Source organism: Pseudoxanthomonas sp. Soil82 (assembly GCF_040446535.1).
In the GTDB taxonomy this organism is placed as follows: domain Bacteria; phylum Pseudomonadota; class Gammaproteobacteria; order Xanthomonadales; family Xanthomonadaceae; genus Pseudoxanthomonas; species Pseudoxanthomonas kaohsiungensis.
This window is the reverse complement of record NZ_JBEAAK010000001.1, coordinates 622,506-735,361: the sequence shown is the minus strand read 5'-3', so window position 1 is coordinate 735,361 and position 112,856 is coordinate 622,506. Positions and strand designations below refer to the sequence as shown.

Annotated in this window: 99 protein-coding genes and 1 tRNA gene (1 of these 100 only partly in view); 51 read left to right on the top strand and 49 right to left on the bottom strand. The window is 71.7% G+C overall.

The annotated features are described in order from the left end of the window. The 5 genes from ung to rhlB all read right to left on the bottom strand — a co-directional run. Window positions 1-5 carry the beginning of a uracil-DNA glycosylase gene (ung, locus tag ABKA19_RS03200; protein ID WP_353687619.1) on the bottom strand. It extends 718 nt beyond the left edge of the window, so 5 of the gene's 723 nt are visible here — the first part of the coding sequence; its start codon is at window positions 3-5; its stop codon lies off the left edge, out of view. A gap of 2 nt (window positions 6-7) precedes the next feature. After that, a complete protein-coding gene (locus ABKA19_RS03195; RefSeq protein WP_353687618.1) occupies window positions 8-847 on the bottom strand; it encodes a response regulator in 840 nt (279 codons plus the stop codon). Further along, a complete protein-coding gene (ftsX, locus tag ABKA19_RS03190; RefSeq protein WP_353687617.1) occupies window positions 847-1,809 on the bottom strand; it encodes a permease-like cell division protein FtsX in 963 nt (320 codons plus the stop codon). The genes ABKA19_RS03195 and ftsX overlap by 1 nt, the downstream gene beginning before the upstream one ends. Beyond that, on the bottom strand, window positions 1,806-2,492 hold the full coding sequence (gene ftsE, locus ABKA19_RS03185; RefSeq protein ID WP_162378179.1) for a cell division ATP-binding protein FtsE: 687 nt from the start codon (window positions 2,490-2,492) through the stop codon (window positions 1,806-1,808). Before ftsE ends, ftsX begins: the two co-directional genes overlap by 4 nt. Before the next feature lie 196 nt (window positions 2,493-2,688). Beyond that, window positions 2,689-4,392, bottom strand: a complete 1,704-nt coding sequence (rhlB, locus tag ABKA19_RS03180) for an ATP-dependent RNA helicase RhlB (RefSeq protein WP_353687616.1) — start codon at window positions 4,390-4,392, stop codon at window positions 2,689-2,691. Between the two features lie 208 nt (window positions 4,393-4,600). Here rhlB and trxA point away from each other — a divergent pair, with 208 nt between their 5' ends. From trxA to ABKA19_RS03165, 3 genes are all read left to right on the top strand, one after another. After that, complete coding sequence (gene trxA, locus ABKA19_RS03175; protein WP_162378181.1) at window positions 4,601-4,927, top strand: thioredoxin TrxA; 327 nt, start codon at window positions 4,601-4,603, stop codon at window positions 4,925-4,927. A gap of 212 nt (window positions 4,928-5,139) precedes the next feature. Then, window positions 5,140-6,831 carry a transcription termination factor Rho gene (gene rho, locus ABKA19_RS03170; RefSeq protein WP_353687615.1) on the top strand — a complete coding sequence of 564 codons (1,692 nt, stop codon included), beginning with the start codon at window positions 5,140-5,142 and terminating at the stop codon, window positions 6,829-6,831. A 189-nt stretch (window positions 6,832-7,020) separates the two neighbouring features. Then, complete coding sequence (locus ABKA19_RS03165; RefSeq protein ID WP_162378183.1) at window positions 7,021-7,155, top strand: entericidin A/B family lipoprotein; 135 nt, start codon at window positions 7,021-7,023, stop codon at window positions 7,153-7,155. A gap of 139 nt (window positions 7,156-7,294) precedes the next feature. Here the strand turns inward: ABKA19_RS03165 and ABKA19_RS03160 are convergent, their stop codons facing one another. Further along, window positions 7,295-9,289, bottom strand: coding sequence for a winged helix-turn-helix domain-containing protein (locus ABKA19_RS03160; protein WP_353687614.1), 1,995 nt, complete (start codon window positions 9,287-9,289; stop codon window positions 7,295-7,297). 203 nt (window positions 9,290-9,492) lie between these two features. On the opposite strand from ABKA19_RS03160, the gene ABKA19_RS03155 reads away from it, so the two are divergent. From ABKA19_RS03155 to ABKA19_RS03145, 3 genes are all read left to right on the top strand, one after another. After that, window positions 9,493-11,289: a tetratricopeptide repeat protein gene (locus tag ABKA19_RS03155; RefSeq protein ID WP_353687613.1), complete on the top strand. Its 1,797-nt coding sequence runs from the start codon at window positions 9,493-9,495 to the stop codon at window positions 11,287-11,289. A 121-nt stretch (window positions 11,290-11,410) separates the two neighbouring features. Beyond that, on the top strand, window positions 11,411-12,193 hold the full coding sequence (locus ABKA19_RS03150) for a DUF2306 domain-containing protein (protein WP_353687612.1): 783 nt from the start codon (window positions 11,411-11,413) through the stop codon (window positions 12,191-12,193). A 158-nt stretch (window positions 12,194-12,351) separates the two neighbouring features. Next, window positions 12,352-14,196 carry a monovalent cation:proton antiporter-2 (CPA2) family protein gene (locus ABKA19_RS03145; protein WP_353687611.1) on the top strand — a complete coding sequence of 615 codons (1,845 nt, stop codon included), beginning with the start codon at window positions 12,352-12,354 and terminating at the stop codon, window positions 14,194-14,196. A 6-nt stretch (window positions 14,197-14,202) separates the two neighbouring features. Here ABKA19_RS03145 and ABKA19_RS03140 read toward each other — a convergent pair whose 3' ends face one another. Together ABKA19_RS03140 and ABKA19_RS03135 are read right to left on the bottom strand one after the other, a co-directional pair. After that, window positions 14,203-17,496, bottom strand: a complete 3,294-nt coding sequence (locus tag ABKA19_RS03140; protein ID WP_353687610.1) for an ankyrin repeat domain-containing protein — start codon at window positions 17,494-17,496, stop codon at window positions 14,203-14,205. Then, window positions 17,489-17,761 carry a YcgL domain-containing protein gene (locus ABKA19_RS03135; protein ID WP_353687609.1) on the bottom strand — a complete coding sequence of 91 codons (273 nt, stop codon included), beginning with the start codon at window positions 17,759-17,761 and terminating at the stop codon, window positions 17,489-17,491. Before ABKA19_RS03135 ends, ABKA19_RS03140 begins: the two co-directional genes overlap by 8 nt. A 187-nt stretch (window positions 17,762-17,948) precedes the next feature. Here ABKA19_RS03135 and ABKA19_RS03130 point away from each other — a divergent pair, with 187 nt between their 5' ends. The 4 genes from ABKA19_RS03130 (at window position 17,949) to ABKA19_RS03115 (ending at window position 22,024) form a co-directional block, all read left to right on the top strand. Then, entirely contained in the window at window positions 17,949-19,154 is a 1,206-nt protein-coding gene (locus ABKA19_RS03130; RefSeq protein WP_502945694.1) for a beta-ketoacyl-[acyl-carrier-protein] synthase family protein, read from the top strand. Then, the gene (locus tag ABKA19_RS03125) at window positions 19,151-19,915 is read left to right on the top strand and encodes a beta-ketoacyl synthase chain length factor (RefSeq protein ID WP_353687608.1); all 765 of its coding nucleotides are present in this window, start codon (window positions 19,151-19,153) and stop codon (window positions 19,913-19,915) included. The genes ABKA19_RS03130 and ABKA19_RS03125 overlap by 4 nt, the downstream gene beginning before the upstream one ends. Beyond that, window positions 19,908-20,681 carry a glycosyltransferase family 2 protein gene (locus ABKA19_RS03120; RefSeq protein WP_353687607.1) on the top strand — a complete coding sequence of 258 codons (774 nt, stop codon included), beginning with the start codon at window positions 19,908-19,910 and terminating at the stop codon, window positions 20,679-20,681. The genes ABKA19_RS03125 and ABKA19_RS03120 overlap by 8 nt, the downstream gene beginning before the upstream one ends. Before the next feature lie 92 nt (window positions 20,682-20,773). Further along, on the top strand, window positions 20,774-22,024 hold the full coding sequence (locus tag ABKA19_RS03115; RefSeq protein ID WP_353687606.1) for a cation:proton antiporter: 1,251 nt from the start codon (window positions 20,774-20,776) through the stop codon (window positions 22,022-22,024). Between the two features lie 5 nt (window positions 22,025-22,029). On the opposite strand, the gene fabG is transcribed toward ABKA19_RS03115, so the two are convergent. Genes fabG through ABKA19_RS03075 form a run of 8 tightly spaced genes read right to left on the bottom strand, consistent with a single transcriptional unit; the run spans window position 22,030 to window position 28,517 of the window. Beyond that, complete coding sequence (gene fabG / locus ABKA19_RS03110; RefSeq protein WP_353687605.1) at window positions 22,030-22,770, bottom strand: 3-oxoacyl-ACP reductase FabG; 741 nt, start codon at window positions 22,768-22,770, stop codon at window positions 22,030-22,032. Window positions 22,771-22,804: 34 nt separating this feature from the next. Continuing rightward, a complete protein-coding gene (locus ABKA19_RS03105) occupies window positions 22,805-23,245 on the bottom strand; it encodes a hotdog family protein (RefSeq protein WP_353687604.1) in 441 nt (146 codons plus the stop codon). Further along, a complete protein-coding gene (locus ABKA19_RS03100; protein ID WP_353687603.1) occupies window positions 23,242-25,593 on the bottom strand; it encodes an MMPL family transporter in 2,352 nt (783 codons plus the stop codon). Before ABKA19_RS03100 ends, ABKA19_RS03105 begins: the two co-directional genes overlap by 4 nt. Then, window positions 25,590-26,243 (bottom strand): LolA-related protein, encoded by a 654-nt coding sequence (locus ABKA19_RS03095; protein ID WP_353687602.1) that lies wholly within the window; start codon window positions 26,241-26,243, stop codon window positions 25,590-25,592. The genes ABKA19_RS03100 and ABKA19_RS03095 overlap by 4 nt, the downstream gene beginning before the upstream one ends. After that, complete coding sequence (locus ABKA19_RS03090) at window positions 26,240-27,172, bottom strand: lysophospholipid acyltransferase family protein (RefSeq protein WP_353687601.1); 933 nt, start codon at window positions 27,170-27,172, stop codon at window positions 26,240-26,242. The genes ABKA19_RS03095 and ABKA19_RS03090 overlap by 4 nt, the downstream gene beginning before the upstream one ends. Further along, window positions 27,165-27,458 carry an ApeI family dehydratase gene (locus ABKA19_RS03085; protein WP_353687600.1) on the bottom strand — a complete coding sequence of 98 codons (294 nt, stop codon included), beginning with the start codon at window positions 27,456-27,458 and terminating at the stop codon, window positions 27,165-27,167. The genes ABKA19_RS03090 and ABKA19_RS03085 overlap by 8 nt, the downstream gene beginning before the upstream one ends. Window positions 27,459-27,514: 56 nt before the next feature. Continuing rightward, on the bottom strand, window positions 27,515-28,276 hold the full coding sequence (locus tag ABKA19_RS03080) for a COG4648 family protein (RefSeq protein WP_353687599.1): 762 nt from the start codon (window positions 28,274-28,276) through the stop codon (window positions 27,515-27,517). Continuing rightward, window positions 28,251-28,517, bottom strand: coding sequence for a phosphopantetheine-binding protein (locus ABKA19_RS03075; RefSeq protein WP_353687598.1), 267 nt, complete (start codon window positions 28,515-28,517; stop codon window positions 28,251-28,253). The genes ABKA19_RS03080 and ABKA19_RS03075 overlap by 26 nt, the downstream gene beginning before the upstream one ends. Before the next feature lie 142 nt (window positions 28,518-28,659). On the opposite strand from ABKA19_RS03075, the gene ABKA19_RS03070 reads away from it, so the two are divergent. From ABKA19_RS03070 to ABKA19_RS03060, 3 genes are all read left to right on the top strand, one after another. Continuing rightward, window positions 28,660-30,063 carry an NAD(P)/FAD-dependent oxidoreductase gene (locus tag ABKA19_RS03070; RefSeq protein WP_353687597.1) on the top strand — a complete coding sequence of 468 codons (1,404 nt, stop codon included), beginning with the start codon at window positions 28,660-28,662 and terminating at the stop codon, window positions 30,061-30,063. Further along, the gene (locus ABKA19_RS03065; protein ID WP_502945693.1) at window positions 30,060-31,091 is read left to right on the top strand and encodes a chorismate transformation FkbO/Hyg5 family protein; all 1,032 of its coding nucleotides are present in this window, start codon (window positions 30,060-30,062) and stop codon (window positions 31,089-31,091) included. The genes ABKA19_RS03070 and ABKA19_RS03065 overlap by 4 nt, the downstream gene beginning before the upstream one ends. Before the next feature lie 157 nt (window positions 31,092-31,248). Continuing rightward, on the top strand, window positions 31,249-32,553 hold the full coding sequence (locus ABKA19_RS03060) for a serine hydrolase domain-containing protein (RefSeq protein WP_353687596.1): 1,305 nt from the start codon (window positions 31,249-31,251) through the stop codon (window positions 32,551-32,553). A 152-nt stretch (window positions 32,554-32,705) separates the two neighbouring features. Here the strand turns inward: ABKA19_RS03060 and ABKA19_RS03055 are convergent, their stop codons facing one another. Together ABKA19_RS03055 and ABKA19_RS03050 are read right to left on the bottom strand one after the other, a co-directional pair. Beyond that, a complete protein-coding gene (locus ABKA19_RS03055; RefSeq protein ID WP_353688033.1) occupies window positions 32,706-33,746 on the bottom strand; it encodes a patatin-like phospholipase family protein in 1,041 nt (346 codons plus the stop codon). Window positions 33,747-33,841: 95 nt separating this feature from the next. Then, on the bottom strand, window positions 33,842-35,227 hold the full coding sequence (locus tag ABKA19_RS03050) for an AMP-binding protein (protein ID WP_353687595.1): 1,386 nt from the start codon (window positions 35,225-35,227) through the stop codon (window positions 33,842-33,844). 200 nt (window positions 35,228-35,427) lie between these two features. Here ABKA19_RS03050 and ABKA19_RS03045 point away from each other — a divergent pair, with 200 nt between their 5' ends. The 4 genes from ABKA19_RS03045 to hemF all read left to right on the top strand — a co-directional run bounded on the left by ABKA19_RS03045 (window position 35,428) and on the right by hemF (window position 40,067). Then, window positions 35,428-37,848 (top strand): S9 family peptidase, encoded by a 2,421-nt coding sequence (locus tag ABKA19_RS03045; RefSeq protein ID WP_353687594.1) that lies wholly within the window; start codon window positions 35,428-35,430, stop codon window positions 37,846-37,848. After that, window positions 37,845-38,270 carry an NUDIX hydrolase gene (locus tag ABKA19_RS03040; RefSeq protein ID WP_353687593.1) on the top strand — a complete coding sequence of 142 codons (426 nt, stop codon included), beginning with the start codon at window positions 37,845-37,847 and terminating at the stop codon, window positions 38,268-38,270. Before ABKA19_RS03045 ends, ABKA19_RS03040 begins: the two co-directional genes overlap by 4 nt. 246 nt (window positions 38,271-38,516) lie before the next feature. After that, window positions 38,517-39,083 (top strand): hypothetical protein, encoded by a 567-nt coding sequence (locus ABKA19_RS03035; RefSeq protein WP_353687592.1) that lies wholly within the window; start codon window positions 38,517-38,519, stop codon window positions 39,081-39,083. 66 nt (window positions 39,084-39,149) lie between these two features. After that, window positions 39,150-40,067, top strand: coding sequence for an oxygen-dependent coproporphyrinogen oxidase (gene hemF, locus ABKA19_RS03030; protein ID WP_353687591.1), 918 nt, complete (start codon window positions 39,150-39,152; stop codon window positions 40,065-40,067). 386 nt (window positions 40,068-40,453) lie between these two features. Here the strand turns inward: hemF and polA are convergent, their stop codons facing one another. Beyond that, window positions 40,454-43,252 (bottom strand): DNA polymerase I, encoded by a 2,799-nt coding sequence (polA, locus tag ABKA19_RS03025; protein ID WP_353687590.1) that lies wholly within the window; start codon window positions 43,250-43,252, stop codon window positions 40,454-40,456. Window positions 43,253-43,367: 115 nt separating this feature from the next. Between polA and ABKA19_RS03020 the strand changes: the two genes are divergently transcribed. The 3 genes from ABKA19_RS03020 to ABKA19_RS03010 all read left to right on the top strand — a co-directional run bounded on the left by ABKA19_RS03020 (window position 43,368) and on the right by ABKA19_RS03010 (window position 46,084). Further along, entirely contained in the window at window positions 43,368-43,673 is a 306-nt protein-coding gene (locus tag ABKA19_RS03020; RefSeq protein WP_353687589.1) for a DUF2782 domain-containing protein, read from the top strand. Further along, on the top strand, window positions 43,670-44,113 hold the full coding sequence (locus tag ABKA19_RS03015) for a GNAT family N-acetyltransferase (RefSeq protein ID WP_353687588.1): 444 nt from the start codon (window positions 43,670-43,672) through the stop codon (window positions 44,111-44,113). Before ABKA19_RS03020 ends, ABKA19_RS03015 begins: the two co-directional genes overlap by 4 nt. 117 nt (window positions 44,114-44,230) lie before the next feature. Then, a complete protein-coding gene (locus ABKA19_RS03010) occupies window positions 44,231-46,084 on the top strand; it encodes an ABC transporter ATP-binding protein (RefSeq protein ID WP_353687587.1) in 1,854 nt (617 codons plus the stop codon). Window positions 46,085-46,230: 146 nt separating this feature from the next. Here the strand turns inward: ABKA19_RS03010 and ABKA19_RS03005 are convergent, their stop codons facing one another. Both ABKA19_RS03005 and ABKA19_RS03000 read right to left on the bottom strand, forming a co-directional pair. Further along, window positions 46,231-47,520 (bottom strand): NTP/NDP exchange transporter, encoded by a 1,290-nt coding sequence (locus tag ABKA19_RS03005; RefSeq protein WP_353687586.1) that lies wholly within the window; start codon window positions 47,518-47,520, stop codon window positions 46,231-46,233. A 10-nt stretch (window positions 47,521-47,530) separates the two neighbouring features. Further along, a complete protein-coding gene (locus ABKA19_RS03000) occupies window positions 47,531-48,472 on the bottom strand; it encodes an aldo/keto reductase (RefSeq protein WP_353687585.1) in 942 nt (313 codons plus the stop codon). Between the two features lie 359 nt (window positions 48,473-48,831). Between ABKA19_RS03000 and ABKA19_RS02995 the strand changes: the two genes are divergently transcribed. Continuing rightward, window positions 48,832-49,404 (top strand): manganese efflux pump MntP, encoded by a 573-nt coding sequence (locus ABKA19_RS02995; protein ID WP_353687584.1) that lies wholly within the window; start codon window positions 48,832-48,834, stop codon window positions 49,402-49,404. A 192-nt stretch (window positions 49,405-49,596) separates the two neighbouring features. Here ABKA19_RS02995 and ABKA19_RS02990 read toward each other — a convergent pair whose 3' ends face one another. From ABKA19_RS02990 to ABKA19_RS02980, 3 genes are all read right to left on the bottom strand, one after another. Then, on the bottom strand, window positions 49,597-50,043 hold the full coding sequence (locus tag ABKA19_RS02990; RefSeq protein ID WP_353687583.1) for a universal stress protein: 447 nt from the start codon (window positions 50,041-50,043) through the stop codon (window positions 49,597-49,599). A gap of 253 nt (window positions 50,044-50,296) precedes the next feature. Beyond that, on the bottom strand, window positions 50,297-52,474 hold the full coding sequence (gene uvrD / locus ABKA19_RS02985) for a DNA helicase II (RefSeq protein WP_353687582.1): 2,178 nt from the start codon (window positions 52,472-52,474) through the stop codon (window positions 50,297-50,299). Between the two features lie 94 nt (window positions 52,475-52,568). After that, window positions 52,569-53,198 (bottom strand): TIGR00645 family protein, encoded by a 630-nt coding sequence (locus ABKA19_RS02980; protein WP_162378452.1) that lies wholly within the window; start codon window positions 53,196-53,198, stop codon window positions 52,569-52,571. A 154-nt stretch (window positions 53,199-53,352) separates the two neighbouring features. Here ABKA19_RS02980 and ABKA19_RS02975 point away from each other — a divergent pair, with 154 nt between their 5' ends. Continuing rightward, window positions 53,353-54,039, top strand: coding sequence for a glutathione binding-like protein (locus ABKA19_RS02975; protein ID WP_353687581.1), 687 nt, complete (start codon window positions 53,353-53,355; stop codon window positions 54,037-54,039). Window positions 54,040-54,229: 190 nt separating this feature from the next. On the opposite strand, the gene ABKA19_RS02970 is transcribed toward ABKA19_RS02975, so the two are convergent. The 4 genes from ABKA19_RS02970 to ABKA19_RS02955 all read right to left on the bottom strand — a co-directional run bounded on the left by ABKA19_RS02970 (window position 54,230) and on the right by ABKA19_RS02955 (window position 60,684). Next, entirely contained in the window at window positions 54,230-55,756 is a 1,527-nt protein-coding gene (locus ABKA19_RS02970; protein ID WP_353687580.1) for a tryptophan halogenase family protein, read from the bottom strand. Window positions 55,757-55,766: 10 nt separating this feature from the next. Next, a complete protein-coding gene (locus ABKA19_RS02965) occupies window positions 55,767-56,783 on the bottom strand; it encodes a cupin-like domain-containing protein (RefSeq protein ID WP_502945713.1) in 1,017 nt (338 codons plus the stop codon). After that, a complete protein-coding gene (locus tag ABKA19_RS02960; protein ID WP_353687579.1) occupies window positions 56,770-57,477 on the bottom strand; it encodes a SapC family protein in 708 nt (235 codons plus the stop codon). The genes ABKA19_RS02965 and ABKA19_RS02960 overlap by 14 nt, the downstream gene beginning before the upstream one ends. A 189-nt stretch (window positions 57,478-57,666) precedes the next feature. Beyond that, window positions 57,667-60,684 (bottom strand): TonB-dependent receptor, encoded by a 3,018-nt coding sequence (locus tag ABKA19_RS02955; RefSeq protein ID WP_353687578.1) that lies wholly within the window; start codon window positions 60,682-60,684, stop codon window positions 57,667-57,669. 645 nt (window positions 60,685-61,329) lie between these two features. Between ABKA19_RS02955 and ABKA19_RS02950 the strand changes: the two genes are divergently transcribed. Continuing rightward, the gene (locus ABKA19_RS02950) at window positions 61,330-63,540 is read left to right on the top strand and encodes a S9 family peptidase (RefSeq protein WP_502945712.1); all 2,211 of its coding nucleotides are present in this window, start codon (window positions 61,330-61,332) and stop codon (window positions 63,538-63,540) included. A 255-nt stretch (window positions 63,541-63,795) separates the two neighbouring features. Here the strand turns inward: ABKA19_RS02950 and ABKA19_RS02945 are convergent, their stop codons facing one another. Next, window positions 63,796-64,275, bottom strand: a complete 480-nt coding sequence (locus tag ABKA19_RS02945) for a hypothetical protein (protein ID WP_353687576.1) — start codon at window positions 64,273-64,275, stop codon at window positions 63,796-63,798. Between the two features lie 157 nt (window positions 64,276-64,432). Between ABKA19_RS02945 and hemB the strand changes: the two genes are divergently transcribed. After that, complete coding sequence (gene hemB / locus ABKA19_RS02940; RefSeq protein ID WP_353687575.1) at window positions 64,433-65,422, top strand: porphobilinogen synthase; 990 nt, start codon at window positions 64,433-64,435, stop codon at window positions 65,420-65,422. Between the two features lie 6 nt (window positions 65,423-65,428). Here the strand turns inward: hemB and ABKA19_RS02935 are convergent, their stop codons facing one another. Then, the gene (locus ABKA19_RS02935; protein WP_353687574.1) at window positions 65,429-66,322 is read right to left on the bottom strand and encodes a TolB family protein; all 894 of its coding nucleotides are present in this window, start codon (window positions 66,320-66,322) and stop codon (window positions 65,429-65,431) included. A gap of 48 nt (window positions 66,323-66,370) precedes the next feature. On the opposite strand from ABKA19_RS02935, the gene aroE reads away from it, so the two are divergent. The 3 genes from aroE (at window position 66,371) to ABKA19_RS02920 (ending at window position 69,086) form a co-directional block, all read left to right on the top strand. Further along, a complete protein-coding gene (gene aroE, locus ABKA19_RS02930; RefSeq protein WP_162378461.1) occupies window positions 66,371-67,219 on the top strand; it encodes a shikimate dehydrogenase in 849 nt (282 codons plus the stop codon). 141 nt (window positions 67,220-67,360) lie between these two features. After that, complete coding sequence (locus tag ABKA19_RS02925) at window positions 67,361-67,807, top strand: anti-virulence regulator CigR family protein (RefSeq protein ID WP_353687573.1); 447 nt, start codon at window positions 67,361-67,363, stop codon at window positions 67,805-67,807. Window positions 67,808-67,886: 79 nt separating this feature from the next. Continuing rightward, window positions 67,887-69,086, top strand: a complete 1,200-nt coding sequence (locus tag ABKA19_RS02920) for a P1 family peptidase (protein WP_353687572.1) — start codon at window positions 67,887-67,889, stop codon at window positions 69,084-69,086. A gap of 54 nt (window positions 69,087-69,140) precedes the next feature. On the opposite strand, the gene ABKA19_RS02915 is transcribed toward ABKA19_RS02920, so the two are convergent. Further along, window positions 69,141-69,590 (bottom strand): hypothetical protein, encoded by a 450-nt coding sequence (locus ABKA19_RS02915; RefSeq protein WP_353687571.1) that lies wholly within the window; start codon window positions 69,588-69,590, stop codon window positions 69,141-69,143. A gap of 222 nt (window positions 69,591-69,812) precedes the next feature. On the opposite strand from ABKA19_RS02915, the gene ABKA19_RS02910 reads away from it, so the two are divergent. Continuing rightward, complete coding sequence (locus ABKA19_RS02910) at window positions 69,813-70,403, top strand: DUF488 domain-containing protein (RefSeq protein ID WP_353688031.1); 591 nt, start codon at window positions 69,813-69,815, stop codon at window positions 70,401-70,403. Between the two features lie 71 nt (window positions 70,404-70,474). Beyond that, window positions 70,475-71,275 carry an exodeoxyribonuclease III gene (gene xth / locus ABKA19_RS02905; RefSeq protein ID WP_353687570.1) on the top strand — a complete coding sequence of 267 codons (801 nt, stop codon included), beginning with the start codon at window positions 70,475-70,477 and terminating at the stop codon, window positions 71,273-71,275. Window positions 71,276-71,324: 49 nt separating this feature from the next. On the opposite strand, the gene ABKA19_RS02900 is transcribed toward xth (ABKA19_RS02905), so the two are convergent. From ABKA19_RS02900 to ABKA19_RS02870, 7 genes are read right to left on the bottom strand one after another with little or no spacing between them, the layout of a single operon-like run. Continuing rightward, the gene (locus tag ABKA19_RS02900; RefSeq protein WP_162378467.1) at window positions 71,325-71,564 is read right to left on the bottom strand and encodes a hypothetical protein; all 240 of its coding nucleotides are present in this window, start codon (window positions 71,562-71,564) and stop codon (window positions 71,325-71,327) included. Between the two features lie 36 nt (window positions 71,565-71,600). After that, window positions 71,601-72,899: a DUF58 domain-containing protein gene (locus ABKA19_RS02895; protein ID WP_353687569.1), complete on the bottom strand. Its 1,299-nt coding sequence runs from the start codon at window positions 72,897-72,899 to the stop codon at window positions 71,601-71,603. Window positions 72,900-72,936: 37 nt separating this feature from the next. After that, window positions 72,937-73,932 carry an AAA family ATPase gene (locus ABKA19_RS02890; RefSeq protein WP_353687568.1) on the bottom strand — a complete coding sequence of 332 codons (996 nt, stop codon included), beginning with the start codon at window positions 73,930-73,932 and terminating at the stop codon, window positions 72,937-72,939. Then, entirely contained in the window at window positions 73,929-75,086 is a 1,158-nt protein-coding gene (locus tag ABKA19_RS02885) for a DUF4350 domain-containing protein (protein WP_353687567.1), read from the bottom strand. Before ABKA19_RS02885 ends, ABKA19_RS02890 begins: the two co-directional genes overlap by 4 nt. Beyond that, a complete protein-coding gene (locus ABKA19_RS02880) occupies window positions 75,083-76,636 on the bottom strand; it encodes a DUF4129 domain-containing protein (RefSeq protein WP_353687566.1) in 1,554 nt (517 codons plus the stop codon). Before ABKA19_RS02880 ends, ABKA19_RS02885 begins: the two co-directional genes overlap by 4 nt. Beyond that, complete coding sequence (locus ABKA19_RS02875) at window positions 76,626-77,636, bottom strand: stage II sporulation protein M (RefSeq protein ID WP_353687565.1); 1,011 nt, start codon at window positions 77,634-77,636, stop codon at window positions 76,626-76,628. Before ABKA19_RS02875 ends, ABKA19_RS02880 begins: the two co-directional genes overlap by 11 nt. A gap of 25 nt (window positions 77,637-77,661) precedes the next feature. Then, the gene (locus ABKA19_RS02870) at window positions 77,662-78,342 is read right to left on the bottom strand and encodes an RDD family protein (RefSeq protein ID WP_162376173.1); all 681 of its coding nucleotides are present in this window, start codon (window positions 78,340-78,342) and stop codon (window positions 77,662-77,664) included. 140 nt (window positions 78,343-78,482) lie between these two features. On the opposite strand from ABKA19_RS02870, the gene ABKA19_RS02865 reads away from it, so the two are divergent. After that, window positions 78,483-78,749, top strand: coding sequence for a YkgJ family cysteine cluster protein (locus ABKA19_RS02865; RefSeq protein WP_353687564.1), 267 nt, complete (start codon window positions 78,483-78,485; stop codon window positions 78,747-78,749). A gap of 115 nt (window positions 78,750-78,864) precedes the next feature. Here ABKA19_RS02865 and ABKA19_RS02860 read toward each other — a convergent pair whose 3' ends face one another. Continuing rightward, on the bottom strand, window positions 78,865-79,413 hold the full coding sequence (locus ABKA19_RS02860; RefSeq protein ID WP_353687563.1) for a gamma carbonic anhydrase family protein: 549 nt from the start codon (window positions 79,411-79,413) through the stop codon (window positions 78,865-78,867). 48 nt (window positions 79,414-79,461) lie between these two features. Between ABKA19_RS02860 and ABKA19_RS02855 the strand changes: the two genes are divergently transcribed. Then, the gene (locus ABKA19_RS02855; protein ID WP_353687562.1) at window positions 79,462-81,006 is read left to right on the top strand and encodes a coniferyl aldehyde dehydrogenase; all 1,545 of its coding nucleotides are present in this window, start codon (window positions 79,462-79,464) and stop codon (window positions 81,004-81,006) included. 61 nt (window positions 81,007-81,067) lie between these two features. Then, window positions 81,068-81,838, top strand: a complete 771-nt coding sequence (xth, locus tag ABKA19_RS02850; RefSeq protein ID WP_353687561.1) for an exodeoxyribonuclease III — start codon at window positions 81,068-81,070, stop codon at window positions 81,836-81,838. Window positions 81,839-81,964: 126 nt separating this feature from the next. Here xth (ABKA19_RS02850) and ABKA19_RS02845 read toward each other — a convergent pair whose 3' ends face one another. After that, window positions 81,965-82,216: a GlsB/YeaQ/YmgE family stress response membrane protein gene (locus ABKA19_RS02845; RefSeq protein ID WP_353687560.1), complete on the bottom strand. Its 252-nt coding sequence runs from the start codon at window positions 82,214-82,216 to the stop codon at window positions 81,965-81,967. Between the two features lie 126 nt (window positions 82,217-82,342). Here ABKA19_RS02845 and ABKA19_RS02840 point away from each other — a divergent pair, with 126 nt between their 5' ends. From ABKA19_RS02840 to ABKA19_RS02810, 7 genes are all read left to right on the top strand, one after another. Continuing rightward, complete coding sequence (locus ABKA19_RS02840; RefSeq protein WP_353687559.1) at window positions 82,343-82,948, top strand: 4'-phosphopantetheinyl transferase family protein; 606 nt, start codon at window positions 82,343-82,345, stop codon at window positions 82,946-82,948. Window positions 82,949-83,183: 235 nt separating this feature from the next. After that, the gene (gene rsmG, locus ABKA19_RS02835) at window positions 83,184-83,822 is read left to right on the top strand and encodes a 16S rRNA (guanine(527)-N(7))-methyltransferase RsmG (protein ID WP_353687558.1); all 639 of its coding nucleotides are present in this window, start codon (window positions 83,184-83,186) and stop codon (window positions 83,820-83,822) included. 58 nt (window positions 83,823-83,880) lie between these two features. Next, on the top strand, window positions 83,881-84,687 hold the full coding sequence (locus ABKA19_RS02830) for a ParA family protein (protein ID WP_353687557.1): 807 nt from the start codon (window positions 83,881-83,883) through the stop codon (window positions 84,685-84,687). Continuing rightward, window positions 84,687-85,607, top strand: a complete 921-nt coding sequence (locus tag ABKA19_RS02825; protein WP_353687556.1) for a ParB/RepB/Spo0J family partition protein — start codon at window positions 84,687-84,689, stop codon at window positions 85,605-85,607. Before ABKA19_RS02830 ends, ABKA19_RS02825 begins: the two co-directional genes overlap by 1 nt. A gap of 228 nt (window positions 85,608-85,835) precedes the next feature. Beyond that, complete coding sequence (locus ABKA19_RS02820) at window positions 85,836-86,804, top strand: NAD-dependent epimerase/dehydratase family protein (protein ID WP_353687555.1); 969 nt, start codon at window positions 85,836-85,838, stop codon at window positions 86,802-86,804. 31 nt (window positions 86,805-86,835) lie between these two features. Further along, window positions 86,836-87,558: a glycosyltransferase family 2 protein gene (locus ABKA19_RS02815; protein ID WP_353687554.1), complete on the top strand. Its 723-nt coding sequence runs from the start codon at window positions 86,836-86,838 to the stop codon at window positions 87,556-87,558. Window position 87,559: 1 nt separating this feature from the next. Then, window positions 87,560-87,907 carry a lipid-A-disaccharide synthase N-terminal domain-containing protein gene (locus tag ABKA19_RS02810; protein ID WP_353687553.1) on the top strand — a complete coding sequence of 116 codons (348 nt, stop codon included), beginning with the start codon at window positions 87,560-87,562 and terminating at the stop codon, window positions 87,905-87,907. On the opposite strand, the gene ABKA19_RS02805 is transcribed toward ABKA19_RS02810, so the two are convergent. After that, window positions 87,908-88,048 carry a hypothetical protein gene (locus ABKA19_RS02805; protein ID WP_162376131.1) on the bottom strand — a complete coding sequence of 47 codons (141 nt, stop codon included), beginning with the start codon at window positions 88,046-88,048 and terminating at the stop codon, window positions 87,908-87,910. Between the two features lie 231 nt (window positions 88,049-88,279). Between ABKA19_RS02805 and ABKA19_RS02800 the strand changes: the two genes are divergently transcribed. The 5 genes from ABKA19_RS02800 to ABKA19_RS02780 all read left to right on the top strand — a co-directional run bounded on the left by ABKA19_RS02800 (window position 88,280) and on the right by ABKA19_RS02780 (window position 93,734). Next, window positions 88,280-90,094: a DUF885 domain-containing protein gene (locus ABKA19_RS02800; RefSeq protein WP_353687552.1), complete on the top strand. Its 1,815-nt coding sequence runs from the start codon at window positions 88,280-88,282 to the stop codon at window positions 90,092-90,094. 253 nt (window positions 90,095-90,347) lie between these two features. Next, complete coding sequence (gene rpmB / locus ABKA19_RS02795; RefSeq protein WP_162376129.1) at window positions 90,348-90,584, top strand: 50S ribosomal protein L28; 237 nt, start codon at window positions 90,348-90,350, stop codon at window positions 90,582-90,584. Window positions 90,585-90,597: 13 nt separating this feature from the next. Further along, window positions 90,598-90,762: a 50S ribosomal protein L33 gene (rpmG, locus tag ABKA19_RS02790; RefSeq protein WP_013536507.1), complete on the top strand. Its 165-nt coding sequence runs from the start codon at window positions 90,598-90,600 to the stop codon at window positions 90,760-90,762. A gap of 130 nt (window positions 90,763-90,892) precedes the next feature. Next, window positions 90,893-92,308, top strand: a complete 1,416-nt coding sequence (cls, locus tag ABKA19_RS02785) for a cardiolipin synthase (protein WP_353687551.1) — start codon at window positions 90,893-90,895, stop codon at window positions 92,306-92,308. Window positions 92,309-92,345: 37 nt separating this feature from the next. Then, the gene (locus ABKA19_RS02780; RefSeq protein WP_353687550.1) at window positions 92,346-93,734 is read left to right on the top strand and encodes an FAD/NAD(P)-binding protein; all 1,389 of its coding nucleotides are present in this window, start codon (window positions 92,346-92,348) and stop codon (window positions 93,732-93,734) included. Window positions 93,735-93,867: 133 nt separating this feature from the next. Here the strand turns inward: ABKA19_RS02780 and ABKA19_RS02775 are convergent, their stop codons facing one another. Genes ABKA19_RS02775 through ABKA19_RS02765 form a run of 3 tightly spaced genes read right to left on the bottom strand, consistent with a single transcriptional unit; the run spans window position 93,868 to window position 98,137 of the window. Then, the gene (locus ABKA19_RS02775) at window positions 93,868-94,374 is read right to left on the bottom strand and encodes a gluconokinase (protein WP_353687549.1); all 507 of its coding nucleotides are present in this window, start codon (window positions 94,372-94,374) and stop codon (window positions 93,868-93,870) included. After that, a complete protein-coding gene (locus ABKA19_RS02770) occupies window positions 94,371-96,743 on the bottom strand; it encodes a GH36-type glycosyl hydrolase domain-containing protein (protein ID WP_353687548.1) in 2,373 nt (790 codons plus the stop codon). The genes ABKA19_RS02775 and ABKA19_RS02770 overlap by 4 nt, the downstream gene beginning before the upstream one ends. Beyond that, window positions 96,740-98,137 carry an MFS transporter gene (locus ABKA19_RS02765; RefSeq protein ID WP_353687547.1) on the bottom strand — a complete coding sequence of 466 codons (1,398 nt, stop codon included), beginning with the start codon at window positions 98,135-98,137 and terminating at the stop codon, window positions 96,740-96,742. Before ABKA19_RS02765 ends, ABKA19_RS02770 begins: the two co-directional genes overlap by 4 nt. A gap of 176 nt (window positions 98,138-98,313) precedes the next feature. Between ABKA19_RS02765 and ABKA19_RS02760 the strand changes: the two genes are divergently transcribed. The 4 genes from ABKA19_RS02760 to ABKA19_RS02745 all read left to right on the top strand — a co-directional run bounded on the left by ABKA19_RS02760 (window position 98,314) and on the right by ABKA19_RS02745 (window position 105,350). Further along, window positions 98,314-101,775, top strand: a complete 3,462-nt coding sequence (locus ABKA19_RS02760; protein ID WP_353687546.1) for a hybrid sensor histidine kinase/response regulator — start codon at window positions 98,314-98,316, stop codon at window positions 101,773-101,775. A gap of 97 nt (window positions 101,776-101,872) precedes the next feature. Further along, complete coding sequence (locus ABKA19_RS02755; RefSeq protein ID WP_353687545.1) at window positions 101,873-102,283, top strand: hypothetical protein; 411 nt, start codon at window positions 101,873-101,875, stop codon at window positions 102,281-102,283. A gap of 86 nt (window positions 102,284-102,369) precedes the next feature. Further along, entirely contained in the window at window positions 102,370-104,256 is a 1,887-nt protein-coding gene (locus ABKA19_RS02750) for a copper resistance system multicopper oxidase (RefSeq protein WP_353687544.1), read from the top strand. Window positions 104,257-104,537: 281 nt separating this feature from the next. After that, window positions 104,538-105,350 (top strand): copper resistance protein B, encoded by an 813-nt coding sequence (locus tag ABKA19_RS02745; RefSeq protein WP_353687543.1) that lies wholly within the window; start codon window positions 104,538-104,540, stop codon window positions 105,348-105,350. Between the two features lie 105 nt (window positions 105,351-105,455). On the opposite strand, the gene ABKA19_RS02740 is transcribed toward ABKA19_RS02745, so the two are convergent. The 4 genes from ABKA19_RS02740 to dtd form a co-directional block, all read right to left on the bottom strand. Next, window positions 105,456-105,794: an outer membrane lipoprotein gene (locus ABKA19_RS02740; RefSeq protein ID WP_353687542.1), complete on the bottom strand. Its 339-nt coding sequence runs from the start codon at window positions 105,792-105,794 to the stop codon at window positions 105,456-105,458. Window positions 105,795-105,980: 186 nt separating this feature from the next. Further along, window positions 105,981-106,056 (bottom strand) — tRNA-Ile (locus ABKA19_RS02735). Window positions 106,057-106,170: 114 nt separating this feature from the next. Further along, entirely contained in the window at window positions 106,171-108,030 is a 1,860-nt protein-coding gene (gene rpoD, locus ABKA19_RS02730) for an RNA polymerase sigma factor RpoD (RefSeq protein ID WP_162376080.1), read from the bottom strand. A gap of 121 nt (window positions 108,031-108,151) precedes the next feature. Next, on the bottom strand, window positions 108,152-108,592 hold the full coding sequence (dtd, locus tag ABKA19_RS02725) for a D-aminoacyl-tRNA deacylase (RefSeq protein WP_162376079.1): 441 nt from the start codon (window positions 108,590-108,592) through the stop codon (window positions 108,152-108,154). Between the two features lie 124 nt (window positions 108,593-108,716). Between dtd and ABKA19_RS02720 the strand changes: the two genes are divergently transcribed. From ABKA19_RS02720 to ABKA19_RS02710, 3 genes are all read left to right on the top strand, one after another. Beyond that, a complete protein-coding gene (locus tag ABKA19_RS02720; protein ID WP_353687541.1) occupies window positions 108,717-109,643 on the top strand; it encodes a lauroyl acyltransferase in 927 nt (308 codons plus the stop codon). 103 nt (window positions 109,644-109,746) lie between these two features. Next, the gene (locus ABKA19_RS02715; RefSeq protein WP_353687540.1) at window positions 109,747-110,271 is read left to right on the top strand and encodes a PH domain-containing protein; all 525 of its coding nucleotides are present in this window, start codon (window positions 109,747-109,749) and stop codon (window positions 110,269-110,271) included. Then, the gene (locus tag ABKA19_RS02710; RefSeq protein WP_353687539.1) at window positions 110,268-111,797 is read left to right on the top strand and encodes a PH domain-containing protein; all 1,530 of its coding nucleotides are present in this window, start codon (window positions 110,268-110,270) and stop codon (window positions 111,795-111,797) included. Before ABKA19_RS02715 ends, ABKA19_RS02710 begins: the two co-directional genes overlap by 4 nt. A gap of 13 nt (window positions 111,798-111,810) precedes the next feature. On the opposite strand, the gene ABKA19_RS02705 is transcribed toward ABKA19_RS02710, so the two are convergent. Continuing rightward, window positions 111,811-112,842, bottom strand: coding sequence for a CDP-glycerol glycerophosphotransferase family protein (locus tag ABKA19_RS02705; protein WP_353687538.1), 1,032 nt, complete (start codon window positions 112,840-112,842; stop codon window positions 111,811-111,813). Window positions 112,843-112,856 lie beyond the last annotated feature (14 nt).

Here is a 112,856-nt window from a genome sequence, read left to right as displayed (position 1 = left end):
CCCACGGTCAGTTGGCGCGGCCGCCGTCCAGGCGCGCCACGCGCAGCTGGAACAGCACCTTGGTCACCAGCAGGCGTTCCTCGATGGGCTTCTGCACCAGGTCGTTGGCGCCGGCCTTGAGCAGTTCGGACTGGTTGTGGCGGTTGCCGTCGCCGGTCATCACCAGCACCGGCAGGCGGCGCTTGCCGTAGGCGAAGTCGATCCGGATGCGCTCGACCACGTCGCGCCCGCTCAGCTCGCCCTTCAGGGTCACGTCGGTGAGCACCAGGTCGATCCGGTCGGGGATGCGGCCCAGCGACTCGGCCGTCAGCAGTGCGAAGGCCTCCTCGGCGGTCAGCACATGGATGACCTTCAGTTGCTGGCGCTCGAGCATGCGCTTGGTGGCCTCGGCCACCACCCGGCTGTCCTCCACGTACAGCACGGTCGCGCCGACGATGGGTTGCGGCTGCACGTAGCCACGGATGAACTCCGCCAGCGCGTCGTGGCCCTGCGACTTGTCGAAGTAGTCCGTGACGAACTCGGTGAAGCGGCGTTCGACCAGGTGCTGCTGGGCGTCGCCGGACACCACGATCACCGGCACGTAGGCCTGGCCGGCGGCCTCACGCACGCTGCGCGCCAACTCCAGGCCATCGCCGTCGGGCAGCGACAGCGCGGTGGTGACCAGGTCGACCGCGCCGGCGTCGAGCGCGGTCCGCGCTTCGGCGATGCTGGCGCAGCCGACGACCTGCACGCCCGGCAGCTCGCGCGCGAGCACGTCGGCGATCAGCTTGCGCACCAGCTTGGAACCATCGGCGACCATCACCCGCGGCGCGTCGCTGATCAGATGCTTGAGCTCTTGTGCGGCCATCAGGTCTCCGTGGGCCGGGTCTGGCGCAGGAAATGTCCGGTGACCACCCGGGCCCCCAGCCAGCCGAGCAGGACAGTCCCCAGCAATACCATCCCGGAGTGCAGCGCATCCAGACCCTTGAGTGCGAACTGGCTCCCATAGCTGGCACTGAGTGCCGCCAGCGGCTCGCGCAGGGCCCAGCCCGCCGCCGCGATCAGGCCCAGCGCGAGCAGACCCGCGCCCAACCCGTACCAGACGCCCAGGTAGAGGAACGGGCGCCGGATGAAGCCGTCGCTGGCGCCCAGCAACTGCAGCACGCCGATCTCCTCGCGCCGCGACTGGATGTCCAGCCGCACCGTGTTGCCGACCACCAGCACCGCGCCCAGCCCCAGCAGCAGCGACAGCACCTGGACCACGCGCTCGCCGAAACGCAGCCAGCTGTCCAGGCGCTTGCGCCAGACCGCGTCGTGGTGGACCTGGTCGGCCTGCGGCAGCGCCTCCAGCGCGGCGACCAGGCCGGCGTCGTCGTCCCCGCGCGGCACCACGATCAGCAGGCTCGGCAGCGGGTTGTCGCCCAGCGCATCCAGCGCCTCGCCCAGGCCGCTGCTCTCGCGGAAGCCGGCCAGCGCCTGTTCCGGCGTGCGCAGCTCCACCGAGGCGACGTCGCCGCGCCCGCGCAGGGTGCCGGCGGTCCGTTCCGCAGCGGCCGCGTCCACGTCGGCCTTCAGGAACAGGTTGATCTCGCGCGACTGCTGCACGCTGCCGGCGAAGTGCCGCAGGTTGTCCATCACGATCGACAGCCCCAGCGGCAGCGCCAGGGCGAGCCCCATCACCGCGATGGTGAGCAGCGTGGCCCACGGCTTGCGCAGCGCGCGGCCCAGGCTGAAGGCCAGGCCGTGCAGGTGCTGGTCGAACCAGACCCGCAGGCGCGATGGCGCCGCGGGGGCCGCGGCGGGCCGGGCGGCGGTGGTATCGGCGCTCATTCGGCGAGGTCCTGCGGCGAGATGTCGTCGACCAGCCGCCCATGGTCGAGCACCAGCACCCGCCGGCGCATGCGTCGCAGCAGCGGCAGGTCATGGCTGACCACCAGCACGCTGGTGCCGCGGTCGGGCAGGCCGGCGAACAGCTCCATGATCTCCGCCGACAGGGTCGGGTCGAGGTTGCCGGTCGGCTCGTCGGCCACCAGCAGGCGCGGCTCGGCGATGATCGCCCGCGCGATCCCCACCCGCTGCTGTTCGCCCGCCGACAGTTGGGTCGGCAATGCCTTCTCGCGGTGGCCCAGGCCCATGCGCTCGAGCACCGAGCGCACCCGCTTGCCGATGTCCGCGCGGCGGGTGCCGCGCAGGATCAGGGGCAGCGCCACGTTCTCGCCGACGCTGCGGTCGGTGAGCAGCCGGTGGTCCTGGTAGACCACGCCGACATCGCGGCGGTGCAGCGCGACCTTGCCGCCACGCACGCGCTGCAGGTTGCGCTCGCCGAACACGACCGCACCCTTGCTCGGCCGTTCGGACAGGTGGATCAGCCGCAGCAGCGTGCTCTTGCCCGCGCCGGAGTGGCCGGTGACGAACAGCATCTCGCCTTCGTCCACGCCGAAACTCACGTCCACCAGCGCCTGGTGGCCGCCGGGATAGTGCTTGCTGACGTTCTCGAATCGCAGGACGCTCATGCCGCGATTATGTCGGAGCGCCCTGCCGCGCGCGACAGGGGCGGCGAGCGGCGCCGGTGAGGCCGCCGCTTGCTTCATTGCGTGGGCCATTCGTGGGCGCCACGACGGTACCGCGGGGGCGTCGCCGGTGCCGACGGCGACGCGTCGCGGGCAGGCCCGGCCCGTGCGGGCTGGGCTGCCTGCAAGTAGCCGCGGATCAGCCGCCCGGGACCAGCGAACGCAGCTTGCGGCCGATGCGGCTGAGCAGCGAATCCTTCTTGCCGGACTCGACCGGTGCCTGGCGCAGCGCCGGGACCTGCGACGGTGCGGTGGTCTGCGGATCGGCGGCCGGAGCCGCGCCGTCCACCGGCTTGCCATGGCGGCGGCGGCGGCGCTTGCGCGGCCCGCGTTCGCCTTCGGCGCGCGCTTCGCCCTGGCCGTTGCCGGCCTGCGCCCGCGGCGGATGCGCTGGGCCCGGTGCGGCCTGCTCCCCGCCGGCCGCGGTGGCAGCCACCGCGGCGACCGCGACCGCCCCGCCGGCGGCCGCCTTCGGCTTGCTGCGCGGACGGCGCTCGCCCTCGCGGCGCTCGCCGCCGGGCCTGCCGCCACGCGAACGACCGCCACCACGCCGCTCCTCGTCGGCGGCGCGCTGCTCGCGCGCCTCGCGGAAGATCTGGCCGATGCTCTCCTCGTCCTCGCCTTCGCCCTCGCCGGCCTCCGGCTTCGGGCGTTCCGGGCGCGGCAGCGGGGTCAGCAGCTCGGCGGTGACCGGCTCGGACGGGATCTTCTGCTCGATGTAGGCCTCGATGTCAGGCAGGCCCATGGCGTAGCGCTCGCAGGCGAAGCTGATCGCGTCGCCCTCGGCGCCCAGGCGCGCGGTGCGGCCGATGCGGTGCACGTAGTCTTCCGCGTCGAACGGCAGGTCGTAGTTGTAGACGTGCGAGACGCCGTCGATGTGCAGGCCGCGCGCGGCCACGTCGGTGGCTACCAGGATTTCGAGCTGGCCCTTCTGGAAGCGGTTGAGCAGGCTCTCGCGCTTCTTCTGCGGCACGTCGCCGGAGAGCACGCCGACGCGGTAGCCGGCCCGCTCCAGCGCGCGGGCGACGCGCTCGACGAACGCCTTGGTGTTGACGAAGACCATGGTCCGCGCGCCCTCGCTGCGCGACAGCAGCCCGATCAGCAGCGGCAGCTTCTCCTCGTCGGAGGGGTAGTACAGCTTCTGGCGCACGCGCGCGGCGGTGATCGACTCGGTCTCGACGACCAGCTTCTCCGGCTCGTTCATGTGCTCGTAGGCCAGCTCGAGCACGCGGTGGCTCAGGGTGGCCGAGAACAGCAGGGTCTGGCGCTCGGTGCGCACCGGCATGCGCCGCAGCAGGAAGCGGATGTCCTTGATGAAGCCCAGGTCGAACATGCGGTCGGCTTCGTCCAGCACGCAGATCTCGCAGGCGTGCAGCGACACCACCTTGTGCTGCTTGACGTAGTCGATCAGCCGGCCCGGGGTGGCGATGATCACGTCCACGCCCTTCTGCAGCAGCTCGCGCTGCTTGTCGTAGTCGACGCCGCCGTACACCAGGGCGAAGCGCAGGCCGAGCTGGCTGCCGAACTTGACCGCGTCCTTGTGGATCTGGATCGCCAGTTCGCGGGTGGGCGCCAGGATCAGCGCGCGCGGGTCTTCGGGCTTGCGCTCGGCCAGCGCCGGGCGGGTCAGCAGCCGGTTCATCACCGCCACCAGGAACGCCAGGGTCTTGCCGGTACCGGTCTGCGCCTGGCCGGCGACGTCGCGCCCGGGCAACGCGACCGGCAGGGTCAGTGCCTGGATCGGCGTGCAGCGGGTGAAGCCCGCCTCTTCCAGTCCCGCAAGCAGCGACGGGTGCAGGTCGAACGAGGAAAAAGTCACATCGGTCAGCGGTTTGTCGCTCATCATCCAGTCTTCATATGGCCCGGCGCAGCGTGGTGCGGCAGGCGGCCTTGCATAGGGTTCCGGCGCGCCGCACACTGCGGGCCGTCGTCGGATCGCGCGGCCGTCGGGGGGACGGTAGCCCCTTGACTTCTCCGCGAAACGCCCCAGTTTACCCCAAAGGCAACGCCAGGCTCGGCCGGGCGGTGCTGGCAATCCACGGAGACAACAAGTGAACGACAAGGTGATGCACATCGGCGATGCCGATTTCGACAGCGCCGTGCTGCAGTCCCAGGAACCGGTCCTGGTCGACTTCTGGGCCGAATGGTGTGGTCCCTGCAAGATGATCTCGCCGATCGTCGACGAGCTGGCCGAGACCTACGACGGCCGCATGAAGGTGGCCAAGGTCAACATCGACCAGAACCGCGCCACCGCGATCAAGTACCACGTGCGCTCGATCCCGATGCTGCTGCTGTTCAAGGACGGCCAGATCCAGGCCACCCAGGTCGGTGCGGTCGGCAAGGGCCAGCTGACCCAGATGATCGACAAGACCCTCTGAAGCCCCCGCGGGACGGCCGGCGAGGCCGTCCTGCCTGTGCCTGAACCGCCGTGGCGGCGCCCTTGCCGCCCCCCGGGGCCCGGTGTTAGTGTCGCCTAGACCGACCGCAGATCCGCGGCCGCGTCCCGTCCGGGCCGACCCGGACCACCCATCCCACCAGGATCCAAACGCCCGTACCGGGCGCTCGCACCTACCAGCGAGGAATCGCACTCTTGTCCGAGAACACCCTGCCTGAAGCGCCCGGGAGCGACGACGCACCCGCCGAGAAGCGTGCGCGCAAGCGCGTAGCCAAGCCGGCCGATGCCGCCAGCGAGGCGGCCAGCCCGCCGCCGGCCGCTGCTGCGGCGCCGCCTCCGCCGACCCCCCAGGCCCCGCCCCCGCCGTCCGGCGGCGACACCCCTTCCGCATCCGCTTCGGCCGACAACGCCGGTGGCCCCGGTCAATCGCAGGGCGGCGATGGTGGCCAGGGCGACCAGCGCGAAGGCGGCGGCCGCAACAACCGCCGCGAACGCTTCCGCAACCGCCGCGACCGCGAGCGCAACCGCGGCTTCCGCGACGACGGCGGCATGCAGGACGACAACGGCAGCAACCAGATGCAGCACCCGCCGCGCCCGCACCCGAGCGTGCCGGAGGGCTTCCCGCAGTACTCGCTGGGCGACCTGAAGCGGATGCCGGCGCACAAGCTGCTGGAGATCGCCGAGCAGCTGCAGATCCACGAGGGCGTGGCCCGCGCCCGCAAGCAGGACGTGATCTTCGCCCTGCTCAAGGTCCTCACCCGCCACGGCGAGGGCGTGGCCGCCGACGGCGTGCTGGAGATCCTGCCCGACGGCTTCGGCTTCCTGCGCGCGGCCGAGGCCAGCTACCTGGCCGGCCCGGACGACACCTACATCTCGCCCAGCCAGATCCGCCGCTTCAACCTGCGCACCGGGGACCACCTGTCCGGCCGCATCCGCTGGCCGAAGGACGGCGAGCGCTACTTCGCCCTGGCCGTGGTCGACACGATCAACGGCGAGCCGCTGGAAGCGTCGAAGAACAAGGTCCTGTTCGAGAACCTCACCCCGCTGTTCCCGCGCCGGCGCTTCCGCCTGGAACGCGGCGACGGCTCGACCGAGGACATCACCGGCCGCATCCTCGACCTGATGGCGCCGCAGGGCAAGGGCCAGCGCGCGCTGATCGTCTCCCAGCCCAAGGCGGGCAAGACGATGATGATGCAGCAGGTCGCCACCGCGATCACGACCAACCACCCGGACGTGCACCTGATCGTGCTGCTGATCGACGAGCGCCCGGAAGAAGTGACCGAAATGCAGCGCACCGTGCGCGGCGAAGTCATCTCCTCGACCTTCGACGAACCGGCCGCGCGCCACGTGCAGGTCGCCGAGATGGTGATCGAGCGGGCCAAGCGCCTGGTCGAGCACAAGAAGGACGTGGTGATCCTGCTGGACTCGATCACCCGCCTGGCGCGCGCCTACAACAACGTGGTGCCGTCCTCGGGCAAGGTCCTGACCGGCGGCGTGGACGCCAACGCCCTGCACCGCCCGAAGCGGTTCTTCGGCGCGGCGCGCAACGTCGAGGAAGGCGGCTCGCTGACCATTATTGCTACCGCCCTGATCGACACCGGCAGCAAGATGGACGAGGTGATCTACGAGGAGTTCAAGGGCACCGGCAACTCCGAAGTGCACCTGTCGCGCCGCATCGCCGAGAAGCGCGTGTTCCCGGCCATCGACATCAACCGCTCGGGCACCCGCCGCGAGGACCTGCTGATCGAGCCGGAACTGCTGCAGAAGATCTGGATCCTGCGCAAGCTGCTGCACCCGATGGACGAGATCGGCGCGATGGAGTTCATGCTCGACAAGATGAAGAACACCAAGTCCAACGACGAGTTCTTCAGCTCGATGAAGCGCTGATTTCCAGCGCCGCATCGGTGACGAAAAGCCCCGCATCGCGGGGCTTTTCGTTGTTCGACCGGCCGGCCATCCCCGCCGTCCGGATTTTGCGGCTCGCGTCACGCACCGCCGGCCTTCCCCGACCTCGCGGGCGGACGGCCCGGCATGCGATCCTTGCACCCTGACCGACCTCGTCTCCAGGAGAGACACATGAAGCGTTCCGTTGCCCTGTTGCTGCTCGCCACGTTCTCGCTCGCCACGCTCTGCGCGTGCAACACCATGGAAGGACTGGGCAAGGACGTGCAGAAGCTCGGCGAGAAGGTCGAGCAGAAGGCCAGCAACTGAAGGCCGGTTCCGCCCGGTCGCGTGCAGCGAAGGCCGGTCCTGCCGGCCTTCGCCTTTTCCCGGCCCGCCGCATGCGCCGCGCTGGCTCCTGCGACCGGCGCTCGGCGGCGTAGTCAGGCGCGACCCGCCCGCCTGCCGCTCACCGGCACTGGAAATCGTCTTCGCCCACCGGCGCGCAGCCGTCGCCCCACTTTCCGGTCTGGCGCCAGTAGTCGACCACCCCGGTTTCCACCAGCAACCGCTTGAACTCCGGGTGCGCGCGCACCTTCGAGTACGGCGCGTTCCAGAGCGCGACGTACGGCGGCGGGGCCATCGCGCCACGGTCGAACCCCTCCCAGCCCGACAGGTCCCTGCGCATTGCGGCCACGGCCAGGTTGGCATCGCCCAGCGCATCGGCCAGGTTGGTCCACACGTAGGCCGCGCCGGCACCACCGCCATAGGCATCGTCCACCAGCGCCCGGCGCACCAGGGCGAGCATCGCCCCGCGGTCGTCCAGCACCGTGCCCAGCTCGTGGAAGAACGGGGTGTCGAATTCCCGGCCCTGCCGCAGCAGCCGGGCATGCAGTTCGCGCAGTTCCTCCGACGCGGCGACCCGCCTGCCCGCCAGCTGGCGGAAGAACGCCAGGTAGTCCGGCGACAGCTGGCTGCCGTCCAGCACGCGGGCGCGCCGGTACTCGGCCTCGGCATCGTCGAAGCGACGCGCCGCGGTGTAGTCGTACTGCAGGTCGCGCGAGAGGTACAACGCCATGGGCTCGAACGCGCGCACCCGTTCCACCAGGGCGGTGGCCTCTTCGAGGTGGCCCATCGCGTAGATCATGAAGGCGTAGTCCCAGACCCGCTCCTTGGTCGGCGGCCCGGAATCCACCACCTGTCGCGCCAGGTCGATCGCCCCGGCCCGGTCGCCCCCGCGCCACAACGCATCGGCGCGGATCAGCCTGCCGATCCAGCTGTCCGGCGCGACCCGGGCGATCTCCGCGCGCACCTGCCGCGCCTCGGCGCGCAGCGGCCCGCCCGCCGCCGCGCCCAGCTCCCGCGCCACCGAGTCCAGCGAGCGCGCGAGCAGGTCGCGGCAGAGCACGCATTGCGGGTCCAGCACCACCATCTCGCGCGCCAGCTGCAGGCGCTCGCGGTCGTGCTCGAGATCCAGCTGTCCACGCATGACGATGCTGCGCCAGCGCAACAGCCGGTCGTAGGCATCGACGCTGGTGGTGCCGCCCTGTTCGCGGTTGAACCGGGCCACGTCCAACTTCACGCTCAAGGCCTGCGCCACGTCGCGCGCGATCTCTTCCTGCACGGCGAAGACGTCGCGCAGTTCGCGCGCGTAGGTCTTCGACCACAGGTGGGTGCCGTCGTCGGCACGGACCAGCTGGGCGGTGACCCGGAGCTGGTCGCGGTCGCGGCGCACGCTGCCTTCCAGCAGGTGGTCGACGCCGAGCTGGCGGCCGATCGAACGCAGGTCCTCGTTCCGGCCCTTGAACGAGAAGCTCGACGTGCGCCCCACCACGCGCAGCGACTGCGACTGGGCGAGCTGGTTGAGGATGTCCTCGGCCAGGCCGTCGGCGAGGTACTCCTGGTCGCGGGCCCGGGACAGGTCGGCGAATGGCAGCACCGCCAGCGACGGCGCAGCGGCCCCCGCTGCCGCGCCGGCCGCCGGCGGCGGACCGGGCCGCGCATCCTCCACCAGCAGCCATGCGACGCCGGCCACCGCCAGCAGCCCGGCGATCGCGGCGGCGACCGGCCAGGCCCTTCGTCGCCGTGGCGGTGGCGGGTCCACGGCGGCCACGTCGGGCGCCTCCGCTCCAGCCGTCGCCGCGGGCGCCGGCAGGTCGAAGCGGTAGCCGACGCCATACACCGTGTGCAGCACGCGCGCGTGCTGCGCGTCCTCGCCCAGCGCCTGTCGCAACAGGCTCATGATCCGGTTCAGCACGCTCTGGGTGACGTGCCGGTGACCCCAGATCGCATCGAGGATCTCGTCGCGGGTGAAGACCCGGCCGGGCGATGCGGCCAGCAATGCGAGCACGGCGAACGCCTTCGGCTCCAGCGCCAGCTCGCGCCCACCGCGCAACAGCCGGCGACCGGCGAAATCGATGACCAGGTCGTCGAAGGCGAGGCGGTCGGGAGCAGGCGGCGACATGCGATCCCCGAGAGGGCCATGACCATCGGAGCCAGTATAGGGGGGCTTCCGATCGCATCGACCCGTGGCGCCCTGCGGCCTTACACGCTGGCCTGCGACTGGCCTGCGACTGCCCTAAGGACTTGCGGCGCCGGCCGCGGCACGCTGGCCCTGCTCCGTCGCTGGCCGCGTTCCTTGACAGGCCACCCGCTCGAGGATCCGCCATGAAGAAGCCTTCGCCCCGCCCCGTCGTCCTGTCCATCGCGTTGGCCGGCCTGTGCGGCTCCGCCTGGGTGATGGGGAGATCGCCCGAGCCGGCGGTGGCCTATGACCCGTTGCTCGCCCCGGGCGGCGGCGTGTGCTCGGCGCCCGCCGCAGGTCGCCCCGCCCTGCTCGATGCCCTGGTGCTCGCGCAGGCCACCGAGACCCGGCCGTTCCCCTCGCCGCCGATGAAGGCTGCGCAGGGCGCGGTTCCGCTGTACGACAACCTGGGCACGCTGGGCCTGGAGGTGGGCACGACAAGCGCGACGGCGCAGGCCTATTTCGACCAGGGCCTGCGCTGGGCATTCGCGTTCAACCACGCCGAGGCGCAGCGCGCGTTCCAGGCCGCGCAGCAGGCGGATCCGAAGCTGGCGATGGCCCACTGGGGCGAAGCCCTGGTGCTGGGCCCGAACATCAATGCGCCCATGCCGCCGGAAGCCGTGGCGCCGGCGCTCGCCGCGCTGGCCAGGGCGGTGGAGCTGGCGCCCGCCGCGCCGGCGCGGGACCGCGCGCTGATCGCGGCGCTGCAGAAGCGTTACTCGGCCGATCCAGGCGCCGACCGCGCCGCCCTGGATGCCGCCTTCGCCGACGCGATGGGTGTGGTGGCCCGGCAATACCCGGACGAGGACACCATCCAGACGCTCTTCGCCGAGTCGATCATGGACACGCAGCCGTGGGACTACTGGGAGGCCGCGGGAACCCGGCCCAAGGGCCGCGCGGGCGAGATGCTGGCGACGCTCGAAACGGTCCTGGCGCGCAATCCGGAGCATCCTGGCGCGATCCACCTCTACATCCATGCCGTCGAGGCTTCGGCTTCGCCGGAGCGCGGCCTGCCCCATGCCAGGCGACTCGCGGCGTTGATGCCGGGTGCCGGGCACATCGTGCACATGCCGGCGCACATCTACTACCGCGTGGGCCTGTTCAAGGAATCGCTGGAGGCCAACAAGCGCGCGATGGCCGTCGACGAAGCCTACTTCGCGACCTCGCCCTCCGACCCGCTCTACAAGGCGGCCTACTATCCGCACAACATCCACTTCGTGCTGGTGTCGGCGCAGATGGGCGGCGACGGCGCGACCGCGATCGAGGCGGCGGACAAGCTCGACGCCACGCTGGGAGACGATGTCGTCGGCCAGTTCCCCGTGCTCGAGCCGATCAAGGCCGCGCCGCACCTGGCGCACGCCACCTTCAGCGAGCCGGCCCAGGTCCTAGCGCTCGAGGCACCGCCGGAGAAGCAGGTGCTGGTATCGGCGCTGGCGCATTACGCCCGGGCACTGGCCCACGCCGCCGGGAAGGACTTCGATGCCGCGCAGCGCGAGATCGCCGCCATCGAAGGCATCGAACGCAGCGCCGACTTCCAGCCGTACCTCGACTGGTACGTACCCGGAAAGGAGATCGTGCAGATCGCGCGGCTGGCCGCCACCGCCCGCCTTGCCGACGCCCGCGGGAACCTCGGGGCCGCGGCCGACGCCTATGAGCAGGCCGTCGCGCTGGAAGACGCGCTCGCCTACATGGAGCCGCCTTACTGGTACTACCCGATCCGCCAGTCGCTCGGCTCGGTCTACCTGCGGCAAGGCAGGCTGGACGACGCCGAAAGGGTGCTGCGCGAATCGCTGCTGCGCTCGCGTGGCAACGGCTGGGCGCTGGCGGGGCTGGCCGAGGTCTACCGGCGCAAGGGCGACCGCCAGGCGGAAGGCGCCGCACGGCAGGCATACGGGAACGCCTGGTTCGGCGCAAAAGCCCCCGACATTGCCCGCCTTTGAGCGCATGCGCTCCGCGACCACACGCGTGCAGCAAGCGGCGGCCGTGCGCCGCCGCCCGTCCGCCGGACCGGCCCGAACGGCACCGCCGGATGCGGATCCGCCGCTGCGCTGGCTCGCTCGCGTGTTCCAGGCCGCGACGCTGGCAGGCCTGGCGGCGTTCGGCCTGTACATCGTGCTGCGCGCCAGCGGAGCGACGCCGCAGAACTTCGAACAATGGGGCCCGCTGGTGGCAGGCCAGCCGATGCGCTCGGCGTCGGACAGGGTCGCCAACCTTGGCATCGGCCTGCACTTCGCCATGGGCGCGATCCTGGTGCTGGCCTGGCCGATCCTGTTCTCGACGCGGATCCGCACCGGCCATCGCCTCGTCCACCGCTGGACCGGACGGGTCTACGTGTCGGCGGGGTTCCTCGCTGGCGCCGGCGGCATGGCGTTCATCGCGACCCACGGCGCCTACGCGCCGGCGGCATCGGTCGCCTTCGCGATCTGGGGCGCGGTACTGATGCTCAGCGCGGTCATGGCGTACCTGCACGCGCGGGCACGCCGCTACGACCTGCACCGGGCCTGGGCGATCCGCCTGTTCGCGATGGTGCTCGGGTCGTGGGTGTTCGACCTGGAGATCCGCGCCTGGAACGACCTCACCGGCGGCTTGGGGGTCGGCAAGGGCCACACGTTCGGGCCGTTCGACTACGCGATCCTCTACCTGTTCTTCGTCCCCAACCTCCTGGTTGCCGAATTCTTCATCCGCAACATGCACAGGCGCATTGCCCTGCCGCGCCCGCTGCGCTGGCCGACGCTGGCCGCGCTCGCCGCCAGCGCGCTGGTCTTCGCCTATGCCGTCGCCGTGGTCACCGCCACGCCCGGCGGCAAGTTCGGCCGGCACCTGCTGCAGCTGGGCGCCGGCTGACGGCGCATCACCCTTGCTGCAACCACCCTGGGCGGCCGCCACTTGGCCGACGCCGCCGACACCGTCCGGCAACGGCCTGGCCCCGGCGCGCGGAGCAGACGCTCGGCGCGCTGCGCGCGCCGGCCCATAATCGGCCCCGTACGGAAACGGGACCGGCCATGCCCACCAGCCTCAACTTCGAACTCACCCTGGTCCTGCTGCTGGCGGCGATCGTGGCGGTGCCGCTGTTCCGCCGCTTCGGGATGGTCGCGGTGCTGGCCTACCTGGCCACCGGCGTGCTGCTGGGGCCGGACGGGATCGGCGTGGTCAACGATCCGGACCGGATCCTGGGCGCGGCCGAGATCGGCGTGGTCATGCTGCTGTTCGTGATCGGCCTCGAACTGTCGCCTGCGCGGCTGGCGCTGATGCGCCGGCCGGTGTTCGGCGCCGGCGGCGCGCAGGTGTTCGTCTCGGCATTGCTGCTGGCCGGCGCGCTGCTGCTCTACGGCATCCACTGGAAGGGCGCGCTGGTCGCCGGGCTCGGCCTGGCCCTGTCCTCCACCGCGGTGGGCCTGCAGTTGCTGTCCGAGCGCAAGCAGCTGGGCAGCGACTACGGCAAGCTCGCCTTCGCCGTCCTGCTGTTCCAGGACCTGATCGCGATCCCGCTGCTGGCGGTGGTACCGCTGCTGGGCGGGGTGAAGAACCAGACCCTGACATGGACCGCGGTCGGCCAGGCGCTGGGCGCGCTGGCACTGGTGTACTTCGGTGGCCGCCTGCTGATGCACCGGGCGCTGCGCGTGGTCGCGCGCACGCAGGCGCCGGAAGTGTTCACCGCCACCTCGCTGCTGGCGGTGCTGGGCAGCGCCTGGATCATGCAGCAGGCCGGCTTGAGCCCGGGGCTGGGCGCGTTCATCGCCGGCGTGCTGCTGGCCGATTCGGAATACCGGCATGAGGTCGAATCGCAGATCGCTCCGTTCAAGGGGCTGTTGCTGGGCCTGTTCTTCATCGCCGTGGGCATGGGCATCGACCTGGACCGCATCGCTGGCGAACCGGTACTGGTCGCCGGCGGCGTGGCCCTGCTGCTGCTGGTGAAGTTCGGCGTGCTCTACGGGATCGGCCGGATCGCCAGGCTGGTGCCGTCGCACGCGCTGATGCTCGGCGGCACGCTTTGGCTTGGCGGCGAGTTCGCCTTCGTCGTTTTCCACGAGGCGTTGCGGGTGGACCTGGTTTCGACCGACAACCACGACCGGCTGGTGGCGATCGTCGGCCTGTCGATGGCGCTGATGCCGCTGCTGTTGTTGGCCCTGGACGCGCGCGTGCGCCGCCACGAAGCGCAACATGCACCAGCACCCGCGCACGCGCACGCGCACGACATCCCGCAAGGCGCGCAGCTGCAGCCGCAGGTGCTGGTGGCCGGGGTCGGCCGCTTCGGCCAGATCGTGGTGCGGCTGCTGGCCGCCCAGCGCATTCCCTACGTGGCCCTGGAAAGCAGCCCGGAGCAGGTCGAGGACGTGCGCCGCAGCGGGGGCCGGATCTTCTATGGCGACCCCACGCGCTCCGACCTGCTGCGCGCGGCCGGCGCCGAGCACGTGCGCGTGTTCGTGGTCTGCACCGACGATCCGGACAGCAACCTGCGCGCGGTACGCCTGATCCGCCGCCTCTATCCGCAGGCGAAGATCCTGGCGCGCGCGCGCAACCGGCAGCATGCCTGGCGGCTGATGGACCTGGGCGTGGAGCCGTACCGCGAACTGCTCGGCAGCAGCCTGGAAGTGGGCGAGCGGGTGCTGCGCGAGCTGGGCATGCCGGCCGATATCGCCGCCGAGCACGTGGGCTGGTTCCGCGAACACGACGAGGCGCTGCTGCGCGAGCAGTACCTGGTCTACGACGATGATGCGGCCGTCACCCAGAGCGCGCGCCAGGCGCGCACCGACCTGCTGCGGCTGTTCGACGCCGACGAGGATCGCAGCGCCGCAGTGCCGCCGCCGGCGGCGCCGGAGGCGCCACCGCCGGGCGGCGCCGGCTGACCGGGCTCAGCCGCGCGGTTCGCGCAGGAAGCGGGCCATCGACACGCCGGTCTGGGCGGGAGCGAACTCGGCGGCGACGTCGACGAAGCCGCGCATCACCGCGATCTCGCGGGGGCTGCGGTTGAGCGTGTCGCGCAGGTCCGGGTCGGCGCCGGCGCGCAGCAGGCGCTGGACCACCGCGCCCAGGCCATGCAGCGCAGCCAGGTGCAGCGGGCCGAAGCCGCGTGGATCCTGCACTTCCAGCGACACGCCCTCCTCGAGCAGCCGCTCCAGGCCGGCCATGACCACCGGCTCGTCGCAGGCGCTGCCCGGCTCGGCGCGCGCGCCGAGCAGCAGCAGCAGCGGGGTCACGCCACCGGCGGCAGGCATGTCGGCTTCGGCGCCGGCCAGCAGCAGGGTGTCGAACAGGGCCAGCAGGCGGGTGCGGTCGCGGCCGGTGAAGCCATAGAGCGCGGCGCAGTGCAGCGGCGCCAGTCCCTGGCTGTCGCCGGCATCGATGTCGGCGCCGGCGGTCAGCAGGCGCGCGGCGATGTCGGGCATGCCCAGCGCGCAGGCCAGCATCAGCACGGTGACGCCACCGGGCAGGCGGTGCTCGAGGTCGGCGCCGGCGTCGAGCAGCGCACTGACGATCGCGGTCTGGCGCATGCTCACCGCGGCCGACAGCGGGGTCGCGCCGCTGTGCGCGGCGTGCTGCGGATCGGCACCGCGCGCCAGCAGCAGGTCGACCGCGGCCGCATGGCCGCCGCCGGCCGCGCGCAGCAGGCCGGTGCAGCCCTGCGCATCGACCGCATCGACCGGGAATCCCAGTTCGAGCAGGCGGCGTACCGCGTCGGCATCGCCGGCCATGGCCGCCGAGACGACGTCGCCGGCGCGCAGCGGGCGGCGCGGCAGCGGCCACACCCGCCAGTCCAGCCAGTCGGCGAGGTCGCGGCGGCCACTGGCCAGGGCCACGCCCAGCGGCGTCTGGCCGTCGGCGGCGCGCGCGTCCGGCGAGGCGCCCTGCGCGACCAGCCGGCGCAGCGCCGACTCGCGACCCAGCGCGGCGGCCAGGTGCAGGGCGGTCATGCCGTGGCCGTCCCGCGTCTCGCGGTCGACACCTGCGTCCAGCAGCGCATCCAGCAGGCGCAGCCAGCCCAGGCGTACCGCCAGGGACAGCGCCGGGTCGCCGGCGGGTGACGGCGCGAACGGATCGGCGCCCTGCAGGAACAGGTCCAGTGCCAGCTGCTCGTTGCCGCGCCCGGCCTGGTCGCGCTGCACGCAGGCGGCGAGGAACCGGGCCAGGCCACCGCCGCCGGCCGGCGACGCGCCCTGGCCGAGCAGGACGTGGATCGCCGCGGCGGCGTCGCCGCCATGGTCGAGCAAGGCGGTCAGCGCGGTTTCGCCCGCGGCCGTCGTTTCAGGGTCGGCGCCATGGGCCAGCAGCCAGGCCACGGCCGGCGCATGCGCGCGCAACGCGGGATCGTGCAGCAAGCTGCCCAGTTCGGACGGCGCGCACAGCCGCGCCAGCGAAGCCAGGCCTTCCAGCCGTCCGGCCTGCAGGCCATCGCGCAGCAGCGCCAGCGGCGGGCGCTCCTCGACCGGCTGGTCGGCGGCCGCGTCGGCCACCGCCGCCGGCAGCGGGTATGCCGGATCGAGCGCGGCGACGATCGACCAGCGCCCGGCCTCGGCAGCGACGTCGACCGCGCGGCGGCCAGTGGTGTCGGCCTGCGCCGGATCCACGCCCAGCTCGAGCAGGCGACGCACCAGCGCCAGCGAGGCCTGTTCGGCGCCGGCCGCGAGCACCAGCGCGTTGCGGCCTTCGCCGTCGATGGCACCGACGTCGATGCGCTGCGCGGCCAGGTGCTCGATCACGCCACCGCGCAGGGCGCGGGCGGCCTCCAACCAGGGGGTGCGGCCGCCGGCGTCGCGCGCCTGCGGGTCGGCGCCCGCGGCCAGCAAAGCGGCGACGATGTCGGCATGGCCGGCCAGCGCCGCCTCGTGCAGGGCGGTACGCGCGCCGCGGCCGGGGGTGCCCACCCGCGCCTTGAACTTCAGCAGCAGTTGCACGCCGGCCGGATCGTCCTCCTCGCTGGCCGCGGCGGCCAGCAGCGCCGGCTGGCCGTCCGCCGGCTCGGGGCGCGCGCCGCGTTCGAGCAGGAACTTGGCCAACCGCCAGTTGCCGCTCGCGCAGGCCACGCCCAGCGGCGAGAACCCGTCGTGGTTCAGCGCATCGATGTCGGCGGCGGCGTCGCGCAGCAGCGCGGCCACGCCCGGGTCGGTGCTGCGCGCGGCGTGGTGCAGGGGGGTGTTGCCATCGGCATCGGTGGCGCGCGGGTCGGCGCCGTTGGCCAGCAGGGTCATCACCGCTTCCGGCCGGCCGTGCCAGCTGTCGCGGGTCGCCGCCAGCAGCGGGGACGTGCCGCCCCCGCCATTGAGGTCGACGCCGCGCGCGATCAGCGCGCGCAGCAGGCGCAGGTCCGGCAGCACCGCGGCCAGGGCGGCCAGGCAACGCTGGTCGCGGTCGCCCGGCGGTGGCGGCGCATGCGCGTCGGCGCCGGCATCCAGCAACTGCAGGGCACGGTCGACGCGGCCGCCGCGCGCGGCCGCGTACAGCGCGCCGGCCAGGTCGCCGGCGTCGGGCACCGGTTCGGCCGGGGATTCCGCCGATCCGGGCGAGGCGGCGGCGGCGAGGAATTCCAGCGGACCGGCGACCGCCTGCGGTCGCGGCGCCCGCTGCACCCACAGGTGCAATAACGGTTGCGCCAGCGCAAGCGCCGCCGCCAGGCCCCAGCGTGCCGGCGAAGGGACCAGGCCGGGCCAGCCCAGCAGCAGCAGCCCGGCCAGGATCGCGGCCACGGCGGCGGCCACGCCCAGCCCCGACCAGCTGCCGCTGTCCTGCTGCGGCAAGCGGCGCCATGCGGCGGCCAGCAGGCCGTCTTCGCGTTCCAGCGCCTGCCACACCGGCCAGGTCCGCCACAGCGCGAGCAGCACCGCCGCGGCCATGCCACTGGCGCCCAGCGCCGCGCCGATCCCGCCGCCCTGCCGCAGCGCCTGCAGCGGCCAGGCCAGCAGGGCGAACGCCAGCAGCAAACCCAGCCCCCACAGCAGCAGCAGGCCGGACAGCGCCGGCCGCAGCGCACGCAGGTCCCGCGGCAACGGCCGCGTGCCCTCCCACCACGACACCGCCAGCGCCAGCGCCAGCTGGGCAAGCAGGCCCGGTAGCAGGCTCGCCGGCCCCTGGATACCGGCCAGCAGGGCGAGCACGACGCCGGCCACGCCCGCGCCCAGCGCGATCCGGCGCTGGCGGTCGGAGCTAGTCAAGGTCGCATTCCCCCCGCAGGTTCGCGGCGACCACCGAGGTCGGCGGGAACTGCACGTGGAAGCCGCGCGTGGCCAGGTTCGCCCGCACGAGCTGCGGGTCCGACTGGGCCAGGCGGCGGTCCGGGGTCAGCGCCACTTCCAGCACGAACGCCAGCTCGCCCAGCTGCGCACGCAGGACCTCCGGCAGCCTCGCGAAGTCGTCGCGGGCGGCGAGGAACACGAAGGTGTCGGCTTTGCGTCGGCTCTTGTAGACGTAGGCTTGCATGCGCGCGCGCCGCGCCCTGCTTCAGGAGTGGGGAATCCCGGGGATTGTGTCGGAAATGCGCCATGCGCGGAAGCGAGCGCGTCCGCTGCCGCCGGCGCGCGGCGGTTCATGTTCCCCAACACGGGGGCGACGCAGGCCTGTGGCTATACTCGCCAGCCACCTACACGCCAGCCGGCCAGCCGCTCCGTTGCAGTCGATCCCTCCTCCGCCGCGGAGCATCCCGCTCGCCATCAATGCGCACACCGCGACCACCGCGCTGGGCGCCGGCCTGCATGCGCATCGCCAGGCGATCCACGACCGTCGCAGCGGGCTGCGCCGCAACGACTTCGGCGACGTGCCGCGGCTGGACTGCTGGATCGGCCGGGTCGAAGGGCTCGAGCAGGCGCCCCTGCCATCGGAACTGGCCGAATGGGAGTCGCGCAACCACCGCCTGGCCTGGCACGCATTGCACCAGGACGGCTTCCTGGACGAGGTGCGCGGCGCGGTCGCGCGCCATGGCGCCACCCGCGTCGCGGTGCTGGTCGGCACCTCGACTTCGAGCATCGGCGAAACCGAAGCGGCCTATGCGCAGCAGCGCGACGGGCGCATCCCCGACGCCCTGGCGCGGGTGCTCGTGCACACCCCGCACGCGCTGGGCGACTTCGTCGCCGAGGTGATCGGCGCGCGCGGCCCGTGCCTGACCGTGGCCACCGCCTGCTCGTCCAGCGCCAAGGTGTTCGCGCTGGCTTCGCGGATGCTGCAGGCCGGGTTGGCGGATGCGGCCATCGTCGGCGGCGTGGACACGCTGTGCGGCAGCGTCCTGTACGGTTTCAACGCGCTGCAGCTGGTCTCGCCCGAGCCGTGCCGTCCGTTCGACGCAAACCGGCGCGGCCTGTCGCTGGGCGAAGGCGGCGGCTTCGCCCTGCTCGAGCGCGAACCGCGCGACGCGCGCGGCTGGCTGGCCGGCTACGGCGAATCCAGCGACGCCCACCACATGTCCGCGCCGCACCCGCAGGGCCTGGGCGCGCAGCGGGCGATGGCCGGCGCGCTGGCCCGCGCCGGCCTCGCTGCGGACGCGATCGGCTACCTCAGCCTGCACGGCACCGCCACGCCGGCCAACGACAGCGTCGAGGCGCGGGCCGTGGCCGCCATGTTCCCGCCGACCCTGCACGCCAGTTCCACCAAGGGCTGGACCGGGCACACGCTGGGCGCGGCCGGCATCGTCGAATCGGTGCTGGCGCTGCTCGCGCTGGAGGACGGACGGCTGCCGGGCACGCTCAACAGCAGCGACCCGGACCCGGCCTGCGGACCGCAGATCCGCTTCGCCAACGAGGAACGCAGGATCGAGCACGCGATGAACAACGCATTCGGCTTCGGCGGCAACAACTGTTCGCTGGTGTTTTCGCGCGCATGACCGCCATCCCGCTCACCGCCGGCATCGAAGGCCTCGGCCTGTGGACCGCGCAGGCACCCTCGTGGGCGGCCTTCCGCGGCCTGCTCGCCGGCGCGGCCGTCGAGGAAGGCACCCGCCCGGCCCCGGCGCTGCTGCCGCCCAACGAGCGCCGGCGCGCGCCGGACACGGTGCTGGTGGCGCTGGAGGCGGCGCAGGCCGCCTGCCTCGACGCCGGGCGCGATCCTTCGACGCTGCCGTCGGTTTTCGTTTCCACCTACGGCGACCTGGCGATCACCGAACACCTGTGCCAGACCCTGGCCACCGCGCCGCTGGAACTGTCGCCGACCCGCTTCCACAACTCCGTGCACAACGCCGCCGCCGGCTACTGGACGATCGCCGCCGGGGCGATGGAGCCGGCCACCGCGATCAGCGCGGACTTCGCGATGGGCCTGCTGGAGGCGCTGGCACAGCTGGCCACCGGCGCCGGGGCGGTGCTGCTGGTCGGCTACGACGGCCAGGCACCGGGGCTGCTGCGCCAGGTCGCGCCGACCGAGGGCCTGCTCGGCGGCGCGCTCGTGCTCGGCCCGGCTACGGCCGGACGGCCGCGCCTGAGGCTGGTGCTGGTCGACGGCGAGGCCCCCGCGGTCGCCGCGCCGGTGGCCGCCGGCAACGCGATGGCGCCGCTGCTGGTCCTGTTCGCCGCGATCGCGCGCGGCGACGGCGTCGCGCTGCTGCCCGCCGGCCCGGGCCGCGTACTGCGGGTGGAGCTGGACCATGGCTGAGGCGGTCGCCCGCACGGGCGAGGTCGCGGTGGTGGTCCCCGCGCTCAACGAAGCGCTACGGATCCGCGAGGTGGTCGAGCAGGCGCTGCGGCATTGTCCCTGGGTGATTGTGGTCGACGACGGCTCCGACGATGGCACCGGCGACCGCCTGCACGGGCTGCCGGTGACCGTGCTGCGGCATCCGCGGCGGCTCGGCAAGGGCGCGGCGCTGCGCACCGGCTTCGCCGAGGCGCTTGCTCGCGGCGCGCGCGGGGTGCTGACCATCGACGGCGACGGCCAGCACGACCCGGCCGACCTGCCGCGCCTGCTCGACGCCGCCGCCCGGCACCCGCGCTGCATCATCATCGGCGCGCGCCTGCGCCACCGCGAAGCGGCGCCGCCGCACCGGCGCATGGCCAACGCCTTCGGCGACTGGGGCGTGGCCTGGGCGGCCGGCCACCGGATCGCCGATACCCAGAGCGGGCAACGCTACTACCCGGCCTGCGTGATCGCACTGGAGGACGTGCCGGGCGAGGATTTCGTGTTCGAGGCGCAACTGCTGATCTCGGCCGCGCGCCGTCTCGGCGTGCACTGCGTGTCGGTGCCGGTGGAGACGCGCTATCGCGGCGGCGACGGCGGCCCGCTGCGGCACAGCCACTTCCGCCCGCTGCGCGACCTGTACCGGATCACCTCGCACGTGGTCCGCCAGGTGCTCCGGCATGGCGACGTGTGGAACGAGTACCGGCGCGTGCGCCTGCAGCCGCCGCGGGTCGATCCGGGCGGCTGAGCGGCGGCGCGGCGCAAGCGGCGGCGGCGCGCTGTCGCCCGCTCCGCCGCCCTTGGTATAAGTCTGCGGTTGCCTGGGAGGGCGGAGCTTCGATGACCGGGTTGTTGCTGTTGCAGATCGCCGTGATCCTGGTCGTCGCACGCCTGTGCGGCCTGTTGCTGGCGCGCCTGGGCCAGCCGCCGGTGATCGGCGAGATGGCGGCGGGCCTGTTGTTGGGGCCGGTGGTGTTCGGCGCCGCCCTGCCCGACCTGCATGCGGCGCTGTTCCCCGCCGCCTCGCTGCCAGGACTGTCGGCCCTGGCGACCCTGGGCCTGGTGCTTTTCATGTTCGTGATCGGCGCCGAGTTGCGCGCTCCGGACGGCGCGCGCGCGCAGGTGGTCGCGGCCACGCGCGTGGCCGGGCTCTCGGCGCTGCTGCCGTTCGCCCTCGCCCTGGCGGTGGCGCCCCTGCTGCACGGCACCCTGGCGCCGGCCGGGATCGGGTTCTGGCCGTTCGCGCTGTTCCTCGGCGTGGCCCTGGCGGTGACCGCCTTCCCGGTGCTGGCGCGGATCCTCAAGGACCGGCGGCTGCAGCACACGCGGGTCGGCAGGCTCGCGTTGTCGGCCGCGGCCCTGCTCGACGTCGCCGCCTGGATCGTGCTGGCGCTGCTGGTCGCGCTGACCGGTGGCGGCGACTGGACGACGCTGCTGCGCACGCTGGCGGGCCTGGCGCTGCTGTTGGCGGTCGTCTACGGCGGACTGCGGCCGCTGTACGCCTGGCTGCTGCATCGCCACGCGCATGACGGCCGGCCTTCGGGCACGGTGCTGGCCGCGTTGCTGGTCGGCCTGTTCGCCTGCGCCGCGGCGACCGAATGGCTGCACCTGCACGCGGTGTTCGGCGCGTTCCTGTTCGGCACCTGCCTGCCGCGCGACGACCGCCTGCTGCACAGCCTGGTCGAACGCATAGAACACCTGGCCCTGGTGCTGCTGATGCCGGTGTTCTTCGCCCTGGCCGGGCTCGGCACCAGCACCGGCGCGTTCACCGCCGCCGGATTCGGTGCACTGCTGCTGGTCCTGCTGGTGGCGGTCCTGGGCAAGGTGGCCGGTGGCGGCCTCGGCGCCAAGTGGTCGGGCCTGTCGACCCGCGACAGCCTGGCGGTCGGCTCGCTGATGAACGCGCGCGGCCTGATGGAGCTGATCGTGATGAAGGTCGGGCTGGACGCCGGCCTGATCGGGCCGGAGATGTTCACGCTGCTGCTGGTGCTGGCGATCGCCACCACCCTGATGACCGGGCCGTTGCTCGCGCTGTGCGGCTGGCGCGCCTCACCCGTGGAAGCGGACGCGGGCAGCGGCGCCGGCCGCTGAGCGGCTCAGGCCATGCCGCCGTTGACGCCGATGACCTGGCCGTTGACGTAACCGGCCGCGTCCGAACACAGGAACGCCACCAGCGCAGCCACCTCCTCCGGCCGCCCGGCGCGCGCGGCGGGTACCAGCTGCTTCACCGCCTCGGGCGGGAACTGCGCGCCGGCCATGGCGCCTTCGATCACCCCCGGCGCGACCACGTTGACGGTGATGCCGCGACTGGCCATCTCGCGCGCCAGCGACTTGCTGGCGCCGTGCAACGCGGCCTTGGCGGCGGCGTAGTTGGTCTGGCCCCGGTTGCCCAGCACCGCCGCGACCGAGGACACGCTGACGATGCGGCCCCAGCGCGCCCGCGCCATCGGCAGCAGCAGCGGACGGGTGACGTGGAAGAAGCCGTGCAACGATACGTCGATCACCCGCTGCCACTGGGCATCGGTCATGCCGGCCATCGGCGCGTCGTCGTGGATGCCGGCGTTGTTGACCAGCACGTCGATGCGGCCGCCGGCCAGCAGCGGCTCCAGCGCCGCGCCCACCGCCGCGCCGTCGGCGACGTCGAAGGCCAGCGCCTGCGCGCGCCCGCCGCGTTCGCGGATCGACGCGGCCACCGCCTCGGCGCGGGCGAGGTTGCCGTGCGCATGCACGATCACCTCCATGCCGATCGCGGCCAGGGCCTGGCAGATCGCGCCGCCGATGTCGCCGCTGCCGCCGGTGACCAGGGCGCGCCGGGTGGGAGTCTGGTGGGCTGTCATGCCTGCATTGTAGGAGGAGGATCCGGATCGGCGCCTACGTGCGGAGCATCGCCGCGGCGCGGCCGCTGGCGAGCACGCGACCGTCGTGGAGCAGGCGGAACGCGTACTGCTGGCTCGCCGCACTGGCCGCGACCAGTTCGGCTTCGCCCTCCAGCAGTCCGGGCAGGTCGTCGATGCGGTCGACCGCCAGCACCACCTCGCGCAACGCCACCAGCACGCCCGCCGCCGCACGCCCGCCCTGCGCCGAGGCCAACAGGCCGCCATGCACGGCCATGGCCTGGGCGCCGTACTCGCACAACGCCAGCGCCGGCAGGCGTCCGCGCGCGCGCAGCGGATGCACCGGGTCGCGATGGTTGCCGGCGCGCAGGCGGATGCGCGTGGCGTCCCAGTCCAGGACCTCGTCCCACAGGCACATCGCGCCCTGGTGCGGGACCCGCGCGAGGATGCCGGCGCGGTCGAGCGCGACGCCACTCATGCCGCAGCCCCCTTGCCTGGCGCACGCGCGACCAGCAGGGCGAGGGCGAAGTTGAAGACCACGCCCAGCGCCACCGTGCCGCCGATCGCGCGCAGCACCGGGATCGAGGACAACGCCAGCAGGCTGAACACCAGCAGCGTGGTCAGGCTGCACACGATCACCGCGTGCAGGGTCCGCAGCTGCTCGCCGCGATCGTCGCCGGCATGGTCGAAGAACAGCGCGTAGTCCAGGCCCAGGCCGGCGGCCAGGATCAGCGAGACCAGGTGGAACAGGTTCAGTTCCACGCCGAGCGCGCGCAGCACGGCCAGGATCAGCAGCGTGGCCAGCGCCATCGGCGCCAGCACCCGCAGCACGCGCGCGCGTTCGCGCAGCGCCAGCCAGACCGTGCCGGCCAGCAGCAGCGCCGCCACCGCCAGCGCGGCCAGCAGCCGCACCCGCCACTGCGCGACCAGCGACTCGGAGGCCTGCTTGAGGTCCAGCAGCTGCGCACCCAGCGGCGCGACCGCCGCGGCCAGCGCCTGCGGATCGTGCAGCCCGGTCAGCGATACCAGCGCGGTGGCGTGGTCCGGCGCGCGTACCAGCAGCCCGGCCACCGGCAGTTCCAGCGGAGTGCCGGCCAGGTCGTCGGCGGTCAGCGGCGCGGCCGCGCGCGCAGCCGCGACGTCCGCGACGAACGGCTCGAAGGCATCGTCGCGGAACGGAAGCTCGGGCAACGCCGCGGCGAGCGCCTGCCGCAGCTGCGGCTCGGCCGGCAGCGCGGCCTGGCGGGCGCGCTGGGTCGCCACGCTCGGCAGGTAGCGCGCGGCCAGGTCGTAGCCGTCGAGCACGCCGCGGGCCTGCAACTGCTGCAGCAACGGCGCGGCGCGCTCGGACGCCTGCAGCACGTCTTCGACATCGGTGCCTTGCAGGGCGAGCAGGTAGCGCACGTCCGGCGCACCCAGTTCCGCGCGCAGCTGCGCATCGCGGTGCAAGTCGGCCGGCGGCACCGGGGTGAGGCGGGAGAGGTCGTTCTGCCAGAACGCACCGGGCGCGAAGACCACCACCGCCAACGCCATCGATGCCACCACCGCCAGCGCCACGCGTGGACGCGGCAGCCGCTCGACCGCGCGCCACAACCGCCCCAGCACGCGCGAGTCGGCCGGATCGCGCCGCGCCGGCGTCACCAGCCTTGGCAGCAGCCAGCGCGTGCTCGCCGCGGCCACGCCCAGGCCGGCGATGGTGAACACCGCCAGCTGTTTGAGTCCTTCGACCCCGGAGAACAGGAAGGTCGCGTAGGCAATGCAGGTCGAGGCCACCCCGGTGACCAGGGTCGGCCACAACGCGCGCACGCTGGCGTGCGGCGACTGGCCCGGGCGCAGGTGGCTGAAGAAGTGGATCGGATAGTCCTGCGCGACCCCGATCAGGGTGAAACCGAACGCAATGGTGATGCCGTGCACGCCGTCGAACAGCAAGGCCACCGCCCCCAGCCCGGCCAGCCCGCCGCTGGCCAGCGGCAGCGCGCCGAGCAGCGGCATGCTCCAGCGCCGGTAGGCCAGGCCCAGCAACAGCAACAGGCCGATCGTGTCGGCGGTGCCGATCCAGCGCATCTCCCGTTCGGTGCGTCCGCGGATGGCCACCGCGAAAGCGCCGGGGCCGGAGACTTCCAGCCGGGTCGCGGCAGCTGCGGGCCGCGTATCCGCGGTGGCGGCGAAGGCCTCGTCGATGGCCGCCACCGCCGCCTGCTGGCCGGCGCTGTCGAAGCCGGCCGCGTGGGTCTGCACCAGCAGCAGGGCCTGCGCGCCGGCGCGGTCGAACCAGACGCCGTGGCGGCGTTCGGGCGCGTTGGCCGGCTGCCATGCCTCGGCCAGGCGCAGCGTCTCCAGGGTCGGGTCGGACGGCAGCAAGGGTTCGACCAGGTCCGCGGCCGGCGAACCCAGGTCCTGTACGCGCTGCTGCAGTTCCTCCTGCAGGAAGGCCGCATCCAGCGGCTGGGTGTCCAGGGTCGGCGACAGCAGGTACCGGTACGGGTGCAGGTGCGCGGGGATCGCATCCAGGCCGCCGTGCTCGCCGTTGGCCGCCAGCGCGATCTCCGGTCGCGCCGCCAGCGCGGCGCGCAGCGCCTGCGAGCGCGCCGCGAGCGCCTCCGGCGGCGCGCCGGAAAGGGCGAGCAGCAGCACCCGCGAGCCGGGCCCTTCGCCGAGTTCGTCGACCAGCAGCACCTGCGCCGGCGTGCGCGGGGTAGGCAGGAAGCGGCGCAGGTCCTCTTCCACGCGCAGGCCGCGGCCCAGTGCCCAGCCCACCGCCGCGAGCAACGCGATCCAGGCCAGCAGCAGGCCCAGCCGCGCGGCCGCGCCCGGCGTACCGGTCATCGCGACGCACCGCCGTGGCACAGCGCCGCCAGCGCCGCCGGTTCGGCCACCCCGTCGGCGGCGGCGGCCGCGCCGGCCATCAGGGTGCGCTGGGGCGGCCCCTTGGCCGGATGGCTTTCCACGCAGCGCAGCTCGGCGCCGCGGCCGTACAGGTCGATCCGCGCGAGCGAGCGCGCCAGCCGCGGATCACGCGGCACCAGTCGCAGCGTCCACTGCTCGCGGGTGCCGCCGGCTTCCACCTCGTAGGTCGTTCGCAGCAGCTCGCGGTCGCCGGCCAGCAGCGCGCCGAACCCGGCCTGCACCGCCATCAGTTCGGGCACCTGCGACAGCGCGATCCGCCGCGGCGCGCGTCCGGCGCGTTCGACCACCGCCTCGCCGGCGGCGAGCGTGGTGGTCTCCGCATAGGGCGCGTGCACCTTGCGCACCAGCCGGCCATCGGTCTCGCGCCGGTACTCGCCCTGCAGCCGCAGCGGCTGCTTGAGCATGGGCGATTCGCGCAGTTCGACGAATACGGTGCGGCTGGGCGCCGGACGGGCGACCGCCTGCAGGATCCAGTCGGCCCCGGGGCCGGGGGCGGCGGGTGCGCACGCCGGCGCAAGCAGGCCGGCCAGCAGCGCCAGGCGCAGGCACGGATGGGTTGCTGCAGTCATCGCTCGTGTCCGCTCCAGAAGTCGTAGAAGTTGAACCAGTTGAACGGCATCCGCCGCGCGTGGTGTTCCAGCCGCGCCGCGTAGGCGTGTACCTGCTGCTGCAGCCACTGCGCGCGCGCGGCGCGCGGCGGCGGCGCGGTGGCCAGGTCGGCGAACGGCTCGAAGTGCAGGTCGTAGCGGTTGCCGCCGCGGTACAGGCCGAAGCACAGCAGCACCGGCGCGTGCAGCGCCGCGGCCAGCTTCCACGGCGTGAGCGGGAACGGCGCCGGCGTGTCCAGGAACGGGGCCGGCGCGGTGTCCTCGTGCGGTTGCGCGCGGTCGACCAGCAGCGCGACCAGCTCGCCGGACTGCAGCGCGTGCTGGATCTCCAGCGCGATCGCCGCGCCCGGCTGGCTGCCGTCGATCACGCACTGCGCCAGCGCCGGATCCAGCGATTCGAAGATGCCGGTCAGCACCGGGTTCTGGGTGCGGTCGAGCACGATCCGGACCTTCAGCCCCGGCCGTCGCCGCGACAGGATCCGCAACGCGTCGAAGCTGCCCAGGTGCGAGCCGAACAGCAGCGCCCCGCGCCCCTGGTCGACCAGGGCCACCAGCGGGTCCAGCCCGTGCACGCGGATGTCGAAGCGCCAGGTCTGCCCGCCGAGCAGGAACACCCGGTCGAGGATGGTCGAGGCGAAGGTGTGGATGTGGCGGGCGACGTCCCACGGGCCGGCGCCGCGCCCGCGCACCCGCGCCAGCCAGGCGCGCGAGGCGCGCCGCTCCGGGCCGCGCACCAGCAGGAAGTACAGCGTGATCGGATACAGGCACAGCCGGGCCAGGCCGCGCCCGCCGTGGCGGGCGATGCCGACGATCAGGGCCAGCGAACCGCGGGTGCCGCCTTCGGGCCGGTGCTTCCAGGACGGTGGCGCACGCACCTGCGATTCAGCCATCGACGCCGGCTCCCGCCACCAGTTCGCCGCGCACGAGCACGCCCTCCTCGCCCACCACCTCGAACCGCCAGCGCGGCGCGGCACCGTCGAGCACCACCCGCGCCGGCTGGCCCGGCAGCAGCGGCCTGAGGAACTTCACCTGCGGCAGGCGCAGCGGTCCGGCGATCGCGCCACCGGTCTCGATCGCGGCGAGCACGCGTTCCAGCAGGACCACGCCGGGGACCAGCGGTCGCCCCGGGAAGTGCCCGGCCAGGCAGGGATCGTCGTGCGGGATCTCGAAATGCATCCGCCAAGGATAACGGGCTTGCGCGCCGCGGCCGTCGCCGGCGGTGGTCGGTGCGTTCAGCGCAGCAGGTCGCGCCAGAACGCCGGGCCGAGCGCGGCCATGCGCCGCGCGAAGTCCAGGCCGTTGCGGTAGGGGCGCCTGGGGAACCGGCGCTTGCGGTACTGGTACTCGCCGAGCATGAAACCGCCCACCAAGCCGTAGTTGAGCAGGTTGGCGAACCACGACCAGGCCGAGTGCGGGACCGCGACCGGCGGCGCGATGCCGAAGGCATGCAGCACCCCGCCCGGAACCGCGCACAGTGCCAGCGCCAGGTTGGCCAGGGCCAGGAAGGCCAGCAGTCCGGCCCAGCCGGCGGTCAGCCGGCGCGCATAGGCAGGCAGGCCGTCGGGCATCTCCCAGCCGGCCTGCGCGTACAGCGCGGTGACGATACGGGTGACCAGCGGGGACCTCCCCGGCCGCAGGCTGCGCGCGAAGAACCAGGCCAGCCATGCGGTGAACAGCACCGGCGGGGCGAGCAGCAGCAGGTCCAGCCACACCGTCCCGCTGCCCCAGGCCAACGCCGCCAGCAGTGCGGCCAGCAGCGCCAGCGCCCACCAGCGACGACCGAGCAGTGGCGCGGCGAGCAGAAACAGGACCAGGTCGGCCAGGGCCAACGCCGCCCAGGCACCGCCCCGGGTACTGGCGGCATGCGCCAGGAACGGGTACAGCACGCCGAGCACCAGCTGGACCGGCAGGACCAGCGACCGCGCCGCGTCGCGGCGGTTGTCCGGCTCCGCCGGGGCGGCGGTCACGTCAACCGGCGCGCTGCGACTGGACATGCGCCGACAGCGCGCGCAGCGAGGCGAAGATGCGGCGGTTGTCCTCGCCTTCGGCGCGCAGCTGCACCCCGTAGCGCTTGCCCACCGCCAGCGACAGTTCCAGCGCGTCGATCGAATCCAGGCCCAGGCCGTCGTTGAACAGCGGCGCCTCCGGGTCGATCGCGTGCGGGTCCACGCCCTCCAGGTTCAGGCTCTCGACCAGGAGTTCGGCCAGTTCGCGTTCGGCTTCGGTCTGCGACATCGTTTCGGGTCCGGGACTGCGCAAGGCCGGCCACGATCCGGCATCGGCCGCCGACGCGCAAGTCCGGGCGCTTCGTGAAGCCGTGCGGGGCCTGCCGCGCTATCATTCCGGCCTCCCCACGCCCCCTTCCGGCCGCCTGCGCATGACCCCTTCCGAATCGCCGCCGCCCCCGACCGCGCCAGCCGCGCGGCAGCAATCGGCGGACGGGGCGGAGGCCGGCGGCAGCGAGGTGGCCGTCGACGTGCTGGTGATCGGCGGCGGCCCGGCCGGCACGACCGCGGCCACGTTCCTGGCCCGCCGCGGCTGGAAGGTCACGCTGCTCGAGAAGGACGTGCACCCGCGCTTCCACATAGGCGAGTCGCTGCTGCCGATGAACCTGCCGATCCTCGAACGCCTGGGGGTGCTCGAGCAGGTGAAGCAGATCGGCGTGCACAAGCCCGGCGCCGACTTCCCGATGCGCGGCGACCGCGACAGCATCAACGTATTCCGCTTCGACCGCGCACTGGATCCCAAGTTCGGCTACGCCTACCAGGTCAAGCGCGCCGAGTTCGACGCGCTGCTGTTCGATAACGCGTTGGCCAACGGGGTCGATGCGCGCCAGCAGGTCAAGGTCGAGCAGGTGGAGTTCGGCGCCGATGGCCGCCCGGCCCGGGTGCATGCGCGCGACGCCGCCGGCAACGCGCTCGCCTTCCGTCCGCGCTACCTGGTCGATGCCAGCGGCCGCGACACCTTCCTCGGCAGCAAGCTCAAGCTGAAGAAGAAGAACCCGGCGCACCAGTCGGCGGCGATCTTCAGCCACTTCAGCGGCGTCACCCGACGCGAGGGCGAGGAGGCCGGCAACATCACGGTCGAGCGCTTCGCCCACGGCTGGATGTGGCTGATCCCGCTGACCGGCGACGTGATGAGCGTCGGCGCGGTGTGCTTCCCCGAGTACCTCAAGACCCGCAGCGGCGACAACGAGTCGTTCCTGATGCAGACCCTGCGCGACACCCCCTCGGTGTGGGCGCGGATGGGGAATGCAAGGCGGATCGCGCCGGTGCACGCCACCGGCAACTATTCCTATACCTGCACGCGCATGCATGGTCCGGGCTGGGTGATGGCCGGCGACGCGTTCGCCTTCATCGACCCGGTGTTCTCCTCCGGCGTCTACCTGGGCATGAACGGCGGCGAGCAGGCCGCGAAGACCGTCGACGCGATCCTGCGCGACCCCTCGCGCGAAGCCGCCGAGCAGCGCGCGATGGACAGGCGCCTGCGCCGCGGCCTGCGCTATTTCTCCTGGTTCATCTACCGCTTCACCACCCCGGTGATGGAGGCCCTGTTCGCGCAGCCGCGCAACACCCTGCAGCTGGAACAGGCGGTGATCTCGATGCTGGCCGGCGACGTGTTCGACAACAAGGCCGTGCGCTGGCGGCTGCGGGTGTTCCGCCTGGTCTATGCGCTGACCGCGCTGCAGCTGGCGCCGAAGGCGCTGCGCGGCTGGCTGCGCCGGCGTCGCCAGGTCGGCGAGCGCTTCAGCGGGGACACGCTGCAGGGCGGCAACCCGTGAGCCGGCCGCAACCGTTCCCGGGCCACGCCGGAACCACGGCAGCGCCCGGGCTGGAGTTCCGCTACGCCGCCGCGGACACGCTGCCGCGGCAGCTGGCCGACGACCGCGTGCTGGCCGTGCTCGGCTTCGGCTCCTCCGCCCCCGCCAGCGACGATCCGCGCTGGCTGCGGGTGCCGCTGCAGCCGCTGGACGACGCGCCGCCGCTGATCGAGGTCTGGCACGCACGCGGCCCGGTGCGGCACGGCCGCGATGGCGAGGTGGCCTGGGCCAGCGATGGCGGCCTGCTGTTCGGCGCGATCGAGGTCGACGAAGGGCACGCCGGGATCGAGGATGCCGCCGGGCGGGCGTATGCGCGGATGGCCGCGTTCATGGCCGGCCGCGACACCCCGCACCTGCTCCGGATCTGGAACTACATGGATGCCATCACCCTCGGCGAGGGTGACGAGGAGCGCTACCGCCGCTTCTGCGTGGGCCGGGTCGCCGGCATGGGCGCGCTGGACGCCGCGCGCCTGCCGGCGGCGACCGCGATCGGCAGCTGCGACGGCCGCCGCCGCTTGCAGGTGTACTGGCTGGCCTCGCGCGAGCCCGGCACGCCGGTCGAGAACCCGCGCCAAGTCAGCGCCTACCGGTATCCGCGCCAGTACGGCCCGCAGTCGCCCAGCTTCGCGCGGGCGATGCTGCCCCCCGCCGGCAGCGCGATGCCGCTGCTGCTGTCCGGCACCGCCGCGATCGTCGGCCATGCCTCGCAGCATTCCGATTCGCTGCAGGCGCAACTCGACGAGACCCTGGCCAACCTCGACAGCCTGGTCGCGACCGCGCGCCGCCAGGCGCCGGAGCTGCCCGCCGCGCTGGGCGCGGGCAGCCTGCTCAAGGTCTACGTGCGCGACCGCGAGGCGGCACCCGCGGTCGCCGCGCACCTGGCCGCGCGGCTCGATCCGGCGGTCCCGCGGCTGCTGCTGCACGCCCAGGTCTGCCGGCGCGAGCTGCAGGTGGAGATCGACGGAGTGCACGGCCTGGCCCAGGCCTGAGCCGACCGCGCGCCGCGCCGGTCGTCGCATCCGCTTTCCTTTCGCCGGCAACCGTTGCCGCCCGTGCGCCGCGCACTGCGATACTGCCGCGCCGGCGCGACGCGCCGATGCCGCCGTCGTACCGCCGCCACGCTCCGGGTCCCCGGGAGGAACTCCGATGCACCGAACGCAGCTGCTCGTCCTGATGTTCGCACTCGCCTGCCTGCCCGCCCCGTCAGCCGGTGCAGCGGAACCGGCGCCTGCCGCCGAGGGCGCGGCCGATGTCGCCCGCATCGATGGCGAACGCATCGACCGCGTGCTTTCCGGGTACGTCGCGTCCGGCAAGCTGCCGGGCGTGTCGGCGCTGGTCTACCAGGACGGACGCGAGGCCTACTTCGGGGCGTTCGGCCAGGCCGACCGCGAAGCCGGCCGACCGATGGCGCGCGACACCCTCGTGCAGATCTTCTCGATGACCAAGCCGGTCACCGGGGTGGCGCTGATGCAGTTGTGGGAGCAAGGCAGGTTCCAGCTCGACGACCCGGTGGCCAGGCACCTGCCCGAGTTCGCCGGCATCCGCGTGTACGCGGGCACCGACGTGCACGGCAAGCCGCTGCTGGAAACGCCGGCGCGCGCGCCCACCATCCGCGACCTGATGCGCCACACCGCCGGCCTGGTCGAAGGCAACGGCGCGGCCGGACCGCTCGGCGAGCTCTATCGCCGGGCCGACCCCGAGAACCTGGACCACGCCCTGGCCGAGGAAGTGCGCCGGATCGCCCGCGTGCCGCTGCTCTACCACCCTGGCCGGCGCTGGGTGTACTCGCCGGCCGTGGACGTGCAGGCACGGCTGGTCGAAGTGCTGTCCGGCCAGCCGTTCGATGCGTACCTGCAGGAGCATGTGTTCGACCCGCTGCGCATGCACGACACGCGCTACACCCTGCGCGAGGCCGACCGCGCGCGCCTGGCCGCGCTGTACATGCGCAGCGACGACGGCGTGATGAGCCGGGTCGCCGACGCGGAGGCGCTCAAGCTCAATGGCCGCAAGCGCGCGCTCACCCCCGGCAGCTGGGGCCTGGTGTCCACGCTGGACGACTACATGCGCTTCAGCCGGATGCTGCTCGAGGGCGGCGAGCTGGACGGCGCGCGGATCCTGCAGCCGGCCACGATCCGGCTGATGGCCAGCGACGCCCTGCCCGCGTCGATCGGCCTCACCGAGCGCTCATGGCTTCCGGGCAAGGGCCAGGTCGGCTTCGGCATCGACTTCGCGGTGCGCACCGCCTCGCCGCGGACGGCGAACGAGCCCTCCGGCGAGGTCGGCGAGTTCTTCTGGGACGGCGCCGCCAACACCCTGTTCTGGGTCGATCCGGCCAACCGGATCGCCGCGGTGTTGTTCGCCCAGTGGCTGCCGCCAGGCACGATGCCCCTGCACAAGGCGTTCCGCGACGCGGTCTACCACGACGACACCTCGGCCGCCGCGCCCCGGTAGAGCGGGGCTCGCCCCGCTGCCACGGCCGCCCGTAGAGCGGGGCTTGCCCCGCTGCCTTTAGCCAGGGGCACCGCAGTCAGCGGGGCAAGCCCCGCTCTACGCGGGCCCCGGAGCTTGGCGACGGAACACGGCAAAAACGTGAGCGGAGCGGCTCAGCGGCGTTCGCCGCAGGCCTCGTCCTTCTTCTTCAGCGGATTCCAGCGCCAGCCGTCGTCCTCGCAGGCCACCGTCGCCGGCGCCGCCAGCGCGGCCTTGGCTGCGTCGGCGCGTGCCTGCTTCTCGCGGGCCTGCGCCAGGCGCTGTGCCTGCAGCTTCCGTACCTGCTCGCGGATCTGCGGCAACGCCGCCAGCGCGGCCTTCTCGCCTTCCAGGATCGCCTGGTTGCGGCGGGTGAAGTCGGCCGAACCGTAGTCGAGCACGTTCGGCCGGATCACCACGTCGGCGCGGGTGAGTTCCTGCTCGCCCAGGCGCTGGCCCATGATCGCGATCGACTGGTTGACGATGCCGAGCATGCCGTCGGGCCGGCGCCCGCGCGCCTTGCTGGAAATGTCCACGGCGATGACGAAATCCGCGCCCAGTTCGCGCGCCGCATCCACCGGCACCGGGCTGACCACGCCACCGTCCACGTACTGGTAGCTGCCGATGGTCACCGGCTCGAACACGCCCGGCACGCTGCTGGACGCGCGCACCGCCTGGCCGGTGTTGCCGCGCACGAACACGGTGCGCTCGCCGGTCTCCAGGCGCGTGGCCACCGCGGCGAACGGCTTGCGCATGCGCTCGATCGGCCGCTTGCCGACCTGTTCGTTGACGTAGTCCTGCAATGCCAGGCCTTGCACCAGGCCGCCGGAGAACAGGCGCACGTCGCGGATGCTGGCTTCGTCCAGCGCCACCGCATGCTCCTGCAGCTGGAACGGGTCCATGCCGCTGGCGTAAAGCGCGCCGACCACGCTGCCGGCGCTGGTACCGGCGACCACCTCGGGCTTGAAGCCGTTGGCCTCCAGCATCTTGATCACGCCGATGTGGGCGAAGCCCTTGGCCGCGCCACCGCCCAGGGCCAGTCCGATCTTCACCGGGGGCACCACCGGATCGACGCGGGCGGGCGGCATGGGCGCCACCGGATCCTGGGGCGGCGCTTCCGGGCGCGTCCCGCCGCAGCCGGCGAGCAGCGCGGCCACGAACAGGGCGGCGGCCAGGAGCGGCGGCGCGGTGCGCGGGGTCGGGACGGTGGAGTGCCGGGGATTCAAGACGGTCGGGAAGCCGGTGCGCCGCGGCGTGCGGCGGCGTGATTCTAGGGTGCGTCGCCGCCGGCTTCCGGCACGGCGGATGAACGCGCGGGCCCGGCACCCTCCAGCAAGGCGAGCAGCTCCTCGCGGCACAGCTTGCCGGTCGCGTTGCGCGGCAGGCGGGGCAGCAGCCGCAGCCGTCGTGGCAGGAAGACCGGGTCGACCGACCGGCGCAGCGCATCGATGATCGCCGGCGCGGCCAGCCCCGGCGCCACCGCGAGCGCGGCGATGCGGCCGATGCCGTCGCCGCGGCCTGCATCCAGCTGCAGGACCACGCCGTCCTGCACGCCGGGGATGGCCAGCAGGCGCCGGGTCAGGTCGCCCAGGGACGCGCGCTTGCCGGCGATCTCGAGCAGGTCGGCCTGGCGTCCACGCAGGTGGAAGCGGCCGTCCGCCTGCAATTCGACCAGGTCCGCCAGCAGCACCGGCTGCGGCAGGTGCGCGGCCTGCACCAGGGTTCCGTCCGGCTGCGGCGCCAGGCGCACGCCCGGCAGCAACGTCCACGCCTCCTCGTGTGCCGTGCGACGGCGGGCGATCACGCAGGTTTCGGTCGAACCGAACACCTCGCGCAGCTCGGTGTGCCAGCGCGCCTCGGCTTCGGCCGCCAGTTCCCGCGGCAGCGGCGCGGTGGCCGAGACGATGCCGGCCAGGGGCGGCAGCGCCACGCCCGATTGCAGCAACGCGCGCAGGTGCACCGGCGTGGTCACCAGCAGCCGTGGCGCCCGAGCCTGCTGCAGCGCCAGCGCCACGTCGGCCGGCAGCAGCGGACGGCCGGCGTGTACCGCCGCGCCGCCCAGCAGCGGCAACAGCACCGACAGTTCCATGCCGTACATGTGCTGCGGCGGCACCGTCGCGACGATCTGCGGCTGTTCCCCGCCCCACAGGTCCGCCAGCGCCGCCAGGTTCTGCACCGTGCCGGTGGCGAAGGCCGCCCAGGTCTTGGCATGCGCCTGCGGCCGCCCGGTACTGCCGGAGGTGTAACCGACCGCGGCCAGTGCGGCCTCCTCGACCGTGGGCACCGCGGGCGGCGCCTGCGGGTGCTCACGCATCGACCGCGAGATGGCCTCGCCGTCCAGGGAGTAGGCGCCTCCGGCGGAGTGGGCCTGGAGGATCTCGGCGACCGTGCCCGGCGCTCCGGACGGCGGCAGCAGCGCCACCTGGCCGCGCATCGCCGCGGCGCAGAAGCCGAGCAGGAAGCGATGGCGGTCCTCGGCGAGGTGGACCACGTGTCGCGCCTCGGGCAACGATCCGGCCAGGTGCTGCGCCTGGGCCAGGAAGTCGGCCAGCGTCACCGGGCCGGCGGCGCCGAACACCAGCACGCGTTGCGGATCGCCCGAGGCCAGGGCCAGTTGCCCCGAGCCGGGAATATGCGCGTGGATGACGGCGGACATCGGTGGCGTTGCGTTCCCTGTGCAGCAAGCCGGTGCCTGCCCTGCGATGCCGGCTAGCTTGGCCGGCGCCGGCCGGCCAGGCAAGACGCCCGGCCCGGCACCAGGCGCGGGCCAGGGGCGTGGCGGCATGACCTTCCACAGTGGCCGCCCCTGGCGGGACTGCTACCCTGCCCCGCTTCCGTTCCCTGCCTGCCATGCCCATGTCCCGACCGCCCCTGCGCGCGCTGTCTCCGGCCCTTCTTGCCATCTCACTGCTCGTCCAGCCGCCGATCACGACGGCTGCCGCCGGGCCGGTCCCCACCCTCGCGCCGACCGAGGCCCTGACCATCGAACAGGCCATGGCCGACCCGGACTGGATCGGCGCGCCGGTCGAGCGCGCCTGGTGGAGCTGGGACAGCCGCGAAGCGCAACTGCTGCTGCGGCGCGAAGGCGGCCAGATCCGCGACACCTGGCGCCAGCCGGTGGCCGGCGGGGCGCTGCGGAAGGTGGCCGACAGCGAGCGCGGCGGCCTGGACGCGGCCAACCCGGTCTACGACGCCCAGCGCCGGCGCATGGCCTTCGTCCGCAACGGCGACGTGTTCCTGCGCGACCTCTCCAGCGGCGCGCTGACCCAGCTCACCCGAAGCGCGGCATCCGAATCGCAGCCGCGTTTCGCCGCCGACGGAGGCGTGACCTGGCGCGCCGGCAACGACTGGTTCAAATGGAACGCCGGCGGCGGCGTGGCGCAGGTCGCCTCGCTGAAGGCGGAGAAGGACCCGGCCGCGTCGCCCAAGGCCGATGCGCTGCGCGAGCAGCAGCTGCGCACGATCGACACCCTGCGCCGCGACAAGGAGCAGCGCGACGCGCAGCGCGCGCAGGAGGACGCCTGGCGCAAGGCCGACCCGACCCGCGCCCCGGCCCCGGCCTTCCTCGGCGACGAGGTGGAGATCGTCGACAGCAGCCTGTCGCCCGACGCGCGCCATCTTCTGGTGGTGACGAAAAGGAAGGACGCCGACGCCGGCCGCGAAGGCAGGATGCCGACCTACGTCACCGAGTCCGGCTACGAGGAATTCGAGGACGTACGCACCCGCGTCGGCCGCAACGATCCGCTGCCGCACCGGCTGTGGCTGGTGGATGCGCGCGACGGCAGCGTGCGCGAGCTCGGTTTCGACGTCCTGCCGGGCATCGCCACCGACCCGCTGGCCACGCTGCGCCGCGCCGCCGGCAAGGAGCCGCTCAAGGGCAACCGTGGCGTGCAGGTGACCACCGCCGGCGACAATGGCGATGGCCCGCGGATCCAGTGGAGCGGCGATGGCCGCAACGCCGCGGTGATGCTGCGTGCGATCGACAACAAGGACCGCTGGATCGCCAGCGTCGACCTCGAAGGCGCCCGCCTGCAGCCTCGCCACCGACTCACCGACCCGGCCTGGATCAACTGGAACTTCAACGACTTCGGCTGGCTGGCCGACAACCGCACGCTGTGGCTGCTGTCGGAGGAATCCGGCTGGTCGCACCTGTACACCCAGGTCGGCAACGAGCGTCCGCGCCAGCGCACCTCCGGCCAGTGGGAGGCTTCCTCGCCGGTGCCGACCGCCGACGGCAGCGGCTTCCTGCTGCTGTGCAACCGCAAGTGGCCGGGCGATTACGAGGTTTGCGCGCTGGACCTGGCCAGCGGTCAGGTGAAGGAGATCACCGCGCTGGACGGCGTCGAGGATTTCAGCCTCTCGCCCGATGGCCGCCAGGTGCTGGTGCGGTATTCGGAGAGCTACCTGCCGCCGCAGCTGGCCGTGGTGCCGTCCACCGGCGGCGACGCCCGCGTGCTGACCGACACCCGCGGCGCCGCATTCAAGGCGCGCGACTGGATCCGGCCGCATTACGTGCAGGTGCCGTCGAAGCACGGCGCCGGCAGCATCTGGGGCAAGTTCTACGGCCCGAAGACCTACGAGCCGGGCCGCAAGTACCCGGTGGTGATGTTCGTGCACGGCGCCGGCTACCTGCAGAACGTCTCGGCGCGCTACCCGAACTACTTCCGCGAGCAGATGTTCCACCAACTGCTGGTCGAGCGCGGCTACGTGGTCCTGGACCTGGACTACCGCGGAAGCGAGGGCTACGGCCGCGACTGGCGCACCGCGATCTACCGGCAGATGGGCCACCCGGAGCTGGAGGACTACCTGGACGGGCTGGACTGGGTGGTGGCCAACCACCAGGGCGACCGCGACCGCGCCGGCATCTACGGCGGCAGCTACGGCGGCTTCATGACCTTCATGGCGCTGTTCCGTTCGCCGGGCACGTTCAAGGCCGGCGCCGCGCTGCGGCCGGTGGTGGACTGGACCCAGTACAACCACGAGTACACGTCCAACATCCTCAACACGCCCGAGCTCGACCCGGAGGCCTACCGCAAGTCCTCGCCGATCGAATACGCGCAGGGCCTGCAGGACGAGTTGCTGATCGCCCACGGCATGATCGACGACAACGTGTTCTTCCGCGATTCGGTGGTGCTGACCCAGCGCCTGATCGAGCTGCGCAAGGACGACTGGGAGATCGCGCCGTATCCGCTGGAGCGGCACGGCTTCACCCGCGCCGATTCCTGGCTGGACGAGTACAAGCGCATCCTCAAGCTGTTCGAGCGCACCCTGAAGTGAGCACGGGCGACGACACCGCTGCACCCGGTACGATCCGCACGGTCGCCGCGGTGATCGTCGATGGCCAGGGCCGGGTCCTGCTGGTGCGCAAGCACGGCTCGTCCACCTTCATCCAGCCCGGCGGCAAGCGCGAGCCGGGCGAGGACGCGCTGGCCACCCTGGCACGCGAGCTGGACGAGGAGCTGGGCGTGCGCCTGCTCGCCGCCAGCGCGCGGCGGCTGGGCGAGTTCGAGGACGCGGCGGTCAACGAGCCCGGGCGCCGGGTGCGCGCGGAGGTCTTCGTGGTGGACGTCCAGGGCGAACCGCAGGCGCGCGCCGAGATCGCCGAGCTGGCCTGGATCGCGCCACGACCACCGTTCCCGGTTGCGGTGGCGCCGCTGAGTGCCGGCCACATCCTGCCTGCCCTGGTCGATCCCCGATAGGAGCACGGCTTGCCGGCGGCCACGCCGTCGCAGATGCGCCGACGGAGGCCTGGCGGGCGTCATCCACGCCGGCGCCATCGCGATGCGCGAACCTGGTCCCCGCACCTGGAGGCCGACGGGAGCGCGGCCGCCTGCCACCACCGGGTCGCGGACGGTCCGGGTCCACCCGGACCCGGCACCATCCACGGGTTCGTTCCACGGCCGCGCGCCGGCACAATGGCGGAGGTCCGACCCCCCGGGAGCTCCATGAACACGCCGCCACCGCTGCCCGCCGCCGCCAGTTTCGTCACCGTGCTGGCCCGCATCTCGCTGGTGCTGGCGGCCCTGGGCGTGGCCTGGGCACTGGCGCAGATGCTGTTGGCCCTGCTGCTGCCGGAGGCGGCTGTGGCGCGGCTGGCCGCCCAGCCGGAGGTGCCGCGCGGCGTGCTGTGGGCGCTCGAGCAGCGCCATGCGCTGTCGCTGGCGCTGCTGCTCGTGGCCGGACTGTTCCTGGCCGCCGCCTGGGGCCTGCTCCGGCGTCGCGAATGGGCCCGGATGGCTTTCATCCTTCTGCTGGTGGGCGGAGCGCTGGCCAACTTCGCCGCCCTGGCCCTGATCGGGCCGTTCTTCGACGGGCTGCAGGACATGTTCCCGGCGGAGATGCTGGCCTCGCCCGAGGGCCAGCGGTTCGCCGCGCAGATGCGGTTCAACCGCACGGCCACCTTCGTCACCAGCCTGGCGGGCGCGCTGGTGTTCGCGGCCCTGCATGGCTGGATCGTGTGGAAGCTGTGCACCCCGGCGGTCCGCGACCAGTTCCGGTCCGCGCCGCGCTGACCTGGCCGCCCCGGCGGGCTTGATCGCGATCAATGGGGGCCGGGACGCGGCGGCTAGAATGGGTCCATGGACCCTGATTTCGACGTCGTACGCGACTATCTCACCGGCCTGCAGGACCGGATCTGCGCAGCGATCGAGGCGGCCGACGGCCGCGCCCGCTTCGCCGAGGATGCCTGGACCCGCCAGCCGGAGGGCGGCACCGGCCACGCTGGCGGCGGCCGGACCCGGATCCTCCGCGACGGCGCGGTGTTCGAGCAGGCCGGCATCGGCTTCTCCGACGTGTCCGGCACGCGCCTGCCGCCGTCGGCCAGCGCCGCACGCCCGGAACTGGCCGGCGCCTCCTGGCGCGCCACCGGCGTTTCGCTGGTCTTCCATCCGCGAAATCCCTACCTGCCGACCACCCACGCCAACGTCCGCCACTTCCGCGCCGAGCGCGACGGCGAGACGGTGGCCTGGTGGTTCGGCGGCGGTTTCGACCTGACCCCGTTCTACCCGTTCGACGAAGACGTCGCGCACTGGCACCGCACCGCGGCCGAGCTGTGCGCCCCGTTCGGCCCGGAGCGCTACGCCGAGCACAAGCGCTGGTGCGACGAATACTTCTTCCTGCGCCACCGCAACGAGACCCGGGGCGTGGGCGGGCTGTTCTTCGACGACCTGCACGGCGACTTCGAGCGCGACTTCGCCTACCTGCGCGCGGTCGGCGACGGCTTCCTCGACGCCTACCTGCCGATCGTCGAGCGCCGCCACGACACTCCGTTCAGCGAGCGCGAGCGCGAGTTCCAGCTCTACCGGCGCGGCCGCTACGTCGAGTTCAACCTGGTCTACGACCGCGGCACCCTGTTCGGCCTGCAGAGCGGCGGGCGCACCGAGTCGATCCTGATGAGCCTGCCGCCGCGGGTGCGCTGGGAGTACGGCTACCAGCCGGAACCCGGCAGCGCCGAAGCCCGGCTGCAGGACTACCTGGTCGCCCGGGACTGGCTGTAGCCGCGGGCCAGTCCGGCCCGGCGAAGACCCCGACCCCATCCGGGTGGGCCACGGCAGCCTCGGCCCTGCCCGGGTGGCGGCCATTCAGGCGCCGGAAAATAAAAAGCCCCGGCGACCAGGGGGAGGTCGACGGGGCTGGGAACGGGGACTTGGGGAGGAGTCCCGTTCCGGTAGATCTGCTCCAGGGGAAGGGAGAGATCCGCGACAGGCGTTGCACCTGTCGAGGGCTATGACACCATTCCGTACATTGACGGTTCGTGAAGAATCCGGTTAAGAAACCGCTGGATTTAGCACGGATTCATTCGCAGGGCGTGGAACGCCATGTAACGGAATGCCCCCTGGTTCCGGGCCTACCCGGAAGTGCCTGATTTGCCAAGGAGAGGCTGTCAGTGGGCCTCGTCCCAGTTGCTGCCGGTCCCGCTGTCCACCACCAGTGGGACGCTCAGTTGCGCCGCCGACGCCATCAGCCGGCCGGCCTCTTCCACCAGGGTCGGGACGAATGATTCGTCCGCTTCGAACACGAGTTCGTCGTGGACCTGCAGGATCATCAGGGCACGGTCGCGGTGGCCCGCGAGCCAGCCGTCCACGGAGATCATGGCCCGCTTGATGATGTCCGCCGCGGTCCCCTGCATGGGCGCGTTGATCGCCGCGCGTTCGGCGCCGGCCCGCTGGGCCTGGTTGCCGGCACGGATGTATTCCAGGTACAGGCGCCGGCCGAACACGGTCTCCACGTAGCCACGCTCGCGCGCCTGCTCGCGGGTGCGCTCCATGTAGTCGCGCACGCCCGGGTAGCGGCTGAAGTACAGGGCGATGTAATCCTGCGCCTCGCCGCGGCCGATGCCCAACTGCCTGGCCAGGCCGAACGCGCTCATCCCGTACATCAGCCCGAAGTTGATCGCCTTGGCCGCGCGGCGCTCGTTGCCGGTGACATCCTCGAGCTTGCGGCCGAACACTTCCGCCGCGGTGGCACGGTGCACGTCGGCGCCGGACTCGAACGCGCGCACCAGGCCCGGGTCCTGCGACAGGTGGGCCATGATCCGCAGCTCGATCTGCGAATAGTCGCAGGCCACCAGCCTGCGTCCGGGCGGGGCGACGAAGGCGCGGCGGATGCGGCGGCCGTCGTCGGTGCGGATCGGGATGTTCTGCAGGTTCGGGTCGGACGAGGACAGCCGCCCGGTCGCGGCACCGGCCTGGTGGTAGCTGGTGTGCACCCGGCCGGTGTCCGGATTGACCATCTCCGGCAGCTTGTCGGTGTAGGTGCTGCGCAGTTTCGCCAGGCCGCGATATTCCAGGATCACCCGCGGCAGCTCGTGCTGGTCGGCGATGGCCTCCAGCGCTTCCTCATTCGTCGAGGGCTGGCCCTTGGGCGTCTTCACCAGCGCCGGCAGGCGCAGTTCGTCGAACAGCAGCGCCTGCAGCTGCTTGGGCGAATCCAGGTTGAACGCGCGCCCGGCCAGCTCGGTGGCCTTCTGCTGCGCGGCGAGCATGCGCTTGGACAGGTCCGCGCTCTGCCGGCGCAGCTCGTCCATGTCGACCTTCACGCCATTGGCCTCGATCCGCTCCAGCACCGGCACCAGCGGCATCTCGATCTCGCGGTACACGCGCTCCAGCGCCGGCTCGGCGGCCAGCCGCGGCGACAGCACCCGGTGCAGGCGCAGGGTGATGTCGGCATCCTCGGCCGCGTAGCGGGTCGCATCGTCCAGCGCGCACTGCGAGAACGGGATCTGCTTCGCGCCCTTGCCGCAGACGTCCTCGTACTTCACCGTCTCGTAGCCCAGGTGGCGGCGGGCCAGGCTGTCCATGTCGTGGCGGGCGCTGCCCGAGTCCAGCACGAAGCTCTCCAGCAGGGTGTCGTCGTCGTAGCCGGCCAGCTCCACGCCGTGCCGGCGCATCACGTGGAGGTCGTACTTGCCGTGCTGGCCGAGTTTGCGCACGGCCGGGTCGGCCAGCAGCGGACGCAGCAGGTCCAGCGCCTGGGCGCGACCGAGCTGCGCCGGTGCGCCCGGATAGTCGTGGCCCAGCGGCAGGTAGGCCGCCGCACCGGGTTCGGCGGAGAAACTCAGCCCGACCAGGTTCGCGCGCATCGCATCGAGGCTGTCGGTCTCGGTGTCGAAGGCGAACTGCCCCGCCTGGCGCAGCCGTCCGATCCACGCCTGCAGGCGCTCGATCGTGGTGATCGTCTCGTATTCGCCCTTCGCGGCGAGGGCCGGATCCAGGCCCGCCGGTGCCTGGACGGCGGCAGACACGAAGCCGCTGCCGCGCGAACGCCCGGGTTCCTTCTCCGCCACCGGCAGCGCCGGGCCGGCATTGCCGGCTACCGCGCCGGCATCCAGTTCCTTCAGCGCCTGGTTGAAGCCGTAGCGGCCGTACAGCGCGCGCAGGTCGTCCACGTGCGGTTCGCGCAGGCGCAGCGAGGCGGCGTCGCGCTCGAGCGCGACGTCGGTCTTGATCGTGACCAGCTGCCTGTTCAGCGGCAGGCGCTGCAGCGCCGCGCGCAGGTTGTCGCCGATCTTGCCCTTGATCTGGCCGGCGCTGGCGATCACGCCATCCAGGCTGCCGTACTCGCCCAACCACTTGGCCGCGGTCTTGGGCCCGCACTTCTCCACCCCGGGCACGTTGTCGATGGCATCGCCCATCAGCGCCAGCAGGTCGACGATCTGCCCGGCATGCACGCCGAACTTCTCCATCACCGCCGCGTCCGAATCCATCCGGCTGCCGCTCATGGTGTTGACCAGGGCGATCGAGCCGGCGGCCACGCCGGGCGCGCGCACCAGCTGGGCGAAGTCCTTGTCGCCGGTGGAGATGGTCACGTCCATACCCGCCGACGCGCCCTGCACGGCGAGCGTGCCGATCACGTCGTCGGCCTCCACGCCATCGATGCGCAGGATGTCGATGCCCAGCGCATGCACGATCTGGCACATCGGCTCGACCTGCGCGCGCAGCTCGTCGGGCATCGGCGAGCGGTTGGCCTTGTAGGCCGGGTACAGGTCGTCGCGGAAGGTCTTGCCCGGGGCGTCGACCACGAAGGCGATATGGTCGGGCTTCTCCTTGAGCGTGGCGCGCAGCATGTTGACCACGCCGAACAGCGCGCCAGTCGGCTCGCCGGCGCTGTTGGTCAACGGCGGCAGCGCGTGGAAGGCGCGGTACAGGTAGCTGGAACCGTCGATCAGGACTAGGCGTGTCATGCCGGCATTCTACTGGTCGCGGATCGATGCCGCCGTCCAGCGGGCGGCGCGACCGCCGCCTGGCGTGCACGGCGGCCTGGCGCATAATGCGGACCAACCCCGAGGAGACACCGCCATGCGCAAGCCGCCCCGTTCCGCCCCGGTCCTGCTGCTGTCCCTGGCGCTGGTCGCCGGCCTGCCGGCCGGCTGCGCCAGCAGCGGCGCGCCGGTGGACGTCACCGGCGCGGAAGTCGCCACGCGCGACCTGGGCAACGGCGACACCCTCGAGGAATACCGCGTCGGCGGCCAGCTGCGCATGGTCAAGATCACCCCGGCGCGTGGCGCGCCGTACTACCTGTACGACCGCGACGGCGACGGCGCGCTGGACCGCGACCAGGCCGACGACATCCCGCAGACCTACTGGAAGCTGTTCTCGTGGTGAACGCGGCAGCCGCTCCCGACATCCGCGCGGCCGATGATCCGGCGACCCTGCGCGCGGCCTGGCCGGTGGTGGCGCAGCTGCGTCCGCACCTGGACGAGGAAGCGTTCCTCGCCCAGGCGCTGCGCCAGCAGGCCGAAGGCTGGCGGGCCACCGTGCTGGTGGAGGACGGCATCGTACGCGCGTTCGCCGGCTGGCGCGTGCAGGAGATGCTCGCCCATGGCCGCCTGCTGTACGTCGACGACCTGGTGACCGACAGCGCCGCCCGCAGCGCCGGCCACGGCAAGGCCCTGCTGGACTGGCTGAAGGCGCAGGCAAGCGCGCTGGGTTGCCGCAGCCTGCAGCTGGACTCCGGCACCCAGCGTATCGATGCCCACGCGTTCTACCTGCGCGAACGGCTGCGCATCGTCTCGTTCCACTTCAGCGGCGCGCTCGACGGCTGAAACACTGCGTTGGCGCCGTTGCGATGGCCGCGGCGTGCCCGCGGCGCTCGATTGCAGGACAATGCCCTCCCTGCACGGACGCCGATCCCGCTCCGTGCCCATGGACAGGATCTGACGATGCTTCGCTGGTTCGAAAACCGGCTGGACCCGTATCCGGCCGCGCCCGCCACCCAGCCGCCGCGCTCGCTGTACGCGTTCTGCCGCCACTACACGCGCGGCACCGAACCGTGGCTGGCGCTGATGGCGCTGCTGACCACGGCCATCGCGATCACCGAGGTGTCGCTGTACGCGTTCACCGGCTCGATCGTGGACCGCCTCTCCAGCCATACCCCGGCCACCTTCCTGCAGGAGGAAGGCTGGAACTTCGCGCTGATGGCGGTGGTGGTGCTGCTGGTCATGCCGGCGCTGAACCTGCTCAGCGCGATGGTCATCCACCAGACCCTGCTCGGCAACTTCCCGATGCGGATCCGCTGGCAGGTGCACCGCTACCTGCTGCGGCAGTCGATGGGCTACTTCCAGGACGAGTTCGCCGGGCGCATCTCGACCAAGCTGATGCAGACCTCGCTGGCCGTGCGCGAGACGGTGATCAAGCTGCTGGACGTGGGCAACTACGTGATCGTCTATTTCGGCGGCGCGCTGATCGTGGCCGCCTCGGCCGACTGGCGGCTGATGCTGCCGTTCGCCGGCTGGATCGTCGCCTACTCGATCCTGCTGCGCTACGCGATCCCGAGGCTGAACAAGGTCGCCCAGGAGCAGGCCGACGCGCGCTCGACCATGACCGGCCGCATTGTCGACAGCTATACCAACATCGCCACGGTCAAGCTGTTCTCGCATTCGCACCGCGAGGAGGACTACGCGCGCGAATCGATGGGCGAGTTCCTCGACACGGTGCACCGGCAGATGCGCCTGGCCACGATCGTCAACGTGAGCAACGACACGCTGAACATGCTGCTGCTGTTCGCGGTGGCGTCCACCGGCATCGGCCTGTGGATGAACGATGCGGTCAGCGTCGGCGCGATCGCGGTGGCGATCGCCTTCGTGCTGCGCCTGATGGGCATGTCGCAGTGGATCATGTGGGAGATGTCGGCCCTGTTCGAGAACATCGGCACGGTGCAGGACGGGATCAACTCGATCGCGCTGCCAGCCACGGTCGACGACGCGCCGGACGCGAAGGACATCGGCCCGGTGCGCGGCGACATCCGCTTCGAGCACGTGACCTTCCACTACGGCAAGCAGGGCGGCGTGATCGAGGGCCTGGACCTGCACGTGCGCCCGGGCGAGAAGGTCGGCCTGGTCGGCCGCTCCGGCGCCGGCAAGTCGACCCTGGTCAACCTGCTGCTGCGCTTCTACGACCGCGAGGGCGGCGCGATCCGGGTCGACGGCACCGACATCGCCACCGTCACCCAGGACTCGCTGCGCGCCGCGATCGGCGTGGTCACCCAGGACACCTCGCTGCTGCACCGCTCGGTGCGCGAGAACATCCTGTACGGGCGTCCGGACGCGAGCGAGGCCGAGCTGGTCGAGGCCGCACGCCAAGCCAATGCCGACGGCTTCATCCAGGAGCTGGTCGACGCCAAGGGCCGGCGAGCCTACGACGCGCAGGTCGGCGAGCGCGGGGTGAAGCTGTCCGGCGGCCAGCGCCAGCGCATCGCCATCGCCCGGGTACTGCTGAAGAACGCGCCGATCCTGGTGCTGGACGAGGCGACCTCGGCGCTGGATTCGGAAGTGGAGGCGGTGATCCAGGAGAACCTGTACCGGCTGATGCAGGGCAAGACGGTGATCGCGATCGCCCATCGCCTGTCGACCATCGCCGCGATGGACCGGCTGGTGGTGATGGACCAGGGCCGGATCGTCGAGCAGGGCACGCATGAGCAGCTGCTCGTCCATGGCGGGCTGTATGCGCAGCTGTGGCAACGGCAGTCGGGCGGCTTCCTGGAGCTGGAAGCGGAGACCGAGTCGGCGGACGAGTAGGCAAGGAAGCGGGGCAGCCCCCGCTCTACGAAGTCCAAAGCCGCCACACGCAGCGACGCGCGACACGCTTCGCGTAGAGCCGGGCTTGCCCCGCTACCCTGTTCCCGGAAACGCAGGCCGCCAAGAGCAGCGGGGCAAGCCCCGCTCTACGATTCGCGGCGGCGTTGGGCGCGGCCCAGGGCGAGGCCGGTGCCGGCCCATGCCAGGGCGACGCCGGCACCGATGAACATCGCCAGCGCCGGGTGCTCGCCCATCAGGTCCAGCAGACGCTTGACCCAGGCGCTGAGCGCGTCGCCGCCGCGGTACACCACCGTGTCGATGAAGTTCTTCGCCTTGTACTTCTGCTCGGCCGGGACGACGGTGTAGAGCATCTCCCGGCCCGGTCGCACGAATGCATATTCGCCGGCGCGGCGGGCGACCATCACCACCACGAACACCGCGAACACCGGCGCCAGCGCCAGCCACAGGAAGCCGAAGGCCATCACCAACGGCACGCCGACCAGCAGCACGCCCACGCCGAGCCGCTGTGCAATGCGACCGGTGAGGAACAGCTGGGTGAGGATCGCCAGTGCCTGGACCACGGTGTCGATCAGGCCGAATACCTGGGTCTGCCGTTCGCGATCGGGAAACAGCTCGGCCACGAAACGCGCCTGCTCGAAGTACAGGAACGTGGTCACCGTGGCCAGCAGCACCACGAAAAGCGCGATGCCCAGCAGGTACGGCGAGCGGAAGACCGCGGTGGCGCCCGCGAACGGATTGCCGCCGAGCGGCTGCCGGCGCTGGATCGGCATTTCCGCGCTGTCGAGTGGATGCAGGTCGCGCCAGCGGTGCAACCACAACGCCATCGCCGAACTGCCGGCGATGAACAACGCCGACAGCACCAGCAATCCGCCATGGCCCAGCACCCCGACCAGCACCGTGGCCAGCAGCGGGCCCAGCAGGCCGCCGGCACTGGCGCCGGCGGCGATCAGCGCGAACAGGCGCTTGGCTTCGGCGCTGGCAAACACGTCGGCCAGCACGCTCCAGGCCAGCGATATCAGCAGCAGGTTGACCACCGAGATCCAGATGTAGAACGCGCGGCCGGCCCAGACGTTCTCCGGCTGCAGGGCCAGGCTGGCGGCGAAGCCAAGCAGGCTGGCCACCACCAGCCCGAACACCCACGGCACGATCGTCCGCCGCGCAACCCTGGAGGCGATCCAGCCGTACAGCGGCAGCACCGCCAGGGTTGCCACGAAGGTACCGGTGAACAGCCATTGCAGGTTGTCCACCCCGCCGGCGACGCCCATCGTCTCGCGCACCGGGCGCAGCATGAAGTAGCCGGTGAACAGCAGGAAGAACATCGCCAGCCCGGCGGCGACCGCCGGCGCCTCGTGCAGCCTCACCCCGAACAGGCGCGACAGCCAAGCCGCGCGATGCGAATGATCCGGCGCGCCCATCCTCCGCGCCTCAGGCCGCGAACTGCCGGACGAGCTCCTGCTGCTGCACGGCCGTCAGCAACGGCCCGCGACCGGCCTTGAGCTGGTCGAGCTGGCGTTCGGGCTTGCCGGTGGCCGGGATCACCACGGTGACCGCCGGATGGCTGATCGCGAACTTGAGGAACATCTGCGCCCACGAGGTCACCCCCGCCTCCTCCGCCCATCCCGGCAGCGGCACGTCCTTGACCCTGGCGAACAGCTTGCCGTCGTCGAACGCGCGGTTGATGATCACCGCCACGCCCTTGTCCTGCGCCAGCGGCAACACCGTCCTGGCGGCATTGGTGGAATTGACCGAGTAGTGGATCTGGATGAAGTCCAGCTTTTCGCCGCGCAGGATCCGCTCGAGTTCCGGCAGGCCGGCATCGGTGTAATGGGTGACGCCCACATACTTGGTCTTGCCCTGCGACTTGAGCTCGCGCGCATAGGCCAGCTGGGTCTGCCAGTCGCGCAGGTTGTGGACCTGCAGCAGTTCGACCTTGCCGGTGCGCAGCCGGCGCAGCGATTCGGCCCACTGCGCTTCGGCCGCCTGGCGGCTGTCGGCGGCGATCTTGGTGGCGATGAAGGCCTTGTCGCGCCAGCCACCGTCGTGCAGCAGGCTGCCGACCACCTCGTCGGAGCGCCCGTAGTTGGGCGAGGTGTCGATCAACCTGGCGCCGCCGTCGAAGAAGATCTTCGCCACCTGCTGCAGCTGGGCGTACTCGGGCGAACCGATCGCCACGTCGTAGCTGCCGGAAGTGCCGGCGCCGATCACGGGCAGCTGTTCGCCGCTGGACGGGATCGGGCGGGTGAGCAGGGGTGCGGATGCCGCGGGCGCGGCGAACAGCGGCCCCACGCCGGCAAGGGCGCCGAGGCCGGCGACGACGGAGGTGGCGAGGGCTGAATCGAGGAAGCGGCGGCGCGAGGGGCAGTGCATGGTCGTGACTCCGTGGACTGGCGGCGCACAGTGGCCGGATCCCGATCCTACCGGCCCGGACCTTGGCCGCATGTGCACATCGGCACGGTCGGCCGGCGCCGGGTCCACGGGCCGCGGCCGCCGGGCCGCCTCGGCCTGCGTGGTATCCTGCGCGTCCCTCCTTGGGGAGTAGCCTGCTCTGAGCGCCATGCCCGGAGCGTCCGCGTCAACATGCTCGGCCCGCTGTGGCCGTGGCGCGGACAACCCGCGGCCCGGATCGACGATCCGCAGCCACCGGGACTGGCGAGACCAACGGCCTGCCGGCGCGTCGTGGTTGGACGCTGGCGGGCCGTGTCCGCCCTTCCAGCCCGGTGCGTTCAATGAGCCCGTTTTCGATCCTGCTGATCGGTATCGCCATGTCGACCGACGCCTTTGCCGCCGCCGTCGGCAAGGGCGCGGCGATGCAGCGACCCCGGTTCCCCCAGGCGCTGCGCGCCGGCCTGATCTTCGGCGCGATCGAGGCCATCACCCCAGTCATCGGCTGGCTGCTCGGCCACGCCGCCGCGCGTTACATCACCGCCTGGGACCACTGGATCGCCTTCGGCGTGCTGGGCCTGCTCGGCCTGCACATGATCTGGAACGGTTTCAGGCCCGACAGCGACGACGACGGCCAGGCAATACGCCACCACGGCTTCTGGGGCCTGGCCGCCACCGGCCTGGGCACCAGCATCGACGCGATGGCGGTGGGCGTGAGCCTGGCCTTCCTCAATGCGCCGATCGCGGTGGTGGCGACGGTCATCGGCCTGTGCACCCTGGTGATGGTCACCACCGGCATCATGCTCGGCCGGGTCCTGGGCGCGCTGGCCGGCAAGCGCGCCGAGATCCTCGGCGGCGTGATCATGATCGCGATCGGCAGCGTGATCCTGCACGAGCACCTGAGCGGCGCGGCCTGAGGCCGCCGGTCTACGGCCACGGCTGCGGCAGGCAAGCGGCCTCACGCCCTCGCTGCGGCGACGCGGCGTGGATGGCGACACGGACACCCGGGCCGCGAGGTGCCGCCGTGTCGACGCCGTCGCGGCGCGGGCGGCGGCGGCTACAACGACGGCGGCGCTGGCTCCCATGCAGGAGCACCGCTCGCTGCGGCCTCAGCGCACCACGAGCACCGGCACGGTCGCCTTGGCCAGCACCGCCTGGGCCTGGCTGCCGAGCAGCACCCGGCCCAGCCCGCGTCGGCCGTGCGAGGCCATCACCACCAGGCCGGCGCCGTGGCTGGCGGCGGCCTGCACGATCGCATCCGACGGGAAGCCGTCGGGCACGTGCACGGTCTCGCAGGCCACGCCGGCCGCGGCGGCCTGGCCCAGCGCGTCCTGCAGGATGCGCTGGGCCGAATGCGCGCAGCCCTCGCGGTATTCCTGCTGCATCGCCGGGTCGGCCGACAGCGCCAGCGCATCGTCGAAGGCCGGCATCCACGGTTCGGTCACGGTCACCACGACCACCGGCACGCGCAGCGCCGCGGCCAGCGCCAGGCCATGGCGCAGCCCCTTTCCGGCCAGTTCCGAGCCGTCGGTGGCGATCAGGATGCGGTCGTACATGGCGGGCTCCCCCGGGGTACATATCCGCATTGCACACCCGCCGCGCGGATCAGGCAACCGCCGCCATGGAGGCGGGCGGGCCGGCGGCCGGGAGTGCCGGAATTGCGGCGTCTTTTTGTAGGAGCCGATTCATCGGCGACGCGACGCCATCGACACAGGCGACGACCTCGTGCTCGCACGCACGCGTCGCCGATGAAACGGTTCCTGCACGGATCGTTGCCCGGCCAGCCGTGCGGCGTGCCGGGCGATGCGCTCAGAGCGGCTGCAGGTTGGCGAAGGCCAGCACCAGCCACTTGCTGCCGGCGTCGTCGAAATTGACCTGCACGCGCGCATGCGCGCCGCTGCCCTCGTAGTCGGTGACCACGCCACGACCGAAGCTGGCATGCGCCACGCTTTGTCCCAGCTTCAGCGCAGGCGTCTCCAGCACCGGATGCGCGACCCGCGGCGGCGCGGCCATGGGCCGGGCCACCTGCACGCGCGGCCGCACCTCATTTAGGAGGTGCCCGGGGATCTCGCGCAGGAAGCGCGATGGCATGCCGTACATGTCCATGCCGTGGATGCGCCGGCTCTCGGCGTAGGTCATCACCAGCTTCTGCCGCGCGCGGGTGATGCCGACGTAGGCCAGGCGGCGCTCCTCCTCCAGCCGGCCGCTTTCCTCCAGCGACTTGCTGCTGGGGAACACGCCTTCCTCCACGCCGGCCAGGAACACCAGCGGGAACTCCAGGCCCTTGGCCGAATGCAGGGTCATCAGTTGCACGCCGTCCTCGTCCGCCTGGGCCTGGCCCTCGCCGGCCTCCAGCGCCGCATACGACAGGAACGCGACCAGCTCGCTCATGCTCTCCTGGTCGTCGTCCAGTTCGGCGCGCGAGAAGCGCGAGGCGACCGAGACCAGCTCGTCCAGGTTCTCCAGCCGCGATTCGGCGTCGAGCTGGCCGCGCGCCTCGCTGCTCCAGTGCTCGCGCAGGCCGGAGCGGGCCAGCACGTGGTCGACCCGGTCTTTCAGCGCCAGGTCGGTGGTTTCCGCATCCAGCGCCTCGACCAGGCTCAGGAACCCGGCGACCGCGTTGCGCGCGCGGGCGGCCAGCGCGTTCTCGCTCACTAGCGCGCTGGCGGCCTGCCACAGCGAGACCGCCGATTCGCGGGCGCGGCGCCGCACCTCGTCCAGGGTGCGGTCGCCGATGCCGCGGGCCGGCGTGTTGACGGTGCGCTCGAAGGCGGCGTCGTCGGCGCGGTTGGCGACCAGGCGCAGGTAGGCCAGGGTGTCCTTGACCTCGGCGCGCTCGAAGAAGCGCATGCCGCCATAGACGCGATACGGTACCTGTTCGGCCAGCAGTACTTCTTCCAGCGCGCGCGACTGCGCGTTGCTGCGGTAGAGCACCGCCGCCTCGCGCCAGCTGCCGCCGTCGCGCACCCACTGGCGGATGCGCTCGACCACGAAGCGCGCCTCGTCCATCTCGTTGTAGGCCGCGTACACGTCCACCGGCTCGCCCTCGCCGCTGTCGGTCCACAGCTGCTTGCCGATGCGGTCGGGGTTGTGCGAGATCACCGCGTTGGCGGCGTTGAGGATGTTGGCGGAGGAGCGGTAGTTCTGCTCCAGGCGGATGGTCTTCGCGCCCGGGAAATCGCGCAGGAACTGCTGCACGTTCTCGACCTTGGCGCCGCGCCAGCCGTAGATGGCCTGGTCGTCGTCGCCGACCACGAACACCCGGCCGCTGTCACCGGCCAGCACGCGCACGAACGCATACTGGATCGCGTTGGTGTCCTGGAACTCGTCGACCAGGATGTCGCGGAAGCGGGCGCGGTAGTGGCCCAGCAACGCCGGGTTGTCGCGCAGCAGCTCATGCGCGCGCAGCAGCAGTTCGGCGAAGTCGACCAGCCCGGCGCGGTCGCAGCGCTCCTGGTACAGCGCGTAGGCGCGGCGCAGCGCATCGGTCCACGGGTCGTCCCCGGGCTGGATGTGCTCCGGGCGGCGGCCCTCGTCCTTCTGCGCGTTGATCCACCAGGCGATCTGCCGCGGCGGGAAGCGGCCGTCGTCCAGCTCCAGCTGCTGGGCCACGCGCTTGACCAGGCGCAGCTGGTCGTCGCTGTCCAGCACCTGGAACGACTCCGGCAGCCGCGCCTCGTTCCAGTGCAGCCGCAGCAGGCGGTGGGCGATGCCGTGGAAGGTGCCGATCCACATGCCCCGCGCGCCGTGGCGCAGCTGCGCGTCGGCGCGCGCGCGCATCTCGCCGGCCGCCTTGTTGGTGAAGGTGACGGCCAGGATCCCGTGCGCCGGCACGCCCTGGACCTCGTTGAGCCAGGCGATGCGGTGGGTCAGGACCCGGGTCTTGCCGGAGCCGGCGCCAGCCAGCACCAGGTAGTGGCCCGGCGGGGCGGATACGGCTTCGCGCTGGGCGGCATTGAGGTCGTCGAGCAGGTGGGAGACATCCATGCCGCCATTTTACGCGGTGGCGGCCAAGCGTCCCTGAAGCCGGTGGACCGGGACGGCTGCGCGCTCCAGTACCCGCGCGGGCGCCGGTGCGGCCTCAGTGGTGGGCTTCGTGCTCGCGCTTGGCGCTGACGTTGGTCATCAGCTTGTCGGTCCAGGCGATGCCGATGGCCGACAGGATGAATACGCAATGGATGATCGTCTGCCAGAGCACGCCGTCGGTGGTCAGGGTGCTGCAGCGGGTCGCGCCGATGTTGGCCGCGGCCGTGGCGAGCAACTCGGGCGGGCAGAACGGCAGTCCGTTGAGGGTGCCGGCGGCGATGAAGGTCTTGAGCAGGTGGATCGAGGAGATGCCGATGATCGCCATCGCCAGCTTCACCTTCAGCACCGAGGCATTGACATGGCTCAGCCACTCCGGCTGGTCCGGATGGCCCTCCAGGCGCAGGCGCGAGACGAAGGTCTCGTAGCCGCCGACGATCACCATCACCAGCAGGTTGGAGATCATCACCACGTCGATCAGGCCCAGCACGATCAGCATGATCTGCTGCTCGCCCAGTCCCCGCGCCTCGTGGATCAGGTGCCACAGCTCCTTGCCGAACAGGAACACGTACACGCCCTGGGCCAGGATCAGCCCCAGGTACAGCGGCAGCTGCAGCCAGCGCGAGGCGAAGATCAGGGTGGACAGCGGGCTCAGGCGCGGCGCGCCGGTGGTCTGCGGATGCGACATGGGGGCTGCACGGGGAAAGGGACGGCGCAGGGTAGCGGCCGCGCCGCTGCCTGCCAAGCGGCGTCGCGGCCGCCCCGGGCCGGGAACGGTGTGATCCATCCCCGGCGCGTCGCCGGGGCCTACACTCGCGGCTCCCCCTCCCAGGAGTCGCCGCATGATCGACCTGTACTACTGGCCCACGCCCAACGGCCACAAGATCACCCTGTTCCTCGAGGAGGCCGGGCTGCCGTACACGGTCAAGCCGGTGGACATCGGCAAGGGCGACCAGTTCAAGCCGGAGTTCCTGGCCTTCTCGCCCAACAACAAGATGCCCGCGATCATCGACCATGCCCCCGCCGACGGCGGCGCGCCGCTGAGCGTGTTCGAATCCGGCGCGATCCTGGTCTACCTGGCCAACAAGACCGGGCGCTTCTTCGGCGCCGACGTGCGGCAGAAGGTCGAGGTCAACCAGTGGCTGATGTGGCAGATGGCCGGCCTGGGCCCGATGACCGGCCAGTACGGCCACTTCAACGTATATGCGCCGGAAAGGATCGACTACGCGATCGACCGCTACACGCGCGAGGTGCAGCGCCTGCTCGGGGTGCTCGACCGGCGCCTGGCCGGGCGCAGCTTCATCGCTGGCGAGGAGTACACGATCGCCGACATGGCCGCGTATCCGTGGATCAACCCGTACACCAAGGCGCCGCTGGACCTGGAGCCGTATCCGGAACTGCGCCGCTGGCACGCCGCGATCGCCGCGCGCCCGGCGACCGCACGCGCCTACGCGCTGACCGCGCAGGTCAACCCGGACGCGGGCAAGCCGCTGACCGACGAGCAGCGCAGGCAACTGTTCGGCCGCTGAGCGGACCTCGCGGCCGAGGCTTGGGCTTTCGTAGAGCGGGGCTTGCCCCGCTGCCCTTGGCGGTACATGCGCTCCACGGCAGCGGGGCAAGCCCCGCTCTACGACTCCACGCGCCGCGGGCAGCAGGGCACGAGCTCCTGACGCAAGGGAGTGAAGAGCAGCGGGGCAAGCCCCGCTCTACGCAGGCGGCTCAGCCCGCGACGCGCACCGCCTCGGGCACCGGCGCCGGCGCGTAGCTGCGCATGTAGTCCATGTGCATCGGCATCTGCCGCACGGTATGCAGCACGTTCTGGCGGATGTCGCCCAGGAACCGCGACAGGTCGGCCTGGCTCATGACATCCGCGGTGGGGTGGTAGCGCCTGGGCTGGATGCCCTGCCCCAGCATCACCTGTACCCAGGAGTTGACCCCGAACAGCTCGCCCGGCACGTGGAATACCTCGCCGGTTTCCCGGAACAGCTCGATCCGGTGGCGCAGCGTGTCGGGGATGGGCATCTCCGCGATCTCCCGCCAGTACGGCGAATCGCGGCGGTCGCTGATGTGGTAGTGCATCACCACGAAGTCGCGCACGTGCTGCAGCTCCTCGTCCAGGCGCGCGTTGTACTCGTCGATCGCCGGCTGGGTGATCACCTGCGGGAAGGTCTGCAGCAGGCGCACGATGCCGCGCTGGATGAGGTGGATGGTGGTCGATTCCAGCGGTTCGATGAAGCTGCCGGCCAGGCCCAGGGCCACGCAGTTCTTCGCCCAGCACTGCTCGCGCTGGCCGGGCTTGAACCGCACCGGCCACGGCTGCTTGATCACCTCGCCCTCGAGGCTGCCGAGGAACTCTTCGCGCGCCTGGTCGTCGTCCATGTGCCGGCTCGAGTAGACGATGCCGTTGCCGACCCGGTGCTGCAGCGGGATCCGCCACTGCCACCCGGAACTGCCGGCGATGGCGCGCGTGTACGGCACCGCATCGCGCACCGCGGTGGTCTGGGTGGCCAGCGCGCTGTCGTTGAACAGCCAGTGCGACCAGTCGGTGAATCCCACGCCCAGGGTCTTGCCGATCAACAGGCCGCGGAATCCGGTGCAGTCGATGAACAGGTCGCCCTCGATGACCTCGCCGCGCTCGAGCTTGAGCGAGGAGATGAAGCCCTCGCCGTCGGTGGCGACATCGACAATCTTGCCCTCGACCCGCTTGCAGCCGTGGCGCTCGCTGAAGCCGCGCAGGAAGCGCGCGTAGAACGCGGCGTCCATGTGGTAGGCATAGTTCACGTGGTAGCGCGGCAGGTGCGAGAAGCGGTCCTGCAACGCGGCCTGCAGCTCGATGCAGTAGTCGCTGTACTCGCTGGCCAGGCCTTCCTCGCGGCCGCGCAGCCAGAAGTTCTGGAAGCCGGTCGACCAATGGTCCTTGCCGCTGATGCCGAACGAGTGAATGTAGCGGTGGCCGACGTCCTTCCAGTTCTCGAACGAGATGCCCAGCTTGACCGTGCCCTGCACCGCGGCCATGTATTCCTGCTCCTTGATGTCGAGCAGGCGGTGGAAGGTCACCAGGGTCGGGATCGTCGCCTCGCCCACGCCCACGGTGCCGATCTCCTCCGATTCCACCAGGGTGATGTCGAGCACCTTTCCCAGGGTCTTGGACAGGGCGGCGGCGGCCATCCAGCCGGCGGTACCGCCGCCGGCGATGACGACGCGCTTGACGGGGCGGGGGCGGGTCACGGGATCGGAAGGGGTCATCTCGGGGTACTCAACGGTCCAGGCGCTTGAGCAGCAGCGCCCTGAGGTGGCGGACGCGGGCTTCGTCCATGGGGCCCAGCGCGCGGCGCGCCGGTTCGGGGATGTGGCCGGCGACCTCGGCCTCGTCGTAGTCGAACACGTAGTGGGCGAACACGTCCTTCCAGATCGCGCGCTCGGCCGGCGGCAGGTCGCGCACGCTCATGATCGCCAGCATCAGCGAGTTCATCGGCGTATCCATCCATGCCGGCGACTGTCGCCACCAGTAGTTGACCAGCACGTTGAACGCCTCCAACCCTTCCATGTGGTGCCACCACATGCTCGGGATAAACACCGCGTCGCCCGGCTCGAGCTCCGCGCCGCGGGCATGCCGCAGCGCCTCGGCGAACCTCGGGAAGCGCGCGTGGTCGGGCGCGTGAAAGTCGACCAGGCTCACCGCCTGCCCGGCGGGCGTGTGGTCCAGGGGGCCGATATAGAGGTTGGCCAGCTGCGAAGGGGGGAACAGGGTCACCCGGCGGCGTCCCGCAGCCACGCAGGCCAGGTTGTCCGGCACGTCCTGGTGCGCCGGTATGCGGCTGCGGTTGCCGATCCAGATGCTGGCCAGCGGATCGCGGTCGCCGAAACCGAGCCGGTTCTCCTCGCGGAAACCGGGCAGGAACGTGTCGACCGTGGTGGAGGCCACGTAGATCAGCGGCGGCGCCGGGTCGGCCTCGTACTTGCGCAGCGTGTCAAGCACGACCGCCAGCGGGATCTTCTCGCGGCGGAAATTGAAGCCCTGGATGTCGTCGTCGTAGAACACGCGGCCGGCGGCTTCCGGCGGGGCGACGGTCGCCACCACCGGCATGCCGCCGTGGTCGAAGCGCTTCAGGTAACCGATCGCGGCGGAAGTGGATTGGCCGGCGGCCTGGACCATCGGCCATTGCGTGACCAGCCCCCGCAGCACCAGCGGCTCGGTCGAGCGCAGCAGCTCGTCCGGCAGCGCGTCCGGCGCCACTCCCGCGATTTCGCGGATGGGCTCAGCGACCGGCAGCACGGCGGCGGTTCATCCGCTCGATCAGGTCGCGGAAGCGCGACAGCGAAGCCAGCACCATGTAGGCGGGAAGCAGGTGGCCGTCGCGCGAGAGCTGTTCCAGCGCAGCGCCGTCCAGTGCGTGCAGGCGTTGTTCGTCGATGGTGTGGAAGCCGGCTAGCCGGTTGTCGGAGCCGTCGTCCAGGCGGATGTCCAGCACGAACGACTCCAGCAGCTGGTGCCGCTGCAGCGCGTCGACGAACGCGGGCATGGCGAGGATGCCGTCGTGCAGCATCAGCAACGTCGTGCGCGCGCGCTCGAGGAACTCGCTGGCGATGCCCGGCCCCTGGAACAACGCCTCGCCGGTGCCGGCGCGCACGCGCGGGTGGTCGAGGTCGACGTGGACCATGCGTTCCCCACCGGACACGCCGATCAGGAAGGGTTGCCGCTGGATGGCCAGCGGGATGTACGTGGCGTCCCAGCGCTCCCCCTCCAGGAACAGGTTCTCGCCCTGCCGCAGGCCCAGCAGCGCCAGCGGATGGAATCCACCCGCGGCGTCGCGCTGGAACACGATCGGGTAGTGGGCCTGGAGGCTGCGGAACTCGGCCGGCACCGCCGGCGCGTACATCACGTCGTCGCCGAACGCGGCGCCACGGCGGTCGTCCACGCGCAGGTCGCGGTGCTCGACGTGGTTCAGGAGAACGGGATTGCTCATCGTGGGTCGGCGGTTGCCGGGCGCGGATGCGGCGTCCTGCGGCATCGTGCCCGATCTGCGGGGTACAGGAAAGCCGGCCGAAGCATCATGCATGCGTGGATGGAGAAGGAGCCGCTGGACGTATCCAGCGGCCCCTCTCCGCCAGGCGACCTGGGAGGGATCGCCTGGCAAGCCCACTGCGATGGAGCGTCAGAACCGGTAGCGGACGCCAAACATGTAGCGCGGGCCGGTCTGGGTCGCGAACCGGACCATGTTCTCGTGGCGTGCGTGGATGCGCTGGGTCTCGTCGGTCAGGTTGATGCCTTCCAGACTCAACGTCAGGTTCTCCATCACCTCGTAGCTGATGATCGCGTCCACCTGGCCGTACTCCTCGGTCCAGTTCGGGTTCGGCGGGGTGCCGCCGCCGCCGATGCCGTTGAGGAACTCGTCGCGCCAGTTGTAGGCCACGCGCACCTGCCAGGCGTTCTTGTCGTAGAACGCCACCAGGTTGGCCGAGTCGCTCAGCCCGATCATCGGGTACTGCGTGCCGAGGTCGCTGTTGTCGAACGTCAGGCCCGAATCGACCTTGGTGTAGTTCGCCGCCAGGCCGAAGCCGGACTCGCCGAACACGTGCTGGACGTTGACCTCGAAGCCGTCGAGGTGGTCGGACCGCTGGTTGGCCGGAATGGTGATGTCGAATCCGGCGATCGGATCGCCGGGCTGGCCGACGATGCTGCCGGTCAGCGCGCCCGACGAATCGGTGCCGGTGACGGTCACGCCCGGCGAGCCGGCGTAGTTGGTGAAGATGTAGTTGCGGATGCAGACCATGTCGCCCGCCGCGCAGCCGTCGGCCAGTGCCGCGTTCCAGTACGCGCCGCCCACCGGCGTGTGCAGGTTGAACGGCGTCTCGCGCACGATCGTGTCGCTGATGAAGTTCTTGATGTTCTTGCGGAAGTAGCCGATCGAGGCGTAGCTCGACTCGCCGTAGTACCACTCCAGCGACAGGTCGAAGTTGCGCGAGAGCAAAGGCTCCAACCCGGGGTTGCCGCTGCTGCCGTCGCCGCCGTCGACGCGGACGATGTTGGCCAGGCGCTGGCCGCCCTGGATCTGCTGCCAGCCCGGCCGGCCGATGGTCTCGCTGTAGCTGGCGCGCGCGACGATCTCGTCGGTCACGTGCAACGCCATGTCCAGGTTCGGCAGGAAGTAGTCGTAGTCGCCCTCCAGCTCGGTGAAGCCCTGGCCCGGCTGGTAGGTCACGTACAGCTCGTTGGCCGAATCCCAGGAGATGCCGTTGGCGATGCGCACCAGCGCCGAGGAATCGACGTCGGTCTGTTCGTAGCGCACGCCCACCGCAACGTCCAGCGGCATCGACCAGTCGAAGCTGGTGGTGTACTGCAGGTAGGCGCTCTTGGACTTCTCGGTGGTGCGCAGGTCGTCGGTGAACTCGGTCGGCATCTCGTAGCAGCTCGCGCAGCCGGAGACGGCGATGGCGGCCTGGCGCAGGCGCTCGAAGTCGAACACCAGGAAGTCGTCGGTCCACATCGGGTTGTCGCTGTTGCCGAAGCTGTCGAAGTAGCGCGACATGTTGTCGGCCGTCCAGATGCTGTCGTCGTAGTCGCCCGGCGTGCCGACGCCGCCCCACGTATCGCGCTGCATCACCGCCGCGGCGGTGCGGTTGTTGACCTCGGTGGCGGCGATGCCGAAATCCAGGCCCGAATAGTCGCCGAACTCGAAGCGGCCATCGGCCTGCAGCTGCTCGACTTCGGACTTGTTGTAGCTGTTCTGGAACACCGAGCCGGTAACGAGCGCCGCCGATGCCGGCACGGAGCTCATGCCCGGCGGCAGCTGCACGTTGACGATCGGGATCTCGCCGCTGTAGTCGACGGTGGTGTTGCCGCGCACGTAGGCGGCCACGCCGAGCACGCCGGCCGAGCCGAGGTGGCTGTCGGGGCGCGATTCGGCGCTGGAGTTGTGGTAGTCGAACGCGAGCTTCAGCGAGTCGTTGACTTCCCACTCCACGTTGAAGCCGAGCGAGTCGCCGCTGTTCTTGGTGGCCAGCTGCATGCCGCCCATCGACAGGTCGGCGTTGGTGTATTCCTCTTCGTACATGATCGGCGCCGAAACCGGGCCGTCGGTCCACGAGCTGTCGCCGGCGGTCTGGCTGAACCACACCGACAGTTCGCTGCGCTGCTGCTGGACCTTGTTCTCCATGTAGGCGTAGTCCAGCGTGGCGGTGACGCTGTCGCTGGGCGCCCACTGCATGGTCAGCATGCCGTTGGTGCGCTGGCGCTGCACGCCGTTGACGCTGTAGCCGGTGTTCTGCGGACGCGCGTAGACGTCGTCCAGGCCCGGCCGGTTGGTGATCCGGTCCGAATAGCCCTGGCCCGGCAGCGGCAGCGCGTTCCAGCTGTTGGAGTCGCCGGCGAAGGTGATCCAGCCGTCGGCCACGCTGGCCTGGCTGTAGCCCGACTCGCGCTCCTGGTAGCTGCCGCTGAGGGTGATGCCGAAGGTGCCATCGGCCCAGGTGTTGCTGAAGATGCCCGAGACTTCCGGGGTGACGATCGCGCCCGGGTAGCTCTGCGGCAGGTTGCGCGCCGAGGTGTCGTGGACGGCCTTGAAGCCGACGCTGGCCAGAGGCTCGCCGATCTCCAGCGGACGCGCGGTCTTGACGTTCAGGGTGGCGCCGATGCCGCCGGCCGGCAGTTCGGCGCGGCCGGTCTTGTGCACTTCGATGGCCGAGATCGCCTCGGCGGCGATGTTGGCGAAGTCGAAGGAGCGCGAGTTGGAGGTACCGCCGCCACCCGGTCCGAGGTTGGAGGCCGGCATCTGGCGGCCGTTGAACAGGACCAGGTTGAAGTCCGGGCCGATGCCGCGGACGGTGACCTTGGAGCCTTCGCCGCTGGACGTGCGGTCGATCGACACGCCCGAGATGCGCTGCAGCGCCTCGGCCAGGTTGGTGTCGGGGAACTTGCCGATGTCCTCGGCGACGATGCCGTCGACGATGCCCTGCGCGTCACGCTTGAGGTTCATCGACGAGGTGAGGCTGGCGCGGATGCCGGTGACGACCACCGTGTCGAGCTCGGTGGGGTCGACCGCGGCGTTCGGATCGGCCGTTGCGGCCGCCTGCGGCGCCTGGTCCTGCGCGATGGCATGGGTCGCCGGCGCCAGCGCCAGCAGCAGCGCGGACGTGAGCAGCCGCTTCTTGGGCAAGGCTTGCTTGTGGTTCATGGGTTCTCCCTCCCGGAATCGCACGAATTCGATTGAGTTATGGCCAGACGCTGTCCCCGGACAGTCGCCGACGCGGCGGATTAGGGGCTGGTCTGACAGCGTTGTCAAACCAGCGACGCGCGGAGCCGGGAAAACGCTAAAAAAACGCAAAAAACGCCGTGATTTGATGTTGCGCGGCAACAAAGAACAGCGCTGTCATGCGCAAAAACGCATCGAGGTATAGCTGAATGTTAGCGCTATCTCTTTGATTCGTCTGGCGGCGGGCTGGAAGCCCGTCGCCCACCTACGATTGCTGGGGCTGTCAGGCCTAATGTCACGCTCGCACCAGGCCGATCGTCGACATTCCCGCCGGCGGACGGCGCACCATTTTTCACGTTCGGCGAAGAAGCCAGCATATGCGGCCAATTGGGAGCATTTGTCCATTCATGCAGTCTCCGGGCGCATCCGAATCGGACAACGCTGTCATGCGACAGGTCAGCTTCGGACATGACCCGGGACATGTCTTGGCCCGAAACGGGTTCCGGCCTGTTCCCGCCGCCATGGCCGGCCAACCGCCGACGACGCCTACAATCCGCTCCTGTTTCGACCAGCCGCCCACGGAAATCCCCACGCATGCGCCTTGCCCTGCCGGTCCTGCTTATGACGATGCTCGCTACCGCCCCGATCCATGCCGCGAAACTGACCCTGGAGGCGATCACCGGCAGCGCGCCGCTGTCCGGACCGACGCTGATGAAGCCGCAGGTGTCGCCGGACGGCACGCGGGTGACGTTCCTGCGCGGCAAGGACAGCGACCGCAACCGGCTGGACCTGTGGGAGTACGACATCGCCAGCGGCCAGACCCGGCTGCTGGCCGACTCCAGCGTGGTGCTGCCCGGCGCCGAGACGCTCAGCGACGAGGAGAAGGCGCGCCGCGAGCGGCAACGCATCGCCGCCTACTCCGGCATCGTCGACTACCAGTGGGCGCCGGGCGGGAAGGCGCTGCTGTTTCCGCTGGGCGGCGAGCTCTACCTCTACGACCTCGAGCGCGCCGGCCCCGCGGCGGTGCGCAAGCTCACCTCCGGCGGCGGCTTCGCCACCGATCCGCGCATCTCGCCCCGTGGCGGGTTCGCCAGCTTCATACGGGGCCGCAACCTGTGGGTGATCGACCTGGCCAGCGGCAAGGAGATCCAGCTGACCTTCGACGGCAGCGACACGATCGGCAACGGCGTGGCCGAATTCGTCGCCGACGAGGAGATGGACCGCCATACCGGTTACTGGTGGGCGCCGGACGACAGCGCCATCGCGTTTGCCCGGATCGATGAATCGCCGGTGCCGGTGCAGAAGCGCTACGAAGTCTATGCCGACCGCACCGACGTGATCGAGCAGCGCTACCCGGCCGCCGGCGAACCCAACGTCGCCGTGAGGCTGGGCGTGATCGCACCCGCGGCCGGGACCAAGCCGCGCTGGATCGACCTGGGCAAGGAGCAGGACATCTACCTGGCCCGCGTCGACTGGCGCGATGCGAAGCGGCTCACCTTCCAGCGCCAGTCCCGCGACCAGAAGACGCTCGAGCTGGTCGAGGCCACGCTGGCCACGGGCGCGCAGCGCATCCTGGCCACCGAGACCTCCAGGACCTGGGTGCCGCTGCACAACAGCCTGCGCTTCCTGCCGGACGGTCGTTTCCTCTGGTCGTCCGAACGCAGCGGCTTCCAGCACCTGTACCTGGCCTCCGAAGACGGCGCCACGCTCACGCCGCTGACCTCCGGCGACTGGGTCGTCGACGAGGTGCTGGCCGTGGATGCGAGGGCTGGCTACGCGTGGTTCGCCGGCACCCGGGATTCGCCGCTGGAAAAGCACGTGTACCGCGTGCCGCTGGCCGGCGGCGCGATCGAGCGCCTGTCAGCCTCCGAAGGCATGCACGCGGCGAGCTTCGCCCGCAACGCCAGCGTCTACGTCGACAGCTGGTCGGCGCCGGGCACGCCGCCGCAGATCGAGCTGTACGGCAACGACGGCACCCGGCTGGCGACGCTGCTGCGCAACGAGCTGTCGGACCCGGACCATCCGTTCGCCGCGTTCCGCGACGCGCAGCGCCCGGTCGAGTTCGGCACGGTCACCGCCGCCGACGGCACCACGCCGCTGCATTACAGCCTGATCAAACCCGACGGCTTCGATCCGCGGAAGAAGTACCCGGTCGTGGTCTTCGTCTACGGCGGACCGGCCGCGCAGACCGTGACCCGGTCCTGGCCGGCGCGCAGCGACGCGCTGTTCAACCAGTACCTGGCCCAGCAGGGCTACGTGGTGTTCTCGCTCGACAACCGCGGCACGCCGCGGCGCGGGCGCGAGTTCGGCGGCGCGCTGTACGGCCGCCAGGGCACGGTGGAGGTGGACGACCAGCTGCGCGGCATCGACTGGCTGAAGGCGCAGCCGTGGGTCGATCCGGCGCGGATCGGCGTGCACGGCTGGTCCAACGGCGGCTACATGACCCTGATGCTGCTCGCCCGCACCGACGCCTACGCCTGCGGCGTGGCCGGGGCGCCGGTGAGCGACTGGGGCCTGTACGACACCCACTACACCGAGCGCTACATGGACCTGCCGGCATCCAACCCCGACGGCTACCGCGATGCGCGCGTGCTCACGCACATCGACGGCCTGGTCGGCGCGGACGCGCCGAAGCTGCTCCTGGTCCACGGCATGGCCGACGACAACGTGCTGTTCACCAACACCACCGCGGTGATGTCGGCCTTGCAGCAGCGCGGCCAGCCGTTCGAGCTGATGGCCTACCCCGGTGCCAAGCACGGCCTGTCGGGCAAGGATGCGTTGCACCGCTACCGCCTGGCCGAGGACTTCTTCGCACGTTGCCTGAAGCCCGGGGCCTGACGGACGCGCCGCCGTCCCCGGGTGCAGGAGCCCATCCTCATGGGCGACCCGAGGGCGCACAGCGTAGGCGATGCCGGCCCGGCGGCGTCGGGTCGCCGATAAATCGGCTCCTACAGAAGAAGCGCCCTGACGGGGACCACCTTTTCGCAAGCCGCTACACCCTCGGCTGTAGGAGCCCATCCTCATGGGCGACCCGAGGGCGCAAGTCGTGGGCATCGCCCGCCCGACGGCGTCGGGTCGCCGATGAATCGGCTCCTACAGGGGTTTGGCCGGGGTGTCCGGTTCGACCGCGGGTGCCGGCATCGGCACCTCCGCCGGCACCGCGCCCGGCGGCACCCAGATCGCCATGCCGACGGCCTTCTTCTGCTGGGTCGGGATGCCGATGCCGACGCCGCCGTAGGAACTGCTGCCCCAGCTGCCGCCGCCCACCGACACGCCGCCGCCGGACGAGCCGGACGCGCCCACGCCCATCAGCACGACGCCGTTGGCTCCGAGCGCGGCGGCTTCGGCCTTCAGCCGCGCCACCGCCGAATCGGTCTGGCCCTGGGTGCCGAAGCCGATCGCGCTGCTGGCTTCGATCTGGGCGATCTCCTGCGAGCCGGCAGGCACGACCGTGTAGATCCGGACCTGCGCGGGATCGATCGCCGGCCGCGCCTGGCCGACCATGACCTTCGACGACCCGGCGCAGCCGGACAGCATGAGTACGGCGGTCAACGCGGCGATGTGCAGGCGCATGGCGATCCCCCGGGGACGATGGCGATGGACCGCATCATCCTCCGCCGCGCGTGAATCGGCCAGCAACCCCGCCGCATCCGGACGCCGCGACCATGAACCGGACAGGCCCGGCCGGGGCGGCGCGTATCATGGACGCCTGTTTTTCCCGGAGCCGCCGATGAGCTTCCCCTACGTCCGCCCGCGGCGCATGCGCCGCGACGACTTCTCCCGCCGCCTGATGCGCGAGCACCTGCTCACCAGCAACGACCTGATCTATCCGGTGTTCGTGCACGAGGAGAAGGGCCGCGCGCCGGTCCCGTCGATGCCGGGCGTGGAGCGGCTCTCGGTCGACGAGCTGTTGCGCGTGGGCGAGCAGGCGCTGGAACTGGGCGTGCCGGTGCTGGACCTGTTCGGCGTGCCCGACCCGTCGGCCAAGACCGCCGACGGCCGCATCGCCTGGGACGAGGACGGCATCATCCCGCGCGCGATCCGCGCGCTGAAGTCGCGTTTCCCCGAGCTGGGCGTGATGAGCGACCAGGCGCTGGATCCGTACACGACCCACGGCCAGGACGGGCTGATCGACGAATCCGGCTACATCCTCAACGACGCCACCATCGAGGCGCTGGTGAAGCAGTCGCTGGTCCATGCCGCCGCCGGCGTGGACATCCTCTCGCCGTCGGACATGATGGACGGGCGCATCGGCGCGATCCGCGAGGCGCTGGAAGCGGCCGGGTTCGTCAACACCCGGATCATGTCGTACGCGGCCAAGTACGCCTCGGCGTTCTATGGCCCGTTCCGCAGCGCGGTCGGCAGCGCCGGCAACCTGGGCAAGGGCAACAAGTTCACCTACCAGATGGATCCGGCCAATTCCGACGAAGCCCTGCGCGAGGTCGAACTCGACATCGCCGAGGGCGCGGACATGGTCATGGTCAAGCCGGGCCTGCCCTACCTGGACGTGATCCGGCGGGTGAAGGATGCGTTCGGCGTGCCGACCTTCGCCTACCAGGTCAGCGGCGAGTACGCGATGCTCAAGGCCGCCTCGGCCAACGGCTGGCTGGACGAGAAGGCCTGCGCGCTGGAGGCGCTGCTGGCATTCAAGCGCGCCGGCGCCGACGGCGTGCTGACCTACTACGCACTCGATGCGGCGCGCTGGCTGCGCGACGGCTGAGCGCGCTCAGCCACCCTGCCCGGCCAGGCAACCGTCCTGGCCACGCACGGTCGGCAGCACGATCCGGTAAAGATCGGTCTTGCCGGCCCTGGGCGACCGCGCCGAACCGGTGACGGTCCCCTCGCCCGGTCGCGACGGATCGGCGACCAGCGCGCGGGTGTAGCCGCCTTCGGTATTGAACGAGAGCGTCCAGGGCGTCGCGCCGGCGTACTGGCGGCCGTCGCAGGCCGCCAGGTACACGCGCACGCCCCCGGTTTCCGCGTCGCCGCGCGCGAACGCCAGGGCGCGGCCGCCATCCAGCCACGCCGCGTCGAACTCGTCATGGCCGCTGTTGACCCCGGGCACCGGGCCCTGCAGGACGAAGCCCCCGCCGGCGCTGCGCGCCAGCTTGAGGTCGTATCCACCCTGGCCGTGGCCGCCATTGCTGGCGAACAGCAGCCACTGGCCGTCGGCACTCGGCAGGGGCGAGCCTTCGTCGGCATCGGTGTTGACCGCCGCACCCAGCCACTCGGGCTGGCCGTAGCCGTCCCCGTCCACCGCCACCCGGTACAGGTCACGGCCCCCGGCGCCACCGGCGCGGTCGGAGACGAAGTACAGCCAGCGGCCGTCGACGCTGAAGGTGGGCTCGGCTTCCAGCGCCGGGGTATTGAACGGCAGCGGCTGCGGGTCGAGCCAGCGCTTGTCCTCGCTGCGCGCCTGCCACAGGTCGCCCCCGCCAGGGCCCCCGGCCCGGTCGCTTCCCCAGACCATCCGCTTGCCGTCGGGGGAGACGCTGCCGCGCAGTTCGGCATCGCGGGTGGAGACCGTCCAGATGCCCTCGATGCCGTACTCGGCCAGCTGCGCCAGCGCCGGGCCGCAGAGTAGACTGCAGGCGACGGCGACGCCCAGTGCACGTTTCATGGTGGTCGCTCCCGGCAGGTTCCCCAATCCGCGGATTCATACCACGCCATGTCCACCGCCCGATACGCCGTCTTCGGCCACCCGATCAGCCACTCGCTTTCGCCCCGCATCCATTCCGCCTTCGCCCACCAGCTCGGGATCGCGCTGGAGTACACCGCCATCGACGCGGCGCCGGTGGATTTCGCCACCGCGCTGGAACGCTTCGCCGGCGAGGGCGGCCGCGGCGCGAACGTGACCCTGCCGCTGAAGGAGGCCGCCTTCGCGCTGTGCGCGCGCACCAGCGACCGCGCCCGCCGGGCAGGCGCGGTCAACACCCTGACCCGCAACGACGGCCAGTGGCATGGCGACAACACCGACGGCGCCGGCCTGGTAAGGGACCTGACCAGCCGCCAGGGGCTGGACCTGCGCGCCCGCCGCGCGCTGCTGCTGGGCGCCGGCGGCGCGGCGCGCGGCGTCGCCCCCGCTCTGCTCGACGCCGGCATCGCCGAACTGGTCATCGTCAACCGGTCGCCCGAGCGCGCCGACGCGCTCGCCGATGCGCTCGGCGAACCCGAGCGCGCCCACTCGCGCTACTGGCAGGACATGCGCGACCTCGGCGACTTCGAACTGATCGTCAACGCCACCTCGGCCGGGCGCGGCGACGGCAACGGATTCAGCGCACCCTTGTCGCTGGTCAACAGCCGCACCCTGGCAGTGGACGTGAACTACGGCGAGGCGGCGATCGACTTCCTCGCCTGGGCGCGCGCGGCCGGCTGCCACGACGTCGTCGACGGCCTGGGCATGCTGGTCGAGCAGGCCGCGGAGGCCTTCGAGCACTGGCACGGCGTGCGGCCGCAGACCGACGCGGTCTACGCGGCGCTGCGCGAGCGCGACCCGGTGCTGGTGACGGCGGACTAGCCGACCGCATCCACAGGCTGAACCGAAGCCCAGCGACCTGGCGGTTCTTCGACTCCGTTCACGGCGCCGCGGGGCGGCGACGGGTATCTAGCGCATACCCGCGGCGTCGAGCGCCGTCCACCACCCGACAGGAACGCGACCATGAAACACGCCATCGCCCTTTCTTCCCTGGCCATGGCCGGCCTGCTGGCACTGCCCGCCCTCGCCGCTCCGCCGGAGGGCAAAGGCCACGGCAAGGGCCATGGCAACGCCAAGCAGGGCCACGAGTACGCCAGCCCCTCGGGCGTGCGCGTCGACGCCGACGTCGGCGGCCTGTTGTCGGTGAGCATCGGCAGCGGCGACGCCCGCCGGATCGCCGAACGCCACGGCTACGTCGGCTACGCCCCGCTGCCGCCGGGCATCCGCAAGAACCTGGCCCGCGGCAAGCCGCTGCCGCCGGGCATCGCCAAGAAGATGGTGCCGGGACCCATGCTGCGGGACCTGCCGGTCTACGCCGGCCACGAATGGCGCGTGGCAGGCGACGACCTGATCCTGGTCTCGCTGGGCAGCGGCCTGGTCGTCGAAGTGATGGGCGACATCTTCCGCTGACCGGTTGGGACTCACCCGCGCCGGCCGGCGATCCTTCGTCGGCCGGCGCAGCGAAGCCGCAGCGGCTAGCATGGGCCGCATGAAAATCATCCTGCCGGCCCGGCTGCTGCTCGCCTGCCTCATCGCCCTCAGCCTTCCTGCCGGAGCCTTCGCCGACGAGACCCCGCGTCCGCGCGCACGCGAGGTCGGCATTGTCGTCGGCACGCTCGCGCCCGGGCCGCGCAACGCGATCACCGACGTGGACGGTGTCGGCGTCGGCCACGCGACGCTGGCGCAGGGCACCCGCTTCAATACCGGCGTTACCGCGGTCGTCCCGCATCGCGGCAACCTGTTCCACGAACGCGTGCCCGCGGCGGTCGTGGTCGGCAACGGGTTCGGCAAGCTGCTCGGCGTGACCCAGGTCCAGGAGCTGGGCGAGCTGGAGACGCCGATCCTGCTGACCGGGACCCTCGGCGTGTGGAAGGTGGCCGATGCGCTCACCGCGCACCTGCTCGCGCAACCGGGCATGGAGCAGGTGCGCTCGATCAACCCCGTGGTCGGCGAGACCAACGACGGCTACCTCAGCGACATCCGCGCGCGTCCGCTGGGCACCGCGCAGGTGGAGCAGGCACTGGCGCGGCTGTCCCATGGCGAGGTCGGCGAAGGCGCGGTGGGAGCCGGCGCCGGCACCGTCGCATTCGGCTGGAAGGGCGGCATCGGCACCAGCTCGCGCCGGCTGCCCCCGGAGCAGGGCGGCCACACCGTGGGCGTGCTCGTGCAGAGCAATTTCGGCGGCCACCTGACCGTGGCCGGCGTACCGGTGTGGAAGGCGCTGCCCGATCCGGCGGAAGTCGCGCAGGCAAGCCTGCCGGCCCCCTCGGCGGGCGATGGCAGCATCATGATCGTGGTCGCCACCGACGCGCCGCTGGACCCGGCGGCGTTGCGGCGCCTAGCCACGCGGGCGCTGACCGGCCTGGCCCGCACCGGGTCGGACATGTCCAACGGCTCGGGCGACTACGTGATCGCCTTCTCCACCGCCCCGCAGAATCGCCGCCGGCCCGACGTGCGCGTGCAGCCGGCCGCCAGCGTCGCCAACGACATGATGACGCCGCTGTTCCAGGCCACGGCCGAAGCCACCGAGGAGGCGATCCTCAACTCGCTGCTGCGCGCGCATACCGTGCACGGCCACCGCGGCACCGCGCCCGCGCTGCCGCTGGCGCCGTTGCTGCAGGCGCTGGATGCGGCTGGCGTGCGGGAACCGCCGAGCGTTTGCGCCGCGTCCAGCGCGCAGCCCTGCTAACCTGACTTGCGACGCCCGATCCGGCCAGGACGAAGTCCTGCCGGGCCGCACACCTCAGAACGCCAGTCGCAAGCCCGCCGGCATCGGCGCCGCCAGCGCGGGCGCCTCCGCCGCGTCGAGCGACTCGAGCCAGTGCAGCACCGAGCGCTGCAGGTCGAGCGCGGCGGCGCACTCGCTCGCCAACCCCTCGATGCCGGCGAAGCGCAGATAGGGCAGCAGGTCGGCATAGGCGGCGATCTCGCGACGCTCCAGGCGACTCCAGTCGGCCAGGGTCGCCGTGCGCGGCAGCGGTTCGGCCGATGATCCGGTCAGGCGCTGGGCCAGGGTCGGGCTGGTCATCTGCAACGCGTGCAGGATGCTCGCGCGCTGCGCACTGGTCTCCACCCCGTGCAGGTCGGCGCGACTGCGCACCCGCTCGGGCAGGGCGCGGTTGTCCGAGATGGACTCCAGCACCCGCAGCCCGTGGTCCTCGACCCGATAGGCATCGGCGAGGCGGATGTTCAAGGTGACGAGCGGCGCGGCGTCCATAAGGCATCGGCGGTGGGGGATGGCGCCACGGTGTCACCCCGCGCGTGAACGCAGCATCCAGACCGGCCACCGCGATCGCGCGGTTCCTGACTGCTTCAGCCGTTGAAGCCCCGCGGACTCACCTGGCCTGGATGCGTGCTGCGCTAGCTTCGGCATGTTGATCCCCCGCCGACGGAACCTGCCGTGAAGCAAGCGCCCGTGGAAGAGCCGGACTTCGCCTGCAACAGTGGCGCCAGCAGCCCGGGCGGACTACCCGCACTGTGGACGGTCGGCCACTCCACGCGGCCGTGGGACGACTTCGTGGCGCTGTTGCGGCACCACCGGATCGAGGCGATCGCCGATGTGCGTCGCTTCCCGGGGTCGCGCCGCCATCCCTGGTTCGCCAGCGAAGCCATGGGCGAGGCGTTGCCGCGCACGGGCATCGCCTATCTGTGGCTGCCCGGGCTGGGCGGGCGGCGACCGGTCCAGCCCGGCTCGCCCAACGGCGCATGGCGCAACGCCGCCTTCCAGGGGTATGCGGACCACATGGCCAGTGCCGAGTTCGCGCACGCCCTGGAGCGGGCGCTGGCGCTGGCGGCCGGGCAACGCACGGCGTTGCTGTGCGCCGAGGTGCTGTGGTGGCGCTGCCATCGCCGGCTGGTCGCCGACCTGCTGAGCCATCGCGGCCATGAAGTGCTGCATATCATCGACGACGCGCCGCCGCAGCCGCATCCGCTGCATCCGGCGGCGCGACCGGCGGGCGATGGTCTGGTCTATCCCGCGGCGCAGGCGGGCCTGTTCCCGGCCTGACTCCGCGGCATGACGCGCCCTTCGCACCGGTTGCGCTGGCATGGGCCCGGACCGGACGGGCGAGGCGGGCGATGCCGCGACGCAGGACACTCAAGCTGGCCACCTTCAACGTCAACGGGATCGGCACGCGCCTGCCGCACCTGCTGGCGTGGCTGGCGCGCGAGGAACCGGACGTGGTCGCCCTGCAGGAGCTGAAGGCGCCCGACGGATCCTTTCCGGAAGCCGAGCTGGAGCAGGCCGGCTACGGTGCGATCTGGCGCGGCCAGCGCTCGTGGAATGGCGTGGCGCTGCTCGGGCGTGGCGTGATGCCGGTGGAAAGCCGGCGCGACCTGCCGGGCGACCGCGCCGACACCCAGAGCCGCTACATCGAGGCGGCGGTGCATGGCGTCATCGTCGCCGCGATCTACCTGCCCAATGGCAACCCGCAACCGGGGCCCAAGTTCGACTACAAGCTGCGCTGGATGCAGCGCCTGGCCGACCACGCGCGCGGCCTGGTCGGGCAACCCCATCCGGTGGCTATCCTGGGCGATTTCAACGTCATTCCCACCGACGACGACGTCTACGATCCCAAGGCCTGGCGCAAGGACGCGCTGATCCAGCCGCAGGTGCGGGAGGCCTACGCGCGCCTGCTGGCGCAGGGATGGACCGATGCGCTGCGCCACCTGCATCCGGAACAGGCGCCGTACACGTTCTGGGACTATTTCCGCCAGCACGCGCAGCGCGATCGCGGGCTGCGCATCGACCACCTGCTGCTCAATCCCGTGCTGGCCGCCGGGCTCAGGCGCGCCGGCGTGGACCGATGGGTGCGGCTGCAGGAAAAGGCCAGCGACCATGCGCCGGCCTGGGTCGAGGTCTCGCTTCCGCGCGCGTGAACACCCGCGCGATCCGGGCGAGGCGACCTGACGTAAGCGAGGCGGGGCGTCAGCCCGGCGGGCGCCGGTAGAGCGCGGCGTTGATGCAGGCGAACACGCTGACCACGAACCAGCCGAACGGCAGCAGCGACAGGGTCAGCAGCCAGGTCACCACGAACGCGATGCACGCGCCGAGGAACCACAGGATCGCCGACAGCACCCGCCCCTGCAGCAGCTGCCCCAGGCCGGGCACGAAGAAGCTGCACAGCGCCGCGATCACGTTGCCGGCCGAACCCTGTCCCGTCGCCATGGCCTGCTCCCGCATCCTGGATGAGTGGCCTACAGGCTACAGCAGTCCGTCGCGCTTGACCGCCAGGTAGCGTTCGACCAGCGCCGCCGGCAGGTCGGCCGGTGCCACGTCCACGGTCATGACCCGGTGCTGGCGCAGTGCGTCGTGCGCGGCCGCGCGCTGGGCCAGGTAATGGGCCACCGCGCCGGCGTCGATCGCATCGTCCAGGGTCGCCACCGGCGCATCGAGCACCGCGTCGAGCACCTGCTCGCGCAGGCTGGCCACGCAGACCAGGTGCCGGCGCTGCAGCAGGCGCACGGCGGCCAGCAGTTCCTCGCTGTCCTCGTCGCGCACGTTGGTCACCAGCATCACCAGCGCGCGGCGCGGATGCTGGCGCGCCAGCCGCGTGGCCAGGGCCAGGTAGTCGGTGGCCACCGGCGCGGGGTCGAGGTCGTAGCTGGCGCGCAGCAGGCCGTCCAGCGCGCCCATGCCGCGCTTGGGCGGGACCCAGCGCTCGGGCCCGCCGCCGGCAAGCAGGCCGACTGCGTCGCCCTGCCGCAGCCCCAGCCAGCCAACCACCAGCGCGGCATTCAACGCGTGGTCGAAGTGCGACAGCCCGCCTTCGCTGGCCAGCATCCGCCGGCCGGTGTCGACGACCAGCAGCAGCTGCTGGTTGCGCTCCTCCTGGTATTCGCGCGACACCAGCTTGCGGGCGCGGGCGGTGGCCTTCCAGTCGATCCGGCGCAGGCTGTCGCCGACGCGGTACTCGCGCATCTGCTGGAAGTCGGTGCCCTCGCCGCGACGCCGGCGCAGGTGCGCGCCGACCAGGCGCGAGGCCTGTTCGGCGCTGAACAGCGCCAGCCGCGCCAGCGGTGCGAAGTCCGGATACACGCGCACCTGGCGCGGCGCGCCGGCGATGCGCGACTGCGTCCAGAGCCGCAGCGGCGAGCGCAGGCGCAACTGCGTGCCGGGGAACTCCGCCAGCCCTCGTGCGGCGGCGGTGAGCCGGTAGCGGATCGTCGTGGCTTCGCCGGGCGCCAGGCGCAGCCGCTGCGGCAGGCCCTGCACCGGCCAGCCGACCGGGTGCAGGTCGAACACCTCCAGGTGCTGGCGGCGGGTGGAGGTGAACTGCAGTTCCACGTCGCGGCTGTGGCCGACCGGCAACGCGTCGGGCAGCGCGCGCTCCACCTGCGGCGTCGGTTGCCGGCGCAGGCGCAGGCCATCGAACGCGGCAAGCATCGCCAGCGCGGCACCGGTCCACCACCACGCCGCCCACGGCGCGCGACCGGCCAGGACCCACGCGCCCACCGCCGCCCAGGCTGCGAGCACGACCATCAGGGCCGGCGCCGGCCTCACCGGCGATGACCCCGCGGCGAATGCGCGCGATGGCCGCTCACTGGCGCGGTGCCTCCACGCGGGCCAGCAGTCCATTCAGCACCTCGTCCACCGACTGCCCGTCGATCTGCAGCTCCGGCGCCAGGGTGATGCGGTGGCGCAGCGCCGGCAGGGCGATGGCGCGCACGTCGTCGGGGGTGGCGAAATCGCGGCCACCGAGCACCGCCTGCGCGCGCGCCGCGCGAACCAGGGCGATGCTGCCGCGCGGACCGGCGCCCAGGGCGATGCCGGGCGCCTTGCGCGTGGCCGCGACGATCCGCACCGCGTAGTCGAGCACCGCCGGGTCGACTGCCACCTGCGCGGTGCCTTCCTGCATCGCCCGCACCTGTCCGGCATCGAGCACGCGCCGCACCTGCGACAGGTCGAAATCGCCGCCGCTGCGCCCGCCGGTGGTCGCCTCGACCAGGCGCTTCTCGTCCTCCAGCTTCGGATAGCCGATCAGCACCTTGAGCAGGAAGCGGTCCAGCTGCGCCTCGGGCAGCGGATAGGTGCCCTCCTGCTCGACCGGGTTCTGGGTGGCCAGGGCCATGAACGGCGGCGCCAGCGCGAACGAGCGGCCTTCGATCGTCACCTGCCCTTCCTGCATCACTTCCAGCAGCGCCGACTGGGTCTTGGCCGGCGCGCGGTTGATCTCGTCGGCCAACAGCAGGTGGGTGAACACCGGGCCGCGGCGGATCTTGAAGCTCTCGGTCTTCGGGTCGTAGACCGCATGGCCGCTGACGTCGCTGGGCATCAGGTCCGGGGTGAACTGCACCCGCGCCCAATCCAGTTCCAGCGCCTGGCCCAGCGCGCGCACCAGCAGGGTCTTGCCCAGTCCGGGCACGCCCTCGATCAGGACATGGCCGCCGGCCAACAGCGCGACCAGCACCTGGTCCAGCGCCTCGTCCTGGCCGATGAATGCCCTGGCGACCTCGGTGCGGACCTCCTCCACGCGCTCGGCCAGTGCGGTGCCGGTCATCGGCGTGGCGGCCTCGGGGGTGACGGTGTCGTTCATAGCCGGTTCCTCATCTGGATCAGGGTGCGCACGCGCGCAAGATAGGTTTGACGGTCCTGCACGCCGTTGCGGCTGAGCGCGTCGCGCACCAGGTAGTGCGGCAACTGCATGCGCTCGGCCAGCGCCTGCACGCGGGCCTCGCCGGCCAGCGCGGCGGTGGCCGGGTCGCGGCGACGCAAGCGCGCCAGGAACGCCTCGCGCACCGCCTCGTACAGCAGCGGCGCCTGGCCCAGGCGATGCAGCAGCGCGCCGCTGGCGCGCACGTGTTCGCGCAGCGAACGGCGCGCGCCCGCCGGCGAAGGCAACCAGGGCCCGAAACGCTGCGCACGACGCCACAGCGCACCGGCCAGCAGCAACGCCAGCGGCAGCCACAGCGGCCAGCCATGGCGCGCCAGCCGCCACCACAGCGACGGCAGGTACGTGGCGTGGACCAGGTGCACGGTGCCGTGTCCGTAGTTGGGCGCCAGCAACTGCCGCGCCAACGCCTGGTGGGTGGCCTCGTCCAGCTGCGGGTTCTGCAGGAAATCGAAATCGGCCAGGAGGTCGACCGTGCCGCGGCCGTGGTCGATGCGCACGAAGGCATGGCCGGCCTCGGCGTCGCCCCACGCCAGGCGCGGCCGGACATCGCCCAGCCGCAGCCGCCGCCCTTCGCACAGCTCCACGTGCGGATCGCCGGCCTCCACCTGCAGGTGCACGCATTGCGGCGCGGCCAAGGCTTCCACGCCGAGCCGGTGCAGCAACGGCGGCACGGCGGACCCGGCCGCGGCGTCGTCTTCGTCCCCGTCGCCCGGTCCCGGCGGCGGCGTGCGCACGAGCAGGTGGCCGCCACGGTCGACCCAGTCCAGCAGGGCATCGACCTCGTCGCCGCGCATCCGCGCCGGGTCGATGTCCAGCAGCACCGTGTCGCCCGGCGCGCCGGCGAACAGCTCGGGCTGCAGGCGCTGGCGACTGATCGCGCGCTGGCCGTCGGCCACCAGGCTCTGGCGCAGGGCGTAGAGCGGGTTCCACAGCACCTCGCCGCTGGCCGGTTCCGGTTCCTGCTCCTCGACCCGCTCATGGGTGTGCAGGAACCAGGCCACCGCGGCGACCACCGCGGCCGCGCCCACCAGCGCGAGCACGGTGCCCTGCAGCCATCGCTGCGCCCGTGGCGTCATCGACCCCATCCCCATTGCGCGTGCGAGGCGTCGAGCATCGCCTCGAACTCGGTGTCCTTTGGCAGGCGCCCGGCGTAGGCGGCGTACTGCCACGTGCGCACCACCCGCGCGAACAGCTCGCGCGCCGCATCGGCCGGCAGCCGCCGCGACGCACGCAGGCATTGCGCCTCGGTCGCGCCGGGTGGCAGTTCGATCCCGGCCTCGTGCGCCATCGCCTCGACGCTGCCGCGGTAGAGCAGCGACAGCGCATCGCGATGCCGGCCCTGCTGCCAGAGCCGGCGCGCGGCGCTGGCGATGTCGTCGGGCAGCGCTTCCGGCAGCGCCAGCGGCGCGCGCTGCACCGGCGGTGCGGTGGCGGGGGCGCGGCGTCCGGTGCCCTGCAACCAGGGCAGCCAGCGCGGCGCGGTGACCACCAGTGCCAGCAGCGCGACCGCCGCGAGGACCCACAACCCCCACTCGGCGACCAGCGACAGCAGCGCGGCCAGGCCGGACAGGTCGGGGCCCTCGATCTCCGGCAGGTCGCGCCCGGGCGTGGGCTTGCGCTTCCAGCGCACCACCGTGCGCTCGCCGCCGAACAGCGGATCGTCGTAGGCGCGTTGCGCGGCCTTGCGGAACGAAGCGTCTTCGGCCAGGTCCGGGCCGAACACCTGCGCCAGGGTGGCCGGCGCATCCGCATCGCCCGCCACCTGCCGGGTCGGCGCGGGCGCTGCGGCCTGCGCTTGTGCTTGCGCTGGTGCCGGCAGCAGCCAGGCGCAGGCCAGCACCGCCAGCACCAGCCCGGCGGCGGTCCGCGCATGCAGGCGTTCGCGCAGGCGGCGGAAGGCCAGCTCCACGTCCCAGGCCTCGGTCTCGGTGCGGCGGTTGAGGTACAGGCCGAAGCCGGCGGCGACGTAGAACGGCCCGACCAGCGACATCGCCAGCCAGCCGGCGACATTCATGCCCAGCTCCATCCATGGCGGCGGCCCCGCCAGCACCACCCGCCAGAACGAGCGCACCGAGTCGGGCAGCAGGTCGGCGGGAATGGCGATGAACACCGCGGCCAACGAGCCCAGGGTCAGCGCGAACTCGAACAGCCAGCAGGTCCAGGTCAGCAGCGCGCCCTGCGCGTAGGCGGGACCGCCGACCACGCGCCGGCGCGCACGGCGTTGCGCGGCGGCGGTACCTTCGAGCATGTCCACCGGCATCAGCAGCGAGCGGGCCAGCGAGAACCGGCGCCACAGCAGGTAGCCGGCCAGCGCGCCGCGACCGAACCGCCACTGCGCGCGCAGGACCTGCGCGGTGGTGGGGCTGGTGCCGAACACGCCGCGCGACAACACGTACAGCGGGATGCGGTCGAACGCCGGCTTGAGCCACCACAGCAGCACCGCCGCCAGCCAGAACAGGTCCGTCCACCAGGCCAGCGCGTTGAGCAGCGCCAGCACCGGCAGCGTGGCCAGCAGCCACGGCCGCCAGATCGCGCCGGCGTGGCGGCGCAGCAGCGCGGTGCCCAGTTCCATCGCTTCCCACGAGGAGCGCGGGCGCAAGGCGACGTCGAGGTCTTCAGGGCGCATCGGCGTCCTCCCCCGGGGGCACGCCCTGGCCGCCGCGCCACAGCCAGCCGATCACCGCCAGCCACAGCACCGCCGATACGGCGTACTTGCCCCAGGCCGGGACCGACTGGGTCGAGGACCAGAACGCCTCGACGAACGCGGCCAGCAGCAGCATCACCGTGATTCCCAGGCACAGGCGCGCGCCGATGCGGCCGGCGTGCACCAGCGCGTCGCGGCGCCGGCGTCGCCCCGGCGCGACCAGGCCCAGGCCCAGGCGCAGGCCGGCGCCGCCGGCGATCACGATCGCGGTCAGCTCCAGCGGCGCGTGCCCGGCGACGAAGCGCCAGAACGGATCGCCGTGCCCGATCGCCTGCAGGTGGCCGGCCACCGCGCCGATGTTCACGCCATTGGCGATCAGCACCAGGATCGTGCCGACCCCGGCCAGCAGCCCGCCGGCGAAGGTGCGCAGGCCGATGCTGATGTTGTTCATCACGTAGTGCCCGAACATCTGCCAGTCGCTGCCGGCGTCCCGGCCCAGCGCGTGGCGCGCGTCCGAGGGGTCGTACATGGCCTCGATCTGCGCGATCTGGCGCGGGTCGAGCACGTGGTGGACCAGTTCCGGCCGCCACTGCAGCAGCACGAACAGCCCGACCAGCGGCAGCGCGAACAGCGCCAGCGAAGCCCACATGCAGCCGGCCTGGCTGCGCACCAGTTGCGGGAAGCCGGCGACCAGGAACCCGGCGGCGCGACGCCAGCGTGGCGGCCGCGCGCGGTAGAGCACGGCGTGCCCGCGCTGCATCAGGCCCTGCAGCCGCTCCAGCAGCGGCGTGCTGTAGCCGCGTCGCCGCGCCAGCGCCAGTTGCTGGCACAACCGCCGGTAACGCGCAGGCACCTCGCCGTCGTCCAGCCCGACCGGGGCCGTGCCGGGCCGGCGGCGGCCACCGTCGCCATGCGCCTGCAGCCACAGCTCGAAGGCGTCCCACTCGGCCCGGTGGCGGACGACGAACTGCTCCTGCTTCACCGGCCCGCTCCGCTTCGAGGCGACATCAGCGGCGCCCCAGCAGCCAGTTCGCGATCCCGTAAAGGCGGCGCACGCCCTCGCCGCCGGCGGTACCGGTCAGCGGCTGCAGCAACGCGGCCAGCTCGGCCTGGCGCGCGGCCGACAGCCGCGGTGCGCGCTCGCCGAAGGCGACGATCGCCGCCTGTTCGTCGGGCAAGAGCGACTGGCCCGGCGCCTGCGGCGGCACCGGCGGCAGCACCGGATCGATGCGCCTCGGCGCTACGTGCACGACCAGGGTGTCGGCGACCAGGTCACCCAGGCGCCGGCCATGGCGGTCGCACAGGCAGGCGACCAGGCCGGTGGCGTAGGCGAACGGCAGCATGTCCACCGTCCGCATCAGGTTGCGCACCACCGCCGGCAGCCAGCCTACCGGTGCGCCGTCGCCGGCGACCACGCGCAGTCCCAGCGCGCGCTTGCCCGGGGTCTGGCCGTGCCAGGCCGCCTCCAGCACGATCGGATAGGCCCAGAACACCAGGAACAGCGCGACCAGGTACAGCCCTCCGCCCAGGCCGCCCAGCGCGCCGAGCACCATCGACAGCGCCAGCAGGATCGCCCCGCGCAGCAGCAGGTCGATCAGCCAGGCCAGTGCGCGCGGCACCGGCCCGGCGGCCGGCAGGTGCAGGACCACGCCCTCGGGCGTGAGCACCTCGCGGTACGTGTCCAGCATGGCGACGGCCGGCGACGCGGTGGCCTGCACACCCCCGTGCCCGGCAACGGCCTGTAGCGGCATGCGTTCCCTCGTCGTTTTCCCCGGTCCCGACTTTAGCGGCCCGGCCACCCGCTTGCCCAGCGCATAGACTGTGCGCCATGGACACCCCACCGGCCTGCCGCGGCGGCTGCGCCGCCTGCTGCACGGCGCCCTCGATCAACTCGCCCATTCCCGGCATGCCCCAGGGCAAGCCGGCGGGCGTGCCCTGCGTGCAGCTGGACGGGGCATTGCGCTGCCGGCTGTTCGGCCGCCCGGAACGTCCCGCGTTCTGCGCGTCGCTGCGACCGGGCCCGGAGATGTGCGGCGGCAGCCGCGAGGCGGCGATGGCGATCCTGGCCGCGCTGGAAGCGGCGACCGCGCCCTGAGCGGAACAGGCAACGCGCTGCGTCGGCAGCCTGCAGCCGATCGGACTGGCAGTGGCAGCCCGGACCGGCAGCGGCAGCGCGGTACCGCCAGACGCCGGCAGCCCGCGCCGGCCGGTCAGTCGCCGATGCCCAGGTAGCGATCCTTGAGCCGCACGTAGTGCGCGGCCGAGTAGTGCAGGCTTTCGATCTCGCGGTCGCTCAGCTTGCGGGCGAAACGGGCCGGGTTGCCCAGCCACAGCTCCGCCTCGCCGACCACCTTGCCGGGGCCCACCACCGCGCCGGCGCCGACGAAGCCGTACTTCTTCACCGTGGCGCCATCGAGGATGCAGGCGCCCATGCCGATCAGGCACAGGTCCTCGATCGTGCAGGCGTGGATGATCGTGCCGTGGCCGACGGTGACGTCGGCGCCGATCAGGGTCGGGTGCCCGGCCCGGTTGAACGGGCTGTGGTGGCTGACGTGGACGATGGTGCCGTCCTGGATGTTGGTGCGTTCGCCGACGCGGATGTAGTTGACGTCGCCGCGCAGCACGCAGCCCGGCCAGACCGAGGCATCGTCGGCCAGTTCGACGTCGCCGATGACGGTGGCGGCGGGATCGATGTAGACACGCGCGCCCAGGCGCGGGGCCTGGTCGAGATAGGGTCGCAAGGGGGGAAATCCGGCCATGGCCCATTGTATTGAATTCCCCTCCATGGCTGGCCGTAGACTGCGGCGATGACGACCTCCGCCACTGCCGCCACCGCCGCCGCGAACACGGCGATCACCGCAGCCAACGCCGCGATCGCGGCGGCCACCGCCACCGGGCGCGGCGGCGACGGCGACGGCGACGGCGGTAATGGTGGGCCGCAGCAGGAGCCGGTGACCGCCGTCGACGGCCTTCGGCCCGCGTTGCGGCAGCTGCGCGAGGCCTGGCAGGCCCACCCGCCGGGTTACGAGCAGCGTCGCGACGACCTGCACCGGCTGCGCGCCGCGCTCAAGCGACGCCTGCCGGAAATGGCCGGGGCGGTGGCCGCCGACTTCGGCCACCGCTCGCACGACGAGAGCCTGCTCGCCGACGGCATGACCGTGCTGACCGCCATCGACCACCTGCTGCGGCACCTGCGCGGGTGGATGAAGCCGCGCCGGGTCGGCGCCGGCTGGCGGCTGTGGCCGGCGCGCGCGCAGCTCCGCCCCATGCCGCTGGGCGTGGTCGGGGTGATCTCGCCGTGGAACTACCCGGTCAACCTGGCGCTGATCCCGCTGGCCACCGCGATCGCCGCCGGCAACCACGTGTTCCTCAAGCCCTCCGAACATACGCCGCGCACCACCCGCTTCCTGCATTCGCTGCTGTCGGAGGTTTTCCCCGCCTCGCGCGTGGCCGTGGCCGAGGGCGGCGCCGACCTGGCCGGTGCGTTCGCCGCGTTGCCGTTCGACCACCTGGTGTTCACCGGTTCCACCGCGGTCGGGCGCAAGGTCATGGCCGCGGCCGCGGCGAACCTGACCCCGCTCACCCTGGAGCTGGGCGGCAAGTCCCCGGCGATCGTCTGCGCCGACTATCCGCTCGACCGCGCTGCCGCGCGCCTGGCCACGGGCAAGTGGTTCAACGCGGGGCAGACCTGCATCGCGCCCGACTACGTCCTGCTGGTCGGGCGCGAGCGGCGCGACGCGCTGGTGCGCGAACTGCGGGCGCAGGTCGCCGAGCGCTACGGCGACCTGGGCGACGGCGCGCGCGACTACAGCCGCATCATCAACGACGGCCAGTTCGCCCGGCTGCAGGGCTATCTCGACGAGGCCCGCGCGCGCGGCTGCGAGGTGCTGCCGCTGGCCGACCTGCACGATCCGGCGCAGCGCCTGTTCGCGCCGGTGCTGGTGCTCGATCCGCCCGACGACCTGGCGCTGATGCGCGAGGAGATCTTCGGCCCGGTCCTGCCGCTGCGCTGCGTGGATTCGCTCGACGCGGCGATCGCCTTCGTCAACGCGCGCGACCGGCCGCTGGCGCTGTATCCCTTCAGCCACGACCGCCGCCAGGTCGAGGCGATCCTGCGCGCCACCGTGGCCGGCGGCGTGACCGTCAACGACACGCTGCTGCACTTCGCCGCCGAGAACCTGCCCTTCGGCGGCGTCGGCGCCAGCGGCATGGGCGCCTACCACGGCCGCGCCGGCTTCGATGCGATGACCAAGGCCGTGCCGGTGCTGTGGCAGGCCCGGCGCAGCGCCACCGACCTGCTGCACCCGCCGTATCCGCGCATCCGCCGGATGATCGACCTGCTGCTGCGCTGAGCCGGCGCCGCGTGCGGACGCGGGGCTATGCTATGCGCCCGACCCCACGCGCATCGGCTCCATGAAGATCGCCAGCTGGAACGTCAATTCGCTCAACGTGCGCCTGCCGCACTTGGAACAGTGGCTGCGCGCGTTCGGCCCCGACGTGGTGGGGCTGCAGGAAACCAAGCTCGAGGACCACAAGTTCCCCGATACCGCGCTGGCCGGCCTCGGCTATCGCAGCGTGTTCTCCGGGCAGAAGACCTACAACGGCGTGGCGATCCTGTCGCGCGAGGAACCGCGCGACGTGCTGGTCGGCGTGCCCGGCTTCGAGCACGAGCACCGGCGGGCGATCAGCGCCACGATCGGCGACCTGCGGATCGTCAACCTGTACGTGGTCAACGGCCAGGACGTCGGCACCGAGAAGTACGAGCTCAAGCTGCAGTGGCTGGCCGCGGTGCACGCCTGGCTGCGCGAGGAAGCGCGCGCGCATCCGCGGCTGGTGGTGCTGGGCGATTTCAACATCGCCCCGGACGAACGCGACGTGCACGACCCGGCGGTGTGGAACGACACCCACATCCTCACCTCGGCGCCCGAGCGTGCCGCGTTGGCCGACCTGCTCGCGACCGGCCTGCACGACGGCTACCGCCTGCTGCACGAGGAGGGCGGGGTGTTCAGCTGGTGGGATTACCGGCAGGCCGCCTTCCGTCGCAACCTGGGCCTGCGCATCGACCTGACCCTGGTGTCGGAGGCCCTGCGGCCGCAGCTCGCGGCGGCCGGGATCGATCGCGAACCGCGGACCTGGGAGCGTCCCAGCGACCATGCCCCGGCCTGGATCGAGCTGGCGCGGTGATCGCGCGCGGGGTGGAATGGCACCGGGCGACGCCGGTCGAACGGGCCCTTCGCACGAGGCGTCGGGCCGCCATAAAAGCGGAGGCCCGGCAAGCCGGGCCCCGCCATCCCCTGTCCGGTATTGGCCTCAGCGCACCCGGCCGCGCGTGAACAGGTTGACGATCGCCAGCAGGATGACCGCACCGACGATCGAGAACAGGAAGGTACGGATGGTGATGGCTTCGTTGATGCCGCCACCGAAGATCCAGCCGGCCAGCACCGCGCCGACGATGCCCACCACGATGTTGAGCAGGATGCCCTGCTGTGCGTCGCGCTTCATGAGCAGGCTGGCGAGCCAGCCGACGATGCCGCCCACGATCAACCAGATGATGATACCCATGCTCTTGTCCTCCTCGGTTTTTCCACGGAATCCATCCCGCATCGCAGGATGCGCCGGGACATCAGACGCGCCGGGGCGTGAAGCGACCGTATATCCGTGCGCGGATGGCGGACGCGAGCATTGAGCGTGTCGGCGCAGACGCAGCAGTGGCGGTTCGGTCCGGTGGACGTGATCGCGCTGCCGCACGAGCCGGGCCTGCGCGGGGAGCCGCAGGTGCGCGACCGCCTCGCGCACTGGCTCGGCGATCCCCAGGCCTCGCCCCCGCTGGCGCGCGATGAATGGGGCCGGCCGCGACTGCTGGCGCCGTACCAGGATCGCGATGCCGGCTGGAGCCACAGCGGCGAGCAGCTGCTGCTGGCGCTGGGTCGCGACGTGGTCCTGGGGGTGGACCTGGAACGCTGGCGGCCGCGGCCGCGCGCGCTGGAACTGGCCGCCCGCTATTTCACGCCCGGCGAGACCCGGCGCCTGCGTGCGCTTCCAGCCGACGCGCGGGAGGCCGCGTTCCTGCGCCTGTGGTGCGCCAAGGAGGCGCTGCTGAAGGCGCACGGCCGTGGCCTGGCGTTCGGCCTGCACCGGCTGGAATTCAGCGGCATGGACGACGCGGCGGACGCGCCGCTGCGCCTGGTGGCCTGCGATCCGGCGCTGGGCGAGCCGGGGCGCTGGCAACTGCACGAGTGGGAGCCGCAGCCCGGCTACCGCGCCGCCCTCGCCTGGCGCCCGCGCTCCCCGTAGGCGCCGATCTTCATCGGCGACCCTTTCCGGCCGGACGCCCGACGGTCCAGGGCGCCCCGTGCATGGCTGGCTTTCGCAACTTGCCATTGGCTGCAGCCGGCGCGTCGAGCCGCCCGCAGGCGGAGCGCAAATTCCGGCGCAGCCGCCGGCGCGGGGCGAGGGGTCGTCGGTGACGATCGAGCTTCGTGCAGGAGGCGCACCGGCCAACATGGGCCATCGGCGATACTGCCTCCCCATGGACACCCCCTTCCCCCCCGCCCTGCGCCAGCGCCTGGACGACGGCCTGGCCGCACTGGGCCTGGACCGCGCGCTGGCCGCGCCGCTGCTCGAGTACCTGGCGCTGCTGCTGCGCTGGAACCGCACCTACAACCTCACCGCGATCCGCGACCCGGACGAGATGGTCGTCCGCCACCTGCTCGATTCGCTGGCGATGCAGGCTTACGTGCAGCCCGGCGCGCTCGCCGACCTGGGCACCGGGCCGGGCCTGCCGGGCATTCCGCTGGCGATCGCCCGCGCCGATGTCCAGGTCACCCTGGTGGAGAGCAACGGCAAGAAGGCCCGGTTCCTGCGCGAGGCGGTGCGCCAGCTCAGGCTGGGCAATGCCCGGGTCGCCGAATCGCGCGCCGAGGCGGTCGACGAGCCGGGCGCCTACGCCCAGATCACCGCCCGGGCGATGGATACCCTGGCCGGCATCCTCGAGGTCGGCGGCCACCTGCTGGCCCCGGGCGGACGCCTGCTGGCGATGAAAGGCGTGAACCCGGTCGAGGAAATCGCCGCCCTGCCGCCCGGCTGGACCGCGCTGGCGGTGCATCCGCTGGCCGTGCCGGGGCTGGGCGCCGAACGGCACCTGGTCGAGGTGGGACGGGGGCCGTGAAATCCGCATAATGGCCCGTTCCGGACCCTGGGCGGTCCCGCACCTAGGCAGCTCCCGCATGGCCCGCATCATCGCCATCGCCAACCAGAAGGGCGGCGTCGGCAAGACCACCACGGCCGTCAACCTGGCCGCCGGCCTGGCCCGCGCGCCCAAGCGGGTGCTGCTGGTGGACCTGGATGCCCAGGGCAACGCGACCATGGGCAGCGGGGTGGACAAGCGCGAACTGGAGGCTTCGACCTGCGACGTGCTGCTGGGCGAGCGCGACGCGCGCTCGATCCGGGTCACCACCGCCGAAGGCTTCGACCTGCTGCCCGGCAACATCGACCTGACCGCCGCCGAGATCCAGCTGATGGAGCTCGACGGCCGCGAGCAGAAGCTCAAGGAAGCGCTGGAGCCGCTGCGCGGCGACTACGACTTCATCATCGTCGACTGCCCGCCGGCGCTGTCGCTGCTGACCCTCAATGCGCTGACCGCCGCCGACTCGGTGATCGTGCCGATGCAGTGCGAGTACTACGCGCTGGAGGGGCTGAGCGCGTTGATGGAGACCATCGAGGCGCTGCGCCAGCGCCTCAACCCGGGCCTGGAGATCGAAGGCGTGCTGCGGACCATGTTCGACGTGCGCAACAACCTGGCCAACGCCGTGTCGGCCGAATTGACCGACCACTTCGGCGATCGCGTGTTCCGCACCATCGTGCCGCGCAACGTGCGCCTGGCCGAGGCACCCAGCCATGGCCAGAGCATCGTCGGCTACGACGCCGCCTCGCGCGGCGGCGTGGCCTACCTGGGCCTGGCCGGCGAGGTGATCCGCCGCCAGACCGAGCGCGAACGCGGCGCCAGCCGCCCGCATCCGGCGGAGGTGGCGTGATGAGCACGGCCAAGAAACGCGGCCTGGGCCGCGGGCTGGAAGCGCTGCTCGGCCCGAAGGGCGCCGCCACCGCCACCGCGCCGGCGCAGGTCGAACAGCCGCAGCCGGGCGATGTGCTGCGCACCCTGCCGGTGGCGCAGCTGCAGCCGGGCAAGTACCAGCCGCGCAAGGACATGGACCCGGACAAGCTCGAGGAGCTGTCGGCCTCGATCCGTGCCCAGGGCGTGATCCAGCCGATCGTGGTGCGCGAGCTGGCGCCGGGTCAGTACGAGATCGTCGCGGGGGAGCGCCGCTGGCGCGCCTCGCAGCTGGCCGGGCTGAGCGAGGTGCCGGTGGTCCTTCGCGAGCTGGACGACCGCACCGTCATCGCCATGGCGCTGATCGAGAACATCCAGCGCGAAGACCTCAACCCGCTGGAAGAGGCCCAGGCCCTGCAGCGGCTGATCGACGAGTTCTCGCTGACCCACGCCGAGGCCGCCGCCGCGGTCGGCCGCTCGCGCGCGGCGGTGTCCAACCTGCTGCGCCTGCTCGACCTGCCGCCGGCGATCCGCGCCCTGGTCGAGGCGCGCCGGCTGGAGATGGGTCACGCCCGCGCCCTGCTGACCCTGTCGCCCGAACTGGCCAGCAAGCTGGCCTACGAGGCGGCCGAGAACGGCTGGTCGGTGCGCGAGGTCGAGCACCGGGCCCAGCAGTTCGCGGCCGGCAAGGTGCCGTCGGGCGGCGGCGCGGCGCGCAAGCCGGGCGCCGCGCGTGCGCAGCAGCCGGACATCGCCACGCTGGAGACCGAGCTGTCCGAATCGCTCGGCACCCGGGTCGCCATCGCCCACGGCAAGGGCGGCAAGGGCAAGCTGGTCATCCACTACACCGACCTGGACACGCTCGACGGCGTGCTGGAACGGCTGCGCCCGCGCCAGGGCTGACGCCGCCGCTGTAGGAGCCGATTCATCGGCGACCCGACCACCCAGCGGACCCACACACGATCCCATCCGCCGATAGCCGGTCTGCCTGGGCACGGCCATGCAACAGGGGTGGTATCGACGCCTGCATCGGGTCGCCGATGAATCGGCTCCTACAAGCGCAGGCGCAACGGGCGATTCCCTGTTCATCCGGCGCTTGCGACAATGCCGGCAGCTGCCACGGGCTCCCCCATGACCGTCCTCGTCACAGGCGCCGCCGGCTTCATCGGCGCCTACACCTGCCAGGCCCTGGCCGCACGCGGCGAGCGTGTCGTCGGCCTGGACAACCACAACGATTACTACGATCCGCAGCTCAAGCGCGACCGGGTCGCCGCGCTCTGCCCGGGCCTGGACATCCGCCACCTGGACCTGGTCGATCGCGACGGCATGGCAGCGCTGTTCGACGAAGTCCGCCCCGATCGCGTCGTCCACCTGGCCGCGCAGGCCGGCGTGCGTTATTCGCTGCAGAACCCGCATGCCTACGTCGCCAGCAACCTCGACGGCTTCGTCAACGTGCTCGAACTGTGCCGCCACCGCGGCATCGCCCACCTGGTCTACGCATCCAGCAGCTCGGTTTACGGCGACTCGGCCACCCCGCCGTTCTCCGAGGACCAGCGCATCGACCGGCCACGCTCGCTGTACGCGGCGACCAAGGCCGCCAACGAGCTGATGGCCTACACCTACGCCCAGCTGTACGGGCTGCGTGCCACCGGCCTGCGCTTCTTCACCGTGTACGGCCCCTGGGGCCGGCCGGACATGGCGCCACTGCTGTTCTCGCGCGCGGTGCTGGCCGGGCGGCCGATCGAGGTGTTCAACCACGGCCGCATGCGCCGCGACTTCACACATGTTTCCGACATCGTCGACGGCATCCTGGGCGCGCTCGACCGGCAGGCTGGCGGCGCAGGCGTGCCGCACGAGGTGTTCAACCTCGGCAACCACACGCCGGTCGAGCTCGAGCGCTTCATCGCCGTCATCGAACAGGCGGCCGGCCGGCCCGCGCTCAAGGAGTACCGCCCGATGCAGCCCGGCGACATGATCGAGACCATGGCCGACACCTCGCGGGCGCACGCGGCGTTCGGTTTCGACCCGCGCACCCCGATCGAAGGCGGCCTGCCGCCGGTCGTGCACTGGTGCCGCGCCTACTTCGGCGACGCGGCCTGAACCACATCCCTTCCCCTTCGCAAGCGACGCCATGAACCCACCCGAGCTTTCCGTCGTCGTCCCGGTGTTCAACGAACGCGACAACATCCCTCCGCTGGTGGGCGAGATCGTCGCCGCCCTGCGCGGCCGCGCCGCCTTCGAGATCGTCTATGTCGACGACCACTCGAAGGACGACTCCCTCGCCGTGCTGCAGTCCCTCAAGGCGCAGGTGCCGGAGCTGCGCGTGCTGCACCATGCCAGCCAGAGCGGGCAGAGCACGGCCGTGCGCAATGGGGTCAAGGCCGCGCGCGGGGCGTGGATCGCCACCCTCGACGGCGACGGCCAGAACGACCCGGCCGACATCCCGAAGCTGATGGCCGCCCGCGATGCCGCCGCGCCGGAGGTCAAGCTGTTCGCCGGCTGGCGCGTGGACCGGCGCGACTCCGGCTCCAAGCGCTGGGCCAGCCGCTGGGCCAACGTGATCCGCGCGCGGATGCTGCGCGACGACACCCCCGACACCGGCTGCGGGATCAAGCTGTTCGAGCGCGCGGTGTTCCTCGACCTGCCCTACTTCGACCACATGCACCGCTACCTGCCGGCGCTGGTCCAGCGCGCGGGCTGGAAGACGGTCAGCGTGCCGGTCGCGCACCGGCCGCGCACCACCGGCGTGTCCAAGTACAACAACCTGGGCCGGGCGCTGGTCGGCATCCGCGACCTGCGCGGGGTGGCCTGGCTGATCACCCGCAGCCGCCGCACGGCGGTGGAGGAGCGCTGAGATGGAGGCAGGGCTGTTCGACCTGAACCGGCAGCTGGAATGGCTGGCCTGGAGCGGCCTGCACGTCACCGGCTGGAAGCTGATCGGCTATACCGGTGCGTTGATGTTCGGTGCGCGCTGGCTGGTGCAGTTCGTCGCCACCCGGCGCGCCGGCCGGCCGGTGATCCCGCGCCTGTTCTGGTACATGAGCGTGGTCGGCAGCGTGATGACGCTGAGCTACTTCCTGTTCTCGGCCAAGCAGGACTCGGTCGGCGTTCTGCAGAACCTGTTCCCGACTTTCGTCGCGCTGTACAACCTCGTGCTCGACATCCGCCATCGCGGCTGGCGGCGCGACCGCGGCACGCACTAGCTAGTCGCCGCGGCGCGAACCGCGCACCTTGCGACGGATGAACACCGCCAGGGCGATGCCCAGGCCGAACATGACCAGGCTGCCGCCGATGGCAAGCCAGCCGACGGGTTCGAGCAGGATTTCCCGCAGTATGGGGTGCATTTCGTTGGCCCTCCGGACGATGGCCCGACCATATCGCCCGTACGCACGCGCGCATTGATTGCGATCAACCGGGGGCGCGCGGTGCGCATGCATGCAGGTCCGCGGCACCCGAACCGCGCGATCCGCCGGTAGCGACGCGACCGCGGTCACGGGCCCTCACGACTTTCGGGCCATGGGCCCGGATGCATGGGGATGGGATCATCGGGGCCTCCCCGCATGCCCCGACCTTCCATGATCCGTCCCCTGGCCGTCGCCCTCCTGCTCGCCCTGTCCCTGCCCGCAGCGATCGCGGCGCATGCCGGGCCGCCCGTCGCAGCCACCGTCAACGAGGTCGACGCCCGCTTCGAGGCGATCTACGGCAAGGAATGGACCTGGCGCCAGGCGCAGAACGGCCTGGGCGACGAGGACAGCGTCGCCGAGGAAGGCAACCTCAATCCGCGCCTGCCGGACGTTTCGGCCGCGGCGCAGCAGGCGCGCCTGGACGTCTGGAACGAAGTGCTGCGCCAGCTCGATGCGCTGGACACCGCACAGCTGTCGGAAGCCAACCGGATCAACCTGGCGATCTACCGTGCCCAGGTCCAGGACCTGGCCGACGACGTCCGCCTGCGCGGCTACCAGATGCCGTTCAACTCGGACAGCTCGTTCTGGTCCAACCTGAACTTCATGGCCCGCCGGCCGATGCAGACCGCGGCCGCATATCGCGCCTACATCGCACGCCTCCACGACGTCCCGCGCTACTTCGACCAGCAGGTGGCGAACATGCGCGACGGCCTGGCGCGCGGTTTCAGCGTGCCGCGCCCGGTGCTGGAGGGACGCGAAGGTTCGATCGCCGCGGTCGCCGACCTGGAGGACCCGACCGCATCGGCGCTGTATGCGCCGTTCAAGGACCTGCCGGCGCGGATCCCCACCGCCGAACAGCAGGCGCTGCGCGAAGCGGCGCGGGCGGCGATCGCCGAGTCGGTGATCCCGGCTTTCGCGCGCCTGCGGGTGTTCTTCCGCGACGAATACGTGCCACGGGCCCGCACCACCCTGGCGGCCAGCGCGATGCCCGACGGCAAGGCCTGGTACCGCCAGCAGATCCGCCGCTACACCACGCTGGACCTGACCCCGCAGCAGATCCACCGCATCGGCCTGGACGAAGTGGCGCGGATCCAGGGCGAGATGGACGCCATCATCGACCAGCTCGGCTTCGACGGCGGCAGCGAGGCGACCCGGTTCCAGGACTTCCTGCGCTTCCTGCGCACCGACCCGCAGTTCTACGTGGCCGAGCCGCAGCAGCTGCTCGACCGTGCCGCCTGGATCTCCAAGCGCGTGGACGGCCAGATCGGGCGCTACATCGGCACCCTGCCGCGCGGCCGCTTCACCATCGTGCCGGTGCCCGACGACATCGCCCCGTTCTGGACCGCCGGCCGCGGCGGCCTGGGTACCTACTGGGTCAACACCTACGACCTGCCCTCGCGGCCGCTGTACAACCTGCCGGCGCTGACCCTGCACGAATCCTCCCCCGGCCACGCGCTGCAGGCGGCGCTGAGCCAGGAGCAGGAGGCGCTGCCGGCGTTCCGCCGCGACAGCTACATCTCCGCCTATGGCGAAGGCTGGGCGCTGTACACCGAGAAGCTGGGCAAGGAGATGGGCATCTACGAGACGCCGTACGAGGACTTCGGCCGGCTGACCTACGAGATGTGGCGGGCCAGCCGCCTGGTGATCGACACCGGCATCCACCACTACGGCTGGAGCCGCGACCGGGCGCTGGCCTACCTGCGCGAGCGCACCGCCCTGTCCGAGCACGAGATCACCACCGAGGTCGACCGCTACATCTCCTGGCCCGGCCAGGCGCTGAGCTACAAGCTGGGCGAGATCGCCATCGTCGGCCTGCGCGCCCGGGCCGAGACCGAGCTGGGCGAGCGCTTCGACATCCGCGCCTTCCACGACGCCATCCTGGCCGAGGGCTCGGTGCCGCTGCCGGTGCTGGAGGCGCGGATCGGCGCCTTCATCGCCGCGGCCAGGGCCGGCGAGGCCGCTGGCGGGTCGCCCCGGGCGCCCTGAACGTCCGGCGCCGGGGCTGCTCCCCCGCATGAATCCCGGTTGCAATCAGCCACTTGCCCCGGCATAATGCGCGGCTCGCTGTGTCCGGCCCGTCCGGATCGGCGGCCCGGGAGCGCGATCCGGGGCCGCCACAACGGTCGAATCCCTTCCCGCATCGCGTACGGCCCATCCCGCCTTTGCCAGGCAACGGGGGAGAGGCCGCGGGGCCGCCGTCTCCCGGGCTATGGGCGACACCAGACCTTTCGAGGTGCGTATGTCCCGCGTTTGCCAAGTTACCGGCAAGGGCGTGCAGACCGGCAACAACGTCTCGCACGCAAACAACAAGACCCGCCGCCGTTTCCTCCCCAACCTGCACGAGCGCCGCTTCTGGGTGGCCTCCGAGAACCGTTGGGTGAAGCTGCGTGTTTCCACCGCTGCCCTGCGCACCATCGACAAGAACGGCATCGACTCCGTTCTGGCCGAGCTGCGCGCGCGCGGCGAGAAGATCTGAGGAGTAATCGACCATGGCTTCCAAGCGCGACAAGATCCGCCTGATCTCCTCGGCCGGCACCGGCCACTTCTACACCACCGACAAGAACAAGAAGAACACGCCCGGCAAGATGGAGATCAAGAAGTACGATCCGACCATCCGCAAGCACGTGATCTACAAGGAAGGCAAGATCAAGTAAGCCTTCCGGCTGCCGGGCCCGCGCCCGGTTCGATCCGCAAAAGCCCGCCTCCAGGCGGGCTTTTGCGTTGTGGCGCCGGCGGCGCGGTTTCCGGGCAGAATCGGGGCTCCCGCCCCGAACCGGCCGCGCCATGGACTACTGGACGCTCGGCACCACCCTGCTGGCCCTGGACTGGAGCATCCGCCTGGCCGCGCTGTGGTGGATCCCCAGCCGCTCGGTGCCCGCCGCGGCGCGCAGCTGGCTGCTGCTGGTGTTCTTCCTGCCGCTGCTGGGCCTGCCGCTGTACCTGCTGGTCGGCCAGCCGTGGATCTCGAGGCAGCGCCGCCGGCGCCAGGACCAGGCCTCGGCGGCGATCCGCGAGGGCCAGTTGCCGCAGCGCGCGTTGCGCTGGGAGCCGCCGCCGACCGGGCCTGCCGCGGAAACGGTGCCGCTGGTGGAACGGATGGGCGACTTCATGCCGGTGCGCGGCAACGCGGTTGAACTGCTCGACGACTACGACGGCTCGATCGCCGCGCTCATCGCCGACATCGACGCGGCGCGCGAGCGCGTGCACCTGTTGTACTACCTGATGTTCGACGACGCGGTCGGCGCCGCGGTGGCCGATGCGCTCAGGCGCTCGGCCGGCCGTGGCGTGCGCTGCCGGGTGCTGCTCGACGCGGTCGGCGCCAAGCGTGGCTACCGGCGCTTCGCCGCGCCCTTGCGCGCGGCCGGCGTGGACGTGCACCGGATGATGCCCGGCGGCCTGCGCTGGCGGCGCAGCAGCCGCATGGACCTGCGCAACCACCGCAAGATCGCGGTGATCGACGACCACGTGGGCTACGTCGGTTCGCAGAACCTGGCCGACGCGGTGTTCGTCCCCGGCCATCCGAACCGCGAGCTGGTGGCGCGCGCGCGCGGACCGATCGTCTCGCACATGGAGGCCGTGTTCGCCAGCGACTGGTACCTGGAGACCGGCGAGACGCTCGAGGTCTCGCCGCTGCGCCCGGTGCACGCCGACGACGTGGCCGCGCAGCTGCTGCCCAGCGGTCCGGCCTATCCGTTCGGCAACGCGGGCGAGACCGTCAACTCGCTGATCCACCTGGCCCAGCACCGGCTGGTCCTGACCACGCCGTACTTCGTCCCCGACGACGCGACCATGAGCGCGTTGCGCATTGCCGCGCTCTCCGGGGTGGACGTGCAGCTGATCCTCTCGGCGACCAACAACAAGCGCCTGCTGCTGCTGGCGCAGCAGTCCTATTACGAGGAACTGCTCGAGGCGGGGGTCCGGATCGCGCTGTACCAGCCGCATTTCATGCATGCCAAGCACCTGAGCGTGGACGACTCGGTCGCACTGGTCAGCTCGATCAACCTGGACATCCGTTCGTTCGCGCTGAACGCCGAGATCGGCCTGCTCTGCTACGACGCGGGCGTGGTGGCGCGGATGCACGAGATCGAGGCCGATTACCTGTTGCACTCGGAGATGCTGTCGCTGGACCAGTGGCGCCGGCGACCGTCCTGGCGGCGCAGCCTGGAAGGGCTCTCGCGCCTGGCCGATTCGTTCATGTAGCCCCGCCGCCGCGGGGCCGACCGGTAGAATCGCCCGCATGCAGTCCGGTTTCGACATCGCGATCATCGGTGGAGGCGCCTCCGGCACCTTGGCCGCGATCCAGTGCCTGCGACGGGCCGCCTCGCCGCTGCGGATCGTCCTGTTCGAGCCGAGCGGGCGACCGGGCCGCGGCGTGGCCTATTCGACCGAACGTCCCGAGCACCTGCTCAACGTGCCGACCGGGCGGATGAGCGCGTTCGCCGACCGGCCCGACGACTTCCTCGACTGGCTGGCGGCACGCCCCGGCCACGCCGGTAGCGGCCGGGAAGCACTGGCGCGCGGCTATGCGCCGCGGCGCGACTATGCGGCCTACCTGGCCGATCGCCTCGAGGCCGTACGCGCGGCCAGCGTCGCCACGCTGGAGGTGGTGCCGCAACGGATCGCCACGCTGCAACGCCAGCACCGCACCTGGCGGCTGGAATGGCCGGGCGGGCAGGCGGATGCGACCCGCGTGCTGCTCGCCGCCGGCAACGCGCCGCGGCCGCTGCCGGTGCGCGGGTCCGGTTCGCTCGCGCGGCCGCGCCTGGTCGATGCCTGGGACTACGCCGGGGTCGCCGCGATCGACGCCGCCGCGGACGTGTGCATCGTCGGCACCGGCCTGAGCATGGCCGACGCGGTGGTGACCCTGGCCGCGAACGGCCATCGCGGCCATATCCACCTGCTTTCGCGCCACGGCCTGCTGCCGCTGGCGCACGCATGCACGCACGAAGTGCATGGGTTCGAGGTGGACGCGCTGCATCCGCTGGGCGCGCGCGAACGGCTGCGCGCCCTGCGCCGGCAGATGCGCGCCGCCGCCTCGCATGGCCTGCCCTGGCAGGCGGTGATGGAACGGCTGCGCCCGCATGGCCAGGCGCTGTGGCGCTCGCTGCCGGCCGTCGAGCAGCGCCGCTTCCTGCGCCATGCGGCACGCCACTGGGACATCCACCGGCACCGGGTCGCCCCGGCGGTGCATGCGGTGCTGCAGGACCTGCGCGAAGCCGGCCGGCTGCACGTGCACCGCGCGCGGCTGGACATGGCGCTGGCCGGCGAGCGCTGCGTGCAGCTCACCGCGCGCACCCGCAACGGCGGCCTGCTGGCGCTGGACGTGGACCACGTCATCAATGCCACCGGCCTGGAAATGCGCGTGCAGGCCATGCGCAACCCGTTGCTCGACCAGCTGCTCGGCGATGGCCATGCATGCGCGGGCGCGCATGGCATCGGCCTGGCCACGGACCGGGAAGGCCGGATGCTCGACGCCGCCGGCGATGCGCAGGACGACCTGCGCGTGATCGGCAGCCTGCGCGTGGGCGAGGCCTGGGAGAGCATCGCCATCCCCGAACTGCGCGTGCAGGCCGAAGCCGTCGCCCGCGACTGGCTCGGCGACGATCCCGTCGCGCCCTCCATGTAGGAGCCGATCCTCATCGGCGACACCGAGGTGGATGCCAGATCGACTTCCGCTGGCCTGCCCGCTCCTTATTGCAAAGGCGATGCCCGCCACGCTGTTCGCGCGCACGCTGGCGGTCGCCGCGCCTGCGCCGACCCTACACCAGCGCCGCCAGCGCCTGCGCCAGCTGCTCCTCCGGCGCCAGTGCGACCGCCAACGCGGTGACATCCGCTTCGCCGCGCGGATCCTCGAGTGCGTCGAACTGGCTGTCGAGCAGCGACACCGGCATGTAGTGGCCGCTGCGTGCGCGCATGCGCTCGGCGATCAGCGACGCATCGCCCTCCAGGAACAGGAAACGCATCGGCAGTCCGGTGGCGCGCAGCAGGTCGCGGTGGCCACGGCGCAGTCCCGAGAAGGCCAGGGTGACCCGTTCGCCCGCGGCGACCCGCCGCCGCAGCTCCGCGGCGATGCGCTTGACCCACGGAACCCGCATCGCGTCGGTCAGCGGCCGGCCGCTGGCCATCCACGCCCGCGCCTCGTCGCTGTGGAAGTCGTCCGCGTCCAGGAACGTCGCCGTCCAGGCAGCGGCCAGCGCGCGCGCCAGGGTGGTCTTGCCGCTCCCCGACACGCCCATCACCACGGCTACGGTTGCAGCGCCACTCATGCCGGCAGCTCCACCCGCACCCGGTAGCGGTGCCCGGCCTCGATCGAAGGCAGGCGGCCGCCGGCGAGCAACGCGCCGTCGGCCCACACCCGCGTTTCGGTCGCGTCGGCGACGCGCTCGATCTCCACCTCGAACTCGGCGCCGCGGAACCGCCGCCACGCCGACGCACGCGTCCAGTGCGACGGCAGCTGGGGTTCGATGCGCAGGCCCGCGCCATCACCGCGCAGCCCGAACAGGCGCTCCACCAGGCAGCGGTAGAGCCAGGCCGCGGTGCCGGTGTTGAACAGCTGGCTGGAGCGGCCGGCGGTACGCGGATGCAGCCGCCAGGCACCGCGGTAGTAATTGGGCACGAACACCGGCAGCTGCCCGCGCTGCACGCACTCGGCCTCATCCGGCCCGGTCAGCATCGCGCGCAGCACCTGCCAGGCCCGGTCGGCCTCGCCGACGTGGTACAGGCTGTGCAGGTAGAACGCGGCGGCGTGGTTGTACACGGCGCCGTTTTCGGCCGAGCCGGGGAACTTCTGGGTCAGCCGGCCGACGTCGTCGCGCATGCCGGTGTAGGGCGGATCGAGCATCGCCACGCCGTGCGGCGAGACCAGCTGCGCATCGACCGCGGCCAACAACCGCCCGCGCCGTTGCGGATCGGCCGCGCCGCTGAGCATCGCCCAGCTCTGCGGGTTGAGGTAGATGCGACCCTCGGCATCGGCGGCCACGCCGAAGGCGACGCCATCGTCGGTAATGCCGCGGCCGTACCAGTCGCCGTCCCACAGGTGGGCGTTCATCGCGTCGTTGAACGCCTGGGCGCCTTGGCGGAACGCCACGGCCTCCGCCGCGCGCCCGCGGCGCGCGCAGATGTCCGCCCACAGGCCGAGCGCATGCGCGCTGGCCAGCGACAGCCAGCCGGAGACCCCGCGCCCCTGCCAGCCGACCATGTTCATCGGATCGCACCAGTCGCCCTGGGCGATGAAGCTCAGCCCGCGCTCGTCGCGCTGCCGCAGCAGCCAGTGCATGGCCTGGTCGATCCGCTCGGCCACGCTGGCGCCGCGGCCGTCGCCGTCGACCACCGGTTCGTCGAGTAGGGCGTCGTCGCCGGTCTCGTCCAGGTACGCCTGCAGGCACACCGGCAGCCACACGCAATGGTCGGTATGCGGCACCTGGTTGATGTACTTCAGCTCCGCGCCTTCCACGAGCAGGATGCCGTCGGGCATCGCGCCGCTGGCTTCCTGCTGCGACAGCGCATGCAGGATGGCCGCGCGCGCCGTGGCCGGGCGCAGGTACGCCATCCCCATGTGATCCTGCAGGTAGTTGCGCGTCTGCGGGTCGGTGGTCAGGCGGTTGGAATCGCCGTGGTAGTAGACCTGGCGGGGCAGCCAGTGGTTGGCGAAACCGTCGAACCACGGATCGGGCGTGCGGATGCGCAGGCAGCCGCGGCCTTCGTCGAGGTAGGCCGCCGTGGCGGCGGCCGCCTCGGCGAAAGCGCGCGCGGACAGGTGGCGCGCGCGCAGCGCGGCGACCTGCGCGTCGTCGCGCGCCGGCGCGAACACGAAGCGGTACTCCTGCTCTTCGCCCGGCTCCAGCGCCAGCCGATACTGCAGCGCCGCCACCGGCGTCTCGTACAGGGCATCGCCGCAGGACAGGCGCTCCTGCCCGGTGATCGCATCGGGCGCGCGCAGCCCGCCTTCGCCTTCGAACGCGGCCTGGTTGGCCTCCCAGGCATCAGGCATGCGCTCGGCGACCAGCACGGTGCGGTCGAGGAAATCGCGCTGGCGGAAGTAGTCGGCGACCTTCTGGTACGGGGTGACGCTCTGGCAGACGATCGCGCCCAGGTCGGCGCGCCAGGCGCCGGACTGGTTCATCCACGACATGTAGCCCACCGGGAAGTACGGATACACGCTGAGCCGCCGCGCGCGTCCGGAACGGTTGCGCACGCGCAGCGTCCACAGCTCGGCCACGTCCTCGGCGGCCAGCAGCACCGCCAGTTCCACCTCGATGCCATCGCATGCCACCGTCCACGCCGCGTCGCCCGTGCCGACCGAGAACGCGAAACTGTCGGGGGCGCGGTTGACCGGTGCATGCGGCGCGGAGAACAGCAGCGGCCCGTCCTCGTCCTTGACGTAGCAGAAGCGCCCCGGGTGGTGGGCGTAGTACGGCTGCTCCGGCTGCATGAAGGTCCTGGCTTCCAGCGTCGGCGCATGCGCGTATTTGGCCGGTTCGGGCTGCATGAACTGCGCGGTGGCGTAACCCCGGCAGTTGAGCTGGAGCAGCATGCGCCGGTTCCACAGGAACGTGGACGCCTGCGGCATGGCAGTGGCGCTGTCGAGCACGACGCGCTGCCCGCCGGCCTCGAACCTGCAGGGCGCGCCGCTCATGCCGCCGCCTCGCGCCGCGCGCGCAGGTCCGACTGGATCCGGGCCAGGGCCGGGTCGTCGAGCGGATAGAACCGCATCACCCAGGCCGCCAGCAGCGCCACCACGCCCGGGACCACGGTCAGCAACAGCACGATCCCCAGCCGCGAGGCATCGCTCTGCGCCTGGTTGGCGACGTAGCCCATCGCGGCCAGGCCCCAGGCGATCAGCGCCGACGCCAGCGCGCCGCCCAGCTTCTGCGAGAAGGTAGCCGCGGCGAAGGTCATCGCGGTGGCCCGGCGGCCGGTCTTCCACTCGGTGTAGTCGGCGCAGTCGGCGTACATGGAGAATGCCAGCGGCGACTTCGGACCGAGCAGCAGCCCGATCGCGAAGTTGAGCGCCAGCAGCGCGCCGATGGCGTCGCGCGGGACGAAGTACATCGCGCAGCTGAGCACGCCGACGCCGGCCATCAGCCAGGCCAGCAGCCGCTTCTTGTCGGCGAAGCGGGTGAGCAGGGGCGTCGACGCCGCGCCGATCGCCAGCGCGATCGAGTAGCTGCCGAGGAAGGCGCCGGTCAGTTCCGGCCGCTCGACGTGGTACTTGAGGAAGTACACCAGCGAGCCGCTGCGCATGACGATGGTGACCATGATGATCAGCGCGAGCGCGAACAGGACCAGCCAGGGCCGGTTGTGCAGCAGGTCCAGCAGGTCCTGCCGCACGGGCGTGCGCTGCGCCTGGCGCGGCGGTTCGATGCGTTCTCGCGTGGACAGGAACACCGTGGCGAAGCAGGCGATCGCGACCAGCCCGTACAGGCCCAGGGTCAGCTGCCAGCCCAGGGCCTCGTCGCCGCGGCCGAGCCAGCGAACCAGGTCCAGGGTCAGCCAGTTGACCACGGTGGTGCCGGCGAACGCGGCGATGAAGCGGAAGCTGATCAGGGTGGTGCGCTGCTGGCTGTCGGCGGTCATCACGCCCGACAGCGCCGAGTACGGCATCGCCAGCACCGTATAGGCCAGCATCATCAGGCTGAAGGTGGCATAGGCCCACAGCAGGCGGCCGCCGCCCTCCAGGCCCGGCACGGTCCAGGTGAGCACGCCGGCCACCGCCAGCGGCAGCGCGCCCCACAGCATCCATGGCCGGAAGCGGCCCCAGCGCGTGCTCGTCCGGTCGGCGAGGGCGCCCATGAGCGGATCGGTGACCGCGTCGAATATCTTGGTCACCAGCAGCATGGTGCCGACCGCCGCCGCGGCCAGGCCCATGACGTCGGTGTAGAAGATCAGCAGGAACGCCGAGATGTTGGCCCAATACAGGTTGAAGCCGAAATCGCCGATTCCGTAGCCGACCTTCTCGCGCAGCGGCAGGCGCCGATCGCCTTCGCCCGTGCCCGGATGCGTTTTCGCGCCCTTCCCACCCTGCTGCATGCCCGTGGTCCCTTGGTGGCGCGCGCGTTGGCGGGCCACCGGGCCCACCCGGCCTGGCGCCTGGTTCGACATCAGGGGCGAGCTTGCCGTCGCAGGACCCGGCAGGCAAGCGCGACCGTACGCGCGGTGACCATGCGCAGCAGTACACTCGCAGGCCCGGGCTGAGGAGGACCGCCTTGGTCCCGAGCTGGATCCTGCTGCTGGTATCGGTCGGCTACGCCGCACTGCTGTTCGCGGTGGCGTGGTGGGGCGACCGCCGCCCGATGTATCCGGACCGGCCGTGGCTGCGGCCGGCGGTCTACAGCCTGGCGCTGGCCGTGTACTGCTCGTCATGGACGTTCTACGGCGCGGTCGGCAGCGCCGTGCGCAACGGGATCGGCTACCTCCCGATCTATCTCGGACCGCTGTTGCTGCTGTTGTTCGGCTGGCGGATCATCGAACGGCTGGCGCTGATCGCGCGCAGCCAGAACACGGTGTCCATCGCCGACTTCATCTCCGCCCGCTACGGCCGTTCCCGGCGCCTGGCCGCGCTGGTCACCGTGATCGCGCTGGTCGGCGTGGTGCCCTACGTGGCACTGCAGTACAAGGCGGTGGCGATGAGCCTGACCGTGCTGTCGGGCCAGGATGCCGGCCAGGTCGGGATCGCCGCCGACCCGGCGCTGTACGTGGCCCTGCTGATGGCCCTGTTCGCGGCCCTGTTCGGCACCCGCCAGGTCGACGCCACCGAGCACCACCACGGCATGATGCTGGCCATCGCGCTGGAATCGCTGGTCAAGCTGGTGGCGATGGTGGCGGTCGGCCTGTTCGCCTGGAGCTGGCTGGGCGGGCACCAGACCCGGATCGCCGACTCGGCCAGGACCCTGTTCCAGGAGTCGCCGCCGGTCGGCTTCCTCGCCCAGACCCTGCTCAGCTTCCTCGCCATCGTCTGCCTGCCGCGCCAGTTCCAGGTGGCGGTGGTCGAATGCGGCGACGTCGCCGACATCCGCAAGGCGCGCTGGATGTTCGGCGCGTACCTGCTGGTGATCTCGTTGATGGTGGTGCCGATCGCCTCGGCGGGCGTGGCGCTGTTCGGCGGCAACGGCGGCGTGTCCAGCGACACCTTCGTGCTGGCGTTGCCGTTGGCCGAGGGCCGCGATGCGCTGGCGCTCGCGGCCTACGTCGGCGGGTTCTCCGCCGCCACCGGGATGGTCATCGTGGCGAGCATCGCGCTGGCCACGATGGTCAGCAACGACCTGGTGATGCCGGTGCTGCTGCGCCGCGGCTGGGGTGAACGCCATGCCGCTGCCGACGTCGCTTCGCTGGTGCTTTGGGTGCGGCGCCTGTCGATCCTGCTGCTGGCGCTGGCCGCCTATGCGTACTACCGCTGGATCGGCGGCGACACGACCCTGGCGGCCTATGGCCTGATGGCCTTCGCCGCGGTGGCGCAGTTCGCGCCGGGCCTGATCGGCGGCCTGTACTGGCGCGGCGCCAGCCGGCGCGGCGTGGAGTTCGGGCTGCTGGCCGGCTTCGCCACGTGGATCTACACGCTGCTGCTGCCGGCGCTATCCAGTTCCGGGCACTTCGACCAGGCCTGGATCGAGGCCGGCCCGTTCGGGCTGCACTGGCTGCGCCCGCAGCAGCTGTTCGGCCTCAGCGGCTGGGACCCGCTCACCCACGGCACGTTCTGGTCGCTGTTGCTCAACAGCGCGGTGATGATGCTGGTGTCCGCGCGCTGGCGGCCCAGCGTCGACGAGCGGCTGCGGATCGCGCCGTTCCTCGACCCCTATGCAGAGCGGCAGACCCTGGTGCCGACCGAGTGGCCGGGCAACGTCAGCATCGGCGACCTGCTCGCGCTGGCGGTGCGGATCGTCGGCGAACGCCACGCACGCCGCGCCTTCGCCGAGCAGGCGATCGCGCTCGGCCGCGAACTGCAGCCGGCGGCCGCGGCCGACCGGGCCTGGATCCAGTTCACCGAGCGGCTGCTGGCGGCCTCCATCGGCGCCGCCTCGGCGCGCCTGGTGCTGACCAGCGTGTTGCGCGGCTCGGGCATGCACCTGAGCGAGGTGATGTCGCTGCTCGACGAAGCCGGCCAGGAGTTGCGCTTCAACCGCGAGATCCTCTCCACGACCCTGGAGAACATCAGCGCCGGCGTCAGCGTGGTCGATCCGGACATGCGCCTGGTGGCGTGGAACCGCCGCTACCAGCAGATGTTCGGCTATCCGGCGGGCATGCTCTACGTCGGCCGTCCGGTCGCCGACCTGATCCGCTACAACGCCGAACGCGGCGAACTGGGCGACGGCGAGATCGAGGTCCAGGTGCGCCGGCGCATCGAGCACATGCGCAACGGCCGGCCGCATGTGTTCGAGCGGGTGCGCGCCGACGGCAGCGTGATCGAGATGCGCGGCCAGGCCCTGCCCGGCGGCGGCTACGTCACCAGCTACAACGACATCACCGCCTACAAGCATGCCGAGCAGGCGCTGCGCGAAGCCAACGAGAACCTGGAGCAGCGCGTGGCTGAACGCACCCGCGAGGCGGAGAACGCCCAGCAGTCGCGGACCCGCTTCCTGGCCGCGATCAGCCACGACGTGCTGCAGCCGCTCAACGCCGCGCGCCTGTTCGCCTCGGCGCTGCGCGACAGCGGCCAGCCGGACGAGCAGCAGCACCTGGCCGAGCGCGTGGACGCCTCGCTGCGCGCGGCCGAGGAACTGCTCGACGGCCTGCTCGACGTCTCCCGGCTCGACACCGGCGCGCTGCAGGCGGACGTGCGCGCGTTCGACGCCGGCGAGCTGCTGCGCGAACTGGCCGCCCAGTACGCGCCGGTGGCGGCCGGCCGCGGGCTGGACCTGCGCGTGCACGCCCGTGCCTGCCATGTCCGCAGCGATCGTCGCCTGCTGCGCCGCGTGCTGCAGAACTTCCTCGCCAACGCCCTGCGCTACACCCGCCAGGGCCGGATCGTGCTGGGCATGCGCGTGCACGGCGACGAAGTCGCGCTGCAGGTCTGGGATTCCGGTCCGGGCATTCCCGAGCAGCACATGCGCCAGATCTACGACGAGTTCCACCGCTACCAGCAGCCCTTCGACTGGGGCGAGCGCGGCCTCGGGCTGGGCCTGTCGATCTGCCAGCGCATTTCGCGCCTGCTCGAGCACCGGCTGGACGCGCGCAGCGCGGTGGGGCGCGGCAGCATGTTCTCGATCACCGTGCCGCGCGCCGCCGCGGCCCCGCCGATGCCGGCGCCACGGTCGGCCTCCGGCCTGCCGGATCCGGGCTCGCTGGCCGGACTGCGGGTGCTGTGCGTGGACAACGACCAGGAGATCCTGGACGGCATGCGCGCCCTGCTTTCGCGCTGGCAGGCCACCGCGATCACCGCCAGCACCGTGGACCAGGCGCTGGCGCGGGTGGTCGACAGCGCGCCGCAGGCGATGCTGGTCGACTACCACCTGCACGACCGCCTAGACGGCCTCGATGCGCTCGATGCGCTGCGCGCCGCCGGCGGGGCCATTCCAGGCGCCCTCCTCACCGCCGACGGCCGCGACGACCTCAAGCGCCACGCCCGCCAGCGCGGTTACCGGCTGCTGACCAAACCGGTGAAGCCGGCCTCGCTGCGTGCCTGGCTGGCCGCCCAGGTACCGGCAACGCAGAACGCCCGCGCCGACGCGTGAGCGCCGCCGCCGCAGGCTGGCCACGTTGTTCATGCGCCGTGCGTTGATCGATCGACCTTCCTGGCTTACCGTGGCGGCAGCCGTCCTGCCCCCACCGATGAACCTCCTGTCGCGCCTCGCCGTGTTCGTGTTCGTCCTGGCCCTGCTGCCAGGCGCGCCGGCGCACGCCCATGCGGCGGCCGGCGTCAGCACGTCGGCGGCGCCCACAGCGGTCGAGCGGCACGTGTCGTCCCCCTGCCACCAGGCACCGGCGACCACCGCGGACATGGACCTGCACCATGGGCAGGACAAGCCCGCCGGAACGACGTCGGCCGGCGACTGCTGCGCGGATGGCGACGGCACCCACCCCTGCGGCCCTGCATGCGCCTGCCCCTCCGCAGCGCCCGCGCTGGCGGGCACGGCATGCGCCGTGCCGACGGCGACGCCGTTCAACCGCCCGCAGGCCCGCGGTTCGGTCACCCGTGGCGGACCGGCCCCGGCGCCACCCAATCGCCCGCCGATCGGCTGACACGTCCCCGAGCCGCCGCCGCGCGCCCGCGCGGTCCCTCGTCGCGAGCCTGCGCATCGACTGCGCGGGACACCGCTGGATCCGTCATGACCGATACCCGTTCCTTCCCGCCTTCCTTTCCGGCGGCGCTGTCGCGCCGACGCTTCGTCCAGGGCCTGGCCTTCGCCGGGCTTGCCGGCGGCAGCGGGCTGCTGCGCGCGCCGGCGTTCGCCTCGACCGCCGCCGCAGGCGCCCTCACCGGCACCAAGTTCGACCTGGACATCGGTGCCACCACGGTGAACATCACCGGCCAGCCGCGCCAGGCGATCACCGTCAACGGCCGGCTGCCCGCGCCACTGCTGCGCTGGCGCGAGGGCGATACGGTCACCCTGCGCGTGGCCAACCGGCTCGCCGACGCGCCTACCTCGATCCACTGGCACGGCATCCTGCTGCCGGCCAACATGGACGGCGTGCCGGGCATGAGCTTCGACGGCATCGCGCCGGGCGAGAGCTGGCTGTACCGCTTCACCCTGCGGCAATCGGGCACCTACTGGTACCACAGCCATTCGATGTTCCAGGAGCAGGCCGGCCTGTACGGCGCGATCATCGTCGATCCGCTGCAGCCGCCCCCGTACCGCTACGACCGCGAGCACGTGCTGCTGCTGTCGGACTGGACCGACCTGGAACCTGCGGCGCTGTTCCGGAGGCTGAAGAAGGCCCCGTCCTACGACAACTACTACAAGCGCACCGTCGGCGACTTCGCCCGCGACGTGGGCGAGGACGGCCTGCGCGCCACGCTCGCCGACCGCGGCATGTGGGGCCGCATGCGGATGACCCCCAGCGACCTGTCCGACGTCAACGGGCACACCTACACCTACCTGCTCAACGGGCAGCCACCGGCGGGCAACTGGACCGGCCTGTTCCGGCCCGGCGAGAAGGTGCTGCTGCGCCTGGTCAATGCCGGCGCGATGACCTACTTCGACGTGCGCATCCCCGGGCTCAAGATGACCGTGGTCGCCGCCGACGGCCAGTACGTGCACCCGGTGACGGTCGACGAGCTGCGCATCGGCGCGGCCGAGACCTACGACGTGATCGTCGAACCGTCCGGCCAGGACGCCTACACGATCTTCGCCCAGGACATGGGCCGCACCGGCTTCGCCCGCGGCACGCTGGCGGTCCGCCATGGCCTGGCGGCACCGGTGCCGGCCAACGATCCGCGTCCCCTGCTGACGATGGAGGACATGGGCCACGGCGCGCACGACGGCCATGGGCCGTCGGCGGTGGAGGGCGGCTGCGGCGCGATGATGAAGCACGACGGCGAAGGCGGTTGCGGCGCGGCGATGGCGCATGGCGCGGAAGGTGGCTGCGGCGCGGCGATGTCATCGCCTGCCGACGCCAGCCAGGCCGGGACCGCAGCCGGTCCGGGCCACTCGATGCACGCGGCGTCCTCCCATGGCGTCGGTGCGGTCGTGCATCCGCCCAGCGAACGCGGCAACCCGCTGGTGGACATGCAGTCCTCGCCCACCGGGCCGCGCCTGGACGATCCCGGCATCGGCCTGCGCGGCAACGGCCGCCGCGTGCTCGCCTATGCCGACCTGCGCAGCCTGTTCGACGACCCCGATGGCCGCGAGCCCGGCCGCGAAGTGCAGCTGCACCTGACCGGGCACATGGAGAAGTTCGCCTGGTCGTTCGACGGGATCCCGTTCTCGAGCGCCGAGCCGCTGCGGCTCAACTACGGCGAGCGCATGCGCATCGTGCTGGTCAACGACACGATGATGCAGCACCCGATCCACCTGCACGGACTGTGGAGCGACCTGGAGGATGCCGACGGTGCGTTCCAGGTCCGCAAGCACACCATCGACATGCCGCCTGGCACGCGCCGCAGCTACCGCGTGCGCGCCGACGCACTCGGTCGCTGGGCCTACCACTGCCACCTGCTCTACCACATGGAAGCGGGCATGATGCGCGAAGTGCGCGTGGAGGAACGCGCATGAACCGGCCGTGGATGCTTGCCGCCGCCATCGCGGGCCTGCTTGCCTGGTCCGCCGACGCTCGCGCGCAAACGCCGCCGCACGACCATTCCGTGCAAGACGCGCAGGTCGGACACGACAGCGAAGCCCACCCCAGGCAAGAGCCAGCCGCGACTGCCGCGGCCGACGACGATCCGCATGGTGGCCACGCGGCGGTGCCGGGGTCCGTTGCGGATGATCATTCGGCGCATGCTGCGCATGCCGATCCCCATGGCGGTCATGCGCAGCACGCGCGGAAGGACAGCGTGCCACCCGCCTCCGCAACCATCGACCCGCATGCCGGGCACCGGATGAGCGCGTCCGACCCCCATGCCGGCCATGCAACACCGCCCGCCGCCGATGGACTGCCACGCGAACCGGTACCGGTGCCGACCGACGCCGACCGCGCTGCCGCGTTCCCGCTCTTGCACGAAGGCCACGCGCACGGGGCCCCGCTGAACAGCCTGGTCCGCTTCAACCGCTTCGAAGCCTGGGATGCGGATCCCGGCACCGGCCAGGCCTGGGAAGGCAGCGCCTGGTTCGGCGGCGACGTGCAGCGCCTGTGGCTGCGCAGCGAAGGCGAGCGCGAACACGGGCACACCACTGCTGCCGACATCGAGGTGCTCTATGGCCGTGGCATCAGTGCATGGTGGGATGTGGTGGCCGGCATCCGCCATGACTTCGCGCCAGGGCCGTCGCAGAGCTGGGCCGCGCTGGGCATGCAGGGCATGGCGCCATACAAGTTCGAGGTCTCGGCGACGGCCTATCTGGGCGAGCGTGGACACAGCGCTTTCGTCGCCGAAGCCGAGTACGAGCTGCTGCTGACCAACCGGCTGGTGCTGCAACCGGTGCTGGAGATCGAACTGCATGGCCAGGACGACCCGGCGCGCGGCATCGGCTCGGGCTTGTCCTCGGCCGAAGCCGGGCTGCGCCTGCGATACGAGGTCACCCGGCGTTTCGCACCCTATGTCGGCCTGGTCCACGAACGCAGCTTCGGCAACACCGCCGACTACCGCCGGGCCGAGGACGAGGCGACGCGCGAAACGCGCTGGGTGGCAGGCGTGCGTTGGTGGTTCTAGCCGATCGGGCCTGCATCGGCCTTCTTCCGACCCGAACATTGCGTGGCCGGCTGCGACAGCTGGCCACGCGCCTGGATCAGCACCGTGATTGCGTCGGTGAGACCCTCAGCGGGCCACCCGGGTCTGCGAGCCGTCATTGGTGACGCGCACGCGGTCGCCGACACGGTAGTCGCCCACCGACCCCGGCTGCACCACCACGATCGACTTGCCGGAGTCCAGGCGCACGGTGAACTCGACCGCTGGGGTGTCGCTGGTGAGGCGACGGCCACTCTCGATCGCCACCGCACGCACCGCCTCGAGGGTTCCCCACTCCACGCTCTGGACCTCGCCCGACACGCCACGCCCGAAGGTGTTGGCATCGCGCGGGGTACTGGCGCAGCCGGCAAGCACGCCGGCGGATACGAAGATCGACATCAGCACCGCCTTGCTGGCATTGCTTTTCATGGCTTTCTCCTGCTGGCTCGTGGAATGGACATCCAGCCTCGCCATTGGAGGGCAGCCCCGGCTGGCCACCGCGTCCTGCGGGCCGGCCAAACGTACCACCTTGTCAGCAGCCGGCGCACACGTGTTCGGGCGATGGTGACGACCGGCGCCCCGGACGGGGGCCGGACACCGCGCCGCCCGGGCATGTGGTGGGCCCACCAGGATTCGAACCTGGAACCAAGGGATTATGAGTCCCCTGCTCTAACCGTTGAGCTATAGGCCCGCGCAGAACGCGAGTGTAGTGGAGCCCGACCGGCAGCGGCCAGACCGGCACACCACGAATAAAAAAAGGCCCCGCGATGCGGGGCCCGTTGTTGCATGACGCCGGCACGATGGATCAGTCGATATCCAAGAAGCTCCGCAACTGCTCCGACCGGCTGGGGTGGCGCAGCTTGCGCAGCGCCTTGGCCTCGATCTGGCGGATGCGCTCGCGGGTGACGTCGAACTGCTTGCCGACTTCCTCGAGGGTGTGGTCGGTATTCATGTCGATGCCGAAGCGCATGCGCAGGACTTTGGCCTCGCGCGGGGTCAGCCCGGCCAGCACGTCGCGCACGGTCTCGGACAGGTTGATGTTGGTGGTGTTCTCGATCGGGGACTCCACGTTGGTGTCCTCGATGAAATCGCCCAGGTGCGAGTCCTCGTCGTCGCCGATCGGGGTCTCCATCGAGATCGGCTCCTTGGCGATCTTCATGACCTTGCGGATCTTGTCCTCGGGCATGTCCATTTCCTTGGCCAGCTCCTCCGGCGTGGCCTCGCGGCCGTACTGCTGGAGCATCTGGCGGGAAATGCGGTTGAGCTTGTTGATCGTCTCGATCATGTGCACCGGGATGCGGATGGTGCGCGCCTGGTCGGCGATCGAGCGGGTGATCGCCTGGCGAATCCACCAGGTGGCGTAGGTCGAGAACTTGTAGCCGCGGCGGTATTCGAACTTGTCGACCGCCTTCATCAGGCCGATGTTGCCCTCCTGGATCAGGTCCAGGAACTGCAGGCCGCGGTTGGTGTACTTCTTGGCGATGGAGATCACCAGGCGCAGGTTGGCCTCGACCATCTCCTTCTTGGCCTTGCGCGCCTTGGCTTCGCCGTAGGCCATCTGCCGGCCGATCTCGCGGATGTCGGCCAGGTCCAGGTGCATGGCCTGCTCGATGGCGATGGTGGCCTGCTGTTCGGCGACGATCTGGTCCTTGACCTCGCGCAGCGCCGACGACCACTTCTGCTTGCGCTTGAGCACCTCGTCCACCCACTCCAGGTTGACCTGGTTGCCTTCCCAGGCCCGGATGAAGTCCTTGCGCGGCATGTGCGCGACCACGGTGGCCAGGTGCAGCACGCGGCGCTCGTGGTCCTTGATCTCGCCCATCACCTCGCGCAGCTTGCGCACCAGGGTGTCGGTCAGGGCCAGCGGCAGCTTGAAGGTGACGAACTGCTCGGCCATCTCGCCGCGCATCTTGATCACGTTCTTGGCCTGCGGGCCGGCCTTGGCGTTGGCCTTCTTGAACTTGGCGTAGTCGGCGGCCAGCAGCTCCATCCGGCGCGCGACCTCGGCCGGATCCGGGCCGGTGGGGCCGGCTTCGGCCTCTTCGTCGTCGGCGACGTCCTCGTCTTCGTCCTCGTCGGCTTCGGCGTCGGTGTCGTCGACGGCCACGACCGGCGCCGGCTCCGGCACTTCCTCGACCAGGTCGTTGAAGCCGACCACGACTTCGGCCAGGCGCTTCTTGCCGGCCTTGTGCAGTTCGTACTCCTCGAGCAGCAGCTCGATCGACCACGGGAAGCTGCCCAGCGCGGCCTGGACCTGGCCCAGGCCTTCCTCGATGCGCTTGGCGATGGCGATCTCGCCCTCGCGGGTCAGCAGCTCGACCGTACCCATCTCGCGCATGTACATGCGCACCGGGTCGGTGGTGCGGCCGCCTTCCGAATCCAGCGCGGTCAGCGCGGCGGCGGCCTCCTCGGCGGCGGTATCGTCGATCTCGCGGTTGCCGGTGTTGCCGTCGTTGAGCAGCAGGGTTTCGGCATCGGGCGCGACTTCATGGACATCGATGCCCATGCCGTTGATCATGCCGATGATGTCTTCGATCTGCTCCGCGTCGACGATGTCGTCGGGCAGGTGGTCGTTGACCTCGGCGTAGGTCAGGTAGCCCTGCTCCAGGCCCTTGCTGATGAGCTGCTTGATTTCGGATTGCTGGGCTGGACGTTCGTTGGCCATGTGCGGCGCCACCGGCTTTGAGTGTGGTGAAGAGAACCTAGCATTATAACAGGGCACCGACCCTCGGGCCCTGCTTTCCTTGTGCGTCAACGACTTGCAGGCGGCTCGCGTTCAGCGCGACTCAGGCCCGGAGCAGGAAGGTGACCGGGCCGTCGTTGACCAGGCTGACCACCATATGGGCACCGAAGCGGCCGGTTTCCACCCCGCCGGCATGGGCCAGGCGGCACGATTCGGCCAGCCGGTTGAAAACCCGTTCAGCCTCCTCCGGCGCCGCCGCCGTACTGAAGCCCGGGCGCATCCCCGATGCGGTGTCCGCGGCCAGGGTGAACTGGCTCACCAGGAGCAGCCCGCCGCCCGAATCGGCCAGCGAACGGTTCATCCGGCCGGCATCGTCGGCGAAAACCCGGTAACCCAGCAGCCTCTGGGTCATTCGCGCCACCTGCGCGTCGTCGTCGCCCGGCTGCACGCCGACCAGCGCCAGCAATCCTTGGTCGATGCGGCCCACGATCTCGCCGTCGACCTCCACCGAGGCCCGGGTGACGCGCTGGATCAGGGCGAGCATGCGACGGGCTCCTAGGGTCGGGAGGCGACAGCATTGGCCGCGCGGGGCGGATTTGCCAACCGTCCGGGCACCGCGACGGCGCGCGACGGGCGGGCCGCGGCCGTTCGGCGGCTAGACTTGCGGCATGACCGCCCACCGCCAGGCCCGCCTGCTCGTCGCCGCCACCCGCCTGCTGGGCGCGCTGCCCTGGCCGGTGGTGTACGCGCTAGGCGACGGCATCGCCGCCCTGTGGCGGCTGGGCGACGCGCGCGAGAGCCGGGTCGCCCGGCGCAACCTCGAGCTCGCCTTCCCGGAAGTGCAGGGCGCCGAACGCGACGCCCTGCATCGCCGCATCCTGCGCACGACCGCGCGGCAGGCGCTGGAAACGCTCAAGCTCTGGACCCGGCCCCCGGCGGAGAACCTCGCCCTGATCCGGGAAGCGCACGGCGTGGCGCATTACGACCAGGCCCTGGCGGCCGGCCGCGGCGTGATCGTCGCCGCGCCCCACTTCGGCAACTGGGAGCTGCTGAACCAGTGGCTGGCGTCGCGCGGCCCGATCGCCATCGTCTACCGGCCGCCCGACTCGGCGGTGGGTGATGAGTTCCTGCAGCAGGTCCGCGGTGTGGACAACGTCCGCCAGGTCCGGGCCGAGGGCGCGGCGGTCCGCCAGCTGTGGAAGACGCTCAAGGAAGGCAGGGCGGTGGGGATCCTGCCCGACCAGCAGCCCAAGGCCGGCGACGGCGAGTTCGCGCCGTTCTTCGGCGTGCAGGCGCTGACCATGACCCTGCTGTCGCGCCTGGCCGAACGCACCGGCGCGCCGGTGCTGCTGGCCTGGTGCGAACGCATCGGCGACGGCCCCGGCTTCGCCCTGCACCTCGAACCGGCGCCGGCGGCGATCGGCGACCCGGATCCGGTCGCCGCCGTCGCCTGCCTCAATGCCGAGGTGGAGCGCATCACCCGGCGCGATCCCTCCCAGTACCAGTGGACGTACAAGCGCTACACGCTGCGGCCGCCGGGCAGCGGCGAGATCAATCCGTACGAGCGTCGCGAATGGGCCAAGCGCCCGGCCTAAGGCAGGCGGAACCGCAGGCTGCGCGGCGCGCCCACTGCTGCAGGCGCGCATCCGGCCGCGTGAACGCTTACGATCCGGTGACCTCCCCGACCCACGGAACTCCGTGACCGACTCTCCGGCCGCCAGCCCTCCTCCCCTGGATCCCGTCGTACCTGCCGCGACCGCCGACTGGCATCCGCTGCCGGCGCGAGGCGCACTGCTGCATGCGCTCGGGGTCGGCTTCGCATTCGCGCTGCCTGCCGCGTTCGGCGTCGGCCTGCTCGCCTCGGCGCTGCTGGAGGTGTCGCGGCTGCCAGCCGGCATCGTCGCCGGCCTGGCCGGCCTGGCGCTGGGCGCGCTGGTCGGCCGCCTGCGCCACCGGCGGATCGGCTGGAAGCTCGATGCCGACGGCTTCGCCACCCGCCGTGGCGGCCTGTGGCGCACCGAGACCCTGGTGCCGGTCTCGCGCGTGCAGCACCTGGACCTGGAGCGCGGCCCGCTCGAGCGCAGGCTCGGCCTGGCCACGCTGGTGGTGCATACCGCCGGCACCCGCATGGCCGCGGTGAAGCTGCCTCTGCTGGCGCTGGACGATGCCGAAGCGCTGCGCGCGCACCTGGCCCGCCAGGTCGAAGCCGACGACGCATTGTGAGCGGGCTGGACGCGTCCCCGGCCGCGCCGGCCGAGCAGCGGCTGCATCGGTGGTCGTGGCTGTTCGTGCTGCTGCAGCAGCTGCGGCAGTTCATCGTGCCGCTGGTGGTGCTGCTGTTTGCCGGGCGGCGCGGTGGTTCCGAGGGCTGGTGGGAGCTGGCGCCGTTGCTTGGCGTCGGTGCGCTGGTGCTGGTGTCGGTCCTGCAGTACTTCACCTACCGCTACCGGATCGGCCGCGACGGCATCACCATCCGCAGCGGCCTGCTGCAGCGCTCGCAGCGCGAGATACCGTTCGCGCGAATCCATAACGTGGGGCTGCACCAGTCGCTGCTGCACCGGCTGTTCGGCGTGGCCGAAGTGCGGCTGGAATCGGCCGGCGGGCAGAAGCCCGAGGCGCACATGCGCGTACTGGGCATCGACGATGCGCTGGCGCTGGAACGGCTGGTGCGGCACCACGGCGCCGAAGCGGTAGACGCCGCAGCGGTCGACGCCGGCGGGAACGGACAGGCGGACTCCGGCAGCCGTACGCTGCTGGCGCTGACGACCGCCGAGATCGTGCGCCTGGGCCTGGTGTCCAACCGCGGCATGATCGTGTTCGCCGCCGGCTTCGGCCTGCTCTGGCAACTGTTCCCGGACGAGCGGCTGATCGCGCGCTACGCCGAGGATTCGTTCCAGCAGGCGGCCGGGTACGCCGGCGAGCTGCACCTGGGCTGGCCCGGCATCGCCAGCGCCATGCTGGCGGTGGCCGGCCTGTTCGTGTTCCTGCTGCGGCTGCTCTCGGTCGCGCTGGCACTGAGCCAGTACCACGGTTTCCGCCTGAGCGAGACCCAGCGCCGGTTGACGGTCGAGCGCGGCCTGTTCGCACGCGTGCGCAGCAGCGTCGCCCCGCGCAGGATCCAGGCCTGGTTCCTGCAGGAGACGCTGCTGCACCGCTGGTTCGGACGGCGCAGCCTGCGCATCGACACCGCCACCGGCGGCCGCGAGGACGACCCGCGCAAGCTGCGCGAACTGGCGCCTATCGCCACTCCCGGCGCCTGCGATGCGCTGGCCCTGCACCTGCTGCCGGGCGCCGCCTGGCCGCCGGCGCACTGGCGCCCGCTGCCGCGCAATGCCTGGTGGCGGCAGTTCGCCGGCAGCGTCGCATGGAACCTGGTGGTCGCCGCGGCGCTGGCCTGGCAGCTGGGCGGCTGGGGGCTGCTGGTGCTGCTGTGGCTGCCCTGGTCGGCGTATGCGGCGTGGCGCCAGGCCGGCCGCATGGGCTATTCGGTCGACGCGCGCCTGGTCGCGGTGCGCGGCGGCTGGTGGTCGCGCTGGTGGCGCTTCGCCGAGATCGACAAGCTGCAGGCGCTGCGCCTGCAGCGCTCGCCGCTGGACCGCTGGCTGGGCACCGCGTCGCTGTGGATGGATACCGCCGGCGCCGGCGGGATGTCGCCGCCACTGCGCATCCGCTACCTGCCCGTGGAGGAGGCACGCGCCCTCTACGCGCAGCTCGGGCGCACCCTCGCCGCGCGGCGACTGCGCTGGTGAGCGGACGACCGGGTCAGACCCGGGCCGGACCCCAGTAGCCGATCCGCCTGCGCAACTTCAGCTTGCGCCACAGGTTCAGCGGCTTGGGCTTGCGGTTGCGCCCGCCGGCGGCGACGAAGGCGTCGATCGCATCGAGCACGCGCTCGCTGGACCGGCCGTCGCGGTACGGGTGCAGCTGGTCGGCGAACTTGCGCACCGCGGCCATCAGTTCCGGCGGCCGCGACAGCGCGCGCCGGATCGCCGGCTCGAACTGCGCCGGATCGTCGATGTCGATCAGCTGTGGCCCGGGACGGCGGTTCTTGAAGGTCACCACCGGCTTGTAGGTCAGCAGGAACTCGTTGAGCGCCGACGAGGTATCCGAGCACATCATGTCCACCTGCGGGAACAGGTCGAGGATGTTGTCGTTCTCGGCGAAGGTCAGGTATTCGTTCTGCAGCGCCTTGTACCGGGCGACGACCTCCGGATCCATCTTCGGGTGGAAGGTCACGATCCAGCGCCACTCCCCGGTGCGCGACAGCCGCGCGATCTCGTCGTACAGCACCGGCGCGGCACTCCACGAAGGCGAGAACGTGGAGTGGTAGAGGATCACCGGCGGCTGCCGCACGGGCTCGGGCGCATCGCCCAGTTGCGCCATGAACGGGTCGATCTTGGGGAAGCCGGTCTCGGTCACCGCGAAGTGGCCCAGTTCCTTCGACAGCTCGCCGAAGGCCGCGGTGTCGCGCGGGCCGGTGGTGCAGTACAGGTCGAAGAAGCCGCGGATGTAGATGTGCCGCGGCTTGCCCGCATCGAAACCGTGGAAGGTCTCGACCTTCACCCCCGGGAAGAAGTGCGGCACCGCGTTGGACGAGGTGATCACCGCGTACGGGTTCCAGGCGCGGACCTGCTCGACGTCCAGCAGGGTCTCGTCCGGGTTGAGGTCTTCGGCGCCGGGGCCATCGAAGAACCACGCGGTCCGGTCCCCGCGCGCGCGGATCGCGGCCTGGATCGGGCGCAGGATCGCCAGCGCGTATCGCTCGGAACCGTACAGCAGGTAATGCTTGGGCACGTCGCACTCCCGGG

Coding starts and splice junctions, on each gene's coding strand:
- ABKA19_RS02990 (WP_353687583.1), bottom strand. CDS start 50,043: ATGTACGACCGCATCCTGATCGCCACCGACGGCTCGGAACTGGCCGGA.
- ftsX (WP_353687617.1), bottom strand. CDS start 1,809: ATGAGCGCCGATACCACCGCCGCCCGGCCCGCCGCGGCCCCCGCGGCG.
- ABKA19_RS03195 (WP_353687618.1), bottom strand. CDS start 847: ATGGCCGCACAAGAGCTCAAGCATCTGATCAGCGACGCGCCGCGGGTG.
- ABKA19_RS02830 (WP_353687557.1), top strand. CDS start 83,881: ATGGCCCGCATCATCGCCATCGCCAACCAGAAGGGCGGCGTCGGCAAG.
- ABKA19_RS02810 (WP_353687553.1), top strand. CDS start 87,560: ATGGAGGCAGGGCTGTTCGACCTGAACCGGCAGCTGGAATGGCTGGCC.
- ABKA19_RS03070 (WP_353687597.1), top strand. CDS start 28,660: ATGACCCCTTCCGAATCGCCGCCGCCCCCGACCGCGCCAGCCGCGCGG.
- ABKA19_RS02770 (WP_353687548.1), bottom strand. CDS start 96,743: ATGAGCGGCGCGCCCTGCAGGTTCGAGGCCGGCGGGCAGCGCGTCGTG.
- ABKA19_RS02885 (WP_353687567.1), bottom strand. CDS start 75,086: ATGACGCCACGGGCGCAGCGATGGCTGCAGGGCACCGTGCTCGCGCTG.
- ABKA19_RS02935 (WP_353687574.1), bottom strand. CDS start 66,322: ATGAAACGTGCACTGGGCGTCGCCGTCGCCTGCAGTCTACTCTGCGGC.
- ABKA19_RS02925 (WP_353687573.1), top strand. CDS start 67,361: ATGAAACACGCCATCGCCCTTTCTTCCCTGGCCATGGCCGGCCTGCTG.
- ABKA19_RS02920 (WP_353687572.1), top strand. CDS start 67,887: ATGAAAATCATCCTGCCGGCCCGGCTGCTGCTCGCCTGCCTCATCGCC.
- ABKA19_RS02765 (WP_353687547.1), bottom strand. CDS start 98,137: ATGCAGCAGGGTGGGAAGGGCGCGAAAACGCATCCGGGCACGGGCGAA.
- ABKA19_RS03165 (WP_162378183.1), top strand. CDS start 7,021: ATGAAGCGTTCCGTTGCCCTGTTGCTGCTCGCCACGTTCTCGCTCGCC.
- ABKA19_RS03135 (WP_353687609.1), bottom strand. CDS start 17,761: ATGCAAGCCTACGTCTACAAGAGCCGACGCAAAGCCGACACCTTCGTG.
- ABKA19_RS03155 (WP_353687613.1), top strand. CDS start 9,493: ATGAAGAAGCCTTCGCCCCGCCCCGTCGTCCTGTCCATCGCGTTGGCC.
- ABKA19_RS02880 (WP_353687566.1), bottom strand. CDS start 76,636: ATGCGCCCTGAAGACCTCGACGTCGCCTTGCGCCCGCGCTCCTCGTGG.
- ABKA19_RS03105 (WP_353687604.1), bottom strand. CDS start 23,245: ATGAGTGGCGTCGCGCTCGACCGCGCCGGCATCCTCGCGCGGGTCCCG.
- ABKA19_RS03115 (WP_353687606.1), top strand. CDS start 20,774: ATGACCGGGTTGTTGCTGTTGCAGATCGCCGTGATCCTGGTCGTCGCA.
- ABKA19_RS02900 (WP_162378467.1), bottom strand. CDS start 71,564: ATGGCGACGGGACAGGGTTCGGCCGGCAACGTGATCGCGGCGCTGTGC.
- rsmG (WP_353687558.1), top strand. CDS start 83,184: ATGGACACCCCCTTCCCCCCCGCCCTGCGCCAGCGCCTGGACGACGGC.
- rpoD (WP_162376080.1), bottom strand. CDS start 108,030: ATGGCCAACGAACGTCCAGCCCAGCAATCCGAAATCAAGCAGCTCATC.
- xth (WP_353687561.1), top strand. CDS start 81,068: ATGAAGATCGCCAGCTGGAACGTCAATTCGCTCAACGTGCGCCTGCCG.
- ABKA19_RS02775 (WP_353687549.1), bottom strand. CDS start 94,374: ATGAGTGGCGCTGCAACCGTAGCCGTGGTGATGGGCGTGTCGGGGAGC.
- ABKA19_RS02865 (WP_353687564.1), top strand. CDS start 78,483: ATGGACACCCCACCGGCCTGCCGCGGCGGCTGCGCCGCCTGCTGCACG.
- polA (WP_353687590.1), bottom strand. CDS start 43,252: ATGACACGCCTAGTCCTGATCGACGGTTCCAGCTACCTGTACCGCGCC.
- ABKA19_RS02740 (WP_353687542.1), bottom strand. CDS start 105,794: ATGAAAAGCAATGCCAGCAAGGCGGTGCTGATGTCGATCTTCGTATCC.
- fabG (WP_353687605.1), bottom strand. CDS start 22,770: ATGACAGCCCACCAGACTCCCACCCGGCGCGCCCTGGTCACCGGCGGC.
- ABKA19_RS02820 (WP_353687555.1), top strand. CDS start 85,836: ATGACCGTCCTCGTCACAGGCGCCGCCGGCTTCATCGGCGCCTACACC.
- ABKA19_RS02780 (WP_353687550.1), top strand. CDS start 92,346: ATGCAGTCCGGTTTCGACATCGCGATCATCGGTGGAGGCGCCTCCGGC.
- ABKA19_RS02845 (WP_353687560.1), bottom strand. CDS start 82,216: ATGGGTATCATCATCTGGTTGATCGTGGGCGGCATCGTCGGCTGGCTC.
- ABKA19_RS02825 (WP_353687556.1), top strand. CDS start 84,687: ATGAGCACGGCCAAGAAACGCGGCCTGGGCCGCGGGCTGGAAGCGCTG.
- ABKA19_RS03000 (WP_353687585.1), bottom strand. CDS start 48,472: ATGCACTGCCCCTCGCGCCGCCGCTTCCTCGATTCAGCCCTCGCCACC.
- ABKA19_RS02955 (WP_353687578.1), bottom strand. CDS start 60,684: ATGAACCACAAGCAAGCCTTGCCCAAGAAGCGGCTGCTCACGTCCGCG.
- ABKA19_RS02805 (WP_162376131.1), bottom strand. CDS start 88,048: ATGCACCCCATACTGCGGGAAATCCTGCTCGAACCCGTCGGCTGGCTT.
- ABKA19_RS02975 (WP_353687581.1), top strand. CDS start 53,353: ATGATCGACCTGTACTACTGGCCCACGCCCAACGGCCACAAGATCACC.
- ABKA19_RS02855 (WP_353687562.1), top strand. CDS start 79,462: ATGACGACCTCCGCCACTGCCGCCACCGCCGCCGCGAACACGGCGATC.
- ABKA19_RS03050 (WP_353687595.1), bottom strand. CDS start 35,227: ATGTCCGCCGTCATCCACGCGCATATTCCCGGCTCGGGGCAACTGGCC.
- ABKA19_RS03145 (WP_353687611.1), top strand. CDS start 12,352: ATGCCCACCAGCCTCAACTTCGAACTCACCCTGGTCCTGCTGCTGGCG.
- ABKA19_RS02970 (WP_353687580.1), bottom strand. CDS start 55,756: ATGACCCCTTCCGATCCCGTGACCCGCCCCCGCCCCGTCAAGCGCGTC.
- ABKA19_RS03005 (WP_353687586.1), bottom strand. CDS start 47,520: ATGGGCGCGCCGGATCATTCGCATCGCGCGGCTTGGCTGTCGCGCCTG.
- ABKA19_RS02980 (WP_162378452.1), bottom strand. CDS start 53,198: ATGTCGCATCCGCAGACCACCGGCGCGCCGCGCCTGAGCCCGCTGTCC.
- rpmG (WP_013536507.1), top strand. CDS start 90,598: ATGGCTTCCAAGCGCGACAAGATCCGCCTGATCTCCTCGGCCGGCACC.
- ABKA19_RS03160 (WP_353687614.1), bottom strand. CDS start 9,289: ATGTCGCCGCCTGCTCCCGACCGCCTCGCCTTCGACGACCTGGTCATC.
- ABKA19_RS03100 (WP_353687603.1), bottom strand. CDS start 25,593: ATGACCGGTACGCCGGGCGCGGCCGCGCGGCTGGGCCTGCTGCTGGCC.
- ABKA19_RS03045 (WP_353687594.1), top strand. CDS start 35,428: ATGTCCCGACCGCCCCTGCGCGCGCTGTCTCCGGCCCTTCTTGCCATC.
- aroE (WP_162378461.1), top strand. CDS start 66,371: ATGTCCACCGCCCGATACGCCGTCTTCGGCCACCCGATCAGCCACTCG.
- hemF (WP_353687591.1), top strand. CDS start 39,150: ATGGACCCTGATTTCGACGTCGTACGCGACTATCTCACCGGCCTGCAG.
- uvrD (WP_353687582.1), bottom strand. CDS start 52,474: ATGGATGTCTCCCACCTGCTCGACGACCTCAATGCCGCCCAGCGCGAA.
- dtd (WP_162376079.1), bottom strand. CDS start 108,592: ATGCTCGCCCTGATCCAGCGCGTCACCCGGGCCTCGGTGGAGGTCGAC.
- ABKA19_RS03125 (WP_353687608.1), top strand. CDS start 19,151: ATGACCGCCATCCCGCTCACCGCCGGCATCGAAGGCCTCGGCCTGTGG.
- ABKA19_RS02950 (WP_502945712.1), top strand. CDS start 61,330: ATGCTCGCTACCGCCCCGATCCATGCCGCGAAACTGACCCTGGAGGCG.
- ABKA19_RS03020 (WP_353687589.1), top strand. CDS start 43,368: ATGCGCAAGCCGCCCCGTTCCGCCCCGGTCCTGCTGCTGTCCCTGGCG.
- cls (WP_353687551.1), top strand. CDS start 90,893: ATGGACTACTGGACGCTCGGCACCACCCTGCTGGCCCTGGACTGGAGC.
- ABKA19_RS03060 (WP_353687596.1), top strand. CDS start 31,249: ATGCACCGAACGCAGCTGCTCGTCCTGATGTTCGCACTCGCCTGCCTG.
- ABKA19_RS02945 (WP_353687576.1), bottom strand. CDS start 64,275: ATGCGCCTGCACATCGCCGCGTTGACCGCCGTACTCATGCTGTCCGGC.
- ABKA19_RS02720 (WP_353687541.1), top strand. CDS start 108,717: ATGACCGCCCACCGCCAGGCCCGCCTGCTCGTCGCCGCCACCCGCCTG.
- ftsE (WP_162378179.1), bottom strand. CDS start 2,492: ATGAGCGTCCTGCGATTCGAGAACGTCAGCAAGCACTATCCCGGCGGC.
- rhlB (WP_353687616.1), bottom strand. CDS start 4,392: ATGAGCGACAAACCGCTGACCGATGTGACTTTTTCCTCGTTCGACCTG.
- ABKA19_RS02815 (WP_353687554.1), top strand. CDS start 86,836: ATGAACCCACCCGAGCTTTCCGTCGTCGTCCCGGTGTTCAACGAACGC.
- ABKA19_RS03095 (WP_353687602.1), bottom strand. CDS start 26,243: ATGACTGCAGCAACCCATCCGTGCCTGCGCCTGGCGCTGCTGGCCGGC.
- ABKA19_RS03090 (WP_353687601.1), bottom strand. CDS start 27,172: ATGGCTGAATCGCAGGTGCGTGCGCCACCGTCCTGGAAGCACCGGCCC.
- ABKA19_RS03035 (WP_353687592.1), top strand. CDS start 38,517: ATGAACACGCCGCCACCGCTGCCCGCCGCCGCCAGTTTCGTCACCGTG.
- ABKA19_RS03120 (WP_353687607.1), top strand. CDS start 19,908: ATGGCTGAGGCGGTCGCCCGCACGGGCGAGGTCGCGGTGGTGGTCCCC.
- ABKA19_RS02870 (WP_162376173.1), bottom strand. CDS start 78,342: ATGCTGGACACGTACCGCGAGGTGCTCACGCCCGAGGGCGTGGTCCTG.
- ABKA19_RS02860 (WP_353687563.1), bottom strand. CDS start 79,413: ATGGCCGGATTTCCCCCCTTGCGACCCTATCTCGACCAGGCCCCGCGC.
- ABKA19_RS02750 (WP_353687544.1), top strand. CDS start 102,370: ATGACCGATACCCGTTCCTTCCCGCCTTCCTTTCCGGCGGCGCTGTCG.
- xth (WP_353687570.1), top strand. CDS start 70,475: ATGCCGCGACGCAGGACACTCAAGCTGGCCACCTTCAACGTCAACGGG.
- ABKA19_RS02890 (WP_353687568.1), bottom strand. CDS start 73,932: ATGAACGACACCGTCACCCCCGAGGCCGCCACGCCGATGACCGGCACC.
- hemB (WP_353687575.1), top strand. CDS start 64,433: ATGAGCTTCCCCTACGTCCGCCCGCGGCGCATGCGCCGCGACGACTTC.
- ABKA19_RS03010 (WP_353687587.1), top strand. CDS start 44,231: ATGCTTCGCTGGTTCGAAAACCGGCTGGACCCGTATCCGGCCGCGCCC.
- ABKA19_RS03075 (WP_353687598.1), bottom strand. CDS start 28,517: ATGTCGCAGACCGAAGCCGAACGCGAACTGGCCGAACTCCTGGTCGAG.
- ABKA19_RS03085 (WP_353687600.1), bottom strand. CDS start 27,458: ATGCATTTCGAGATCCCGCACGACGATCCCTGCCTGGCCGGGCACTTC.
- ABKA19_RS03080 (WP_353687599.1), bottom strand. CDS start 28,276: ATGTCCAGTCGCAGCGCGCCGGTTGACGTGACCGCCGCCCCGGCGGAG.
- rpmB (WP_162376129.1), top strand. CDS start 90,348: ATGTCCCGCGTTTGCCAAGTTACCGGCAAGGGCGTGCAGACCGGCAAC.
- ABKA19_RS02960 (WP_353687579.1), bottom strand. CDS start 57,477: ATGAGCAATCCCGTTCTCCTGAACCACGTCGAGCACCGCGACCTGCGC.
- ABKA19_RS02800 (WP_353687552.1), top strand. CDS start 88,280: ATGATCCGTCCCCTGGCCGTCGCCCTCCTGCTCGCCCTGTCCCTGCCC.
- ABKA19_RS02995 (WP_353687584.1), top strand. CDS start 48,832: ATGAGCCCGTTTTCGATCCTGCTGATCGGTATCGCCATGTCGACCGAC.
- ABKA19_RS02755 (WP_353687545.1), top strand. CDS start 101,873: ATGAACCTCCTGTCGCGCCTCGCCGTGTTCGTGTTCGTCCTGGCCCTG.